The organism is Pseudoalteromonas sp. B131b (assembly GCF_037162545.1).
Taxonomy (GTDB): Bacteria; Pseudomonadota; Gammaproteobacteria; order Enterobacterales; family Alteromonadaceae; genus Pseudoalteromonas; species Pseudoalteromonas fuliginea.
This window is the reverse complement of sequence record NZ_JARLUZ010000001.1, coordinates 288358-403700: the sequence shown is the minus strand read 5'-3', so window position 1 is coordinate 403700 and position 115343 is coordinate 288358. Positions and strand designations below refer to the sequence as shown.

The window sequence follows — 115343 nt, the reverse complement described above, 5'->3', positions numbered from 1 at the left end:
TTGTTATTGCGCAATTATCTTATCGTTAAATAAACCCATATAAGCAGATTGGCGTAATCCGAGTTGCTATAAATTGTTTTTAAATAAAAAAAGGCCAAGCTTTTCAGCTTGACCTTTGCTCTCAGGGAGTTGTTTCAATAAATTATGGCTGATATTGTCCGGTAAGAGTTAAGCCAGAGAATGTGCTGTAAGCGTTAACGCTTAAATGCCATGTTCCTGCTTGTGGGCTTGAGAATGTACATGTTTCAGCGTTACCATTTTTATATGGACGGCAGTCGTAACTTGATGCTGTTGGTTGGCTACCAAATTTAACAAATAAGTCAGCATCGCCAGTCCCACCTGATGTTGTTACGGTAAATGTAGACATACCGGCAGGTACATCTAGGGTGTAATGTTTCCATTGACCAGCATTAGCACTTACATCACTTACTGAGCCACCACCGGCTGCAGGTGGTGTTGTTGTCGTACCGCCACTTGCTGCAGCAACAGCGGCTGCTGCATCTACAATACCAGTACCACAGTTATTACATGAAGCTGGGAATGAACGCGTTGTCGATTTTAGAATATTTTCTATCTCATCAGGCGTAGCATTTGGTTTAGCTTGCTTAATAAGTGCTGCAACACCAGCAACATGAGGAGCTGCCATAGATGTACCTTGTGAAAAACCGTAGCTATCACTTGAAGGTGTTGACGAGCCTGTATTATAAGTTGATAGAACGCCTTCAGAGTCGTTTGCAAAACTTTGTGCGCCGCCAGGTGCTGCAACATCAATATTGCTACCGTAGTTTGAGTAATAAGCGCGACCGCCGTTGCGCCCAACCGATGCTACGTTTACTACACCGCTACAGTTACCTGGATTGTAGTTTGCTGAGTTGTCGTTATCGTTACCAGCTGCAATAACCACAACAGTGCCATTGCTACGTGCTGTGTTAATCGCATTTTGCGTTGTAGAACTACATGAACCGCTGCCACCTAAACTCATGTTAATTACATCTGCAGGGTTTGAGTTTGCAGGAACGCCTGAAACACTTCCACCTGATGCCCAAATAATGCCGTCAGCAATGTCAGATGTTAAACCACCACACTTACCAAGCACACGAACAGGAACTACTTTTGCATTATAAGCAACGCCAGCAACACCTTCACCATTATTAGTGACAGCAGCAACTGTGCCGGCAACATGCGTACCATGCCAGCTAGAGTTTTGTGCACCGTTAGAACCACATTCATTTGCTGCAACCGCATCGCCAGGATCGCGAGCATCGCTATCACGACCACCGCCATCATTTGCTACCGACAAGTTAGAAATCATATCGTAACCAGGGAGAATATTTGCATTCAAATCAGCATGAGGGCGGTAGCCTGTATCAAGCACCGCGACCACTACGCCGCTACCTGTTGCTGTATCCCATGCTGCTGGCAAGTTTAGACCACCCGCTTGCTCGTAGTAATGCCATTGATCATCAAAGCGAGGATCATTAGGTGTCGAAAAAGGTTGCAACATTTGATCGACTTCAATGTATTCAACATTGCCAGAAGCAATAACATCTTGCATAAACTCTTGCGCTTCGGCTGCATTTAGCTTCTTGTCTGCACGCATAACATGGTGATTATTAAGTGCCATTGCACGTACATATTTACCTTTTACCTTCCCTTTTTTAGACGAAAAGTTTTTAACAAAACGTTGAGCGCGTTGTTTCATATTTGATGAGTTAGCGCTCGCTGTTGAAAAAGTGGCTAGTTCATTACTGTTATTTTTATATTTAATAATGAATTGGGTTTCAAAACCGCTTTGGATTTGTAGTTTTGCTGTGGTTTCAGCCATTGAAGGAGCAATTGCTTGAGCTGGATTTGCCATACTTGATGTTGCTGAAAAAAGCGTACTTACAGTTAAAGCTATAGCGCACTTTTGAAAAGTTTTTCTTGTTGTCATAATTTTTCCTAGATTTTATTAGTAATTTCGTGATTAATGCTCACGATGTAGGAACAAAGGTAAAGTATTTGTTAATACAGTTAAAGTATTAATTTCGTTTTATGTATTTTGTTTGGTTATAACTAAGAACTTTAATGGTTTTTTAATACTTTTGTCGTTGTTTTTAAGGTGTTTCGTGCTTTTTATGATTTGTTAATATTATTGGTTGTTTTTCTGGTTTATTTTGTTGCGTTATTATTGATAATGATTGCGCGCTGTTTGTTGTTAAACTTTGCTATAATCGAAAAAATTTTAACGAGATAAATAAATGACCCAAGTAGATGTAATAGTAATAGGTGCGGGAGCTGCAGGATTAATGTGTGCAGCGCAAGCAGGATACCGTGGCCGAAGCGTTACAGTACTTGATATGGGGAAAAAACCAGGTCGTAAAATTTTAATAAGTGGTGGTGGGCGTTGTAATTTTACAAATGAAAATGCAACCCCCGATAACTACTTATGCGCAAATGCTCATTTTGTTAAATCATGTTTAAGTCGCTATACACAGCATGACTTTATTGAGCTGGTGGACAGGCACGGATTAGCGTATCACCATAAAACACTAGGCCAGCTATTTTGCGATAACAATGCACAAGACATTGTTGATATTTTACTGACCGAATGTGAGTGGGCAGGGGTAAATATAAAGCTACGCAATGAAGTGATCAGCGTATCAAAAACCGAAATCGGCTATAGCGTTACCACAGAGCAAGAAACCTTAAGCTGTGAGTCGCTAGTTATAGCGTCAGGTGGCTTAACTATGCCAAAACTAGGGGCTACACCAATAGGTTATAAAATTGCAGAGCAGTTTGGCTTAAGCGTGTTACCAACTATGGCTGCACTTGTGCCGTTTACTTTGCATCAGCATGATAAAGAGCGTTTTGAAGGGCTCTCGGGAATTAGCATTCCATGTGAAGTTTCAAGCGAAGACGGCACCGTATTTAAAGAAAATATCCTCTTTACTCACCGAGGGTTATCGGGCCCAGCAATATTGCAAATAAGCTCATTTTGGCGAGCAGGGCAGGCTGTAACTATAAACCTATTACCTGAAATTGATTTAAGGCAGCAACTTGCTGATTGGCGAGAAATGCAAGCCCAAAAGTCGTTAAAAAACAGCCTTGCAACTATTTTACCTAAACGCTTTATAGAAATACTACACGAAAGCAAAGCGATACCAGATTGTAATATTAATCAGCTTACACATGCCCAAATAGATGAGTTAGTAAATTATATTCATGCGTGGCAAATTAAACCCAATGGCACAGAAGGTTATAGAACAGCAGAAGTAACATTGGGCGGTGTAGATACCGACGAGTTGAGCTCAAAAACCTTTGAAGCTAAAAAAGCTAAAGGCCTATACTTTATAGGCGAAGTAACTGACGTAACGGGTTGGTTAGGGGGCTACAATTTCCAGTATGCTTGGAGCTGTGGATTTGCTTGTGGGCAATATGCTTAGATTGATTAGGAAGTATAGATAGTGGATATCCAAAACTATATCGTTATGGTGCAGTTTACTTAGAACTACTGAGGCAATGAATAATTATCGCAGATAAATTGTTTACTTTGCAAACAAGTAAACTGTATTACTTTTAATTTTCACATGCGGCATTTAATGTTTAATAAATATAAAAATGTTGGAGTCTAGTTCCTACGCACTCCGTAGTTTTCAAAAACACCTACAAATGGTGAAGTTGAGTTTTAAAATTAAATTCAGACATATTATATTTTTTGATCAGAATCGAATAATAGTCAATGTTGTTACGTATACTCACAAGTGTATTTTTATTATTTAACCAATCCATGCCATTACTACTTAATTTTTAGTTAGTTCAAATTTTACAGTGCCATTTACATATGTCACTTTTTTAGAGTCAATGAGCGCCCACGAAACTCCAACAGCAAGAATTATGGCGCATATAGCAAGCGTCAAAACTAAAGGTTTGCTTTTACAAATTAATACCATTAGCTCTTTCATTTTTCTTGCTCCATTAGCCCAATTAAACTTTCGATCTTTAAACGAACATTCTCTAACTCTTTTTCTTTGGCATTTATATTATCTCTAAGCTCATTCGGGGTGCTATATACTTTATCAATTCTCTTTTTATATATCTAGAAGCCCTGAAATCAAAACCATTTTCTTTTATTTCATTTAAACTTACTATTGAGTGAGGCAATAATGAATCAGGTGACTCCCTTTGACTTAACTTAAGAATATCCTGAGTATCTTGAGGCTCAATTTCATTTAGTCTTTTGTTTAAATCAATGAAAGTTACAGAAGATTTTTTAGTACTTTTTTCGATGACTAAGATGGCTGTATTAACTTTTGAGTAAGGTTCGAATGCTGAACTTGGAAGACGAATAACCGTTTTTAAATCGCCTTCATTAATCAGCTCTTCTCTTAGTCTATAATCGTATTTCCCTCCACTATTTAAGAAGCTTTCAGGAACAATAAAGATAATTTTTCCGCCAGCTTTACATGCCTTTAGTGCCAGACATAAAAAATGAGTGTGTATTTTATGTCTTGGATTCCAGCTTGATTCAAGAGGCATATTTCCAAATGACGGGTTAGCAAAAATAACATCATAGCCATTTCGCTCAATATCACTTAAATCGTAATTAACATGAAGTTTTACCTCTCTATTCTTTGCTCCTGTTAACTTTGCTTTTAGTGTATTAATAACAAAATGACTAGGCTCAAAGCAATAATCAGTTAAAGATAGACGTTCACTATACATACCTTCCATTAATAGATCTGACCACTCTCCTTTTCGAGCATTTAAATCAAGTACTCTTGAACTATCAGGAAAACTAAAAAGATCATTTGATAATTCAAGGATAGCCCTAGGGGCTGACGAATCCCCAAAACGTGACAGGCACAGCAATTTATGATCTTATGTAAATCACCACAACCCACATAAGTCACAACTGCTATGCCTGACACATCAGTTTGCCATAAGTACTTTAAACATGCATTAGCGCCATTCAATAATGCCAGAGTAAAAACATTACTAAGCTGCAGTAATGCATTAATTTCGGGCAATAAACTTACCTTAACTGAAATCGGCAGAAATTTGTCTGGCGCTGTGGATGTAAAACATAAAATAAAACGCGTTGATCGCTTCTTAAAAAATACTCACCTCTACAATGAAAGGGTCGCTATCTATAAAGCATTAGCTCATCCTATTATCGACTCTTTACCAATGCTTGCAATTGCCGTTGACTGGAGCGGTGCCTGTGGTCACGACTATCACTTACTGCGAGCAAGCTTACTTGTGGATGGGCGCTCTATCGTGATTTATAACATGATTGTTGAGCAGAAGAATTTTGATAGCCCAGCAACCAACAGCCTGTTTTTAGATGAACTTTATGAAGTGCTTGGACGACATCCTAGTGTCTATATTGTAACAGACGGCGGCTTTCTTACGCCTTGGTATAGTAAAGTACGCGAACTTGGTTGGCATATGATAGGTCGATTAAGAGGCTCAATGAAGTGTAAACTAGCCATGCAATCACAATGGCATACATTAAAACAACTTAGGGCTGGTGCCAGCGATATACCAAAGGCGTTAGGTCAAGCACGACTAACTCAGTCCAGCCCGACAGCATGCGATGCATTTTTACACGTATATCATGGAAAAAATAAAGGAAGAAAAGGAAAAAGCAGATTTACGAAAGATACAAAAATGTATCAAAACTTAGCGAAAGAGCCATGGTTACTCGCGACATCAGACAATACAATGACGAGTAAGCGAGTAGTTGGTTTATATAGTAAAAGAATGCAAATAGAGCAAAATTTCCGCGATGACAAAAGTTTGAGATATGGTTTTTCGTGGCGTTTTAGTAAAAGCACCGGCATAAATAGAATAGGAATATTATGCTTGATAGCCACAATAGCGAGCACTGCGTTATGGTTTATAGGGTGTGAAGCAGAAAAAAGAAAGTGGCATATAAAATTTCAAGCAAATAGTGTTAAGAATCGCCGAGTTCTTTCATTTTTAACCTTAGCCAAGCAAGTCATAAAGCTATGTAAGAGACGTATTACACAAAGCTATATAGAAAAAAGTTTAAAAAACTTTATTTCTAATTATCAAAAAGAGGCCGCTGGATAAAGTGGGGATCCCTCAGCCCTAGGGGTTACCAAGTTATCAGTATGTTGTCCCTTATACTCTTCAAATAATGAAAGGCAGCAGTTAATACCTTCTTGAGGCATGTTATCTCTTTGCGACAAAGTAAAATTGTTTATAATGTCATCAACACGCTCTAAGCTAGATGCTAAATAGCGCTTTAAAGGTAAAATAAGCTCTTTTACAGATTCACTGCTTCTTGATAAGTCTTCTATTGTGCTTTTAATGAACTCTTTATTTGAGTCATATTGCTCATCGATAAGAACCTCTCGCTTGGATATATCAGCGTAAATAATAAATACAGCCAAAAGTTCAACAGTTTCGAAACTAATATTCAGTGTTCTCATGCCTAGAAGCTCTGTAACCAATTTCTGTATTTTTTGTTTATTGTTCTTATCCATTGCTTGGCTCCAAATAAGTTGAAACTGATACCTGGTAATACTCTTTTCTCAATCCATCTAATTCACTTAATAAATTATTTTCTTGCTTCATTAAGCTATCGAGTTCGAGTAATTGGTGCTGTTTATTTAATGGTGGTATATCTAATTCGAATTTTAAGAATTTCGTTTTCGTTAAATGTTTAACCGTCACACCGCTAGCGAGCGACTTTAACTTTTCTTGATATTTAGGCTGGTTAATCAACCAAGCTAAAAATTTAGCAGACGCTATTTTTGTATTTTTAAGTGTTAAAACTAAAAAGTATGATGTCGGAAATATTGGTAACTTATCACTTACTTCTTCAAACAAAATAGCTTGATGCGAGCCACCTTTACCACGCATAAGGATCTCTTGATTAGACAGTGCTCTAGTTGGCATTTTGAATTGTTGTAATGACGCGTTAACTAGCGATTTAGTATCTATTGAACCATCGGAGTTAGCACACTTACTTTCCATCACCCAATAGTCAGCATTTTCACAATGCTTAACTTTCTGTGAAAACGATGTACCTGATCTTATATCGCAAAGTTCTGAGATGTTCATAATAGTCTTTATAGTTTATAATCAAGAAGATCAAGTGGACTATCGCTTACACTTTCAATGTTAGCAAGTATTAAGTTAACTTTTGATAAATTAATTTAATACTTTTTGGATTTTATTGAATAATAATGGAGGGTTGTGAGCTATATAGTCATTTCTTCTTTTTTAGGGGAGTCATGGCTTCACGATAATTCATTTCGTGTTGAGCGTATTTTAGAATATCAACAATGGTATCGAACTGTTCTGGTTGAAACCAAATAGGTGCGACACCCATTTTTAGTAGCTCATTATTTCTGACGCTGATCTCAGCCTCTGTTTCAGGTGCTTGTTCAATAGAATAATGAATAGGTAATGTTTTAGCATCGGCTCGGGCTTGTTTTTTTATTTTCTTAAAAGTTTCAACCGTTCTATCATTATTTAAACTACAGCCTAAAAATAATAAACTGTTTGTTGTAAAGTGAAATTCAAGTAACTTAGGAAGTGGTAAAGATAAATCGATATCGCCGACACCGTAAGCTGCATCATATTGGTTTTTACCCATAATACAGCTTTGTGGCGAATGAATATCGCCATGTAGTTTGATTACTGATATTTTCTTTTGATCAGGCTTTTTATTTGGTTCTCGGTTATCGATCACCTCAACATCACATTTAAACTCAGTCTGATAGGTATGCTCTAATAAACAATCATAATTGGTAGTGATGAGTGTATCTGAAAACAATACCCCCAATAACATGATACTTTCAGGGACATTGTTGACATGAATAAAAGAGTCAAACAGCTCTTGTTCGAATGTTTCTAAGTAATCTTGCTGCTCTATTTGATGGATGACTTCTTCGTAGTTACCTTGATCAATTAGTTCGTCAACCTCAGCACCATTTAAGCCCGCAGTTCTCCCTTGAGCTTTCAAATGCGTTTTCCAAGTAGGAAAACCACCATTTACCGACAAGCCAGCACCTATAAAAGGCACTACTTCTTTTTTGGCAATTAAGTCTAATAACTGTATTAACCTACTTTGATTTTTTTGATACCAATGAAGGTCCCCACAAGTGTCAGTTAACCACGTATGACTTAACGCTTTTTGCATTTGCTGAATGCGATATTCTGCCAATACACCATGATAAGCATTTTTATCACCCGCAAATAATGCTTTGCTTGGGTAAGAAAACTGATCAAGACTTAGCTCTACTCTTTTAGCTTCTGCTAAGTCTTCTTCACCATCTAACCAGTCATTAAAATCAATAAGGCAATCAAACTGATTATGTTTATCTTGTTTACACCATTTAGCATCCATACTCATCAATCCTTAATGACTTAAACCTTGCTGAACTAGGACTTCAGCTAAGTTAACTTTTGACTGTCGCGCTTCGGATATTTGTAATTTTAATTGATTACAAATAGTCATAAGTTGAAAAACTTTGGTGCAAATTCTTTCTTGCTCTTCAATTGGTGGGATAGGAAATACAAGCTCTTTGAGTAAACCTAGATTTAATATATTCATAGTTCCACCATGACTTTTTTCGCTTAACTCAAATTGAATAAGAGGACTAGCCAATATGTTTTGAATAAACTTTCTATTAATCGATTCGAAGAGACTAATTTTAACAAGACGTGGATTTATTATTCCAGGTTGACAGTTTTCACTCAAAACTAAGACTTTACCAATAGTACCAACTAAACTAATGAGTATATCTCCTGAAGCAACTTTACATGAAGATAAGCTTTCATATTTTTCATTATCAATGTAATAATCACCAAGATTTTCATCTCCTGAAATTACTTGTTCTTGACCATAAATTTTAAAACCAGTTTCCACATACATCGATTTTTTTAGTGCCGAGCCAAAAGGGCCAGCTTTCAAAGCATTGTTCACATTCGCTGCAATATCTTGAAAACGACCCCATTCCCAACCATTAGGTAAATCGAACAGCTTATCTTCGTTAGTTAATTTTGGAAGCTCTTTAACTTTTTTGATACTTTTGTCTGATATTAATTTTTTCTTTTCATCAGAAATTATCTTCAATAGTTTCGATGTAGGTTCATCATTGACATCTTGCGCTACCAACTTACCCATAACAGCTAATTGTAAGATGGCTTGCTTTAATTGCTCTATACTATCTTCAGTGGTAAATAAAGTATCGAAGTGTTCAGCAATTCTTGCCCAGTTTTGGTTAAACTCATGGGCATCAAAACTTGCGGTTAATGTATTAAGTAAAACCTGAACTAAGGTTTTATGAGCACTAATACTTTGTTCAGTTTGTTGCTCTAACTGATCACATAAAGCCATTAACTCGTCTACTTTAGCAACTATGCGGTGTTGTTCCGCTAAAGGAGGTATTGCTAGGGGCATCAAAGATAACTTTCCTAAATATATGCCCTTTTGAGCAGTTCCTTTCGCATGTCTGTTGTAATAATTAATACACAAAGGGAAGTTAACATGTATGAAAAATAAGATGGTGACATTTGTGATTGTAAAACAGCCACACTTCGTTGCAGAACAAATTTAGGAGCATCATCTGGCACTACGGCCGAACGTCCGATTGAAGCTACAATACTTAACAAAACATCATTGGGCTGAATTCTTGTACGTTTGTTTTCTTGATGAAAATCTTCTTCAGTCACATATCTTGAAGGGGACGAAAAATCGACTTTTCCATAGTTTACATTTTGACAACTCAGCATAGGAAACCCCATACCAGAATTCGAAGGAGGGTTATGAGACCCATCCGTCAATTTTTTACATATATTACCTAATCTGCACCACAACCAAGATTCTGGTATATCAAAAATGCACTCATCCTCTAAAAGTTCAGGTAATACCTTAGATCTTTTTAATTCTTTATTTTTAATTAATTGAGCTTTTTCTTTATCAATACTTTTTAATAGTTTAGAAGCTGGTTCATCATTTTGGTCTTGAGATAATAGTTTACCCCTAACAGCTAAATCTAAAATCAATTCACGTAATTTTTTAACGCCTGTTAATTCAATTTTTTTGCTGCTACCACGACCTGTTGCCGAGCGTTTTTTTATTGCGCTGGTCCAAATGTCGATATTATCGGTAATTAAGTTATGTAACTTTGTCATATTGTTATTACCTAAAAAGCCTATTGACCGTTATCAGCTAACGCTGCACTTAAAATATCTTTTAGCTGTGTACGCAGGGCTTGAATATCACCTTGCTGTTGATTGTATTCTGCTAATAGCTGTTCAGGATCATGATTGATAACTTCACCAATATGTGGATTTTTAATATCTAGGTTGTAATTGCGCTTTTGAATTTCTTCAATGCTCACTTGCCATGCTTGCTCTGTAGTTTCACGGCTGGAAAAACCGTCAGCTTCATCTCCCCACCAGTCAATTTCTGGTTGAAATTCTTCAAAGGTCATTGGTTTAGATTTGTTATAACTTTTTACACCTTCAGGATATGGGTGTTCGTAAAACCATATATTTTTGGTAGCTGTGTCTGGCGTACCATCGCCCTTAGTAAAAAACAAAATGTTGGTATTGATGCCGGTATAAGGGTTAAATACCCCTTTAGGCAAGCGAACAATGGTATGTAAATTACATTCAGTGGTTAACGCTTCTTTTAAACGGGTTTTCATGCCCTCTCCAAACAAAAATCCATCGGGTAAAACCACGGCAGCACGACCATCTTTTTTCAATAACCTGATGATTAACGCCATAAATAAATCAGCGGTTTCTCTGGTACGGAATTTAGCTGGGAAGTTGTTTTCGATACCGTCTTCTTCCATGCCACCAAAAGGCGGGTTGGTTAAAATTACGTTTACACGATCTTTTTCAGTGTAATCTTTGTAAGGTCTTTCTAGTGTATTGTCATGACGGATCTGCTGGGGCGTATCAATACCGTGTAATATCATATTAGTGATACACAACATATGTGGCATCGATTTTTTTCAACACCATTAATCGACTCTGCTAGGGTTTGCTCATCGCTGGGTGAACTAACATAATGCTCACGTTTGTGGTCAATAGCACAGCTTAAAAAGCCGCCAGTGCCACAGGCAGGGTCAAGTACCTTATCTTCTAATTTAGGGTCAACACGATTAACAATAAAACGGGTTACCGCGCGTGGGGTATAAAACTCACCAGAGTTACCCGCACTTTGTAAATCTTTTAAAATTTGCTCATAAATGCCACCAAAGGTATGGCGATCATTAGTATTATTAAAATTTATCTCGTTTATTTTATTAATCACTTGGCGCAACAGGGTGCCAGATTTCATAAAATTAATGGCATCTTCAAATACCATGGTAATAACGCGTGCTTGTGCGCCTTCGTTACTTCTCAAGTGAACGTTTAAGTTGGTCTGTAAAGTAGGAAATAACTGAGTTCTTATAAAGTCTAATAATATATCACCGGTTATTCCTTCACGATTTACCGCCCAATTGCGCCAACGTAACTCTTCAGGCAAGGGTGATTGAAAATCATCATCTAACAGTTCTTGCTCAGCTTCACGGTCATCATATATTTTTAAGAAAAATAGCCACACAAGTTGGCTAATTCTTTGTGCATCGCCATCAACACCCACGTCTTTACGCATGATGTCTTGAATTGATTTTATGATGCCGGAAATATTACTCATTAAGCTTGTTCCTGTTGATATAGTTGTTGTTCTAATTCATTGATTGCGTTGTCGTAGTGCTGTTTACCACCAAAGACGTCGTTAACGATTTCCATTGGTGTGCCTATTTGATCAAACGGTTTTAAACGTAATACTTTACCCGTTTCAATGGCGGCCACACCTTCGTCTTGATATTTGTCTAATAGTGCATTTAATACTTCTTTTGCCTGTTCACTATACTTAGCAAAGTAGTTCCGCTTTTTAACATTCTGCGCTCTTTCTTTACGTGTTAAAGGCGGCTGATCATACGCTACGTGGCAGATTAAATCGAAATATTCGAACTCTTTACCGACTTCATGCGCAAGTTGTTCGATTAATATTCCTTTTTTCTCTAACTCATCAATAATCGCTTTTTTCTTCTTGGTACTATTCCAACTTTTTAAAAAGTCATCAAGCGAGCTGTAATCTTCAGTGATAGTACGCTTACTATAATCTCGATAGCTTTCAGTAATAAACACACCACCTTCTTCGCGTACTAATAAACGCTCAGATATTATTCTTGCAGAAACAGAACTGGCATAGGTTTTTATTCTTGGCTCTTTGTCTTCGTCATCCCCATCATCGATGTATTCATCGTCCTCTGGCTCTGGATCAGGATCTGGTGGTAATGGGTCGTCATCATCTGTTGGTTCATAAATAATGACAGGCTCACCATCAAAGTCGGCATCGTAGAACAGCTCAGTTGCTTTTTTAAAGTCCATTATGGTGAAGTAAAATTTATTATATTCTTCATCGATACGTGTACCACGACCAATAATCTGTTTAAAAGAACTCATAGCTTTAATGGATTTATCTAACACAATAAGTTTACAGGTTTTAGCATCAACTCCAGTGCTAAGTAACTCTGAGGTTGTTGCAATAACAGGATAACGACTTTCAGAGTCAATAAAGTTGTCTAATTCAGCTTTACCTTCAACGCTGTCACCGGTAATACGCATAACATAACGTATATCTTCTCTAACAAACTCTCTTGCTTCATTGGTGATAGCTTTACGCATACGCTCAGCGTGTTCGATGTCTTCACAAAAAATAATTGTTTTTGCATAAGGATCGTAGGCACGAAGATACTTCATCACTCTTTTGCAATAAGTTTAGTACGTTGGTTGAGCACTAAGGTTCTGTCGAAATCTTGCTGATTATAAACTCGCCCCTCAATTTCTGAGCCTAAATCATCCGTCATGCCTGCTGGCGGAGACCAGCCAGAAATATCACGATCAATATCAATTTTAATTACTTTATAAGGCGCAAGGAAACCATCATCAATGCCTTGTTTTAAGCTATATTTGTAAACGGGTTCACCAAAATATTTAATGTTATATTCAGGATTAATTATTTCACCATCAACTGGCTTAATTTCTTTTGGTGTAGCAGTTAGGCCTATTTGAGTAGCACTGTCAAAGTATTGTAAAATTTCACGCCAATTAGAGTCGTCTTTAGCGCTGCCACGATGACACTCATCAATAACAATAAGATCAAAGAAATCAGGTGAAACTGTTTTAAATATTTTATCACTTTCTTCAGGGCCTGTTAACGCTTGGTATAGTCCTAAATACACGTCGTATGACGGATCGATTTTTCTATTTTTTATCTTGCACATAGTAGAACCAAATGGCTTAAAATCATTCATTAGAGTTTGATCTACAAGGATATTTCTATCCGCAAGGAACAGTACTTTATTTGCCTTCCCAGCTTTACGTAAACGGTAAATGATTTGGAATGCGGTGTAGGTTTTTCCGGTACCAGTAGCCATGACGAGTAGTATTTTAGGCTGGCCTTTCGCTACAGCTTCAACCGTACGGTTAATTGCATCTATTTGATAATATCTTGGTTCTTTACCTGACGAGTCGGTATGAAAGGGTTGCAAGACCACGTCTTCCATTTCATCGGCAATATTGTGAAATTGCTTATAACGCAGCCAAAGTAACTCTGGAGGAGGAAATTGGTCTAATGGAATTTCAATTTGTACATCTTCCGTTGGCTCAGCGAGTAAGTTGCTAGACTCAAAAGCATCACCATTTGAACTAAATGCACTTGGGACTTCTAGGGTAGCAGCATAGCTTAAAGCTTGCTGCATACCTTCACTTACTTTTTTCTTATTATTTTTTGCTTCAACAATGCCAATTGGTACACCCGGTTTCCAAAAAAGCGCATAATCAGCAATTTTACTTTTATGTTTACGACGAAAAGATAGATCTCCTCGGACGCCAATAGGTCCGGGAGTTAAACGGAACTCACGTCGAACTTGCTTTAATTGATCCCAACCTGCTTTTTTAATTGCGGGAGTGATAAATAAATCACAAATATCGGTCTCGCTAAGCTCTTTTTTATCTTTACTATCCATATTCGTCCTTTAAGTGGGCTTACATTATATATAATTATTTAAGCTCCTTTTTCAAGGTTACCATTAGGATTCGCAAGATAATTATAATTTGTTTTGCGATAACTCAAGACCGCATGGTACTTCCTCAAACGAATTAATAATATTATGAATGACCGAAAATAGTAACTAATTACTTGTTACAATCAGCGAATTTAATTTATTTAAAGCTGTATTTAATTATTAAATACAAGACGCAATGAATATGATGTTTATTTTGATTTATTCGGCTATGACCATGATAATTCAACCTCAGTCGACTTAAGGAGAAAACTAATAAAAACTATTATTTAAAATTAGAAATTATTTACTCAATTGTATTATAGACTTTAGGCTGCAGTTAAATGTCTTTTTATTTCAAATGAATTTCAATCCTGAGGGATGAAAATACTAATTATAACTGATGGTTAGTATTTAAATATCATCGGTTATTATGTTTATTTCATGGCTACAGGATTCAATTAGGGAATCAGCGAGAGAGGATTTCACCTTCCGTTATTTATGGCTTTCCATGTAATTCAATAGACTAATTAAAGTGATTTCGTAAGCCATTGGTTGGTGATGTTTATCTGCATAAAATAAAAAAACCGCCAAACTGGCGGTTAAAAGGTCTACACAACACTGTAAAAGTTATGACTACATAGTTACTTTAATAGTTCGAGCACATCAAAGCAGGCACCCATTGTATGGTAATCAGTTTTACCTATTGGGCTTTTCATCGTGTCTATTTTTTTATTATCAGCGGTTAAAATTCTAAACCAAGCACCGTATTTATGATCGACTAAATGCTGCCACGAATACTGCCAAATTTTGTCATACCATTGCTGATATTTTTCATCCCCTGTTGCTTGATAAAGATACGCTGCACAACACAGAGTTTCGGCTTGCACCCAAAAGTATTTATCGTCATCGCAAATAGTTTTATCAGGAGCAAAGCCGTAGCAAATACCGCCGTACTTTTTATCCCACGCTACATTTATCGAGTTATCAAATAAGGCTTGAGCGCGTTCAATAAGCCATTTTTGTGGCTTATGCTTATTTAAAAACATAAGCAGTTTTGACCACTCTGTTTGATGGCCAGGTTGAAAGCCCCACGGACGAAATAAATTTTTAGGATCGTCTTTGTTGTACTCTAAATCGACCTGCCAATTTATATCGTAATGCTCCCAAATTAGCCCACCCATTAAATTAGCTTGGCGATTAACCATGTTGTCGGCAAGTGTGAGCGCACGGTTTAAAAATATTTCGTCTTTTGTGGCTTCATAGGCGGCAATAAGTGCTTCGCAGGTGTGCATGTTGGCGTTTTGGCCGCGGTATGAATCACACTTTGTGAAGTCGCTGTTATGTTGATCTTTATATAAACCGGCTTTTGCATCCCAAAAATGTGTTTCCATTGTTTGAAATGTATCGTTTAGGTATTCTCGCGCCTCTGTAACGCCCACACGGTATGCCCAGCTGTACGCTAAAATAACAAATGCAAAGCCATAGCAATGATTGGTGTTATCAAGCACGGTAGCTTGACCGTTTTGAACTTTTAATAACCAGTTGTAGCCACCTGTTTGCTCAACAAGGTGATGCTTACGAATAAACTCAATCCCCGATTTAACACGATTAAGATACTTTTCGTCATTAAAGATTTGATACGCGCGTGCATAGTTAAATACAAAACGAGTAGAGCTTACTAAGTGGCGCGTGTGTTTATCAAACACCTCACCGTTATCAGAAAAGTTTTGGTAAAAACCACCGTGTTTGTCGTCAATATTTGGCTCATAAAACGCTAACGTGTCGCTAATGTGCTGCGTTAAGAATTCACGGCTTTTAAAGTTATCAGGTGTGCTTTTCATCGTTTGCGCCTAAAATCGTGTAGAGACTTTTGGTTAGGTAGGGAGTTAAATGCCCCTTTGTAAGATGCGGCATGGGCACCACATAACGAAGCAAATTCAAAAATAGTTGTTAGCTTTGCAGTATTTTTACAAAGGGTACTAAAGCTCGTTGGTGTTAATGCATGTAAACCGAGTTGGTATAGTAAACCTCCAACAAAGGCATCACCGGCGGCGGTAGCATCAACCATAGTTACTTTTTTAGGGATAAGCATTTGTTTGCCGTGTTTAGTAAACCAATACATTGGGTTACTTGCATCAGTAACTACAAATAGCTCACAACCGGTATTAAGTGTTAGGGCAATAAACTCATCGCTCGATTGTTCACCCGCTAAGTATTCAAGCTCTTCTTTTGAGGCTTTAATAATTGAGCAGTCTTTTAATAACGGTAAAATATGCTCGCGAGGGTTGGCATCGCTTGGCCATAAATTGAGGCGCAAGTTAATATCAAAGCTTACAATTGAGTTATTTTGTTTTGCAAATTTAACACCGTAAGCGGTGGTGTTTCTGATGTTTTTGTTGGTTAATGTGTTTGAGCAAATATGAAAAATATCGCATTGCTCAAACCATTCGCGACTAAAGTCATCGTTACTAAAGTGCAAATCGGCAGTGTTATCACGGTAAAACTCAAACGTGCGATCGCCATCGTTATCGAGTGATACAAACGCAAGGGCTGTTTTTGCTTGGTTGGTAAAACGCATAAAGTCGGTTTTTACACCTTGCTCTTTTAATGCATTATGTAAAAAGTCGCCAAAGCTATCAGTGCTTAGCATTCCTGCAAAGTAAGCATTACCGCCTAGCTTTGCAATGGCAACGCTTACGTTTGCAGGCGCACCGCCTGCAAACTTTGTAAACGCTTCGTGTTCGTTGCTGTTTTGGCTCAATTTATTTGAAAGTAAATCAACCAGTACTTCACCAAAGCATATTGTGTGTTTCATGATCTTGCCTTAGTTATTAGTCAAGTAGCCAATGTAATGCTATTGCAGCTGTCCACGAGAAATCTTTACCACCACAGCCAGCACCTGTTTCTGGGTTAAAATATTCGTAGTAGCCTGACTTAACAACTAGGTTGCGAGTGTCATCTTGAATTTTTTCAGCCGTTGTTACAAAGCCTGCTTCTTTAAGGCCTATGGCTATCATCCAGTTGATGTGTAACCAAATCGGGCCACGCCAGTAGCGTTGTGGCTCGTATTTTTCTTCTTTAGGGTGAGTAGATGCCACACTAAATTGGCTCGACTCAATAAAATCTTCGGTGGCTGTATTAATTATTTTAGTTTGCTCATCGCTTGTTAAACCTGCATATACAGTTAATAGCGCGGCTGATGTTTTAACTTTAGCCAAGCTGTTAGTTAATACATCTCTGCAATAAAAGTACTGGCTTTGTTCACACCATAAAGTGTTTATGGCTTGCTCTGTTATTTGTAAGCGCTGTGCTAAGTAATCAGTGCGAGCATCGTTTAAGTCAAGTTGTTCACCCATTTTGAGTAAATCTTTGGTTGCACGGTGTAAAATAGCAATAATACCTAGGTCATTCACTTTGTACGGGCAGGTTTCGTAAATTACTTTGCTGTCAAAGTTGTTACGTTTGAAAAAGTCTACAAGGTATAAAAAGCGGTCGTATTCACTTTTATGTGGACGCTGAGAAGAATCCACATGACTTGTATCACGGCGCGTATATTCCCAATCTACACATGGCACAGCATGAAGAGCGTCATCCCATGATGGGCTGTTATCCATGCCCGATTCCCACGGGTGGTAGGTCACTACTAAACCTGTTTTTTCAGGATCTCGGTCGTTGTACCACCATAAATGATAATCAACTACTTGTGAAAATAACGCTTTAACTTTTTGTTCTGCAAGTGCTTTATCTTTAGCGCTGGCAAGCATTTCTTTCATTATGGTGGCGACTACTGGCGGCTGTGAAATAGACGTACTTTTAATTTTTTTATCCGAACCCCATACGTCAGGGCCAGGAAAATAAGTATCTGAATCTTTATGAAACAAGATGTGCGGCACCATGCCATTATCCCATTGGCCTGAAAATAACACATCAATTTCTTGCCATGCGCGGCTTTCGTCTGATTTCATCCAACCTAGCGCTGTAATGGCTGAATCCCAGTTCCACTGAAACGGGTATAGGCCATGTGTTGGTACTGTATAGCCACCTAAGTCGTTCGCTATAAGTGTTTTAGTAGCAAGGTCTGCAAGCGATGAAGCCGTTGCTGAGTCAATTTTACCGCTGTTTACAGTAGTCATATTGGGTGCTCTTTGTGTGTTATTTCCGATTTGGATAATATTAAAGCACTCATTATGGGTTGTAAATGTTTTTTTCTGTGCTTAAATCCTGTTCGAAGTAACAAAAAACTAACATGTTTACTTGATTATTTCGGCTTTGCTTAGCCTCACTCTAAGTAAATACACACAGACAACCAGCACAATTGGAGAATACCCGTGAATAAAACAACGATCGCCTCTATTGTATCTTTATGCCTTGCACAGGGCGCTTATGCGGCAGAAGAAGCTGCACCAGATACAGCAAAAAAAGCTAACAACGTTGAGCGTATTATCGTCTCTGGTACCAGTAAAGGGCGTGTTATTTCAGACACTCCACAATCAGTAACATCTATTAGCGAAGACGAGCTGGTAAAGCTGTCTTCAAGTAGCCAAGCGGATGTGCTTCGCTATATTCCGGGTATTAAAGTAGAAGGCGGTGGCGGTGAAGTCGCTACTAACCTACAAGTAAGAGGCTTACCTTCATCGGGTCAGTTTCAGTTTACGCCACTGTCGTATGACGGTTCACCTAGTTTGAGTGTTTTTGGTTTAAACTCATCGGCGTTTGATGTGTATTACCGTAATGATTTGGGTATTGAGCGCGTAGAGTTTGTGCGTGGTGGTGTATCTAATTTATTTGGCCAAGGTTCTGTGGCCGGTATTATTAACTATATTTCTAAAACGGGCAGTGATGATCCGCAAAGTACCGTACAAATGGAGCTTTCTGACCAAGGGCGTACTCGCTTAGGTTTTGCAACGAGCGGTCCACTTAACGAAGACGGCTTATATTATGCGCTTTCTGGCTTTTACCGTTACGACGAGGGCCCATTAGATACAGGCCTTGAGACTAAAGGTACACAGTTGCGTGGTAATATTCGTAAAGAATTTGATGATGGCTCTGGCTCATTTACTGTTTATGGACAGTACATTGACGACCAAGCTCAGTTTTACTTACCTATTCCACTTGATGGCGACAGCCGCGAGCGCTTAAGTGGTAATGATGGTCGTGAAGTCGAATCACTGCAAACGGCGCAAGTATCTAACTTAACCTACGATACAGCAAATGGTCGTTATGAATCGCCAATCAGCGATGGTGTAGTTACTAAAGGTGGCTCTATTTCAGTGGTGTTTGAAAAAGAACTCGCTAACGATTTTGCCATTAATATGCGCAGTAAATACGCTAAATATCAACACGAATTTAATCTATTTTTAGACGGCGACGGTATTATTAATGTACCTGAAAGCCAAGACGACTTTTTAGCTAACCGAGGGCTAGGTGATGCAAGCGGTGCTGAGTTTTCTTATGTTAATTCAGGTGTCGTACTTGCAAGTGATGACTTACTATTTGCTAACCGCATTTTAGACCGTGACCGCCCAGCTGAAGATTTTTCTGCAGAATTTAATATCATCAAAAGTATTTTTGTAGGTGATTTTAGCCACGATATTACAGTCGGTACATTTTTCTCGCACAGTGAAGCCGACGACGATAACGTTATTACAACTTACTTAGGTGAGTTTAATAACAATCCTCGCTTAATCGACTTAACGTATACCGATGTTAATGGCGACGAGGTTCAGTACACTCAAAATGGTATTAGTGGCCCAGGCATTTCTTATACTAACCAAACCATTAGCGCTACCCGCAGAGCATTGTACGTAGCGGATCAAATGGAAAGCGACGATTGGATTTTTGACTTTGGTGTTCGCTACGAAGAAATTGAAGGAAAAATTAGTCGCGAAGGCAGCCAAGTAGTTCAGGTTTCTGATGATCCAACGCTTGCACCTAACTTACAAGTTAACACTACGGGCAGTGGTGTAATGACTTACGGCGAAGTCGACACGTCTGAATTTGCTGTATCAGGGGCGGCGTTATATCGCTTAACTGATAATTTAAATATATATGCCAATGCATCGCGTGGGTTTTTCTTCCCCGAAATTAGAGGTATTCAGTTTAACGATTTAGGCGAGCCTGCCAGCTACGAAGCCGAAATTGTTGAGCAAGGCGAGCTAGGTGTTAAGTTTTTTGATAACGACTTTAGCGGTAGCATTGCGTTATTTAGAACTGACTTAAAAGACAGACGCAGCGTAGACTTTGTAAATGATGGTAATGGGGGCGTATTAGAGCTGCCAGTGATGCAATCAACTAAAGCAACGGGTGTTGAGCTTACCGGTCGTTACGATATTACCGATGAGTGGGCTGTTGATGCCAACATGACCTATACCGATCACGAGTTTACTGAATTTGACTCAGACCCTTCTATTATTGGTAACGAATTACGTCGTAAACCAAAAATATTATTTAACTCATCTATTAGCTACACCGCAGATAACTGGGATGCATCGATTTACCATAACTTTACCGGTAAAAATTTTGCTAATGACTCAAACTCTGTGGAACTTGATTCATTCCACTTATTTAGATTTGATGCAGGCTATAACTGGCAAGTTGCACCAGAGCAAACAGTACGCTTAAGCGTTGGGGTATTTAATCTGTTTGATTCTGACGGTGTTACTGAAGGTTCACCTCGTCTAGGTAATAGCCAAACGGCAGATAACCCATATTTTGTAGGTCGCCCAATTCTCCCTCGACGCGTTACTTTAAGAGTTAAATACGACTTTTAAATAAATGCTTTATGCCTATTAACCTACTTTGGGGTTAATAGGTTTTTTGCATTGTGATGTATTTTTCAGCTAAGTTAGCTACAGGTTTATCTTTTTGATTAGGTTCGTTTATTTAAAAAGGTAAGGGCAGGTAGCCATTTGGTATTTAATTTTTGAAAAGGCGCAGTGTTTTCATATTGTGAATACGCGAATTAATTATGAATATATTAGATTTTTCAATAGTTGCTCTTTATCTTGGTGCCTTATTGGTAATGGGATTTATGCTACGCGAACAAACCAATAAAAATGATTACTTTTTAGGGGGTAAAAGCTTAGGTTGGAAGCCTTTAGCTTTGTCGGTAATGGCCACTCAGCTTTCGGCTATTAGCTTTATTTCGGCTCCTGCATTTGTTGGTTTGCGTGAAGGCGGTGGTATGCAATGGCTCTCGTATGAGTTGGGTGTTCCGCTGGCGATGATTTTAATTTTAGCGACTATTTTACCCAAGCTTTATAAAAGCGGCATTGTCAGTATTTACGATTATTTAGAAGTGCGCTTTGGCCGCTCAACCCGTGTGCTTATTAGTGTGGTGTTTCAATTTAGCCGTGCGTTTGCGACCGGCATTATGATCTACGCGGTATCGCTTATTTTACAAGGCACCATGGGAATAGAAGCATGGCAAGCAATTGTACTAACGGGAGTTATAACCGTTTTGTATTCACTGCAAGGTGGGATGAAAGCTGTAGTGTACGGTGATGCGATTCAAATGATCATCATTGTACTGGGTACTATTGCTTGTATAGGGTTTGGACTGTATCACTTAGGTGGGGTTGATACCTTCATTGCCAATGTTGATTCGAGCCGATTAGAAGCGATTAAGTTTGATTCATTTGGTTTTAGTGGTGATGGCTTTGGCTTTTTACCGATGATTTTTGGTGGTGTGGTACTTTACGCCTCTTACTACGGATGTGACCAAACGCAAGCGCAACGTGCGCTCAGTGCAAAAGATCCTAAAAACCTACGCTACATGATTTTAGCAAATGGTGTAGTGCGCTTTCCTATTACTATTTTATATTGTGTGTCGGGTTTAATTGTTGGCACATTGGCAATGAGTAATCCTGAATTTTTAGCAAAAATTCCAGCAGATAACCCTGATTGGATGATGCCTATATTTATTTTAGATTACCTCCCGCACGGCTTAATTGGTTTGTTAGTTGTCGCTATTTTGTCGGCAGCGATGTCGTCACTTAGCTCTGCAATTAATTCACTTTCGGCGGTAAGTATTGAAGATTACAGCCGTATTTCTAATAAAGAGCTAGACCAACCATCTTACTTAAAGTTAGCTAAATACTTAGGTTTAGCATGGGGTGCAATTACCTTAGTACTATCACTTTTTGCCGGTGACATAGCGCCGACCATTATTGAAGCTATTAACAAAGTCGGCTCGCTATTTTATGGCCCAATACTGGCGGTATTTTTAGTTGCTGTATTAAGTAAACGCAGTGCTGCATTGCATGCCAATATTGGCTTAATTAGTAGTGTATTAATTAACTTATTGGTGTCGGTATTTGCGCCTGATATTTTCTGGTTTTGGTGGAATTTTATCGGTTTTGTAAGCGCCGCTGTGATTATTTATGTTACGAGTCGTTTAATTTCAAGAGAGGTAAACGAAGTCACAAAAGTACAAAATGCCGAGACCGTATCAAACTCAATTTTAACTGGCAAAGATATCGTTATGCTACTTAGTATGTTTATTGTGATGATATTAATTTGTTTAGCTATTCCTTCAATTTTTTCGTGAGCTGTGACTAATGGATTCTAAAAAGTCGTTTTTAATTGATTTATTTACCACTGCGGTAAATGCCTGCAAACCGAGTGCTTGCATGAGTAAGTATTTAGAAAATATAGATGCAAGCAAAGGTTTGTGTGTAGTAGGGGCGGGTAAAGCCGCCGCTGAAATGGCCGCCGAAGTTAATCGCTTTTATGGTGATAAATGTTTTGGCGCAGTGGTAACGCGTTATGGCTACGAAAGTAGCGGTGATACTGGGCGAATTAAAGTGCTTAGTGCAAACCACCCAACACCAGACGATAACAGCTTAGCTGCTGGCAAAGAGTTATTGGAACTTGTAAAAAATAATCCGGCTGATATTCCTATTTTGTTTATTATTTCGGGGGCGGTTCGTCGTTGATGTGCCTACCTGTTGATGATGTGCCTTTTTCACAAAAGCAAAAGCTTAATCAGTTTTTACTTAGAAGTGGTGCAAGCGTTGATGAAATAAATGTAGTGCGTAAGCAGTTGTCACTTGTTAAAGGCGGTAAGTTAGCGCAGGCCGCTAAGTCTAATTACGTTACGCTCATTATTTCAGATGTAGTAGGGGACAAACCAAGTGATATAGCATCGGGCCCTACTATTAGCGATGGCAGTACTAAAGCCGATGCACTGGCTATTTTACAAAAGTACAATTGGCCGGTAATTGCAGAGGTTGAAGCGCATTTATTAAAACCAGAGCAAGAACGAGTTGCTGATACCGTGGGTGAGTACTTTATTGTTGCAAATGCGCAGCATGCTATTGATAGCGCTATAAGTGTTGCACAGCATCAAGGCTGGGAAACCCAGGTACTAGGGTATGATATTCAAGGCGAGGCTAAAGAGGTTGCAAAGCAACATGCGGCTATCGCTCTTGATCAAAAAGCCCAAGGCAAGCGCGCTATGTTGTTCTCTGGTGGCGAGCTTACCGTAACCGTTGCTGATGTTTATGGCGATGGCGGGCCGAATCAAGAATACTTAATGGCGTTGGCTGAGGCACTTAATGGCGAAGCGGGTATTTACGCACTTGCTTGTGATACCGATGGTGTAGATGGTAGTAAAGATGTAGCGGGTGCGTATATAAATAGCAGTACGATTGCTCGCGCACAAGATGCTGGCGAAAACTTACACGCACAGTTAGAAGGTCATAATAGCCATCAGTTTTTTAAAGCCATTGATGATTTAATTATTACTGGGCCAACTAACACAAATGTGAATGATTTTAGAGTGATAGTGATTGAGTAGACGCGTTTGCCCACTTGTTCTTTATAATGGTTTCACGTAATCTTGTGCTCCAATTTTGTTAGGGTTAATACCTATGTTTTCGTTAAACAACAGTAACTTATTACGCTCTGGTTTTGAGCTTGGAAAAGGCGAAAAGCTATTTCAAGATATTGAGCGCGATATTATAAAAGTGGTGTTTTGGGAAAAGTGCGTAACTCAAAGTCATATTGTGAGCGCAACTCGTATTCCACAGCAAACTGTGTCGCGTTTACTTAAGTCGTTAACCCAACACGGTGTAATTGTACAAACTGATACGCTAATTCCTAATAAAAAAGGTAAGCCTGGGTTTGGCATTGCCCTTAATCCCGATTACGGATTTACCTTTGGCTTAGCTATTTTGCTTGATGCTATTTCGCTTGCTGTAATGGATTTTACGGGAAAGGTGGTTTACACCCATATGCAGTTAATGTCGGATATGAGCATTAATAATGTACTTAAATGTGCACAAAAGCTGGTGGAAGATATAAGCGCTGAGCGTGACATTCCAAGTGAAAAAGTACTGGGAATGGGCGTGGGTATCTCTGGCTTTTTTAGCTCAATGGATGGAAAAATGAATACCCACCATATGCTAGAGGAGTGGTCGCAGGTTGATATTATCGATATTGTGTCGCAGCATTTTCAACTCCCTACTTGGGTTGTTAACGATGCTACAGGTGCAGCCGCAGGTGAGGGTGTTGCTGGTATTGGGCGCGAGTATAAAAACTTTGTTTATATGTTTGTGTCGGCCGCATTTGGTGGCGGTATTGTAAATAATGGTGACGTACTGCGCGGTACATACGGAAACGCAGGTGAGCTTGGCGACATGCTACCGCCTAAATTATATGCCCACCCCAATCTTGAATTACTAAAACGTATTTTGAAAAAAAATGGCGTAGCGGTTACTTCTATTTACGACCTGCATGACAACTTTGACCCCGATTGGCCTGGCGTTGAAGAGTGGTTGTTTAAAGTTCAAGACTCATTTGATTTAGTGGCAACCTGTTGCTCTGCATTATTAGATGCTGAAGCGATTATTATTGGTGGCCATATTCCAAAAGAGTTGGCTGAAAAAGTTATTGCACGAACTGAGGTTTATGCACAATTTAGACGTGGCGCTAAACGCCCTATGCCAAAGCTGGTGGTATCTAATATTGATAATTTTCCGGTATCAATTGGCGCAGCCACATTACCATTTAGAGAGTTGTGTTTGTAGCTTAATACCAATCCGCAATAATACTTAATCATTTTGCGGGGCTAAACGTGTCGTTACCTGCGTTAAAAAATTCTCATTTACGACTGCATGGATGCAGAAGGTAGAGCAATGCAGGAGCAATTGCCGAGAACAACTAAATATCGAATTTTTTGCCTAGCTATCAACACGTTTTTCCAGCCTCAAAATAGCTTATTTAATTAAGCGAATTGGTATAAGAAATACAAATTTTAAAAACAAAAAAGCCGATATTGTTTTATGCAATATCGGCTTTTTTAGTGCTATTTGTTAAAGCTATTAGGCTTTTGAAAACGCATCTTGCAGTGGTGGGACTACTTGCTTTTTACGGCTCAGGACACCATCTAACCATACTTTATCATTCTCTGGTTTTACACCGTAAGCCTGCTCAACTAAGTTTGCATCGTCAGATACAATTAGCATTTCTGAGCCTTCTTTCATTATGTCGGTAAGCAGTAAAAACACAGAATGGCGGTTGCCCTCTACTTTGAGCTTAGCAATATCGGCTGCAAGGTCTGCTTTAATATCGTCAAAAACAGCAAGGTCGATTACTTCTAGTTGGCCAATGCCTACTAAGTTACCGTTCATGTTGAAATCTTTAAAGTCACGCATTACTAAATCGCGCGCTGGTGTGTTTTCTACCGCAGATTTAACGCGGAACATATCCATACCAAGTTCTTTAAAGTCTTCTACGCCTGCAATTTCAGCTAGCGCTTCAACACATTTAATATCGGCAGTAGTACATGTTGGTGATTTAAATATGACTGTGTCGCTTAAAATTGCGCACAGCATAATACCAGCGATGTCTTTAGGGATTTCTACACTGTAAAAATCGTACATCATTTTAATAATGGTGTTCGAACAGCCAACAGGGCGAATCCAACATTCAAGCGGAGTCGATGATGTTAAGTCACCTAGTTTATGGTGATCTACCACACCAACAACGCGAGCTTGGTCGATATCATCGGGTGCTTGTGTTTTTTCTGTGTGATCCACAATGTAAACGTCTTCGCCAGCGTAGCTTAATTTTAGCTCTGGTGCTTCGAAGCCAAATTTATCAAGGATAAATTGAGTTTCTGGTGAAATTTCACCAAGACGTGTTGGAATTGCTGGCTCATCGATTTGGTTTTTTAAATAAGCCAGTGCAATTGCACCACAAATAGAATCTGAATCTGGGATTTTATGGCCCACTACATACATAGACATTGACGGAACTCCTTTAAATTTGCCGATATTCTAACAAAGTCTGCACGGTTTAACATATAGACAGTGCAATTAAGTTTTAGTTACACTTTAAAATCTTGAATTAAATAGGAAGTGTGCACATGCAACTTGGTCGCAAAGGTTGGAACAACGTTATTATTTTTTCAATGTTGATTATGATCTTCTTTTTAAATGGCTGGCATAAGCAACTTTTTAATTCAGCTGATGAGTCTTCGGTACAGCCTGTATTACCAATTCAAAGCTTTGTATTGACGCTGACATTTGTTGATCAAAAAATTGAGCGTATTGGAACTAGTTGGCGTACAACAATGTTACAAAAAGATGCGCCATTTATCTGGCAAGCTTCTGAGCAACAACTTAGTGATTTAATTAACCAATGGCAAAGCGCGCAGTTAATGGGTGTTAACGAATCTGTTGTTTTTAATCCTAATGCGCCTTTATATGTTGCTACATTTGAGTTGGCTGGTGAGAGTTTACCTTGGATTTATTTGCTTTATAAAGGCGATGGGCAATATTACTTACTCGAAAAGAGTAGCCAACGAATACTCGCACTCGATTTAAAAACTGCACAGCAGTTATTTCCTAGTTTTGATTTTTCACAAAGTGAGTCTAATTAATGCCTGAATTACCAGAGGTAGAAGTGAGCCGAATGGGCATCACTCCCCACGTACAAAACCAAGTTGTCACAAAGGTAAATATTTACAATGGCAGTATGCGCTGGCCAGTGCCAGATGACGTGTATCAACTTGAAGGGCTAATTGTTACTAGTATTGAACGACGAGCTAAATATTTACTATTACATTGTGAGCTTGGCAGCACTATTTTACATTTGGGTATGTCAGGTAATTTACGTGTTGTAGATAAAAGTGAGCCGCTTAAAAAGCATGACCATGTAGAGTTTATTTTTGGCAACGGTAAAGCACTGCGCTTAAACGATCCTCGTCGCTTTGGTTGTTGCTTATGGCAAGAGCCAGGGCAAGTACATAAGCTACTCTCTAAGCTTGGTCCTGAGCCGCTTACCGATGATTTTTTTGCTAAACGTGTGTATGAACAATCGCGCAATAAAAAAGTACCCGTAAAGCAGTTTATTATGGATAACGCAGTGGTAGTCGGTGTTGGTAACATCTATGCGAATGAATCGTTATTTAAAGCGGGTATACATCCAAAGCGAGAAGCGGGAAAAGTTTCACAAAAGCGCTATCAAGCACTTATTCCTATTATAAAAGACACGCTTGCTGCGGCTATTATGCAAGGTGGTACTACGCTTAAGGACTTTGCACAAAGCGATGGTAAACCAGGGTATTTTGCACAAGAATTATTAGTATATGGGCGTAAAGGCAAGCCATGTATGACATGTGAAAGCGAACTGCAAGAAATACGGCTAGGGCAGCGCAGCACCGTTTTTTGCAGTCATTGCCAAAAGTAATAACACCAGCCTTCTTAATGAAGCGCATTGGCATAAGTAACCTGAACTCTGGATAATAAATCTATCTGGCTAGAGAAAATAAATTTAAATATCACCATGATTCAATACGTTAGTAAACTTCGTAACCAGAGCTCAGGTTAAGTACTTTATTTAAGTAAACAAAAAACCCCGTTGATACTTGGTATCAACGGGGTTTTTGTTTGCGCTAATTGCGTTATTTAAACTTTAAACTCATCGACTGATAAACGAAGTTCTTCAGCAAGTTTTGCTACTTCTGAACTTGAGATGTTTGTTTGGCTTGCGCCTTCAGCGGTTTGTTCTGCAATGGCTACGATTGATTCTAAGCGTTCACTAATCTCTTGTGCTACTTGTTGTTGCTCTAATGCAGCAGTTGATATTTCTTCACTGACATCGTGAGCTTGAGATACCGCAAATGTAATAGAATCAAGCGCGCTACTAGCTAAGTCTGTTTGCTCAACACACGATACAGCACGTTGTTTACCTTTGCTCATTGCTGTTACCGCAGCTTCTGCGCCTGTTTGTAGCGATTCAATCATTGATTGAATTTCTTGAGTCGACTCTTGTGTTTTACTTGCTAAAGAGCGAACTTCATCGGCTACAACCGCAAAGCCTCGGCCATACTCACCAGCACGTGCAGCTTCAATTGCAGCATTAAGTGCTAATAAGTTTGTTTGGTCTGCAATACCGCGTATTACATCTAATATGCTACCAATTGATGCGCTATCTTGATGTAGTTTATTGATAACTTGAGAGGCGTCGTCTACTTCACGAGCAAGCTGCTCAATCGTCGCTTTATTGTTGTTAGAAATACCTTTAACGCGTTCGGCTTCTTTGTCAGCATTTTTAATTTCACTAAGCGCTTGTTGAGCACTGTTGCTAACTGTTTGCGATGTACTGCTCATTTCAGTGGTTGCAGTTGCTGCTTGTTCAACTTGTGCTTGTTGATTGCGAATTGCTTGGCTTGATTCTGCAGTAATTGCAGACGTTTCTTCTGAAGCGGCGGCCAGTTGAGTCGAGCGAGAAATAATGCCTTTAATTAAGCTGCGCAAGCTATCAATTAAAGTATTACAACTTTTAGATAGTTCGCCAAACTCATCTTTAGCAGTGTCATCTAAGCGTTGTGTCATGTCGCCACTGGCAACAATATCTAAAATACGATTAACTTCAGCAAGCGGTTTGGTTATACGACTAACTGTAATAATGGCAATTGCTATCGCTAGAAGTGTTGCGATAACCATCCCTACCCATGTCCATAAATTAGCTGAATCTACATCGCTGCGCACACCTTTTTGTAACTCAAAGGCAACATTGCTTGCTTGTGCAACTAATTCATCAATTTGATTAAGTGCCATTTTCGTTGCTTGCTCTGATTCGGCAAGCTCTCTTTCGGTCAGTGTGATTGAGTCAATTAGGCGTTTTTTATTTGCAGCTAAACCACTATTACCTTTAATATTATTTTCGAGGGTATCTACATACTCTTTTAAGTTATTGAATAAATCACTGTGAGTTTGCTCTATAGCAGGCTTTATTAACGCTAGAGTGCGTGTTACTTCATCAAAATAGTAGCTTTGTTCGTTTTTAACAATATCAAGTGTATTGAGTGTTTTAACTGTCAGCATGTCGGTACTATTACTTACAACCGACATAAAGTTATTCTCTAAATTATTAGCCGCTTGGAATGCGCGTGCATGATTTTGCTCAAAACCGTCTATGTCCAAAATGTCGAGTACGACAGAATTTGCATCTTCAGCGTTAAGTTCGATAATTTCTAATTGAGACTTTAATGTTTTGTTAAGTGCTAATTGTTTACTCTTATCTACAAGCAAGCTCTCTACAGTACTTAAAAAACTTAGGTAGGTTTGTTCTACATTTCTACTGCTTTGGTTTAAAGCTGGATCATCTTTTACGACTGCTTGTAGTTCGCTATGAAGGCTATTAAATAGCTGTTTTTGTTCGAGTACTTGTTTTTTTATTGGCGCCAGTTCATTTGCAGATGAAGTGTAAAAACTCGCTTGAGCGGCTTTACTCATTAAAATGAATTCAGCTTGTAACTCAGAGCTTTTATTCAGAGCTGGAAGTGATAGTTGGTTCACTTTTTGAGTTGAGCGGTCAATATTTGCTATTTTTATTAAAGAATTGCCACCAATTATTAAAAGTAATAGCGTGATAAATATAAAACCACCCCAAATACGTTGGCTTACTGTTAGATTCATATAGGTTTCCACTCAAAAGTACTTCAGTTAGAACTTATCGGCGTTTGTACTGATAAGTTAAGTAATTAAAATCAATTACTTTAATTAATTTTAATTATTAGTCTATAAATCTAACAGATGTATTAGATTATTTCAGGTTATTTAGACAAAAGGTGGGATTTTTCTACAATTTTTTGTTTGCTAGGTAGTTTCATTAGCGTCATGCTGTTACCCCACACACACCCTGTATCTAAAGCGTGTACACATTTATGGTTTGTATTACCTTCAAGGGCAGCCCAGTGCCCAAAAATAATATCCTGTTTAATGTTTAATATATTTGGATGCATAAACCAAGGTGTTAACTCATTATTATTGATTGTTGCGCCTTTTGCACTAAGTTCTAGTTGATTATTACTTGTTAAAAAGCGCATTCGAGTAAAATAATTAACTATGTATCTAAATTTTTCAAAGTCGTCTAGATCATTATGCCATTTCACAGGGTGTGGCTTATACATTTGCTCAAAGAAGGTTTTTGCATTATTTGATTGGTAACAGCTTTGCGCAAACTGTGCATATTTTAACGCATTTTCAATTGACCAATCAGGGTTAAGACCAGCATGAGATATAAAGCTATTATATTTTTTTAAGTATAAGGCAAGAGGCTGAGTTTGAAGATATTCAATGTAATGGGTGAGTTTATGGCTATTGAATATTGGGCTAAGTTTGTCTTTTGGGTTAGTTGGTTTATTTAAGTAATAGCAGGCAATCATATGCAAATCATGATTGCCAAGTGTAATCGTTATGCTGTCTTGGTTTTGGTAAATGTAATCTAAGCAGGCTAAAGAGTCTGGTCCGCGAGCGACTATATCTCCTACTAAGTAGAGGTGATCTTTACTTGGGTTAAAATCTACCCGCTGTAGCAAGGTGCTAAATTCGCTAAAGCATCCTTGTAAATCACCTATTACATAATCAGCCATACAATTTAGTTATCATTTAGTGCAAAATATTAGGGCAAGCTAAGCGAAACACGTTAATAGGTGCTTGAAACTCAGAACCAAATTCATTGCGTAAAGTATAATGCCCTTGCATAGTGCCTACTGGTGTATCAAGTATAGCTCCACTGGTATATTTGTAGCTTTCACCAGGGCCTATGGTTGGCATTTCGCCAACAACACCTTCACCTTCTACTTCAGTTTCTTTGCCATTTGCATCTGTAATTAACCAATAGCGGCTAAGTAACTTAGCGCTACACAGACTATGGTTTCGAATAGTTACCGAATAGGCAAATACGTATTTTTCGATCTCTGGTTGAGACTGGCCTTCTACGTAAAATGTTTCTACAGATACCTTAACAGGCGATCCAATATTACTGCTTGTTGTCATAAATCCAATTAGCTATATCAATAAATTGTTGTAAAGATAAGCGCTCAGCGCGCAACGTTATGTCTATCCCAATGCTTGTAAGCTCTTCTGCTGTTAGTAAGTTGCCCAAGCTGTTGCGCAGTGTTTTACGGCGCTGATTGAAGGCTTCCAAGCACACAGTGTTTAGAATTTTAACGCTTTTAGCCGTGCGTTGTTCTGGCTTTTTAGGGATTAAACGAATAACTGCAGAATCAACCTTAGGTGCTGGCTTAAAGCACTCAGGTGGCACTTCTATCACTGGCATTGCATTACAGTAGTATTGAGTCATTACACTTAAACGGCCAAAGGTTTTACTACCAGGGCCTGCAACCATACGCTTTACGACTTCTTTTTGTAGCATAAAATGCATGTGTTCAATATTGTCTGCAAATTCAAAAAGATGAAACAGTAAAGGCGTAGAAATATTATAAGGTAAGTTGCCAAACACTTTTAATTTTTTGTCGTCTCTTACTAGGCTTGCAAAGTCAAACGTCATTGCATCGCCTTGGTTAACGGTTAATTTAGGGCCTAAAAATGGGTGCTCAATTAAACGTTGTGCTAAATCTTTATCTAGTTCAACAACCGTTAGGTGGCCACTAAGATCAGCGACAGGCTCTGTAATAGCGCCAAGTCCAGGGCCAATTTCTACTAAGTTGTCTTCTGGTTTAGGATCGATTGCAGAGACTATTTTATCGATGATCATTTCATCAAATAAAAAGTTTTGCCCAAAACGTTTACGGGCGCGGTGTCCTAAATGTACTTTATCGGTCATTGATTTTGTGCTTTTTCTTGGGCGAGCTTAATTGCTTCGCGGATCGCTAATTCAAAACTGCCAACGTCAGCTGTACCTGTACCGGCTAAATCTAGCGCCGTACCATGATCAACTGAAGTGCGGATAAATGGTAAACCTAATGTAATATTCACAGAATTACCAAATCCCTTGTATTTTAGCACAGGTAATCCCTGATCGTGATACATAGCAAGCACAGCATCAGCTTCAGATAGATATTTATCTTGGAATAACGTGTCCGCAGGTAATGGACCTATTAAATTCATACCTTGGCTTCTAAGTACATCAAGAGTAGGTGTGATTGTTTCAATCTCTTCACGTCCTAAGTGGCCATCTTCTCCTGCATGCGGGTTTAAACCGCATACCAAAATACGTGGCTTTTCGATACCAAATTTAGTTTGTAAGTCGTGATTTAAAATACCCGCTACTTTAGTAAGACGTTCTTCGGTAATAGCACGCGATACATAAGCAAGTGGGATATGGGTTGTCACAAGTGCGACACGTAAGCCCTCAGTTGCCAGCATCATCACAACGTCAGCAGTATCTGATTGCTGTGCAAAGTATTCAGTATGGCCGCTAAAAGAGATACCAGCTTTGTTAATAATACCTTTATGGACAGGACCAGTTACAACAGCATCGAATGTACCATCCATGTTTTTTTCACTTGCGATACGCAAAGTGTCTAAAACGTATTGGCCATTACCGTCGTTTAATACCCCAAGTTCTACATCAACACCTAAATCAACTTGATGTATATAAACACTACCCGCAGGTGCTACTTTTGCGGGGGCATTTTCATCAAACTTAATTAAATTAATAGGCAAACCAAGATGTTTAGCACGTTCTTTAAGCAGTTTACCATCAGCTAGTACGACAAGCTGAGCATCCCACGCTTGCTGAGCAAGCGTAAGAAGTAAATCTGGGCCGATGCCTGCTGGCTCGCCCGGGGTAATCGCAATTCTTAAGGTCATATTTATTGGTCTGTAGGGAAAATTTCAACGTGAGCTTGCTCGCGCATTTCTTGTTGCCAGTTAAAACTTTCTTCTTTAAATTTACGATTGAACAACATGCCATGAGCACGATTGCGTTTAGCAAGCTCTGTTTTATCAGCTACACGTTTACCAAGTAACTGAACAATATGCCAACCAAATCGAGTTCTGAATGGTTCACTAATTTCATCTTGTTTAAGAGAAAGTAAAGTATCTCTAAAAGCTGGAACGTAAGTTGTTGGATCAGTCCAATCGTATTCGCCACCTTTGAGAGCTGAACCTGGATCTTCAGAATATTCTTTAGCTAGTTCACCAAAATCAGCGGTACCAGCACGTAAGTCTTTTGCAAAACCAGCAAGCATATTTCGTGCTTTTTCTTCGCTTAAGATAATAGAGGGTTTGATTAGTATATGACGTGAGCGCACTTCAGTTGTTTCTACAACTTGTAGTCCACGAATTTCTTGTACTTTAATTATATGAAATCCAGCGCCAGAGCGAAGAGGGCCAATAATAGCACCACTTTTTTTGCCTTTAACTGCTTCTGCAAATAATGATGGCATTTCATTAATACCCATCCAGCCTAGTTGTCCGCCTTCAAGTGCTTTTGAACCGCTTGATGACGAAATGGCAATACGTTTAAATTCTTGATCATCATTTAATAGTTCTATTACTTTATCTGCTCGTGTTTTTGCTGCAGATATTTCATCAGCAGTCGCATCATTAGGAATATCGATAAGAATGTGCCCGATATTATACTCTTCAGAGTTTTGTCCCTGACTTTCCATAATTTTTAGCAAATTATCAACTTCTTGATCGCTAATATAAATTCGGCGATCTACATTGGCGCGTGTAACTTGTTGAGTGGTTATTTCTTTACGGATTTCTTCACGGTATGCTTGAAAACTCTCGCCAGAACCTTCAATGGTTTTACGTAGATCAGCAATTGTACCGCCTTGTTCTTTTGCCATATTTGCTAGCGTTTGGTCTAGCTGGCTATCAGATATTTGTAATCCCATACGTTCAGCCATTTGCATCATCAATGTTTGGCTAACTAAGCGTTCTATTGCTTGTACACGTAAGGTTTCATCTTTAGGAAGTTGCTGCCCTTGCTCTTCGGCTTGTTTTTTAACACGATTTACAATGGTGTCTACTTCACTATTTAAAATAACGCCTTGGTTTACAACGCCAATCACCTTGTCGATTTCTACAGGGGCTGCTAATGCACTTTGGCAAAGGCTGATACTTAAAACTGTTGATACTAATAATTTTTTTAAAGTCATGTTCTCTTTACTACTCTTGCTAATAGTACTGTTGTGATACTAGTTACTAAGAAAATACGGTCTACGATAGCCAAAAATACCTTGTTGTAATAGTTTTTGTGCATCATAGCGGCTTTTACTACCCAGTCCTTTTAATACAAAATTAAAACCAATACTTGAGTCAAAAGTTGCTTGTTCTTGTCCTATTGACTGATTTAAGTCAGTTTCGATTTGGCGATGACCAGTAATTTGGAATGCCCAACAGCATGATTCATACTGTAATCCGCTCAATATTTCGATACTTCTGTTATTTTCAAGATCTCGATGATAGCTTGCAATAAATTGCCATTCGTCACTAATGGGAATACTTGTAAATACACCCGCTTGCTCGATTGTATTTCCTGAGACATCATTTGCATAGCGATGGTTCAATTGTACTAGCTGATTATTATCACCTTTGTAATCAAGTGTTACATTTGACTGAACCATTTGTTTACCATCTGTATCGTATTGAATACCTCCAGCAAGGTACCAACGTCGATGCCAATGTAACATGGTTTGGGCTGCAAATAGTGCATTATAATTAGTGTCTGAGTTTAAGCCTTGCTCTGTTGGTTTAGCTGAGTCACTTAAATAAAATATTTGTCCAGCGCTAAAGTTAAACACTTCTTCTTGTTTTTTATCAAACAAACGCGTTGTTGCACCCAATGTAAATTGGTTTGCAGCGGCAATGCGGTCAACACCCGAAAATCGAGTGTCTCTAAATAAGCCATAGTAATCGTCTTGTAGCTTAGTTGTATCGAATAACCCAATATCAGATTGGTCTTTATTGGGGGTATATAAATACTGAACTTGAGGCTCCAAGGTTTGAATACCATCTTCAATAAAAGATGATGTATTACGTTCAAAATTTAGTTGAGAATATAAACGAACTTTAGGGATTGTACGCGATACGCTTTCGCTGTATTGCGTGCCATCTAAATCACCATGTTGTTTATAATTTGTTTGCAATAAACTTACTTCAGATAAAAACGACCATGCATGTTGTTTGTAATCAAAGCGAGCTTTAGGCTCTAAATGCACTCGCGTTGCTTGATCTATAATGGCTGAGTCGTTAGTAAAATGACTGATTTCGCCAGAAACTGTAAAATCAAAATTATCAATACGCCATGGGGCTGTTTGAGTAAAGTTGATTTGAGGTATAGCGGTATATGATTCTAAGTGATCACCGAGTACTTCAAAGTTTTGCACTTTAATATCTGTACGCCATGTCTCACCTAAGTGTGTTAGTGCGCCAGTTCGGTAAAGTTGGGTATCGGTTTTATTTGCATAGTTAGAATCAAGATCAGTAATGTAATTGTCATCACTTACGTTGGTAATATCTACATTAGCTCGCCAGCTCTCACCTAAATAACTTCTTTGTTGCCAATGAAACATATAACGTGAATCAAGAGTTGGCTCTGAATCGTCTTTATTTAAGTACTCTACACCGACCAAACCTTCATGTTGCTCAGTTAAGTACCGAAACTCTGTTTGCAGTTGCAAGCCTTTACGAGACATATAGCGCGGGGTAATAGTGGCATCAAAATTTGGCGCTATGTTCCAGTAATAAGGTGTAATTGTTTCAATACCATAGCGATCTGAGCTGGAAATATTAGGCTTTAGTAATCCTGATTTACGACGTTCATCGAGTGCAAATGTAAAATAAGGCAAATATAAAACAGGTGTATCAAGAATTCTTAGCACCGCATTGTGAGTTTCGCCCCAGCCTTCCTCGCGGGATAAATTAATTTCGTCTGCTTCTATTTCCCATACAGGGCTTTGACCGGGACAAGCAGTAAAGCTTGCATTCATGAGCACTAAGCCAGAATCATTCACGGTCAGCTTTTCTGCACCACCTTTACCTTGTTGATCGGTTAAACTGTAATCTGCACCAAGTAGGCTAATTTCTGAGTTGCTTAAATCGGCGTTTAGCCCTTTGCTGCTTATTTGGCTAATTGTGTCACGATAAGTAATTGGTCCGGTTGCATTTAATAAACCACGCTGTTTATCTATCAACGCAGTTTGTGCGGACAAACTCATATTAACGGTGTTAATATCAACATTGCCGGTAAATTCAGCACTTTGAGTGCCGAGGAGCTCTACATCATCAGCTTTAATATCAACAGTACCAAGCTCAAGGCCTGGAAGTGGTTGCCAAGCTCTGGTTTGCATTGAAATGCCACAAAGGTTGTGCGTCAGTTCAGTTTCGGCAAGCGATGGTGCGCTAACTACGCTTAGCATCAATATGCCCCAGGTTTTGCTCATTTATTGACCTTAATGCTTTGTGATTAAATATAATTTGCACATAATAAAGGAAAATAATGGCAAATACAGTAATTGACCTAATTAACTTAGTTAAAAATAGATATCTTATAAAATGACACGCTTTGATAATTTACAACAATTTATAAACACACACTTTAATACGCAGCCTACTTTGTTAAATGCGATAACAGGGGATGCTAGTTTCCGTCGCTATTACCGTTTAACGTGCAGTAATGAGCATTTTATTGTGATGGATTCAGAACCCCAAAAAGTAAATAACGCGCCTTATATATTACTTAATAAGATATTTACCGAGCAAGGCTTTTTACTTCCAAAAATAATTGCTAGCGACGAGCAGCAAGGCTTTTTTATACTAAGTGATTTAGGCAGTAAGCATTTGGCTGATATGCTAGATGATGAAAATCGTATTGAGTATTACAAAGCTTTAATTATTTTAAGTGCTCAATGGGCAAAAACACCACCCTCAGCTGTTATGCAAGCTTACAATAAAGACTTTATAAAACTTGAGCTCGATATATTTAGTCAGTGGTTAGTAAACGACTTTATAGATGAATCCCCAACTGCAGCGTATCAAGCTATGTGGCAAACAAGCTGTGAGTTACTCACTCAGGCTATGCTTGTGCAGCCTACAGTAACCGTGCACCGTGATTATCACAGTCGAAATATTATGAATAGTAATGGCCTGTGGGCGATTATAGATTATCAAGATGCGGTACGTGGTCCGCTTTGTTACGATTTAGTATCGCTGCTTCGTGATTGCTATTTTAAACTTCCGGCAAAAGAGCTAAAAAGCTTGCTTGATTTTGCTTATAGCGAGTTCACTGCTCAAAATTTAATGGTTAATACCTCATTTGATGAGTTTAAATATTGGTTTGATTTAACCGGTATTCAGCGCCACTTAAAAGCAGCTGGTATATTTTGTCGATTATATTTACGCGACGGAAAAACGGGTTATTTAGATAATATTTTACCCACACTTGATTATATTATTGAAGTGGCTGCTAATTATCCCGAGCTTAAAGCATTGAGTGATTGGACTAAACATACCATAGTGCCAAAAGTGACTGAAAAGTTAGCAAAGGAGCGCACATGAAAGCGTTGATTTTAGCCGCAGGACGCGGACAGAGGATGATGCCGCTAACACAGAATATGCCAAAGCCAATGTTAAAAGTAGCAGAAAAACCACTTATTGAGCATCATATAAATAACCTCAAAGCTGCCGGAATTACCGATATTGTAATAAACCTCGCTTGGCAAGGTGATAAAATAAAAGATTACTTTAACGATGGCAGTCAATTTGGGGTAAACATACTTTACAGTCAAGAAGTTGAAGGTGGTCTTGAAACTGCTGGCGGTATTATTCAGGCGCTACCTCTACTTGGAGAGTCTTTCATTGTAGTTAATGGCGATGTATATACCGATTATGATGTAAGTGCGCTAATGCAGCTGCATTTGCAAGCGGGTGAGGCGCATATTGTGCTAATACAAAACCCACCACATAATCCAGATGGTGATTTTGCATTAAGTCATTTATCGCCAGAGAGTCAAAAGTATACATTCTCAGGGATCAGTCGGTATCAGGCTGATTTTTTCAAAGGGTTAACGCAAGGGAGGCGTCCTTTAGGGCCTATTTTACGTGAAAAGCTAAGTAAGCATGTAATCTCTACTGAGCTTTATATTGGTCAGTGGGATGATATAGGTACACCCGATCGTTTAAATGACTTAAACAAACGCCTTGCGGCGCATTAACTAAATTTTTTAAAAAGGCAGCATTATAAATGTGGGGAAAAATACTCGGTTTTTGTTTTGGCTTTATGTTTGGCAAAATTTTTGGTGCTATTTTAGGTTTATACCTTGGCCATTTATTTGATAAAAGCTTAAAAAGTAACTTTGATAAAGCGGGTGGCTTTTCAAGCTTGTTTAACGATGCAGATGTAAACGAGCGCCAAGCTTTGTTCTTTTCGAGCTGTTTTGCCGTAATGGGACATATTGCTAAATCGAATGGCAGAGTTAGCGAAGTGCATATAAAAGCCGCCAACTTGTTTATGGATGAAATGGGTTTGAAAGGCGAAGAGCGCCGCGAAGCACAGCAGGCTTTTCAGTCGGGTAAAGAGGGCGACTTCTCACTTAAAGAAACCGTGCACGACTTTAAAGAACGCTTTGCTAAGCGAAACGACTTGATGCAATTGTTTTTAGAAATACAAATTCAAATGGCATTCTCTGATGGGGTGTTAGCCGAACAAGAAAAGCAATTGTTAGCAGAGGTAAGTAAGCAGTTAGGGATTTCGAAAACGCATTTTGCATTTGTATTAAAACGCTATCAAGCAGAATTTAACTTTAGAAAGCAACAACAGCGCTTTAATCAACAGCAACAAAGCCAAGGGCAAAGTAGCAGCTACCGTGAAGGCTCGGGTCATCATGTCCCACCCAATAATAATATGAATCGTACACAGGCATTGGCGTTATTAGGGCTTAATGATGGTGTGACTGAGCGTGAGATAAAAGTAGCGTACCGTAAACTTATGTCCCAACATCACCCAGATAAATTGGTATCGCAAGGTTTACCAAAACACATGATGGAGCTTGCAGTTAAAAAGAGCCAAGATATTCAAGCGGCTTATGAATATTTAAAAAAGGCGGCGTAAAAAGCCGTCTATTTCTTTTGTAAGGCGTGCGTGTTGATCCGGTTGATCGCGCAGGCCAAATAGCTGGCGTTGGCGATAATCAAATTTAGCATTTCGGTTAACCCAGCGTTGGCGATTTTTAAGGCTCATTAAAATATCATTGCTGTCATTAGCATAGTAAATATCGAGTAAAGCTGGCGTAACAAGTGATGTTGTTTGGCTCAAATCTTTATTACGTTTAGTATTAGGTAAGTAACTGCTTAAACTTATAAATGCATCTACTCTCTGTTCTGGAAAGTCGGCATAGTGCTCAAGTAATACGCCAGCACTGGTACCTTGTGCAATAACCACTACGTTACCTGGCTCTTGCATTGCAGTTTGGTATAGCGCATTAAAGCGAGAAATCAGATTTATTTTATAATTGTCGAGTACCTCATTAGTCACTTTTTCTAAAGCATTAACATAATGAGGTTCTGCATTTTTCTTCATATCTGCAGTCGCAGGCTCTGTGCTTGTAGCTGCATCAGGTGTCGTTGTTTCTGCAGGCATTTCTGTTGATGAGTCTGGTATTTTGCTGGCTTGCCAGTCTATGTCGGGTACCGTCATTGCGTAAGTGGTATAGCCTAAGTTATTAAGTTCTTTTCGTAAAAAACTCATGCCAGCATTGTTTGTTGGCACTGATTGCCAGTCGGGTATAAGTAATACAACACCTCTAAAGTCGGCGCTCATATATTCGCTGTATAAACTCAAAAACTCGGTTTCACCTGCAAGTATTGATTTTATTTCGTCATTTGGAAGCAAGCGTTCAATATCGTTGTTTTCAATACTTGATAATGTAGGAGGGGCAATATGCTCTGCAGCTGTTACCTGTACGCTTAAAAATAGCGTACACATTAGTAATACGTTAAGTATACTTTTTAAAAACTGCGCAGATACCATAAGAAGCTCAAATAATGAATACTAATTAGGTATCGGCGTAGTACGGTAAAAGTTTAGCACTATGGCTTAATAATCATTAATGCAATGATTAAAACTCAGGTTCGGCTTCAAATGTAAGTACTTGCTCAGTTGTAGGGTGCTTCAACTTCAGCATTTGCGCGTGTAATTGTAAGCGAGGAGCTGCGGCAAGTGCGTCTTTATGGGCATAGAGCCTATCACCTAAAATAGGATGTCCTAAACTTAGCATATGCACACGTAACTGATGTGAGCGCCCAGTTATTGGCGTTAGCTCTACACGGGTAGCATCGGCTTCGCGCTCAAGTATTTTAAAGTGCGTAAGTGATGGCTTACCATTTTCGTGATCAACCATTTGTTTTGGGCGATTAGGCCAATCACAAATAAGCGGCAGATCCACGGTTCCCGTATCGACCTCAAGCTGCCCAAATACACGTGCAATATAACGCTTAGCGGTTTCGCGTTCTTGAAACTGCATACTTAAATGCCTGTGCGCTACTTTATTCATAGCAAGGCAAAGTATGCCCGATGTTGCCATATCTAAACGATGAACTATTTTAGCTGTTGGAAAAACACGATTAACACGGCTTATTAAACAATCGGCATGTTTAGGATCTTTACCCGGGACGGTTAATAACTCGCTTGGCTTATTAACGATGAGCAAATCGTCGTCTTGGAAAAGTATTGTTAAATACGGGCTCATTGGGGGATTATAGTTAACTAACACAGCCTGCCTTAATGATTTTTAAGGGCGCTATTTTAGTGGAGCGAGGCTGAAGGCTCAAGGGAAAAATTTATTGCGTGTTTTTTGTTCTGGTGTAAAATTACACCAACTATTGCAAGCAAGGTTTAATGTTATGGCTAGACAAAGTATTTCGCTTACTGAGCAAAATGATTTATGGCTGCGTAATCACGTTGAAAACGTGGGTGATTACGCAAATAAAAGTGAACTGGTAAACGACCTGATCAGGCGTGCTCGAAGAGCTGAGGTAATAAATAGTAAGCTTGCAAAGTCTGAGCAAAGTGGCTTTAGCACTCAATCTGCAGATGAAATGCTAGCAGAATTCAAATCAAGCACGAAGTAATGCGTACATACAAGCTTTCAAACGATGCTAAAGAAGATTTACGTCGCATTTACCAGTACGGCTGTGATGAATATTCACAACAGCAAGCAGATAATTATTTTTATGCTTTTTTTACTATGTTTGAAAAACTAGCAGCAAACCCTTATTTCTACCAATCAGTTGAGCATATACGTAAGGGTTATCGGCGAGCAGTCTGTGGTTCAGACAGTATTTATTACAGGGTTACCGAAGAAAATGTAGAAATTATGGCTATTTTGGGTGGACAAAATACACAAGAGTGGTTGTGAAAATTTAATCTGGATACCAAGCAAAGGAGGTTTCATGTATGGAAATATAGAATTTTATTGCAGTCGATGTGGTCAATTAAATAGTCATGAGCCCGATTCTAATAATGACTTACCTCTTGCTATTGACGGGGAGATTGAGCACCAATTAGAAATCCTTAATTGCACTAACTGTGACAATCCTTCTCAGGTGCATGTAAGTAAAGATCCTCACTCTTTAAATTTTGATTATCACCTAAATGATGGCTATAAGCTAGGAGAAGGAGAAAGTGAGTATCAAGCTGTATTTAAAAGTGCCGTATTTAACTTAGAGCAATTAACCTATCATCTTTTATCAGAAAACTATGTCAATAATACTTATTTTAATAGACTGTTTTATACTCAATGTATCATTACGTTGGAGACTTACTTTGGTGATGCATTAAGGTGCCATGTACTCAGTTCAGATGAGTATATAAAAAAGTTCATTCTTACTTCGGAAAAGCTTAAAAATGAGACGTACTCTCTTAAGCTTATTATTCAAAAACCTAATTTATTAGAAGATATAGTCACCGGTAGATTATCAGAAATTCTTTATCATAATCTCGGGGTAGTTAGTAAAATATATATGAATGTATTAGATATTGATCTTCAAAAGCTGATAGTAAATGAAAGGCGATATTTTGAGACTGCAATACTTATTAGGCATGATTGTGTTCATCGAAGTGGAAAGACAAAAGATGGAAAAGCTCATTATATTTCAAGGGATGATATCAAAAAGCTTGCAATCTCAGTCAGCCAATTGATTTTAAATTTACATGATGCAATGCAATATCTCGACGTGAACATAAGCGAAAATATTGGAGGTATTAGCTTCTAGTTAATATAGATTGTGAGTCTAGTGACGGAATAGTTACTGTGTTTTAGATGTATTTTTATGAAAAAAAGTGCGATATAAATACCGCACTTTTATTTAACTTACGCTTATTAGCAGTCTTTTCTGAAACCTTAGTGCGAAACAACAATTAAGCGAATGGCATCAAGTTGTAACTGCGTTTTTTCAATATACGTAGTTAGGTCGTTGCGTTGCTTATCGTAAAACGTTATTTCTTCTTGGCGAATATTTGGGTTAATTTGCTTAAGTGCAACAAGTCGCTCTTGCTCTTCACTGAGTGATGTTTGCATTTTAACAAGCGACGCTGCGCGAATAATTTCAAGTTTTTCTTGTGCCATATCTTTAGCGGTTGTGATCATAGGGTGAACAGCGCTTTGTAGTGCACCGGCAAGCTTACTTGCTGTTTGGCGGCCAACGGCTGATAGCTGCTGATTAAAGCCTTCAAATGCCACATTCTCACCTAAGTTATTACCTGCTTTATCGAGCAATATACGAATTGGTGTAGGTGGTAAAAAGCGACCAACTTGTAATACTTTTGGTGCCATTGCTTCTGCAACAAAAATAAGCTCAACAAAAAAGGTGCCAGGCGGTAATTTTTTGTTTTTAAGCAGTGCAACTGATGCGCTACCAAAGTCATCGTCACAAATCATATCCATAGTGCCTTGCACCATAGGGTGATCCCAGCTGATAAAGTGTACGTCTTCTTGCGAAAGTGCCGTGTCGCGATCAAACGTAACCGTCATGCCATCGTCTTTAAGCGATGGGAATGAGGCACTTAACATATGTTCCGTTGGCTTTAAGATAATGGTGTTTTCGCCTTTATCTTCTTGGCTTACACCAAATGTATCAAACACGTTGATCATGTAGCTTGGCAACTCAAACTGGTTATCGAGTTTTTCAATATCAGCTACAAGCGAATCTGCAGCACCTTGACCCGATGAATGTAGCTCTAGTAAACGATCTCGTCCACTTTCCATTTTTTTACGCAGTACTGCATTTTGCTGTGCTACTTGCTCAAGTAATGGATCGAGTTCGTCTTCATCGCAGTTATGCGCAGAAATATATTCAAGTAGGTCGTCACGGAACTCTTTATAAAGCATTTGCCCCGTTGTTGATGTAGATTCGAATGCATCTAGGCCTTCGTTATACCAACGTAGCAGTACTTCTTGAGCGGTGTTTTCAAAATATGGCACATGAATGTTCACATCTTGCGTTTGGCCTATACGGTCTAATCGACCAATACGTTGCTCGAGTAAATCTGGATTCAGTGGTAAATCAAACAACACTAAGTGATGCGAGAACTGGAAGTTACGACCTTCTGAGCCAATTTCTGAACACAGTAATATTTGTGCATTATCGTACTCGTCTGCAAAAAATGCAGCAGCGCGGTCACGCTCAATAATCGACATACCTTCGTGGAATACCGACGCTTTAATTGCTTCGCGTTCACGCAGTATTTGCTCAAGGCTGATAGCTGTTTCAGCTTTAGCACATATAAGCAGTACTTTTTCGCGCTTAAGTGTTTTAAGGGTGTCGATTAACCAATCTACACGTGGGTCGAATAAACCCCAGCTAGCGCTTTCGCCTTCAAACTCTTGAAATATTTTTTCAGGAAACAGGGCACGGTGTGCACTTAGTTCAGGGTTTTGAATGCCGCCCATGTTACCAAGAACCGACATAGCCGTTTTATACTGCTTTGGCAGTGCCATAGGGTAGGCGTGTAATTTACGGCTTGGGTAGCCGTCAATGCCGCTGCGGCTATTTCTGAATAATATACGACCTGTGCCATGGCGATCGAGCAGCATATTAAGTATTTCTTTACGCGCTGGTAAATCACCTTGCTGTGCTTTTGCAAGAATATCAGTAATGTCGGTTTCTTTTAATAGCTCAATTAGCGTGGCTTTGGCTGCGTCGTCCAGAGCTTGCTCTTGCAGTAATTGATTTGCAGCTTGCGCTACGTCTTTATAATTTGCTTCTTCTTCTTTAAACACGTCGTAGTCGTAAAAACGATCCGGATCGAGTAACTGCAAACGTGCAAAGTGACTGCTGTGACCAAGTTGATCAGGCGTTGCTGTAAGTAAAATAAGGCCCGGAATATCTTGGCTAAGCTCTGCCATACGTTGGTACTCTGAGCTTGGCTTGCCGTTATTGATGCTTAGATGATGGGCTTCATCTATTACTAAAAGATCCCAATCAGCAAGTGTTGCTTGTTCAAACCAACGTTTTTTCTTGGTTAAAAACTCAAGGCTGGTAAGTACTAGTTGCTCTGTATCAAACACGTTTGGAGAATCTGCAAACGCTTCGTCGCAGCGCTCTTCATCAAAAATAGAAAAACGTAAGTTAAAGCGGCGTAGCATTTCTACTAACCATTGGTGCTGTAAGTTTTCAGGCACCACAATCAGTACGCGACTCGCACGGCCACTAATAATTTGTTGATGTAGTATCATGCCCGCTTCAATTGTTTTACCAAGGCCTACTTCATCTGATAAAAGTACGCGTGGTGCAAAACGTTTACCCACTTCCTGGGCAATATAAAGCTGGTGCGGAATAAGATTAGCACGCTGACCAATTAAGCCTTTAATAGGCGATTGCTCACGTTCAAATTTATGTAACCACGTTTGGTAGCGAAGTGTGTAGCGATCAAAACGATCTACTTGGCCTGCAAATAAACGATCTTGTGGTTTATTGAATTTAATAAAATGATCTAAAAAGGTTTCTTTAAGCTTGGCAGTTTCGCCATTATCAACACGGGTGCCGTGATAACACAGTAATTCGCCTTGTACTTCAATAGACTCTACTTCTAATTCCCATTCTTCAACGCTTTTGATCACATCGCCAGGATTAAATGCCACACGGGTAACAGGTGCTTCTGCACTAGAATAAACACGGCTCTCACCACTGGCAGGAAATAATATGCTGACCTGACGGCCTTCAATGGCAACAACGGTGCCTAATCCTAAATCTGACTCTGTATCACTGATCCAACGCTGACCTAAGGAAAAATTCATGTATGTCTCGTCTATGATGAAAAAGGCGGCTATGTTACCTGTAAGCTAACACCACTGCAAGGCGCTATTTGGCTCACTTTTAATTAATTTTGTAAGTGTTAATTATTACTATTAAAACAGCTTGTTTATGACTCTTTTTTAGGTAAATCAAAACTAATTACAGTTTGTAATAAAACGGACTTTTATGACAAATAGACTAAACTTACATTATGCCTTAGCAATTAAGTATTGCAGGTTTAAGTTTTGCCCGTTTTACTTAGTTATTTTGGTATAGCATAAAAATCATAAAACGTAAGGAAAGTGCTATGGAAAAAGCTTCGAACCTTGAAAGTAAAATGTATGTGCTAGATACCAACGTACTACTTCACGAACCACTCGCTTATTTGTCTTTTCAAGAGCATGACGTTGTTATCCCAATGACGGTGCTTGAAGAGCTTGACCACATAAAAGACAGAAAACACGACGTAAGTCGTGATGCGCGCGTCGCTATTCGTGGATTAGATGAAGTTCTTAAAAATGCAACGCCCGAACAAATGCTACAAGGCGTGGCGCTGCCAAGTAACAAAAAGGCAAAAGCGAGCTCTGCAGGTACCCTCATTATTGTAAACGACCATTTATTTGCCGACTCCATTTCTGGTTTACCAGGTAACGAAAACGACCATCGTATTATTAATTGCGCCGTGTACTTACAAAAGCAGCACAGTGATTCAAAGGTTATATTGGTTACAAAAGACATAAACATGCGCCTAAAAGCCAAAGGCGCCGGGCTTAAATATGTTGAGGATTACCGCACCGACCAACTTATTGACGATATAAGCCTGCTTACTAGTGGTTATAAAAAAATTGAAGGGGATTTTTGGGAGCATGTAGGGGAGTGTAATACTGAGCAACACGGACGTGATACGTTTCATCATGTGCCTAAAAACTTAATACCTGATGTATTTTGTAATGAATATTTACTTGATGGAGGGGATCAGTTTGCGGCGCGTGTTAAATGCTACGATGACGAGCACATAACGCTAAAAGATATTGGCGTTGAGCGTTTAATGCATCAACAAGCATGGGGCGTTAAACCTAAAAACATTTATCAAGGTATGGCGCTTGATGCACTACTCGATACAAGTATTGAACTTGTTATTTTAACCGGCCCTGCGGGGTGTGGTAAAACCTTGTTAGCGCTTGCCAGCGCCCTTGAAATGGTCATCGAAAAAGGTATTTACGATAAAGTAATAGTCACCCGTAATACCCCTGAAATAGCAGAGTCCATTGGTTTTTTACCCGGCACAGAAGAGGAGAAAATGGCGCCATGGCTTGCAGCCATTACCGATACGCTGGAGGTATTGCACAAAGGCGACGAAAATCCGATATCAAGCCGAAACTACATTATGGAAAAAGCCAATGTGCAGTTTAAATCGGTTAACTTTATGCGTGGGCGTAGCATTCAAAATGCGGTGGTAATTTTAGATGAGAGCCAAAATTTAACGGCATCTCAACTTAAAACGATTATTACTCGCTGCGGCGAAGGTACTAAATTAATTTGTACGGGTAACTTGGCGCAAATAGACAGTAACTACCTAACACCGGTGACTTCGGGCTTAACGTACATAGTAGAGCGTTTTAAAAACTTTGAGGGCAGTGCAACGATAAACCTTAACGGGGTTGTACGTAGTCGCTTAGCGTCATTTGCAGAAGAAAATTTATAACTTGCGCTTAACAAATTGGCTCGATAGTCTATCGATTGATTTTCGAGCCATAACGCAGGCAGTACGTTGAATTTTTTACCTCTTAAACATTATTATCGTTCTTTATTTGTTGCGCTTTTGGTTCCATTAGTTGTAGCTCTTTTATTATGCTTACATTTATATAATATTAAGCTTGAACGCATTGTTGAAAAGCGCGAAGCCGATTTTATCAATGTATCTGCACAAGTCAGTCATGGCATGCAAGCGGCAAGTGACTTACTTACTACGATGTTTATATTGTACGAACTGCCTCCTTATAATCAATTAAATAGCACTCTTCTTGAAGGTATTAGCCAGTATGATGGTTACTACTATCGTCATTTTATAAACCAAGGCACTGAAATTGTTGGTAAAGGAGATTTTTCACTTTCTACTCGTGAGCTTTTACAGTGGCAGCAATTAGTCGCGTTAGGCCCTTCTTTTAATACGACGCTTTCGCTGATGCAGTCACTTTCAGCAGTCGCTTATGTGGATGAGCGTGGTATTGCATATGTGGCAAGGCGTAATAAAAGTAAAAGCTTTTTATTAACCGAAATTTTAGACGGGCAATTTAAACCCGAGTTTTCTCCAAATAACCTTTCATCAAGCCCAATAATTAATATAGATGGTAAAGCTTATTTTGCTATAGGCCGTCAGCGAGAACTTGGTTCAAGCGATTACATTATTTTAATTTACGATGTGCAGGCAATGTCTACTTGGCTAAAAAAGTATCACCTAACCACGGTGAATATGTATTTATGAATCAGTTCCATCACATTATTGCCAGCTCAAAAAATCTAATTGACGAAGCCATCGATCTAAAAACCTATTGGCCAAGCATCGCAGGTCCGGAGAATAAACTGACGATATTAACCAGTAACACTAATTATTTTATGCAACCAATGGGCAATTTGCCTATTCATGCTGCATTTCACGAACCTAAATCAAATTTAGTAAACTCTATTCGTTACGAAGTATTATTAGAATTTATATTTTTAACACTATTTTTAAGCATTATGTTTGGTGTGTTTTTTTGGTTAAGCCAGCGTATTTTTATAAAACCGATGACGCATTTAATGCACTATTTAGAGCAAAATGATACACAACAAAATAAACAATTAGATTATCAAATACCTCTTAATTGGCAGCCTTGGTTTTCGAAAGTAAAACGCGTATTTGCTAAAAATAAGCAACTGGTGGAATCACTGCAAAATGCTAATAAAGATCTTGATGAGCAAGTGCAGCTGCAATCCGAAAAGCTAAAGCGTAGCTATGAAGCAAAAGAACGCCACCTAGCATTACTCAACACGATGCTTAACAGTGTGCCCGATTTAATTTATTTTAAAAATATTGATGGTTTGTTTTTAGGGTGTAATAAGGCATTTGAAGCGTATATAGGTAAAGAGCAAACAGCGTTAGTGGGTAAACGCATGGAGGAAATTAGCAATGATGATGAACAAATTAGCGTTTTAGAAAAGCAAGTTTTACAAAACCGTCACGATGTACAACAACGAATAGACACAGAGAATAAGTCCTATCAATTAACCATAGCTCCTTTTTATAATGAGCATCAACATTTGTTAGGTACAATGGGGATAGGACGAGATATAACTGAGCAACAACAAACGTTGTACGCTTTAAAAGCTTCAGAATCTAAATTTAGAAGTGCGATTGAATTTGCTGCTAATAGCGTTGTGCTGCTGTCGCTTGAGCATACGATTGTACAAGTTAATAAAGCGACCAGAAAATTATTTATAGAACAACCTGTTTTAGTAGGAGAGCAGCTTAAAATGCTCTTTGACGACAGCCAATGGCAAGAAATAAAAATCACTTTAGCAAAGTTACTAGACGACAAAAAAAGGTATACCATTTAACCTTAGCGCAAGGGAAATTAGCCAATTGGTTACAATTGAGTGTATCACTTGTGTGGGATGAAAAACGTGATCCTTCTTATTATGTTATTCATTTACAGGATGTAAGCGCACTAACTAAAGCTAAGCATGATGCTGAACGAGCAACCCTTGCTAAAAGCCGTTTTATTGCTAATTTAAGCCATGAAATACGCACTCCACTTAACGCGGTATTGGGCCTACTTGATATGTTAATAGATCAGGGGCTTACCCAAAAGCAACTACAACAAACAGGCCAGGCTAAACACGCTGCGCAAAGTTTATTATTGATGCTTAACCGAATGCTGGATTTTGCACGCGTAGAAAGTGCGCAAGCTGAACTTAAGTTAGCGCCATTTAATATTGTAGAGCTAATTGATATTTGCGATAGCTTAACGGCGCCGCTGTGTGAAAATAAAAATGTTGAGTTTATTATTGATGTAGACCCTTTAATTGCTCCTGTTTTTATATGCGATAGTATCCGCTTACAGCAAATTTTAGGTAATCTACTAACGAATGCGGTTAAGTTTACAAGCTCAGGCTCTATTGTACTAAAAATGGATTTAGTACAAAGCGTAAGTATTGAACAACAGCTTATCTGTTTTCGTGTGATAGATACTGGCTGCGGGATTGATAAAGCTGATCAAAGGCGTTTATTTGACGCTTTCACGCAAGGCGATGAATCATCAACAAGAATCCACCAAGGCGTTGGATTAGGACTCGCTATTGTTAAGCATGCGGTGTCACTAATGGGTGGTGAAATTGCATTAAATAGTGAGAAAGGTCATGGTTGTGAGTTTTATTTTAGTATTTTGTTACAGGTGGATACAACAAAAAGTAGCGTATTACCAGCAAATGCATTAGCCGTTATATCTGAGCAAAGCTATGAGCTACAACGTGTTGTGGGCGCTTTACCGGAGTTAATAAGTATTGATCTAAAGGAAGCGTTAGAATATCCCATAAAGTTAACCGAAACTGAAAACTTAATTATAGATGCTGATGACTTACCTAAATTACTAAGTGTGCAAGCAATCAACGATTCATTATCTTCAAAAGCAATTTCAGTGGTTATCATCAACCATCAACACACATTAAATTTGTCAACAAGTCAGCTGCTATCAGTTCAACATGTTAAAGCATCAGCACTTGCTCAACGCTTGCTTAATTTGGATGTTGCCTCGCAGCCTAATATAAACAGTGAAATAGTAGTAACGAATGAACAGGTGTATAAAAAGGGTATAGCGGGATTATTAGTGTTAGCAATTGATGACAACCAATTAAACTTAGACATTATTAGCAGTGTGTTGCATCAAGCTAAAGCTAATGTTGTTACAGCTATGAGTGCCGTTGAGGGAATAGAACTATTACGCGTTTTAAAGCCTGATTTAATTTTAATGGATGTACAAATGCCGCATATTGACGGCTGTCAAGCAACGGCTTTAATTCGCCAACAGTTTGACACTAAGCAATTACCTATTTTTGCATTAACCGCTCATTGCGAACCAGCTGATGTTGAGCGCTCATTAAAATGCGGTATGAATAAACACTTAACAAAGCCTGTAGTGGCTGACGTACTCATTGATGCAATTGCAGACTTAGGACTCTCCAAACCTAGCTTTTTTGAAGAATCATTTGCATTAACGCAGTTCAGTTTTGATGAAGCATTACTCAAAACCATGATTGATAAGTTTGCTAATTTGTGCCAAACCCAGCTCACCCAAATAGAAGGAAGTACCAATAGAAATGATTTGGTACGCTTAGTGCATAGTATAAAAGGTGTGGCAGGCAATTTAGGCTTCAAGCGGTTATCACTTTGTGCCCAACAATGTGAACATCAGTTTAAGACAACCAATGAGTCTGTTGAAATTTCGATAAAAGAGCTTATTATGCAGCTAGAGCAGGTAATTGTTTTTATAAAAGGTTTGGGAGCAATGGATGTCGAAAAAGCTAAGGTATTAATTGTTGACGACGATCCTCTTAACCGTTTAGTGCTCGAAAAAACACTCAAAGGTGAGCATGATGTGTTTTTAGTTGAAAGCGGTGAAAAAGCACTGACTTTTGTGAAAACAACACAGGTTGATTTGATCATTCTCGACGTTGTAATGCCGGGTATTGATGGCTACGAAGTACTTGTGCAATTAAAAGAAAACCCAATCACACAGTCTATCCCCATTATTTTCATATCAGCTAATCAAAGCCATGAAGATGAATCTAAAGGTTTAGAGCTGGGGGCTATGGATTATATAATTAAGCCATTTAGTGCTTCAATTGTTAGGGTGAGAGTACGTAATCAGTTACTCATTAAACAAAAAAATGACTTGCTTGAGATGTTAGCTTCAATTGATGGCCTAACAGAAATACCTAATAGACGTTATCTTGATGAAAATTTATCTCGTGAATGGCGCAGAAGTAAACGAGGTAGCACACCCCTGTCGGTATTACTGATGGATATAGATCACTTTAAACGTTATAACGATTGTTATGGGCATCGTGCCGGTGATGAGTGCTTAAAAAAAGTGGCGCAAGTACTTGTTGCTCAGTGTAAACGCGGTGGTGATTTTGTAGCTCGTTATGGCGGAGAAGAATTTGCTGCCGTGTTACCTGGTGTTAATAAACACGAGGCTATTCAATTTGCTAACACATTACGAAATGCTGTAAACGCACTGAAGATAGAACATAAAGCGTCACTTAATGCTGAACATATAACTATTAGTATCGGAGTAGCAACGACTGAAAGTGGTAAAGTGTATGCTGAGCAAACACTTTTAGAAGAGGCTGACTTAGGTTTGTATGCAGCGAAAGATGCTGGGCGTAATCAAATTATTGCACGCTAATTGAGCTTTGTTCTCCTAAGTGACCTGTATTGCGTATAATAAACTACTTTTACTTCTTATCTTATAACAACTAACACCAGCGTGCTGAGTGGACTTACAATAGGAAAAAGTTGGTTTGTATATGCCATACCAACTTGCATAAATCTTTGATCAATTTAACGAATTAAATTGCACTATAACGTCGTTAAAATTTTTTATTTAGAACAACACGCCCTAAATACAAAAACTTTTGCCTAGTTCTAGCGTAATTTTCTTAACGTTAAATAGACCCCATATATAAGCAGATTGGTATCACACTCCTACAAATAACCTAACCTAAGTTCCATCAATAAAAGCGGCAATAACAATGTAGTTACGGTTTTTTTAATTATTTATCATTCCCAAAGCACTTTCGCCCATACCGACTAATTTGTCATTTTTAAATATCAGTGGAGTACATTCATCTTTCGTTGTTTTTCCGTCAGAATGAACGCTATGCGTTACGTAAAACAGTATTTGATAAACATCATCACCTTTTTTTAATAATTCAGTGAAGTCAGGTGTTTTTAATTTAGTTAACACGGATTGATAGCTACTATCCATTGCAAGCTCTAAAATGGCTTCACGATTATTTTTATTCTTAGTTTCCCAACTAGATGAATTTTTACCAGCCCAATGTGTTTCTGCTTCGCCATCTGACACTGCAATAACACAGCCTGTTAAAAATGGAGCGATTAAAGCTGCAGCTAAAAGTGATTTTTTCATTTTTATTTACCTTAATAAAGTTTTTAATTTGTTATTAGCTGTATTAAAGCAAAGGGTATACCATAGTTATAAGTTGTTATTAATCATTGCCTTAAGCTGTCTTGGCTGTTTTTATCTAGCAAAATATTAAATGTGTTAGTAAAAACAGCCATTTTTTAGCTTTTTTGATTACTACAATAAAATCACTACACCAAGCGGTTACGTGATTCACCATTATTAAATGCAGTAATATTTAAACTTACTTCATTAATTAAGCGTACGATAGATTCAGTACTTGCCCATGCAATGTGTGGAGTGAGTAATAAATTATTGCCTTTGTAATTAGCAAGTGGATTTGAAAGCTCGGCAGGCTCTTTAGTTAGTACATCAACACCTGCGCCTGCAATTAGGTTTTGCTCAAGTGCTTTAGCTAAGTCGGCTTCGTTAATAATGCCACCACGTGCGGTATTAATAATAATGCTACTTGGCTTCATCATTTTAAGCTCATTAAGCGAAATTAAATCACGTGTTTCATCTGTTAGCGGGCAGTGTACGCTGATTATATCTGCTGTTTTAATGGCGTCTTCAAAAGGCGTACGACCATCTCGACATTTAACCCCTTTACGCTCTGCTACAATAACATTAGCGCCAAATGCCTCAGCCACTTTCGCAACACCCTTGCCTAACGTACCACCGCCTATAATGGCAAATGTTTTACCTTGTAGGTCGTTAAAGCTGTAATCGAGTATGCAAAACATGTCACTTTTTTGCCACGCGCCTTGCTGGCAATCCGCCTGATAGCGGTGTGTGTTACCCAGTAAATTAGTAATTAAAGAAAACGTATGTTGAACAACTGAAGGGGTTGAATAGCCAGCTACATTAGTTACGGCAATACCAAATTCTTTAGCGGCTTCTAAATCAACATTATTAGTACCGGTTGCACTTACGCAAATTAATTTCAGCTGAGTCAGTTGACTAATCGTGTCGCGATTTAAAACTGCTTTATTAGTGATTAATACATCAGCATCTTGGCAATGTTCAATAACTTGCTCTGGGCTAGTAAGTTCATAAGTCGTTAATTTACCAAGTTGTTCAATACAAGTAAGAGATGTTTTAGCTAATGTAGCGTTATCAAGAATAGTAATGTTCATTATGAGCCCTAAAATAAGTGGATCTGAAAGAGTTAAAATCGTAAAAAAGAGGCTTACGATCCATCAAAAATCTAAAATATGGGCTTAAGGTACTACGAAAGAAAGGCTTTGTTAATGGTATTACTACCAAATGATTAGAGGGCTATGTAGTAGTGGTCAGCCCACTAACAGTCTAAGAATATGGTATTTTACTGGATTGGTTAGCTAAATTTGTTGCACTAATACTAGGTTTCATGGTCGAACTTTATGTAAAGTAAAGAGCATGATCCACTTAAGTAATAAAAGCCGTTTATTGGTTATTTCGCATTTTAGATTGGCTGAGTTATAATCGAACATAGACATAAACGGTGCGCTTTGGCGTGCCGTTTTTTAACATTATAGATGTAGTAATGAGTGAATTAGAAGACAAATACACAGATATACGCCCATATAATGACGATGAAGTTGCGGCTTCGCTTACGCGTTTAATCAACGATAATGCGTTTATTGATGTAATAGCAAAATACAACTTACCGCGTTTTTTATCGTTTGTACCATTCATTACACGTCCACTGGTAAGAAGCCAGCTGCGTAAAAAATGGGGGCAGGTAAAAACTGTTGAAGACGTACAGAACGAGGTTGCACAATACCTTGATAAGCTAGTAAAACGCACCACGTCAAAAGTTACTTTTGCAGGTCTCGATGAATTAGACCCTAAACAAGCTTATTTATTTATCTCTAACCATCGCGACATAGTACTGGATCCAGCATTAGTCAATTGGGGTTTGTTTCAACACAAAATGAAAACAGTGCGTATTGCCATTGGCGATAATTTATTACAAATACCTTATATCACTGAACTTATGCGCTTAAATAAAAGCTTTATAGTTAAGCGCTCAGCTAAAGCACCTAAAGAAATGCTAAAAGCACTTACTCAACTTTCATCCTATATTTATGATTCGTTGATGAGTGGTAATTCAATTTGGATTGCACAAAAAGAGGGGCGTGCGAAAGATGGATTTGATCAAACGGATCCTGCACTTCTAAAAATGCTGCAACTTAATGGGCGCAAGCAAAAGAAAGAATTTGGTGATTATATAAAAGAGTTAAAAATAGTCCCTGTTTCTATATCTTATCAATACGAGCCGTGTGCTATTTCTAAAGCTAAAGAGTTATACCATAAGCAACTCCACGGTGAATATATTAAGTCTGCTGGTGAAGATATTGCCAGTATCGTCGAAGGCTTTAGTACCGCCAAGGGACATGTTCATTTAGCGTTTGGACGACCTATTGAATCCAATTGTGATAGCGCAGAAGCGTTGGCAAAAACGATTGATAAGCAAATAGTGGATTCATTTTATTTGCACCCCGGAAATTATATTGCTGGTGGCTGTAAAAAAGCAGTAATTGACTCACCAGATACAGCCACCTTCGAACAGCGAATGGCTAATGTACCTGAAGAGCTTAAACCGCTTGTACTTGCAATGTACGCTAAGCCTTTTCATCGTAAGAGTGAGATTAATATTAAAAGTTGTGAGCACTAAGCGGGGTCTGCTTACCTTTTTAGATTAAACATACGCAGCCCTTTGAGTTAGCTCTTGGGCGACTTACTCTTTGTTGCTCTGTATTTACTTTGCCCACGAGGTTGCAGACCTCGCGCCGTGATTCAATTGCGTCTAAATAGAACTTTTATGCTGAAAGGTCACAGGTGAGTTTAATAACCTTTGAAAAGTGACTGTTTATTTGTCACTTTTTTTGCTTAAAAAAAACGCTATACTAAAAGTCTGACCTTCTTAAGTGGTATTAATACAATGCAACAAATTGAAATATTTGATATTCCAAGCCCTTGCAAAAGTATTTGTCTAGTGAATAATAGAGGGTATTGCAAGGGATGCTACCGCAGTCGCGATGAGCGTTTTACTTGGAACTCACTAAGTAATGCCAAAAAAAGAAAGTGCTTAGTTTATGCCAACAACGCTACAAACGTTACCTGCAAAAAGATCAAAAAAATTCAGTGCTAAATAGTAAAACCAAACAGCAAGGATTTGATTTTTAATTCTTATCTGCCTTTTGGCACATATAATACCAATGCTGCATAGAATTTGAACAATTTAGCGAATTAAATTACCCTATAGCGTCGTTAAGTAGAGCGCCTAATTAGCGAGTTGGGATAATTTACAGTAAGTTTAATTTTATGGCGACTTGAATTTTTATGAAACTTTTATAGTTTTATTTACAGGCCTAATACAAGCAAATTCAAGGCAGTTAGCGCTGAAAATAGCTGCTTGGGATAGATTTATTATCCAAAGCTTCGATTAATTAGCCAGTCACTAAAGTACTATTTACGGCCACAAAGCTACTGTTACGACTATTAATCTATAGTCGATACCTCATAACTAATTTCATCTAAAGCTTGCTTTTCTATGTGCCTATTGTGTTCTTGGAACACACAAAACGGTTGTTATACCAACCTGCATAAATCTTTGATCAATTTAACGAATTAAATTGCACTATAACGTCGTTAAAAATTTTTTATTTAGAACAACTAGATACAAAAACTTTTGCCTAGTTATAGCGTAATTTTCTTAACGTTAAATAGACCCCATACATAAGCAGATTGGTATTAAAATACGGCGGGATAAAAATAAATTAATCAACAATAATAAGATGCTAAAATGTTGTGGCTGCTATTTTAAATTACTACAGAAGTAAATAAAATACGCGGCGTATAATGCAATATGGCCACCTTATTGGTTGGTTTATAGCATTATTGCTATTTAAGCTGGTAATTTATTGGAATGAATTAGGAAATACTATGAGCTTTAACTTATGTCTGTTACCACGTGAAGAAAAATACCAAATTCAGCTCGATTATGAAGCGTCATTTTGGGCGTATCAAATTAAACGCAATAAAAAAACGCGTGAACAAGTGTATAACACTATTCATAGCCGTCCGATTGCTGAGCAAATGTTTTTAAAACAGCAATTTGAACAGTATTTGTCAATGATGCTAAGTTAGGTATGTATAAGGTTGAAATATTAGAACAAGTTAAAAGTCCACTTGTTAATAAATTTTATAAGCAATACAGCGTAAGGGGGCGTGCTAATAAGCAAGATCAACTTTGGGTTGTTTATAATAAAACAGATATTGTTGCTGCGTGCCGCTTACAACATAAAGCCGAATTTTTATTTTTGTCGACCGTTTTTGTCGCTCCTCAGCATAGATCTAAAGGTTTAGCAAAGCTATTAATAACAACACTCTTAGAGAAGCAAAATAAAGTTGTTTATACCTTTGCCTACAAAACACTAGTTGATTTATACCGCACTGTTGGTTTTAACCAAGTGTTAACATATACTCTTGCTTTACAAGTACTTTTCGATACTTATAAACACCGCAATGTAGTCGCCTTAAAATACCCATAGCATCAAATAATATGGAATAAGCATGAGCAGATGTGTTAACTGGATCATATGTAGTTTAATAGCTTTTACTGCTATTTTAAGCTCTCAAGTAGGCGCACAAGTGAAGCGTTTATCTCCAAACGAAGGTTTGTCACAGAGCTACGTTAACACTATGCTTATTGATAATAGCGGTTACTTATGGCTTTCGACAGAAGCGGGATTGAATCGTTATGATGGTTATCAGATTATTCCTATTAATGGCCCTAATGGTGAATTAGAAGATGCTATTATTGACCGCATTTACCAAGACCCTCAGGACCATATTTGGATTGCATCATTGCTTGCTGGCTTGTTTAGGTACGACCCTGCAACTAACTCATACAAACAGTTTCTAGAAAAACCCACCAGCGAAGAACAAATTATTAACAAATCTGCTTTTAGCATGCTGGCGATTGATGAAAAAACACTGTGGATTGGGCGAGGTAGAGACTTTGCAAAGTTAGACATTGAAAGTGGCATAGTAACTTCTATTTTTGAGCTTTCACATGAATATAAGAACACTTTAGTTAGGGAGCTTTTTCACTACAATGGCTATATTTTTATTGGCACTAGCCACGGTGCTTATATATTTGATATCGCGACGGAACAAATACGTCCACTACAGCATTTAAAGGGTGAGCCTGAACATATTTACCAAAATAATGTGAAAGCGTTCGCCTTAGGCGAAAGTAATCAACTTCTCGTTGGTACTGTAAAGGGGTTGTATCAAGTAGATATCACTAATTTATCGAAGATGTTTGAGCGCCCCGACCTACCATTTAAAAATAAGGCTTTGTTAGCAGATTTAAATATTTGGCAAATTGTTAACGCTCATGGAAAAGTAGATTTAGCTACAGATAAAGGATTGTTTAAGTTTGACTTAACCAGTGGTGAATTGATTAAAAATACGCGTATAACGCAAAGTAAATATACGCTTGCTGATACTAGTATTATTGATATGGTAAAAGATAAATCAGGCGGCACATGGGTGGCGACCAAAACAGATGGCGCATTTTATTTATCAAACGATAATTATAATTTTAGCAATGTTGATGGCAGTTTATTAGGTGGTGATGGATTGTCGCATCATTCGGTGTGGGGCATTACCGAATACAATGATAAGTTATGGTTAGCCACGCACAATGGCATAACCGAGGTCGATTTAAAAGCCAATACAGGAAAGGTCTATTTAAAAGACTATAAAGTAGATTTACTAACAACCGAATTTACTGTTTATGAAATAATGCCCTATAAAAATAAATTGTGGCTTTACAGTAACCGAGGGCTGTTTGTTTTTGATCCAATGACACATGATGTTAGTAAACCAATAACAAAAAATCCTGCTAACCAAAATAAAATAAAAGGCTGGGTGCATGGTGTTACACTTATGCCAAATGGCGATTTATATTATGTGCACTCAGATCATGGCGTGTTTATTTATAACATTGATACGCAAATAGTGACTCGTTTAGGTGGTGAATTTGCACAATTTCAACCTTTCCTAGCCCATGGTTTTTTACCACCACTTTCTAGTAAACCCGATTCACCATTGTTTTTTAATGCGGGAATTTTATATCAAGTAAACCCTGAAAATTTTGCATTGAAAATGATTTATAAAGTACCCAAACAGCATGAAAATGTTGCTATTAGTGTGTTGTCGTATGTTATAGATAACAACAATATTTTATGGATATCATTGTCTAATTTTGGCCTAATAGGACTTGATGCTTTAACTTACCAGCTAGTACATACAATTGATTTGGAAAAAAATAAATTGGGCACTTTACTCTATGACATGGTGCTAGATGATGACGGCATGATTTGGATGAGTAGCCACAAAGGTATCTGGCGGTTAAACCCAAAAACATTACATTTTCAACAGTTTACTGTATCTGAAGGGCTGCTTTCGGCTGAATTTAATAGCAACGCAATGGCACGCCTAAAAGATGGCCGTATTGCATATGGTGGCTTAAAAGGTCTCACCTATTTCCAGCCAACGGAAAATAAAAATACTCAGGTGCTAATTGATCATGTCAATATTACACGAGTCAATTTGATGTCGCGTGATTTATCGTTTGATTTAAAGCAGCCGCTAAATGAAGTTATTTTGAACCATGATGACATAGGACTTGAAGTTGCTTTTTCAGCTATGGCATTTAGTAATCAAGAGCGTATTATTTATGAGTATCAATTAGGCAATGGCCAGAAAACGTATACTCGCAATAATAATCGCGTTTTATTCCCTAAACTTAATCCGGGTAACTATCAATTAAAAGTGTGGGCGAAAGATCCACTTACAGGCAAATACACAGCACCTGCAACTTTAAAAATAAGAGTAAAATACCCGCTTTGGCGAGCGCCTTATTTTATGGTGCTATATGCAATGTTACTCGTTGCATTTGTAACAATGTGGGTGATGCGACGCAATAAAATTCAACGGATTCTATTAGCAGCAAATAAAGAGAGCAAAGAAAGTGAAGCCCGCTTAAAAATAGCGTTAGAAGGCAGTGAATCTGGGGTATGGGATTGGCAGTCAAGTAACCCCTCCATTTATCAGCCTCGGTTAAAAAATGAACTTGGCTACGATAATGAAACAGTGAATTTGGATGATTATTTAGCTAAAATTCACCCGCAAGATAAACAATTATTTCGCTTAGAATGGTTAGAATTTTTATCTACTGATAAAGGTTACTTTAACTGTACCTACCGCTTGCGCCACGCAAAAGGCTATTGGCGGTGGTATAAAGATTTTGGCAAAGTTGTAGAGTGGGACGAAAAAAATCCGCAAAAAGTGGCGGGGACCTACACTAATATGACCCGTGAGATGGTATTTGAAGAGCATGCATTGCTGTTTACCGCAGCATTTGAGCAAACCCGTGATTGGGTGCTTATACTCGATAAAAACTTTAATATCCGTGCCTCAAATAAATCACTTCAAACAGCCTTTAACTTCTCTGCTGAGTCGCTTTCTAGTCGCTCTTTAAATTTAGGAATTTCACGGAGCAATCGTTTTGGCTATTTACGGATTATACAAAAACTATTAGTTGGCGAGCATTTCACTTGCGAAGATACTGTAGTGCTCGCAAATGGTGAGTCTCATTATGTATTAGTGAAAATAAGTGCGGTGGCCGATAACGAGCAACGATTAAATAGTTATGTTGTTATATTAACTGATATAAGTGCTCAAAAATCAGCTGAAAATGAACTTCATTTGCTCGCTAATTACGATGTATTAACGGGATTACCAAACCGTACGTTGTTTAACGATCGTGTTGGGCATGCGTTAGAACAAGCAAAAAAGCACAGCTGTAAAGTTGCACTGTTATACATAAATATTAAGCGCTTTAAGTACTTTAATGATTCCTTAGGGCATGAAGCGGGTGATGAATTAATTAAAAAAGTCGCAGAGAGATTAAAATGTGTATTACGCCCATCAGATAGTGTCGCACGTTTTAGTGGTGATGAATTTGTTGCGCTCGTAGAGGATATTCATAAAATAGAAGAGGTTTTACTTATATGCGTAAAACTAATGGATTGCGTAAACCAAAATATTAGTATTAGCGGACAGGTCATTAATATTAACTTAAGTATTGGTGTTGCTATATGTCCTGATGATGCAAAAGAAAGCTCTACATTATTAAAAGCGGCTAACATTGCGCTTTATCATGCTAAAGATTCACTTGAAAGTAGCTATCAATTCTATAAACAAGAAATGAATCAGCATGTACAAAAAACACTTCACCTGGAGTCACAACTTACTAAAGCTTATCAAGAACATGAATTTTGTAATTATTACCAACCCATTGTTAACGCAAAAACTTATATAACTGAAGGGTTTGAAGTGTTATTACGTTGGCCTGAAAATAATCTTATCCAAACTCAAGAATTTTCTTTAGCGGCTGAAGGTATTGGTTTAATAACAAAGATAATGCTGCAAACATTGGCGCGTGCTTTAGAGGATTTGAAAGAATGGCGTAAGGTATCGCCGAAGCTTTATTTATCAATAAATTTATCGGCACTTGATTTTGAGTTTATAGAGTTGGTGCCAGAGATCAGAAAAGCGCTAAGTAATGCCAATATACCGTCAGACGCGATTGTATTTGAAATTACCGAGTCGATACTTATGCGTGATTCAAAACAAGCATTGCACAGTATGGAGAAGCTTAAAAGTTTGGGCTGCAAGCTTTATATGGATGATTTTGGTACTGGTTATGCTTCATTGACTTATCTAAAACGTTTTCCTATCGACGTACTAAAAATTGATAAGAGCTTTGTACAAGACATAGGAATTGACTCTGATGACGAAGCCATTATTCAATCAATACTTGCCCTTGCACACAGTTTAGGTAAAGAATGTGTAGCAGAGGGGTTGAAAGCTCACATCAGCTCGCCTTTTTAAATGAAAGGGGATGTAGCCATTTCCAAGGTTACTTATTTAGTAAGCCTGTACCAAATAACGAAGTACTACCGCTTATTAATCGCGATTGGAGTGATATGTTCAATTGATAATATTGCACTCATTTAAGGCCTTTTACCGCAGTGCCTGCAAAACAAATGGCTATTATGCTCATTTAACTGCGTTTTAATGGCCTTATTAGCTTCTAGTTTACTCAAGCCTAATTTATAGCGTAGTTCTTCTAGGTGTTCTTGTTGAGTATCATTAAGAGTGCCATCTTGAATTTGTTCATGTACGGCATCTTCAAAAAACTGGCGGCGTTTACGTATTTGTTCTGAAAAACTAGACGCCAGTAAACCTGTTGGTATCGCAACCATACCCATGCTCAGTAGTGTGATAACGCCGCCGAAAAACTTACCCAATGGCGTTATAGGTACTACATCACCATAACCAACGGTCGTTAGTGTGGCCATTGCCCACCACATAGCTGCAGGAATAGAGCCAAATTTATCGGGCTGTATGTCGTGCTCAATTAAATAAATTCCGCATGAGGCTAAAATAAGCACCACTGCCATAATAAAAAAAGCGGCCATTAATGAACTACCTTCATCGTTAAAGGCTTTTAAAAGTAGCTGCATGGCACGTGAGTAGCGTGTGAGTTTAAACACTCTTAATAGTCGAAGCACACGTAAAAAACGTAAATCGAGAGGAAATAAAAACATCATTAAGCTCGGCAAAATCGCGATTAAATCAACAATTGCCAAAGGGGAGAAAAAATAACTAAGCCGACGTTTGGTATTAGATCCTTTTATTGCAGCATATTGTGTTTTATCTACGCAAGCCCAAAGTCTGGCTAAGTACTCAATAGCAAAAATAGCGACTGAGACAATTTCTAAAACTAAGAATTCGTTGTAATACTGCTCTACCACACTTGGGATTGATTCAATAACGATGGCTACAACGTTGATCATTATTAAGCTAATGAGTGCAATATCAAGAATATGCCCTGCTCGGCGGTACTGGCCTGTGCATTCAAACAGGCAAGCCAGTTTTTGTCTTAAAGTCTGCGAATTATTCATTATGTAAATTTAAGTACCATGTTAATACTGCCTTCTTCAAAGTCGCGGCTAATTTTAAAACCTAGCTTACGGGCAAGCTCAATCATCCCTGTATTCTCAGGTAAGGTTATGCCTTCAATCGACTCCACACCTTGGCGTTTGCAGTGATTAATTGCAGCACTCATCAGTATGCGACCAAGCCCTAAGCCTTGGCAGTCTGAGCGTACTACAATAGCAAATTCAGCATGTAGGTTATCGGGATCCATAATGACGCGAGACACACCCAGTGTACGGGTTTTACCTTCAAAGCGTTGGCACACAATAAACGCCATTTCACGGTCGTAATCGATTTGCGTCATTTTAGCGAGTTGATCGTGGTTAAACTGTGGTAGTTCGCCAAAAAAGCGTTTATATCTGTCTTCTTTATTAAGTGACTCGTCAAATGCTTTATGGGCTTGTTCATCTTCTGGTTTTATCGGCCTGAGCGTAGCTTGGGTGTTATTCTTAAGTGTTACCACTTCAACAAGTTCAATAGGGTAGGGACGAATAGATAACCGCTTACGATTGCTCTGAGCTTGATAGCGATTAAGTGTCATAGTGGCATCAAGCACTAAAAACTGCCCATTACTGGCAAGAATAGGATTTAGTTCCATTGAGCTAATGTCAGGTTGATCAATTACTAACTGAGAAATGCGTGTTAGCAGTGCACATAAACGATACTTATCAACCTTTTCTGGGAGTATGCGCTCCTTTAATACGCCTTTGTCGTGCGCTGCAGCAATTAAATACTTTGCCAAGTTCATATTTAGTGGAGGCAGTGCAACGGCGGCTTGTGCATATTCAAGGCCAGTGCCTGCTTCACCTAATAATATAACAGGGCCAAAATTAGGCTCTGTTTTGATCGCAATTCGCAGCTCATTTGCTCCTGCTCGTGGCGCCATTTTTTGTAATGAAAACCCTTCAATAACAGCATCCGGATACGTGTTTTTAATACGGATAAGCATTGCAAAAGCAGTTTGTTCAACCTCGTTGGCGTCGTTTAAGTTAAGTACCACACCACCGACTTCAGACTTCGAGGCAATACTTGGACTAATAAGTTTCAACGCGACCGGAAAGCCAAGCTCTATGGCTTGCTCTTTGGCTTCTGTTGGGGTGTAAGCGACCTCAGTTTGAATGCATTTAATACCATAGTGGTTTAATATTTGACTTGCCTGATGAGTAGGTAAGTAGCTTTGTCCGTCATCTAAAAACTCATTAATAAGCGCTTTAGCTGCCACTTTATTTATTTTAGCGTCATCAGTGTTCGACTCAGGTGTTTGCGTTAAATGCTTTTGGTTACGACGATACGTTACCAAGTGCATAAACGCGCCTACAGCACCCTCTGGTGTTCTATAAGTTGGTATTGCGTTGTTTGAGCACACTCTTCTGGCGGCGTAAGATGCGTCTTCACCCATAAAGTTAGTTATAACGTAAGGGCGCGCCATTTTGGGTAATGTTTGTAAGGTTTCTACAATAATGTTGGCGTAGTCTTCGCTGGGCGCAAGCGCTGAGGGAGTATGGATAATCAGTAAGTTTTTAACTTCTTTTGCGTGCAGTAAAATTTCTAATGCTTGCTTATAACGCGCAGGTGCTGAGTCGCCAAAAATATCCACAGGGTTTGAGGTGGTTTCTGATTGCGGAATGACTTTATTTAGCGCATTTCGGGTTTCAATGCTTAGTTCTGCTAATTTACCGGAGCTTTGAATAAGTTCATCAACGGCCATAACACCTGGGCCGCCACCATTAGTTAAAATTGTCAGTTGTTCTACTTTTAATAATTTTGGATGCATGGCGAGTGTTTGTGTCGCTGCAAATAGCTCTCGTAAATCATTTACACGCAGCATACCCGCTCGTTGGAATAACGCATCATAAACAGCATCAGAGCTTTGCTTTGCGCCGGTGTGAATTTCGGCTGCAAGTGCGCCCGCAGTTGTTTTACCTGTTTTAATCGCAATTACAGGCTTACTAAAGGCCGCTGCTCTTGCTGCTGATATAAAGCCACGAATATCTTCAATGTTATCTATGTAGAGTAAAATAGCTTTAGTTTTAGCATCACGACCTAAAAAATCGAGTAGTTCATTAAAGTTTATATCAAGGCAATCACCTACCGAGACAAAATATGAAAAGCCAATTTCTTTGTTTTTAGCCCAATCTAAAATGGTTGAGCATACTGCTGCTGATTGCGATACAAATGCAATTTTACCTGGGCTTGCCACAGTATGTGAAAAGCTCGCATTTAAACCAATATGAGGGATCAGCAAGCCTAAACAATTGGGTCCAAGCAAAGTCACTTGCTGGGTTTGAGCACATGCTTTAAGCGCGCTTTTTTGCTCTCCAGAAAGTCCATCTGCAATAACAATAGCCGTTTTACAGCCAAGCTCTCCAAGCTGCTCAATAACATCAATTAAGGTATTTTTATTAGTACAAATAACAGCAAGATCGGGGACTTTTGGTAAATCAGCAATAGAGGGGTAAGCAAGTACGCCATGTACTGCGCTATGGCTTGGAGTAACTGGCATTATCGGCCCTTTAAAGCCACCTTGGAGTAAGTTGCGCATAACTACAAAACCAGCACGAGTTGATGTATTAGAGGCGCCAATAACAGCCACTGAGCTTGGGTTAAAAAACTGGGTAATACGCTTAAGGCTCATGGCTTTTCCTAGGTTGATTAAATTTTGCGTTATTTATAGTCTCAATGTACCCTGTTTACTGTGTTATTTCGAGCGTCTCGATGCTTATTATTGATATCAATCAAGGAGATTATTGTGAATAAACAACCCGGTTTTTACATTGTTATAGCGGCTATTTGTTTAAGTATAGGCTTAATTAGCTTAGGGTTTATTTTAAAAAGTACCGCTCTGGGTGTGAAAGGAATGGAACGTACTGTGCAGGTTAAGGGATTGGCCGAGCGAGAAGTAATAGCTGATACGGTAATTTGGCCTCTGCAATTTAGTGATGCCGACAATGATCTTGAAGAATTAGTCAGCCGAGTTGAGAAAAAAATGATGCGGTAACTGCTTTTTTAAAACTCCATGGTTTTGACGACGATGAAATAACTATAGGTAGCCAGTCAGTTATTGATAAACAATCACGTGAATACAGTAATGAAAATCAAAAGTTTAGATACATAATACGCTCAAATATTATTGTTTATTCTGCTGCGCCAGATAAAGTACAAAACGCCCTGAGTAAAGTAAGCCAGCTTGCTAAACAAAATATCGCAATAGTGCAGGATAGTTACGAAACAAAAGTTGAATACATTTTTACAGGCCTCAATGATGTAAAACCTGCGATGGTGCAAGGAGCAACTGAAAAAGCGCGTGAAGTCGCTAATAAATTTGCTAAAGACTCTAATTCAAAATTAGGCAAAATAAAAACAGCTCGCCAAGGGCAATTTAGTATCAGTAATCGCGATTCAAACACTGCACAAATCAAAAAAATACGCGTTGTTACTAGTGTTGAATATTATTTAGATGACTAAATTGCTCTAATTAAATGCGCCACCTGTGCGGTTGAACGCTGCAAGTAAGCAGCACTAAGTAAAATGCTAGTTTCGTTAAGGCCTGCGCCTTTTAGTGTATTTGCCAGTTGCTGTTTAGCCATTGGGTTTTGTTTTTGCTCTATTTCCATGAGTGCTAATAACGCTGAAAACTCATGTTTAACCGGCGTGCTTGGCTTATTCGCATACGCAATGTAACAAGCTACGGGTGTTAGGCCGCGATCGTTTGGCTGGGCAAGCGCTTTTACTAAATCATCGTTAGATTCAAACAGCATTAAAGAGCGCACATAATTAAAAGGTAATTTTTGATCGTCGGCGTGTTTAAATACATTATGCAGCGCGTTATTGCCCCGCACGTCTTGCGCTAAAAAGCCTTTATTAACTTTAAGTGCTGGGGTAAAAAAGGTTAACGTATCTGTTGTTGTCAATTGGTTTATAAACGCGGCTGGAGGTGCATTGGTAGTTAAAATACGCGTTGCCACATTTTGCATAAAGTCGTATTTAATGCTCATACGCTGAGTGCTTTCATATAAATGATTTAGCTGCAATGTCTGTTGGGCTGGGCTTAACTGTTTAAAGTCGTTATCAAGCTCATCTAGCTGATGCTTTGAAATACGTGCGTTAAGTAGTTGTATGCTTAAATCCATTATTATTTCCAAAGTCTTTTTTGCTACTATAAAACAAAAAAGGTCGCAAATGCGACCTTTCATCTTTAAAGCAATTGTTTAAATTGGTTTTAAGCTTTTTTGCTTGCTACCCATTCATTAACAAAGTTTTCTAGTACATTAAGTGGTACAGGACCATTTTTAAGGACAACGTCGTGGAACTGGCGAATATCAAACTTATCACCCAGTTGCTTTTTAGCGTCTTCACGAAGTTCTAAAATCTTAAGCATACCTACTTTATAAGCCGTTGCTTGTGAAGGCATTACAATGTGACGCTCAACCATTTTAACACCGTCAGATGTTGCATTAGGCGTGTTATTTACGTAGTAATCAATACCTTCTTGGCGAGTCCACTTCATTGCGTGAATACCCGTATCAACCACTAGACGACATGCGCGCCACAGCTCCATTGAAAGGCGACCAAAATCTGAGTAAGGGTCTGAGTACATGCCCATTTCTTTAGGAATGAATTCTGAGTATAAACCCCAACCTTCAATATACGCAGTGTAGCCACCAAATTTACGAAACTTAGGCACGCCTTCTAGTTCTTGCGAAATAGCTATTTGCATGTGGTGACCCGGAATACCTTCGTGGTATGCCAGCGCTTCCATTTGATACGTTGGCATAGCTTCCATATCGTAAAGATTCGCGTAGTAAATACCTGGGCGTGAGCCATCAGGAGCTGGCTGTTGGTAAAATGCTTTGCCCGCTGCTTTTTCACGGAATGCTTCAACTGCTTTTACTTTTAAATCAGCTTTTGGTTTAACAATGAATAGCTCATCTAAACGTGTTTTCATTGTATCGATAAGCCCTGTTGCTTCATCAAGGTAGCGTTGTTTACCTTGTGCATCATTAGGGTAGTAAAATTGTTTGTCAGTTTTCATAAACTGCATAAAGGCTTTTAAGTCGCCTTTAAAGCCAACCTTATCTTTAATTTCACGCATTTCATCATGAATACGTGTTACTTCAGACAGGCCAATTGCATGAATTTCTTTAGCCGTTAAATCTGTAGTTGTAGTGCGCTTAAGTGCGTTGTTATAAAACGCTTCGCCATCAGGTAATTTCCATGCGCCATCACGGTTATCTGCACGTTTTTCTAACTGTGCTAGGTAGTTAATTAGCTTAGAGTAAGATGGTTTAACAGCCGATTTTAATGCATCTGATGCATCGCTGATTAACGAGTCTTTTTCGTTTTGGCTAATTTCAAGCACTGCTACTTTACGTTTAAAATCAGCAAGCAATGTAGAATCATCGCCTTTTTCGAATGGGGCACCGTGAATAATGTTTTTACTTGAATCAATAACATGCGGGAACACAAATTTAGGAGCGATAATGCCTTTTTCTGCACGTACATTTAAATCAGTAATAAGCTGATCAATAACCTCAGTAACACCATTTAAACGTGAAATGTAGTCTTTAGCTTCTTTTGCATTACTAATTGAGTGCTGATTAATTAAAAACGCAGGGATCATAGAATGCGTACCAAACATTTGGTTCACAGGGTAATTATGGTAACGCCATTTAAAGTCGGCAATTGAACTTTCAAGATCTTGTTTTTTTAAGTCGTAACTTACTTTTGTTGCATCATCTAATAAATCACGATTAATTGCTTTTAATGCAACTAGGTCAGCTTTTGTTTGTGCTAAATCTTTAAGCTTTCTTTCTTCGCTGCCATCGTCCCACTTATCGTAATCTTGCTTAATACCCATATATGTTTGATATACAGGACTGCTCATTACATCGCGATTAAATGTATCTTCAAAAAATGCATTCGCTTTGTCGATTTCACTTTGTTGTGATTGAACTGCTTGTGCAACAGAGGCTGGAGTTGATTGTTGTGTTGTTTGCTGGCAACCAGCAAGCAGTGCAACGCTTACAGCCGCTGCAATAAAAGTAAGTTTACGCATTGTTTTCCCTTTTGTTGTTAGAAACCCATTAGGGTGTTTTATATTTATTCGCTTTATATTGTCGTGTAGTGCCTTAGCGCTACACGAACAATTCTAGTAGGTCATTTAAAAAGCGATGACCTTTTAAGGTTACCTGCCAATGGCTGTCTGTTTGAGTCAATAAACCTTTATTAAGTGCTTGGTTTAGTGCGCTTTGTTGACTTTGCAGTGGCAGTATTGTTAGTTTATTAAAATCATTAATTGGGCAAGGCTCAACAAGGCGAAAGCGATTCATAAAAAATTCAAATGCTAAATCGTCTTGCTCTACATGCCAGCTTTTGTACATATATGGTTTAATTAAATCCATATAACCGCGCGGGTGCTTAACTTTTTCGGTGCGCGTTATAAGCCCTGTATTTTCATCAGTAACCTTACCATGTGCGCCGCAGCCAATACCAAGATAATCGCCAAAACGCCAATAATTCAAGTTATGTTGGCATTGATAGCCCGGTTTTGCATAACCCGATATTTCGTATTGCACGTAACCGGCTTGCTTGAGTAATTCTACTCCTTGTTCTTGAATGTCCCACAGTGTTTCGTCTTGTGGCAAGGTAGGGGTTTTGAAGCAAACTGCGTATTGGGTTCAATAGTTAGTTGATACCAAGATATATGTGGTGGATCGAGCGCTATAATTTGCTTTAAATCACTCAGTGCATCGTCAAGTGTTTGCCCTGGTAAGCCATGCATTAAATCAAGGTTAAAGCTGTTTAAACCGGCTTCTTTAGCCTGCTGCGCAGCATAATTAGCCTCGTCGCTGCCATGAATCCGACCAAGTGCTTTTAACTTGTCGTTTTGCATGCTTTGTACACCAATAGAAATACGGTTAATGCCTGCTTTTACGTAATCTTTAAAGCGACCTGTTTCTACTGTACCAGGGTTGGCTTCAAGGGTAATTTCGCAGTGTTCTTCAAGCCCAATTAGGTTGTCGACTTCATTTAATAATCGGGTATAAGCTGCACCAGTTAATAAGCTCGGCGTGCCGCCACCAATAAAAATACTGTGAATTTTACGCCCTTGTACTAAGTGCAAATCAGCTTTTAAGTCATCAATTAAGTGTTGAACATATTCAGCTTCAGGTATTTCACCTTTTTGTCCGTGGCTATTAAAATCGCAGTACGGGCATTTTTGCACGCACCAAGGCACATGCACATATAAGCTCAGTGGTGGAAGGTTCACAGGCCGCCTTTTTGCTGTAGTTCTAGTAATAATTTTTGCAGCGCTTGTCCGCGATGACTCACTGCATTTTTTTGCTCTTTTGTAAGCTCAGCACTGGTGCAATTTTGTTCTGCTACAAAAAACACTGGATCGTAACCAAATCCACCGTTGCCATTTTGAGTGAGCGTAATTTCGCCCTCCCAACTAGCACTACAAATAAGCGGAATCGGGTCGTCTGCGTGGCGCATTAACACCAGTACACACCAAAAGCGTGCACTGCGAATAGGATTATCACCTAAATCTACAAGTAACTTATTAATGTTATCTTGATCACTGGCACCTGTGCCTGCAAAGCGAGCAGAATACACACCGGGCGCACCATTTAAGCCATCAACTTCTAAACCGGAGTCATCGGCAATAGCTGGCATGCCGGTAATTTTAGCGGCATGGCGCGCTTTAATAATAGCATTTTCAACAAAGGTAGTACCGGTTTCGGCAACTTCACCTACGTTAAAGTCGCTCTGTGGAACTACATTAATATTCAGAGAGCTTAGCATGTTAGCTAGCTCTTTTACTTTGCCAGGGTTACCTGTAGCAAGTACTAAAGTTTTGGTCATGTTATTAATCTACGTAAAATTTTTGCTGAAACTGTAATTTTTGAAATTGATTACTTTGCTGTATTTCAATCTCAAAGCGTAAAATCTCTTCGTTGGTGTAATCAACTTGGGCAAGGTAATAAATTGCATCACCTTCTTTTACTTCTTTAAAAGTAAGCGTTTGTTTGTTGCCAAGTAGGTTTCTAGCTGTGCCAGTAAGATTTGCTGTTTGGGCTGTATTTTCGGCATCATTTTTTAAAACAGAAATATTCACAATGCCTTTGTATCCGCTTCGCTCAAGGCCATACGCTTTTGCTATTTTTGGCTGAATAAAAGTAGAAGGAAAAGCAATGTAATGCACTTGCCATGGGCCAAGCTCTTTGTATTGTGCGCCTTGCATTTCTTCGCTTTGCGCGTTAAATGCAAATGCTAAACAAGCAATAAAACAAAACTTAATTAAACGGTTCATTATGTATTCCTCAAAACATATAAAAAAGAGGCCTTTGGGCCTCTAATTAAAAAATCCATATTAGACTAAAAAATCCATAAGCAGCATTTGCAAAAACTGAATACCAATAATAAGCACTAAAACTGATAAATCTAAGCCACCCATTGATGGCAATATTTTACGAATTGGTTTTAGCATTGGTTCAGTAAGCTGATGGAAAACCGCTTCTATAGGGTTATAACCTTGGCTAACCCAACTTAAAATAGCGCGAATAATAAGTACCCAAAATACTAAATTAAGGCCTTCTTTTAGTACCGTTATAAGTGCTTGAATAAGTACAGGCTGTATTGCCCACGCATTATATATAACAAGCATTAAAGTACTTATTTTGGCTACAGCGACTATAAATGCCAGCAACAGAGAAGCTAAATCAAGCCCACCAAATCCAGGAATGATTTTACGCAGTGGTTTTACTGCAAACGAAGTGGCTTTAACCACAAACTGGCTCATTGGGTTGTAAAAGTCGGCTTTTGCCCACTGCAGCCAAAAGCGCAGTAATACCACCATTAAAAACAAATCAAACAAGGTACTGATTAAAAATTGCATGGCATTCATAGTGTAACCTTCAATAAAAAGTAGTTTTAAAGTTCTTTTTCCATTTGCTCTGCACGCGCAATACACGCATCCATTGCATCGCCAACGGTTTTAGTTAAGCCTTCACCTTTTAAGTGCTCAACAGCTGCGTGAGTAGTACCGCCTTTAGATGTTACGTTCGAACGTAGTTGCGAAATACTAATATCAGGCTGGCTAAGTGCCATTTCGGCGGCGCCAAGAGCTGTTTGTTGCACTAAACGACGAGCGTCTTCGTCGTTAAAGCCCAGTGCTTTGGCTTTTTCTTCAATGGCTTCCATAAACAAGAAAAAGTAAGCAGGTGATGAGCCGGTCACAGCAATAATATCGTTTATTTGTGACTCTTCTTCAACCCATACCACAATGCCAGTGCATTCAAAAACTTGTTGTACAAATTCGTGTTCGCTTTGTGTTTCGCCCGCACCATATAAACCTGATACTCCGCGACCTAATAAAGACGGTGTATTTGGCATGCAACGTATCATTTTAACGTCTTGACCTAGCATTTCGCGCAAACGTTTTACGGTTAAGCCCGCAGCAACAGAAATAAACAGTTTATTGCTAAAGTCTATGCCTGACTCTTGAAACGATTTACATAAATCGCCCATCATTTGTGGTTTAACAGACAAAACAATTACATCAGCATCGCGCAGGGCTTCGTTATTGTCACTGGTGGTTTGCACCTTGAAATCAAATGCTACCTTTGCAAGCTTTTCTTGGTTGCGGTTAGTTGCAATAATATTACTTGCGTTAAAACCGTTTTTTACCATGCCACCAATAATGGCGTAACTCATATTACCTGTGCCTATAAATGCGATTTTTTTATCTGACATAAATCTGTTATCACCTTTTAAGTTCGTGTTCCAAAAATGTCTGTGCCGATCCTCACCATGGTTGAACCTGCACTAATGGCAGCTCCAACATCGTTACTCATACCCATCGACAAAGTATCTACTTGAGGATATTGGGTCTTTAGTTTATCAAAGCAAGTTTGCAATTGCTCAAAAGATTGAATTTGTGTATCCAGTTTGTCGCTTTTAGCAGGAATTGCCATTAAACCTCGAAGTGTTAGGTGCTCACATTGGTTTATATAATCGGCAAGTTCATCTATTTCATCGCGGTGGCAACCTGACTTTGCTTCCTCATTACTTATATTTACTTGAATAAGTACATTTAGAGGCGCTTTATCGCCTGGGCGCTGGGAGTTTAATCGTTTCGCTATTTTCATGCGATCAACGCTTTGCACCCAGTCAAAATTGGCAGCCACTAAGGCACTTTTATTGGATTGAATAGGGCCAATGAAATGCCAAATGATGTCGCTATATGACTGTAGTTGAGCTATTTTATCTATAGCCTCTTGAACATAAGATTCACCAAATTCGCGCTGGCCGTGTTTGTAAGCTGCAATTATATCTTCGCTTGGTTTCGTTTTAGACACTGCCAGCAAGGTTATTTCGTTGTTATTTCGCTGTGCATTTTTTGCAGCCATTGCAATTCTAGCGTAGGCGGATGTGAGTCGTTCTGCTATTGTAACCATATATTTATCAGTTAGTTGTGGAGTCATAAATGGATATTACCGAATTATTAGCGTTTAGTGTGCAACATAAAGCATCCGATTTACACCTATCGTCGGGTGTTTCACCTATGATACGCGTAGACGGTGATGTTCGTCGCATTAATATACCTGCATTAGAAGATAAAGACGTAAACAGTCTGGTTTACGATATTATGAACGATAATCAACGCAAGGACTACGAACAAAACCTCGAAGTGGATTTTTCGTTTGAAGTACCTAATTTAGCACGCTTTCGTGTGAATGCGTTTAATTCTAATCGCGGACCAGCAGCAGTGTTTCGTACCATACCAAGTGAAGTGTTAACGCTTGATGATTTAGGTGCGCCAGAAATTTTTAAAAAGATATCTGATACTCCACGAGGACTAGTTCTGGTTACAGGGCCTACGGGTTCGGGTAAATCAACAACACTTGCCGCGATGGTCGATTATATAAATCAAAATAAACATCATCATATTTTAACAATTGAAGATCCAATCGAGTTTGTTCACGATAATAAATTAAGCCTTATTAATCAACGTGAGGTACATCGCGATACTCATAGCTTTTCAAACGCGCTACGTAGTGCTCTGCGTGAAGACCCTGATGTGATATTAGTCGGTGAGCTACGTGATTTAGAAACAATTCGTCTTGCAATGACCGCAGCCGAAACTGGGCACTTGGTATTTGGTACGCTACATACCACTTCAGCACCAAAAACGATTGACCGTATTATCGATGTATTTCCTGGTGAAGAAAAAGCAATGATCCGTTCAATGTTGTCTGAATCATTACGCGCAGTAATTTCACAAACATTACTTAAAAAAGTGGGTGGTGGGCGAGTCGCTGCACATGAAATTATGATTGCAGTGCCTGCTATTCGTAACTTAATTCGTGAAGATAAAGTAGCGCAAATGTATTCATCTATCCAAACTGGCGCATCCGTTGGTATGCAAACAATGGATCAGTGTTTAACAAACTTAGTTAATCACGGTATTGTTAGTAACGTTGCAGCTAAAGAAAAAGCACAAGACAAAACACAATTTGGCGGTTAAGGAACTATTATGACGTTATCTTTAAATCATTTTTTACTGTTAATGATTGAGAAAAAAGGCTCTGATTTATTTGTATCAAGTAGGTTACCTGTAAGCGCTAAAATAAATGGCGAACTTATCCACTTAGGTGATGAAAAGTTAACTGATGAAGAAGCGCTCGAGCTTGTTGAGTCTGCTATGAGCGAAAAGCAAAAAGCGGAGTATCACGCAACTAAAGAATGCAACTTTGCGATTGCAACTGACGAAGGGCGTTTTCGTATTTCTGCCTTTTGGCAGCGTGATAGAGCCGGTATGGTTATTCGTCGAATAGTTACGCAAATACCTGATGTAGAAGAGTTAGGTCTGCCTTCTACGCTCACGGATGTAATTATGTCTAAGCGTGGGCTTGTGTTATTTGTGGGTGGTACAGGGACGGGTAAATCAACGTCTTTAGCGGCGCTTATTGGTTATAGAAATCGTCATCAACGTGGTCACATTTTAACAATTGAAGATCCTATTGAGTTTGTTCACGAACATCGTAAAAGTATTATTACTCAGCGCGAAGTAGGGCTTGATACAGAAAGTTTTGAATCAGCACTCAAGAGCTCATTGCGCCAAGCACCCGATGTAATTTTGATTGGTGAAATACGCTCACAAGAAACCATGGAATATGCACTTAGCTTTGCTGAAACAGGTCATTTATGTGTTGCTACACTACACGCTAATAATGCTAACCAAGCTATTGATCGAATAATGCATTTAGTACCTAAAGAAAAGCACGATAAGCTTAAATACGATTTAGCGCTAAATTTGCGCGCTATTATTGCTCAACAGTTATTACCTACTTCTGATGGTGAAGGTCGTGTTGCAGCAATCGAAATACTACTTAACTCGCCGATGATTGCAGAGCTCATTAAAAATGGTGATATTGGTGGTATTAAAGAGGCGATGGCAAAATCGAAAGAAATGGGCATGCAAACTTTTGATCAAGCATTATTTGAACTTTATAAACAACAATCAATTAACTATGCTGATGCGCTGCACCATGCTGACTCGCCGAATGATTTACGTTTGATGATTAAACTACGTAATAATGAACAACAAGGAGCTGGTTTTTTACAAGGTGTAACGATAGATGGTTTAGATGGAAAAGACAGTAATTACTAAATGCTAAATGAAAAATATAAAAGCGCCAAGTTGGCGCTTTTATATTTTATACGGCCTTATTATTCACCGTAACTAGATTCAAAAAAACTTTCTAAAATAATAACCGCAGACATATTATCTACATTACCTTTACCCAAGTTTTTATAGCCGCCTTGCTCGAATAAACGAGCTTTAGCATCGGCTGTTGTTAAGCGCTCGTCTTGCGTTTGCACAGGAATGCCGTAATGGTTATGCAGCCTGTTAGCAAACTTTTTAGCTTTAAAGGTTACTTCTTGTGAAGTCCCATCCATATTTAGCGGCAAACCAACAACCATTAAGTCGGGCTGCCACTGCGACACTTGTACTGCAATATGATCCCAATTTGGAATACCATCTTGCGCTTTTACAGCCTTTAGGCTCGATGCACTACCAGTGAGCTCTTGACCAATAGCAATGCCAATACTTTTGGTGCCAAAGTCAAAGCCCATTACGGTTCGCTCGCCTTGCGGTTTAAGCGTTTTTTTGTCATGTTTGTCTTGTTTAAGTTTTAAATAATTAAAATTACTATGCGTGACCGGCTTCAGGGCTTAGTTGGCTTATATCAAAGCCCAGCATTGAAACCGCTTTTTCCCATCGTTTTTCAACGGGCGTATTAAAAATGATCTTCGGATCAGCTTCTATAATTAACCAACTATTATCAAGTAGTTCTTGCTCTAGTTGACCTTGCTCCCAACCTGAATAACCTAAGGTAATGATAAACTGCTCGGGTGCTTGTGCGGTTGTTAAACTTGCGAGTACATCTTTAGATGTAGTGATCATAATGTCACTACTGAGCTTTTGACTTGAGGTGTAACCCAGTTTTGGAGAATGCAGTACAAAGCCTCGATCGGTTTTAACCGGGCCACCTGCATATACAGCAACTTGTGCAGCTTGCTGGGTTTTATCATTATCTATTTCTATTTTGTCCAGTAGTTCGCCAACGGTAACATTAATAGGTTGGTTGATCACCAAGCCCATAGCCCCATCTTCATTGTGCTCACAAATATAGGTAACGGCACGTTTAAAAAAGGGTCTTGCATCGACGGCATCGCGATTAAAAAATGATTTTCTAATGACTGCATAGATTTCACCCTTTTAAGTTAGTGGACTTTGAGTATGGCATATACCTATGTTTTTAAAACTAAATAAGCTTATGTATATCATTAAAAATTAATGCAGCAGTTACTGCATTAATTTTTAATGCGAAAAAAGCTATAAGTAACGATTAGGTATGTGCTTATTTACCTAGTTTTTTCTCAATTGCGTCAAATAAAATACCCGTAATTGAAATATCATAAGCAGCTTCAATTTCGCGCACGCACGTTGGTGCAGTGACGTTAATTTCAGTTAATTTATCGCCAATAATATCTAAGCCTACAAATATTAAGCCTTTTTCTTTAAGCGTTGGTGCAACAGCTTGCGCTATTTTTAAATCTGATTCGCTAAGAGGACGCGCTTCGCCTCGACCGCCTACAGCTAAGTTACCGCGCGTTTCACCATTTTGTGGAATGCGCGCTAAACAATACGGAATGACTTCGCCATCAATAACCAATACGCGCTTGTCGCCTTGTTTGATCTCAGGAATATAATTTTGCACCATAGCAAAGCGACTGCCGTGTTCGGTTAACGTTTCACAAATTACACCTATATTAGCGTCGTCTTCTCTAATGCGGAAAATAGATGCGCCACCCATGCCATCAAGTGGTTTTAAAATAATGTCTTTATGCTCGGCTAAAAACTCACGAATTTGTTTTTGACTACGTGTAACCAGGGTATCTGGCGTATGTTCGCTAAACCATGCTGTAAATAGCTTTTCATTAGCATCGCGAAGGCTTTGTGGCTTGTTAATTATTAACGTACCTTCTTGTTCTGCACGCTCTAAAATATACGTCGCGTAAATGTATTCAGTATCAAAAGGAGGGTCTTTACGCATTAAAATTACATCAAGGTCGGCAAGGGCTATAGTGGCTTTTTCTTCAAGCTCGTACCATTTTTCTGCATTGTTGAATACTTGCGCTTTAGACGCCGTAGCGTAAGATTTACCTTTACGAAGAGATAAATCATCCATCTCCATATAATAAATTTCGTAGCCGCGTTCTTGCGCTTGCATCATCATTGCAAAACCGGTGTCTTTTTTGATGTTAAATCCACTAATAGGATCTGAAATAATACCTAACTTAATTGCCATGCGCTGTGCCTTACTATAAATGTTACTGTTTATATGAGGGTGCTTTTAGTTATTTCAATTAGCTAAATCGCCAAATTGAAGCTGTAATGCACTTAAGACCGTTAAAGCGGCCGTTTCCGTTCGTAAAACACGCGGGCCTAAACGAATATCTACAAAATCTAGTTGCTTAGTTAGTGCCATTTCATCATCGGTAAAACCACCTTCAGGACCGACTAAAAAGCGCACGCCATCTTTAGGTACTGTAATGGTTTTAATGCTGTGCTCAGCACGAGGGTGGAGTGTGAGCTTAATTGCATTGGTTTGTTGTGCAAGCCATTGTTTTAAATCAATCGGTGGATTAATGATTGGTATAAAGTTACGTCCTGACTGCTCAGCTGCTGCAATTGCGATTTTTTGCCATTGTTGGTGTTTTTTCTCAAGGCGATCACCCATTAGTTTTACGCCACAGCGCTGACTAAAAATAGGCGTAATTTCGGTAATCCCTAGTTCAACTGATTTTTGAATCGTAAAATCCATTTTATCGCCACGTGAAACACACTGACCTAAATGAATTTTTAAGGGTGATTCAACATCATGAGCATTAAATTCATATGGCATTACTACAACTGTTTTTTTAGTTACTTCAATTATTTCACTAAGGTATTCGCCGCCTTCGCCATTAAAAATAGACACATTTTCGCCTACTTTCATACGAAGTACACGGCCAACGTGGCCTGCAGCGTCTTCATCTAACGAAACGGGGGTATTTAAGATAATGTTAGATTTTTGATAAATATGAGGAACTCGCATGTAATGTCACTTATAGGTTAGCGCATAAAAGTTATATACCGCTATGGTAAGTAAGCTGTGAGCTTGGTGCAATTATTTATTTTCTATTAAGTTGTTCTGTTAACTCAACTAGGTTCAAAGGAGTTTCTGCTATATCAGTGTGACAAGATAGATGATTAGAGTAGCTTTGGTCTGTTAGTGGGCAAAAGTTAAAACCATTTTCATCTTGACTAACTAAAATGCGATTTTTATGCAAAGAGTTATAGATAAATCGCTGTGCATCATCGGCCAGTAAGTAGTCGACTTTATTTAGTAAAATACCTTCGATACTGTGATGATCATGCAAGTAGCTGGCAAGTTCAGAAACGCTTATTTCGTTTTCAAAATCGCAATAGCAATAGTCTTTTATAAGCTCATCAAACATCATTTTTACTAATTGGCGCATATTAGAACCCGCTATGACTAAGGGGCTCGATGTATTTCGTCGTTCACTATTAAAATAATGCTCAGCAAATGATCGGCTAAACTCTTTATCTATGTCTATTAATAAATAGTTAGTCACTTGGAATGGCATAAGTCCCCATCGTATTTAGGTCAGTGTATACAAACTTAATTAAAAGTAGATCGTTTATAGCTGTTTAATTTAAAGAACTCACTGAAAAATAACTTGAGCCAAAAATAGTCAATTTATCTTACACAGCTGAATTCAACATTAACGATGTTGAATTCACGTGCAGTAAGCCCACTATTGATGTGTAAATTCACCTTATTTTTCCAAGCGCTAAATAAATTTTAATATCATAGCAATCTAGTACGCTGGCCAACCTTTTCAGTCAAAGGGAGGCTAAATAGAAAACATGCTAATTAGCAAGTAGCCAATAGCACAAAAAACAGCACATTCAATACAAGCAATCCCTATGTTATCTTGATGATCAACTTCAAGCGCTGTATCAATATTAGGTAAGGATATAACTTTTATTACAAAAGTAAGCGCATACAGTAATATCCACATTACACCGCAGTGCATGACGAGAGTGAATAAATTTTCTACCATTTTACCATTTTGAAATTCAGCACTGGATAAACCGGCATACACAGCGAGTGCTAAACCAATCGACTTACCAGCATAGCGTATCCCTATCGAGGTGTTCTCTAAATTAAAGTTGCTCTGTAATGAAGCTCCTTGATTCGCTTTTGCAAAGCGGTACTCGCGGATTTTACTATCAAAAGCGAACATACCTTGCAGGACAAAAAAACTAACAAAAGCAATTAGCAAGTTACTTAGACCTTGTGTATGGGTCCACGTATAAAGTCCTAAAGTCATAATGCAGTTAGCGATTAACATACCTGAATCGACTAATGCAGCACATACGTTTTGTTTTAATATAGCGGCTTCTTCATTAAAACGATGGAGAATCCATTTTCGATGAATTAAGTGTCCCGCTTTGATAAAAATAAACAGTAGAATAATTAATACAATCACTTTTAAAGGGTTGGATTGCGCAGTACTTACGCTAATTTCATCAAACAAAAAAGCCATAGTTGCAATAACAACTGATATTTCAGAGGCAAAACTAATCCCCATTGCAAAGTTATCGTGCTGCGCAAGTTCATCTTTAAGCGCTTGTTTTGCTTTAATTTGAGTTACGACTCGTAGGCAAAATATAGTTATGCAAATAACCGCAAAACTAATAGCAATCGCAACAAAACTAGTGTTAGATAATGACAAATAAGACATGGTATTCCTAAGTAGAGTTAACCTTTCTAGGTTTTAATCATTCTAGTACGGTTACTGATGATATAAAAGAGAGTATTGATGAGTAATGTAAAGCAACTTCCTATTCAATTACAAAAACTTGGCTTAATGCGCTTTGAGCAGTTGTACCCAGAGCAAAATAAAGAGCCCATTATTGTAAAGTTACTCGGATTAAGTGACTTTGCGTGGCGTAGTTTAAGATCCCAGCCAGACTTAAAAGAGTGGCTAACATGCAAAGACGAAATACAAAGCCGAATTATTAATTCTCCTTTTGAAAATAGAAATTTAGCTGAGATAGATGAAAATGAATGTCATAAGATACTTCGTCAGTTTCGAGAGAAGTACTGGCTTAAGGTCGCATTTTTAGATCTATGCTGTAATCACCCAATTGCTGATAGCATAAAATACATTAGCCAGCTTGCTGATATGTTGATAGAAAGTGCGAATCAATGGGCGCATACGCACGTTGCTAAAATTAATGGCGAACCTTTAGATGAGGGTAACCGAGCAATGCCATTAATGGTACTTGGTATGGGTAAGCTAGGGGGCAAGAACTTAATTACTCATCAGACATAGATCTTATTTTTGCTTATCCCCGCAGTGTTAAAACACAAGGTGGACGTCGAAACTTAGAGGCGCAAATATTTTATACAAAGGTGGCACAAAAGCTAATTGCAGCGCTAAATCAAACGACCGGTGACGGGCAAGTATTTAGGGTTGATATGCGACTTCGCCCGTTTGGTGAAAGTGGCCCACTTGTTATGAGCTTTAACGCAATTGAAGACTATTACCAAGAGCAAGGACGAGATTGGGAACGTTATGCCATGTTAAAAGGGCGTTTAATTGGCACACCTAATCAGTATTGGGATGAATTTAATCAGCTTTTAAAGCCATTTGTATATCGTCGCTATATTGATTTCTCAGTGATTGAATCACTACGAAAAATGAAGTTAATGATTGCCCAAGAAGTGCGGCGAAAAGGTTTAACTAATAATATCAAACTAGGTGGTGGTGGTATTCGAGAGGTTGAGTTTATTGTTCAAGCGTTGCAAATGGTAAGAGGTGGACGAGAAGCTAACTTACAAACACAATCATTACTTAAAGCGTTAAAGGAATTAACGGTTAACCAAGTTATTAATGAGCTTGAAGCGCAAGGTCTTGAGAAAAATTATCTTTATTTACGTAAAGTTGAACAGTACTTGCAAATATTCGACGACCAGCAAACACAAACATTGCCGGATGATGAGTTAAATCAACAACGCCTAAATACTTTATTAGAGCAGGATAACTTTGGCGCAACATTGGTTGAAATAGATCACGTCATGCAGCAAATACATAACGAATTCACACAGGTGATTGGTGAAGAAACTGAGCCTTTAGATACAAGTGAAGGGGCATTTGTGAGTGCATGGGATCATGGTGATATTAGTTTTTTAAATGAATCCAAAGATGGTTGGCAATTACCATTAAAAGATTTTAAACAACGTATATCAAAGGCAAAAATAGGTAATCGGGGGCGCGATATTCTCGATAAATTAATGCCAGCTTTACTAAAACAGTTAAATAATTTTAACGCCAGTGGTGCAGCATTTTCTATGGTTTGCCAAATACTAAATAAAATTATTTCGCGTACTGCGTACTTGGAATTATTATACGAAAATCCAGGAACATTAAAGCAGCTGGTACTATTGTGTTGCCATAGCAAATGGATAGGAGAACATATATCTCGCTATCCTATCTTACTTGACGAGCTTATTGATCCTGCAGTTTTGTATAAGCCGACCCCTTTAACTGCTTATAAATATGAAATAAGGCAATATTTCTTACGCATTGAACATGATGATTTAGAACTACAAATGGAATCTCTAAGGCAGTTCAAACAAACACATCAATTACGTATCGCAGCAGCTGATGCTACTGGAGTAATTGATGTTATGAAAGTAAGCGATCACTTAACAGCACTGGCCGAAGCGATTGTTGATCAAGCTGTTAATATTGCATGGCATAATACGGTTAAGCGTTTTGGCATGCCGCCGGGCACTGACGATGAAAATAAAGGGTTTGCCGTAATTGCTTACGGTAAAACAGGGGGATTTGAAGTGGGTTACGATTCAGATCTTGATTTAGTTTTTGTACATAACCACGACGGTTCTAGTCAAACTGATGGCGATAAGCCAATTGATTCAAGGCAGTTTTATCTAAAACTCGCACAACGCCTAATGCATTTATTTAATACACGTACCGCATCGGGGATTTTATATGAGCTTGATACACGCTTACGACCTGAAGGTGCATCAGGGTTGTTAGCGATCAACCTTGAAAGCTTTAATCATTATCAGCAAACTCAAGCATGGACGTGGGAACATCAAGCACTTGTTCGTGCTCGCTTAATTTTAGGTCAAGATGAGCTAGTTGAACGCTTTCTAGAAATTAGAAAAAATATACTGAGTCAACAACGCGATGCTACAACACTAAAAGATGATGTTATAAAAATGCGTGAAAAAATGCGTGATCATCTAGCAAAAGGAAATACTGATCAATTTGACTTAAAGCAAGATATTGGTGGTATGGCTGATATTGAATTTATTACGCAATATATAGTGCTCAAACATGCTCATAAATTTGAAAAGCTAATAGTTTATTCTGACAACGTAAGAATTTTAACTGAGGCTGCTAAAATTGGTTGTATTACTGAAGAGCAAAAGCAGCAGTTGGTCAAAGCATATATTGATTATCGTTCTTGCTACCATGTACTGAGCTTAGATCAGCAAGGTAAATTAGTATCACGAGAAGCATTCCAGAATGATATTACTCATGTAACACATATTTGGAATAGCATTTTTGCGTTAAGTTAAATTTAAAAATCCAAGCTAAAGCTTGGGTTTTTATTTTAAGTGGTTGTTTAAATGTTTAAATGTTTAAATGTTTAAATGTTTAATTGTTTAATTTTAAGCAGTTAGCACGTACAAATTCAGACGGTTTTTCAGTAATTATTGCGGCACGTTGTTTGTGGCAAAAATAAGTGTAGACCTCATATTCAAAGTCATCATTAATAGCTCTGCCTACTTGATATAATGCAGAGGTGAAATTACTGTCGACTCTAAAATGATCTTTTACTACGTAGTCTTTACTTAAATACCAATAAAGCGCAAGACCTTCATTATCAGCATATTGAGAAAGTGCTTTTTTTAACGTTGTCCCACTTTCAAAACGTCTTGGCTCAATTCCGCCCGTCCAGCTAGTTGGCATAGGATCAACCGTTCGGCCTCGTTCCGCTAACACGCGATCAAGAGTCTGATCTGGCTTTTTTAGTTGGAGTACAAATTGATCTCGCTCTTTATTGCTTTTAACTTGATTACGGATGGATGAATAAAAGCGAGATAGCCCTTCAGCTGCCGCATTTTTAGAATCTCTAATATCAAATGTTGGCCCATCACTGAATAAAAAATAGATAGCCAGTATAATTAATACTGCAGCAAATGATAAATGTTTAACCCAAAACCACATAATCTCTACTCACTTTTTGTATTTAGTGTTATTCCACTGCTACTTCTTATAAAAAGAAGGGGTATTTTTGTCTGGTCTCGTTTTAAAACGGCGATGGAGCCACATATATTGCTCAGGCGCCGCGTTAATTGAACGCTCCATACGTTGATTTACACGTATTACATCCGCTTTATCGTCACCACTTGGGAAATCTTCAAGCTCAGGTAGTATTTCTAAGTGATACTTACCATTGTCGTCACGACGCGTGATTAAGCTCATTGTTTCGCAGTTTTTACTACCAGCAAACATCAGTGTGCCTGTTGTGGTTGCTGTATCGGGTACTGCGTAAAAAGGAACAAACTCACAACGGTTACGACCGTAATCTTGATCAGGCAAGTAATAACAAACTTTTTTATTTTTTAATGCTTTTAATAGACCTTTTACGTCCTTACGACCAATTAAATATTCGTTAGAGCGGAGGCGTCCATTGGTTGTAAAGTATTCCATCAATGGGTTGTTATGAGGACGATAAAACCCAACTCCTTGGCACGCTAATCCCATTATGCGACTAGCCATTTCAAGATGTAAAACATGAGGAATAAGTAATAATACGCCTTTGCCAGAAGCTTGCACCCGCTCAAAGTGTTCAAGCCCTTTAAAAGACCCTAATGCTTTTTGAGCACGCCATTGCGGCCACCACCAAGCCATACCGGTCTCGACCATCGCAATTCCTGTATTTTCCATATTTTTGAGTACTAGGTCTTTTTGATCTGCTTCGCTCATATCAGGAAAGCATAGTTTAATGTTTACTTGTGCAATATGGCGACGGCGTTTCATGAATTTATAAACTAAACGTCCCAGCTGTTTACCCATGGCTAATTGTAGTTTTTGTGGCAACCAAGAGAGTAAATATAAGAATAAAACGCCAATCCACGTTAGCCAGTATCGAGGACCTAAAAAAGATGCTTTAAAAGGAGATGAGGTGACCACAAAAAACTCTCTATAAATAAAAATGCTAGTTTAACGCTAAGCGCTATAAAATACAAAAAGCCAGCAATGTCGCTGGCTTTTCTAGTTTTACATTACAAAAAGTGTAATTTAAGCGGCTTTTAACCCTTGGTTTATTGCCACTAAATCTTCACTTGTTAATGTTCCTGCTGCTTGTTTTAAGCGAAGGGTAGATAGTACATACCTATAACGCACATCAGCAAGGTTACGCTTTGCATTGTATAAGTTTTGTGTACTAACCAGTACGTCAACAATAGTTCGTGTGCCTACTTCAAAACCTGCTTCAGTTGCTTTAAGCGCACTTTGGGCCGAAACAACCGCTTGCTCTAGTGCTTTGTAAGTTGCAATATCTGAAACAACTTGGTTGTAAGATGTAATAACAGTGCGTGTTATAGCACGGTAATTTGTTTCATAATCTTGACTTGCAGCTACGTAAAATGCACGGGCTTGATTAGTTGCAGCAACCGTTGCACCACCCGAGTAGAGTGGGACGCTGAAGTTAATACCGACCGAGGATAAATCTTCACGCGGGCGGTTATTGAAACTCAAATTGTTTGTTGTTGTATCAGTCAGAGTGTCACCATAGCTAGCGTTTAGAGTTAGTTTTGGGTAATGCCCCGCTTTAGCTAGCTCAATTTGATCTCTTGCAATATCAACGGTTACTTTGGATACTTGTAAACTAATATTTTTATTTTCAGCGACTTTAACAAAATCTGAAGAAAGTTTAGCTGGCTTAGTTGTAGAGAAAGTATCGGTATTTAAAAAATCTAATTTTGCATGGTACTTACCCGTGATTTCACGAAGTTGCTCACGGGCTGTTTCTACTGCATTGCTTGCAATAATTTCTTGAGCTACTGAATTATCAAACTGTGCTTGTGCTTCGTGTACGTCTGTAATAGCTGTTAAGCCTACCGCATAGCGTTGTTTTGTTTGTTCAAGTTGGCGTTCAATAGCACGTTTTTCGGCTTCTATAAACTCAAGATTGTCAACCGCACTTAATACGTTAAAATAACCTTCAGCAACGCGTACAATTAAGTTTTGCTTAGCTGCATCGTATTGCGCGCTTGCTTGCAGAGCTTGTTTATCTGCAATATCTAATGAGTTCCAAGCGCCTAAATCAAATAAAGTTTGACTTAAACTTAAGCCTCGAGAAAACTCATCGTTATCAGTATTAAACTGATTAATAGCCGACAAATCTTCAGATTGTCTATAAGTGGTTGAATCAGTTTTTTTGTAACCCATGCTTAAACCAATTTGAGGTAATAATGCACTCATAGCACGATCACTTTCGTAAGATTGTGCATCTGCTTGGGCTTTTGCCTTTAAAACGGTAGGATCATTAGCTGTCGCTATTTCAAAAACGTTTAGTAAATCTTCAGCATTAGCTGCTGTTGAGCCTAGTGCACATGATAAACTAATCAGTGCCGCAAGAATGTTCTTTTTCATATGGGTTCAGTCCTTAGACAATTTTTATACTAAAAGCATGTTAACCTGTTTTACTTAATAAAAAAAATTTTTTTGTAAAACTGCATGTTCAAATGTAACAGAATATATTAACGCATTTTAATCGTTTAGATATACAGGAAGTCGATGCATGGTAAGTAAAAGTTTGGTTAAATTTACACATAAAGATGTGAAAATAAAACCTGTAATAAATCTCTATAAAGGTTTTTTTCAGGTGAACTTATATCAGTTCGAACACGCATTATTTGCAGGTGGAAAATCAAAAACTATTCGTCGCGAAATATTAGAGCGCGGTGATGCTATTGCTGTATTGCCGTACGACCCAGTATCAGACACCATCCTTTTAATTGAGCAAATACGTATTGGCGCTATTAAAAGCAAGGACTCGCCATGGCTGCTAGAATGTATTGCTGGCATGACCGATGGTAGTGATGATTATGAAGCTGTCGTTAAAAAAGAAGCATTTGAAGAGGCTGGGCTTGAGTTAGATGAGTTGGAGTTTATGCTTTCATACTTATCAAGCCCCGGTGGCACAACTGAACGCCTACATTTGTATTTAGCACGCGCTGATTTAAGCCAAATAGAGTCGGGTGTTTATGGGCTGGAAACGGAAGGTGAAGACATAAAAACCCATATATTAACGGTTGATGATGCCTTAATTCGCCTCAATAACGGTGAAATGGATAATGCAGCAACGGTTATCTGTATGCAATGGCTTGCACTTAATCGCGAAAAGATGGCAAGTAAATGGGCATAAATTCTTACTAATATTATGGTGGTACTTTGACAGCACGATTAGCAACAAAACGATATATTCAAAGCCTCCCAAAGTATTTAACGCTTTGCGAGCATAATTATGTGCGACTATTAAAATTACTGCCTAGCGAGCGCAATATAGGAAGCATTCGTGAAGTAAAACTTGGCAACAGTGAGTTTGCTACAAAAATTGATGGTAGTGCAAAATACACTATGGATATTTCAATTAAGCAGTTAACAGGAATGGTTAAAGGCATAGCACCGCTTTACTTAACGGTTAGATTGTATCATGACGCTAAAGTAGCTGAGATTATTCATCACGATTATCATCAAAGGATAAAGCCATCTTATGGGTATCCTAACCCTAAAATGCATCAAAAAGATGAAAAATACCAACTTAACGCTTTTTTATATGATTGGCTTGTTGCCTGTGTTGAACACGGACAAGCGACCCTTAATTGGGATGTAAATAATGGCTTGGTTTGATGATAAACATACATTTAATAAATCGGTGCTGCGCATAGCGCATGTAACCGATTGCCATTTATTTGCCGATAAAGACGGTGAGTACTTTGGAGTAAACACTGCATCGCATTTTGAACAAGCACTAGCTCACATGGCTCAAAAACCACTTGATTGTGTGATATTTGGTGGTGATTTAACACAAGATCACAGCTTTGAGTCTTATCTATTGTTTAGTGAGCTGATACATAAAAGTGCATTAACATGTCCCGTATTCTGGTTGCCAGGTAATCACGATGAGATAACAATGCTTAACCGTATAAGTGGTGGGCAAATAAATAGTGCCAAACACATAGCGGCAAGCGGCATTGAGTTACTACTTATTAATTCGAAAGGTCCTACACCTGCTGGGTGGGTGACTGGCGCGCATTTAGATGAAACAACGGAGTGTTTGGTTCAATCAAGCAGTAAAAAGATCATATTTTGTCATCATAATCCGTTACCAATAAATGGCTACCTTGATAAGCACATGCTCGAAAATGGGCCTCAATTATTAAATGTACTGGTAAATAGTGGTAATATTATTGGGGTTTTCCATGGTCACGTTCATAATGAATATGAGCAAAGTTATAGAGAGTTAAGCGTGTTTGCAACACCGGCGAGTTCTACGCAGTTTAAAAAATACAGTGCCCAGTGGCAACAGCAAAACTGCGGCCCAGCTTATAGAATGCTTTATATAGATACAGAAAAAGATAAAATAGGCATGAAAACGGAAGTAGTATGGCTAAACGTGTAATTTATGTTCATGGTTTTAATAGCTCACATAAGTCATATAAAGCTGTGCGCTTTGGCGAGCTTATGGCACACTATGACGTTGATTATTGTGTACCGTGCCTAAACCATGAGCCTATACAAGCTATCATTAAGCTTGAGCAATTACTAACACCTAATACAGTATTATTAGGGAGCTCGTTAGGTGGTTTTTTTGCCACATATTTATCGCAGCGTTATCAAATTCCTGCAGTGGTTATTAATCCAGCGGTAGCACCATACAATTTATTACAAGCGTTACTTGGGCCAAACTATAATCCTTACCAAGATTATCATTATGATTTAAATAGCAGTCATATAAATGCCTTAAAAATACTGTCTGTAGATAAGCTAAAATACCCTGAGTTGCTGTATTTATTACAGCAAACCGGCGATGAAGTGCTTAATTTTCAACACGCAGTAAACTATTATTCACAATGCAAACAACGGGTAGAGTTTGGTGGCGATCATAGCTATACAGGTTTTGATAACACCTTTACCAGTATTGTAGATTTTCTTAAAATCACGTAAAACTAGCTAAGCATAGCCTTAGCGCATATAAAGATAAAAACTATGAGTGATCAAAATTATAACGCCGAAGCCATTGAAGTACTTAATGGATTAGATCCGGTAAAAAGACGCCCAGGGATGTACACCGATACCGTACGCCCGAATCATTTAGGCCAAGAGGTTATCGATAACAGTGTCGATGAAGCTATGGCTGGTCATGCCACACGTATCGACGTAATACTCCACGAAGATAACTCACTTGAAGTGAGCGATGACGGTCGTGGTATGCCTATTGATATCCACCCTGAGGAAGGTATTCCTGGGGTTGAGTTAATTTTCACTAAATTACACGCAGGTGGTAAGTTTTCTAATAAAAACTACCAATTTTCGGGTGGTTTACATGGTGTGGGTATTTCTGTAGTGAATGCGCTATCTACGCGCGTAGAAGTAACTGTACGACGAGACGCCCAGCAATACAGAATGGCATTTGAAAATGGCGATAAAGTAGAAGACTTGAGTGTCATAGGCACCGTCGGTAAACGCAATACGGGTACTACAGTGCGTTTTTGGGCTGATGTTAGCTACTTTGATTCACCAAACTATTCAATTACCAAGCTTAATCATTTATTAAAAGCCAAAGCGGTTTTATGCCCAGGTCTGCGTATTAAGTTTGTTAATAAGCAAACGAAAGAAACTCAAGAATGGTTTTACGAAACGGGTTTAAAAGATTACCTAATTGAAGCCGTTAAAGGTTTTGAAACATTACCACAAGACCCGTTTGTAGGTGAGTTTAAAAGCTCTATTGAAGGCGCTGATTGGGCTGTTGTATGGCTACCTGAGGGTGGAGAATCAATAGCTGAAAGTTACGTAAATCTTATTCCTACCGCGCAAGGTGGTACACATGTAAATGGTCTGCGCCAAGGTTTACTTGAAGCAATGCGTGAATTTTGTGAGTTTAGAAACTTACTCCCGCGTGGTGTAAAGCTAACGCCTGACGACATTTGGGAACGTTGTAGTTATGTATTGTCAGTTAAAATGCAAGATCCACAATTTGCAGGGCAAACCAAAGAAAAACTTTCATCACGTTCATGTGCCGCATTTGTATCGGGTGTTGTAAAAGATTCGTTTAGTTTATGGCTAAATGAACATACCGATACTGCAGAATTATTAGCTGAACTATGTATTTCAAACGCGCAAAGCCGTTTGCGTGCAGCTAAAAAAGTGGTACGTAAACGAGTTACTGCAGGCCCTGCATTACCAGGTAAACTAACCGATTGTAGTGCTGCCGATAACGATCGTACCGAATTGTTTTTAGTGGAAGGTGATTCTGCTGGTGGTTCTGCTAAACAAGCGCGAGACCGTGAGTTTCAGGCAATTATGCCGCTACGTGGTAAAATTTTGAATACGTGGGAAGTCGAATCAGGCCAAATATTAGCATCACAAGAAGTACACGATATTTCAGTGGCACTGGGAATTGATCCAGAATCAACCGATATGTCGGGACTGCGCTACAATAAAATTTGTATATTGGCCGATGCAGACTCGGATGGACTACACATTGCAACACTATTGTGTGCATTGTTTGTTCGCCATTTTCCAGAGTTAGTAAAAACAGGGCATGTGTATGTTGCAATGCCGCCATTATTTAGAATAGATATTGGTAAAGAAGTTTATTACGCACTAGATGAAGGCGAAAAAACCGCTATTTTAGCGCGTATAGAAGCAGAGAAGAAACGCGGAAAAGTAAACGTGCAACGATTCAAAGGTCTGGGTGAAATGAACCCACTGCAATTGCGCGAAACAACCATGGATCCTAATACGCGACGCTTAGTACAGCTTACGCTTGATGAAGAAATAGAAACTATGGAAATGATGGATATGCTGCTTGCTAAAAAACGATCGCCGGATCGTCGTCAATGGTTAGAAGATCATGGTAACAAGGCGCAAGTTTGATCGCCTGTGTTTAATACTGGGAGATATGAATGAATAAACTACTAGGAAGTTTGCTATTACTTGGGCTAACTACAGCTCCTGCAATGGCTAAAAATATACTCGATAAGCTCACCGTAGCACCGGGATTTGAAATAAGTTTATTTGCAAATGATGTAGAAAATGCGCGTCAAATAGCTGTTTCAAAAAAAGGTATTGTGTATGTTGGCTCTCGTAAAGCGGGCAATGTATACGCGCTTATTGATCATAATAGCGATGGCGTAGCAGATAAAAAAATTGTTGTTGCTAAAGGCTTAAACATGCCCTCTGGCATAGCGATTAAAGATGGCGATTTATATGTAGGCGAAGTGCATCGTATAATTCGCTTTAAAAATATTGATACCCAATTAAAAGAGCCAAAGTTTGATGTGGTTTATGGCGCATTACCGAGTGAGCGTCATCATGGTTGGAAATTTTTACGTTTTGCACCAACGGGAGAATTAATCATTCCAGTGGGTGTGCCGTGTAATATTTGTGCTGAAGATGAGCGTTTTGGCCGTATTTTTGCGCTTAATGTAGAAACAAAACAAATAAAAACAATAGCTAAGGGCGTTAGAAACACAGTGGGTTTTGATTTTCATCCAGCGACTCAAGCCTTATGGTTTAGTGATAACGGTCGCGACATGATGGGCGATGATATTCCACCTGATGAATTAAACCGCGCAACGCAAGAAGGTGAGCATTTTGGTTTTCCGTATGTTCATGCCGGTGCGATTATTGACCCTGAGTTTGGTGAAGGTAAAAACATTGCCGATTACACGTCGCCAGCACTTGCGCTTCCTGCGCATGTAGCGCCACTAGGTATTCATTTTTATAACGCTAAGCAATTTCCAGCAAGTTATAAGCACCAATTATTTGTTGCTGAACATGGCTCATGGAACCGTTCTAAAAAGGCAGGTTATAAAGTAGGGCTAGCAACAATTGAAGTAGGTCGCGTAACTAAATATACGCCATTTATTACTGGCTTTATGAAAGACGAAACAACATTTGGACGCCCTGTTGCATTTGCAGAATTAGGTGACGGCAGTCTGTTAGTAAGCGATGATTACGCCAATGTAATCTACCGTGTAAGCTATAAGAAAAACTAGGTAAGCTTTAATGAGTGATACAGATACCTTGCTAATGCAAGGAATTGAGCAACAAACAATGGGGCGTTTTACCGAAGACGCCTATTTAAATTATTCCATGTACGTGATCATGGACCGCGCCTTACCGCATGTAGGTGATGGTTTAAAACCAGTACAGCGTCGTATTATTTATGCGATGAGCGAACTGGGTTTGTCGGCTAATGCCAAGTACAAAAAATCAGCTCGTACCGTGGGTGACGTACTCGGTAAGTACCATCCACACGGCGACAGTGCATGTTACGAAGCGATGGTATTAATGGCGCAGCCGTTTTCTTACCGCTACCCTTTGGTAGATGGACAAGGAAACTGGGGCGCGGCAGATGACCCTAAATCGTTTGCAGCAATGCGTTATACCGAAGCGCGTTTATCTAAGTTTTCAGAAGTACTGCTTAAAGAGCTTGGTCAAGGCACCGTAGATTGGACACCAAACTTTGATGGCACAATGGATGAACCTGTTGTACTGCCTTCTCGTTTACCGCATATTTTACTCAACGGTATAACGGGTATTGCCGTAGGTATGGCAACTGATATTCCGCCACATAACGTACGTGAAGTGGCTAGCGCATGTTGTTTATTACTTGATAAACCAAAAACAGAGCTTGAAGAATTACTTGAGCTTGTACATGCGCCAGATTACCCAACAGATGCTGAAATAATTACCCCAAAAGCCGATATTCATAAAATATATAAAACCGGTCGTGGGTCTATCAAAATGCGTGCTGTTTATACCGAAGAGCATGGCGATATTGTTATTACAGCGCTGCCGCATCAATGTTCTGGTGGTAAAGTACTTGAGCAAATTGCAGCGCAAATGAACGCTAAAAAATTACCAATGATTGCCGATTTACGTGACGAGTCAGATCACGAAAATCCGACACGCATTGTAATTATCCCGCGCTCAAACCGCATTAAAGCTGAGCCTTTAATGGCTCATTTATTTGCAACCACCGATCTTGAAAAAAATTACCGCGTAAACTTAAACATGCTAGGCCTAGATGGTCGCCCGCAAGTTAAAGACTTGCGCTGTATTTTAAGTGAGTGGCTAACATTTAGACGCGAAACAGTGCGCCGTCGTTTGCAGTATCGCTTAGATAAAGTATTAGCGCGTTTGCATATTTTAGAAGGTTTATTAGCCGCCTTTTTAAATATTGATGAAGTGATTGAAATCATCCGCAGTGAAGATAAACCAAAGCCTGTACTAATGGAGCGCTTTGATTTAACTGATACGCAAGCAGAAGCTATTTTAGAATTAAAACTTCGTCATTTAGCAAAACTTGAAGAGTTTAAAATTCGCGGTGAGCAAGATGAACTAGCCAAAGAGCGTGATAAATTAGCGCAAATACTTGGCTCAGAACGTCGTATGTCGACACTGCTGAAAAAAGAAATTCAAGAAGCCGCTGAAATGTACGGTGATGATCGTCGCTCGCCAGTGATTGAGCGTTCAGAAGCGAAAGCACTTAACGAAAAAGATTTAATTCCATCAGAGTCAGTTACTGTCGTGCTATCAGATAAAGGCTGGGCACGCGTTGGTAAAGGCCATGATTTAGATGTACAAGGCTTAAATTATCGTTCAGGTGATGGCTTTAGAGCCTCGGCTCGGGGTAAGAGCAATCAACCGGCTGTATTTTTAGATTCAGCAGGGCGGGCATTTGCAACCGATGCGCACAGTCTGCCTTCGGCGCGTAGCCAAGGCGAACCAATGACAGGTCGTTTTAACTTAACACCAGGTGCTAATTTTGAGCACGTGGTAATGAGTGAAGACGAGCAAGTCTTACTTATGGCGTCAGATGCAGGTTACGGCTTTATTACCGACTTTAAAGATTTAGTGAGTAAAAATAAAAATGGTAAAGCGCTGGTAAGTGTTCCTAAAGGTGGCATATTACTTTCTCCTATTAGGGTGAACGATGTTGCTAGCGATTACTGTATGGCTATTTCTAACGAAGGTCGAATGCTTTTATTCCCACTGCGAGACTTACCAAAATTAGGTAAGGGTAAAGGTAATAAAATCATTTCTATACCAGGTGCTAAAGTACAAGCCCGTGAAGAGTTTGTAAAAGTGCTAGCTGTTGTGCCATTAGGAAGCAGTGTTACGCTTCATGCTGGTAAGCGTAAACTAACACTTAAACCAAGTGATTTAGAGCATTATCATGGTGAGCGAGGTCGTCGTGGTAATAAGTTACCACGTGGCTTACAGCGTGTTGACGAAGCCGTTGTTGAGCTAACTCCTCAAGATGATGAGCCAATAGAAGCCATTAACGAAGAGTAATCAATTACTTTTTGTATAATTAGAAACGGTCTGCATTTGCAGGCCGTTTTTGTTTTAAAATAAAGCACTTAAAGTTTTTCAGCGTACACTTGTGCGCTATTGTCTCGTTTGTGTCACAAAATAACGCTATAATAGTTGTAACTGATTTTTGGAGAAGCCGATTTGCTCGCTGTTATACGTATTTTTATTATGCTGCTATTTATACTATTGAGTTGTTTTTTTGGCTTACTATTGTCGTTAGTAAGGCCATTTCATCCCAATAACGTACACATTATAGCGGGCTGGTTTGGCTCAATGGCTAAAATGATTGGTGTTAAATTAGTTTTAACACGTCATAAAGATGCTGTTGATATTGGTCCTGCCGTTTATGTTGCTAATCATCAAAATAGCTACGATTTATTTACAGTGCCAGCAATGGTGCCCAAAAACTGCGTAAGTTTAGGCAAAAAGAGCTTAAAGTGGATTCCATTTTTTGGTCAGCTTTATTGGCTTTCGGGTAATATTTTAATTGATCGGGCAAATCGTTCAAAAGCAGCAGGTACAATCTCGAAAGCTGCTGAAAAAATAAAGAAAGATGGGTTGTCTGTTTGGGTATTTGCCGAAGGCACACGCAGTTATGGAAGAGGGTTGCTACCGTTCAAAACAGGGGCTTTTCATACTGCTATGAGTGCTGAAGTACCAATAGTCCCAGTGTGTATGAATACAACACATAAAACCATTAAGCTAAATCGTTGGGATAATGGTACAATCTACATTGAAATGTTAGCGCCTATATCACTTGATGAAAGTATTAGCGCGCGCGAGCACGCCCAAAATGTACACAATATTATGGCTGCTAAAATAACTGAATTAGATGCTCAAGTGAGAGATAAATAATGGAAAACTGGCGTGAAATAAGTGAAGACATTGTATCTTCATTACTCGAAGACGGATCTGATCCTGAAATACTTTATGAAGTAGAGCACCACTTTGTGTGTGAAGATTTCCCTAAATTGGAACAAGCAGCCCTTGCTGCGTTCAAATTGGGTTACGATGTTGAAGAGCCTGCAGAGCTTGAGCTTGAAGATGGCAGTAAAATTTGGAGTTTTGACATCGTTGTTGAAGCCGAACTTGATGTAGACGTGATAATGGAAGACGTTGATAAATTAGCGCAATTAGCCGTCGAATGTGAAGTAGAATATGATGGTTGGGGCACTTACTTTCAAGAGTAGTTAGCTGCACAACCATAAATAAAAGGCGAGCATTATAGATGCTTGCCTTTTTTAATGTCTTTTGAAAGTGAGTATTATCGAGGTGTGTGATACCAATCCGCAATAGTGCTTAATCAATTTGAGGGATTAAATCTGACGCTAATTGTGTTAAAAATATCTGATATACGACTACATGGTTGCAGAAGGTAGAGTCATGTAAGAACAATTAGTTATAACAACTAAATAACTAACTTTTTGTTTTGTTATCGACACGGTTTTTACCTCAAAACAGGTCACTTAATTAAGTGAATTGGTATTAGTTCAATGCAGTTAGCGCTGAAAATAACTGCTTGAGATAGATTTATTATCCAGAGTTCAAGGTGACTTAGTAAAAGATCCAGCATTACCCTACTGTCTTACATCTACACAAAATGAGTAGAAGCCGAGCAAAGCTTCTGTGTCCAGAACATTCACCTTAACTATAGTCATATAGACAAAAAACAAAGAATCAATCGGCCTAGGGCGAACTCAAAGGGCTGATAATGTGTGGTATTTATGTTGTGTTATCGCCTATTTAGGGGAAATAACCACACACTATAGGCTCTGCCTAAAAAAATACATTGCTGTAAATTTAACCTCGAAAGATAAATAAGTTTTAATACCTCACTAAAATAGGTGAAATGTATGAAAGTGATAACTGAATTTTTTATTTTCTTAATAAACTTCATGTACAGGTTAAGGCTTGCTTAAGTGTATTAGTATCTATTTTTTAAAGCATTGACCGTTCGAGCCACATGAATAATTCACTTGCTGCGTTAACTCCCCATTTGAACCTGTATTTTTTACCTTGTTATTAAACCATTTACCCATTGCTTAATTTATTAATGCAACGGGTACGAAGTTTCATGTTTAGAGCATTCTCTATGTTGCCATTGTTAAGTGACTTTTTATCTTATATTTACTTTAAGTAAGTTTAATTGGTCAACCAGTGTTGGCGTGGTATTTATAAAAAAGACTAGACCAGTGTTTTTGTTTATGCAAATTTTTAAATTGTATTTTATTGGTATACCAATTTTTTGTGTTTTTGATACTTATTCATTATTTTAAAAAATTTAAATTCTATCATTTTTATATTTTAATTAATGTTAGTTATTGTTTTAAATCATTTTTAGTATGTATTTAATCAAAAATAGAAATGGTATTAATACTTATTACCTATTGAATTAATTATTGCAAATTTATTTCAAGAGATATAACTTGTGTCTCGCCACACTGGCAATATCAATTGGTAATTTATTTTTGTAAGTCCAATTGTTGGTTTTTATCTAAAATTAAATTACCAGTTACACAAACACAAGTTGAAACCTGTTTACAGGCGGTGATCTAGGTTCGGTGGAAATGCCACTAAACTGGGCAGTTAGATTATTTTCATGTGCAGGTTCGGAGAAATGAAGATAATGATTAATCAAAAATCCCTATTTATTTTTGCAATAATGACTACAAGCTCAAGTTTTTTGCAAGCAGCAACGATTAATAATGCTGGTTTTGAAGACGGCTGGAGTAATTGGAATGAAGTCGAACCAGCAGCTATTTCGGGAAGTGCTTACAAAGGATCCAAATCCTTAAAAATTCAAGGTAGCCCTGGTCGTGTACATCAAGTTGTTGATATAGAAAGAAACACTCAATACACATTAAGTGCGTACGTACTAGGCAAAGGTGAAATTGGAGTCAATGATCTGAATGGTTTGTTTAAAAGCGAGAAGTTTGATGTTTCTTCGTGGACTAAAGTATCTAAAACCTTTACTTCTGCGAATACGGATTCATTACAAGTTTTTGCTAAACATAATAATAGTTCGAATGATGTACGTTTTGATGATTTTACGCTAAGCAGTGGCGGCTCTGGTGGGGGTGACACTGGCGGCGGTGATACTGGTGGCGGAAGTAATATTCCAAGCAGTATTACAAGTGGTAGTATTTTTGATTTAGAGGGGGATAATCCTAATCCATTGGTTAACGATAGCACATTAGTATTTGTGCCATTAGAAGCGCAACATATTACGCCTAATGGAAATGGTTGGCGTCATGAGTATAAAGTTAAATCTAATTTACGTGTTGCGATGACTGACACTTACGAAGTATTTGAAGCTAATGTTAAAGTTGAAATGTCCGATGGTGGAAAAACTATTGTTGCCCAACACCATGCAAGTGATACAGGCACTATTATGAAAGTGTATGTGTCTGATTCGTCAGAGTCAGGTTTTGATGATAGTACTGCAAATAATGGTGTTTTTGACGTGTATGTACGTTTGCGTAACACCAGTGGTAATGAAGAAAAGTTTGCACTAGGTACTATAACCAGTGGTGGTTCATTTAATTTAAAAGTTGTGAATAATTACGGTGATGTTGATGTAACCGCACTTGGCAGTACTTTTGGTATTCCGGTCGAAGATGATTCCGAATCTTACTTCAAATTTGGTAACTACCTACAATCGCAAGACCCATATACATTAGATAATTGTGGTGAATCGGGTAATTCAAACTCCTTTAAAGAGTGCTTTAAGGATTTAGGTATTACTAAATCTAAAATCACAATGACAAATGTTAGCTATACTCGAGTAACTAAATAATTAAGTATTATTTATAAAGCCACTTTAATTCAAAGTAGAGTGGCTTTTATACTCGTTGATAGTATATGAATTTAATTTATAACCATTTTTTGTTTTTAAAGTAAATGCCAATACTGCCCGTTAATACGATTAAAAAAACCACAAATAACGTAAATGCATATGGACTCTCTGTGCCAGGTATGCCCCCTACGTTCACACCTAATAAGCCAGTTAAAAACCCCAGAGGTAAGAATAAAGCAGCGACAACCGACATGACGTACATGCGCTGATTTAATTGCTCAGACACTTGGTTTGTGATTGTTTGTTGAATAATTTGTGCCCGCTCTATGGAACTATCTAGCTCTTCTAGATAGCGAATAAGCAAATTTGTCGTTTCATTTAACTTTGCTTTATCGTCATCAAATAACCATGGATAGTGGTTGTTCACCATACTGCTTAATGCTTCTTTTTGCGGCCTTAAGTAGCGCTTTAAGGCGATTGTTTGGCGACGCAGTTGCGATAACCCTTGGTTATCAAAAGGTTTACTTGGTTCGTCTATTTCTTCTTCAAAATCATCTAATGTTTCATCAAGCGAATCAATGACGCTTTGCATTCGTGATGTCAATTTTTGTGCTATTGCGCATACTAATTCTGATATGTTGCATGGGCCGGTATTACTACTAAACGATGTTAAAATATCTTGAATTGATAATAATCGACGTTTACGTGTCGTAATTACAATATCTTCATTAATGAAAAAGCGAATTGATACCATATCTTCAGGGCTTTGCGCCGGGTTTAAATTCACCCCGCGTAAAAATAGCATGTGACCATTTGTGGCAGATGTAATACGTGGGCGAGTCTCATCTGCGGTTAACGACTCTAGCTCGTAATCGGTTAAAAACTCACAATTTTTAAGCCATGTAACGACTTCTGTTTGACTGTAATCCATGTGTACCCAGAGCTTACCCTGTCCAGGTTTCCAATTATGTAGCTCATCAGTGTTTGAAATGGGGCGTGCACCACCTCGTTCGTCAAGAACTAGGGCGTGGAGTAAACCATTAATCATATTAGTTTCTCATAATAGTGTATTTTTAATACTGTTAACTATAGTGTATCTACTTAATCAAAATAGACTTATCTTTATTTTTAATAAGTTAGTTTTTAAATTAATAAAGCATAAATTTGGTGTGAATTAAATTGCTAGCAAACCAAGATAGTTAACTGTGCAGTAGAAAAATATAGTGAAGTTTGCGGTCGATATTTATCAATCAAATTCACTTGTCGACGGGATAAATTTATTTTGTTGGTGTTTTTTTACCTGTAGCGTATAAGTCACTTTTTTATTAAGGGCACATTTATGACGACAAAGATCACTATTGGTTGGCGTGAGTGGTTGAGCTTACCTGAACTGGGTATTGAGCGAATAAAAGCTAAAATTGATACAGGCGCTCGTACATCATGTATTCATGCTATTAACATTGAAGAGTACGAAGTTGATGGAGAAAAATGGGTTAAGTTTACAGCCCAGCCATTGCAAGATGATGAACAAACGAAAATCACTTGTAATGCAAAGGTTAAAAAATAAAAAACGTAACAAGCTCAAGTGGACAAAAAGAATTACGTTATTTTATAGAAACAACATTGCATGCGGGTAAGCATAGCTGGCCTATAGAGATGACTTTAACCAGTCGAGCAACAATGAAGTTTAGAATGTTATTAGGGCGTACAGCCATGGAAAATCGTGTCATTGTTGACACGGCTTTATCTCATTTATTATAAAAGTATTGAATTTTATGTCTGAGAATCAGCCATAAATAATTAATGCATACAATTTAGTTAAGGTTTTAACTATGAAAATCGGTATTTTATCTCGTAACAAAAAATTATATTCAACACGTCGTTTAATCGAAGCGGCAGAAGCGCGTGGCCATGAAGTTAAAGTAATCGACGCACTACGCTGCTATATGAATATAAATTCAGAGCAACCAGAAATTCACTATCGCGGTGAAAATTTAAAAGAATTTGACGCAATCGTCCCGCGTATTGGTGCATCGGTTACATTTTATGGTTGCTCGGTACTTCGTCAGTTTGAAATGATGGGTGTCTACCCTGTAAACGAATCCGTGGCTATTTCTCGTTCGCGCGACAAATTGCGCTCGCTTCAGTTACTTTCGCGCAAAGGCGTTGGTATGCCAGTAACAGGTTTTGCTAGTAAACCAGATGATGTAAAAGACTTACTGGAAATGGTAGGCGGTGCACCGGTAGTTATTAAATTACTTGAAGGTACACAAGGCATTGGTGTGGTACTTGCTGAGACGCGTAAAGCGGCTGAAAGTGTTATTGAAGCATTTATGGGCTTAAAAGCTAATATTATGGTTCAGGAATATATTAAAGAGGCAGGTGGTGCAGATATTCGTTGTTTCGTATTGGGCGATAAAGTAATTGCAGCAATGAAGCGCCAAGCACAAGAAGGTGAGTTCCGTTCTAATCTTCACCGTGGTGGTAGCGCGACATTAGTACGTATTACTCCTGAGGAGCGTAAAACAGCAGTTGCAGCCGCTAAATCAATGGGCTTAAATGTGGCTGGTGTCGATTTACTTCGCTCATCTCGTGGGCCACTTGTGATGGAAGTAAACTCATCACCTGGTCTTGAGGGTATTGAGATCGCAACAGGTAAAGATATTGCAGGTATGGTGATTGACTTCATCGAAAAGAATGCTTCAAGTAAAGGAACAGCAACACGTGGCAAAGGTTAAAATTAACCGTCCTTTTACCTTATTAGGTGAACAGATTGGCGTAGGCGAGCGTAAAACGCTTGCCTTAGAAGCCGCAAAGCTTTACACCCATTCACCACTTAATATTCCTATAGAAGTGGTGAATGGTGTAATGGAAGGGCCGGTGCTAATGGTCTGTGCTGCTATTCATGGTGATGAATTAAATGGCGTTGAAGTTGTACGCCAGTTACTTGCTAAAATAGATCCTAGTCAGTTACGTGGCACGTTAATAGCTGTGCCTATTGTAAATGTGTTTGGCTTTATTCATAAATCGCGTTACTTACCAGATCGACGTGATATGAACCGCAGTTTTCCAGGTTCTGAACGTGGCTCGTTAGCAGGACGTATGGCTTATATGTTTTTTAATCAAGTAGCAGTACATTGTACGCATATCATTGATTTACATACGGGGGCTATTCACCGAACTAATTTGCCACAAATTCGTGCTAATTTAGCAGATGAAGCAACAGCTGAAATGGCTAAAGCATTTGGCACGCCAGCGGTTATAGATGCATCACTGCGTAATGGCTCTCTTCGCAGCGAAGCGGCTAACTTAGGCATACCTGTTATAACCTATGAAGCAGGTGAAGCACTACGATTTGATCCTATTGCAATTGCAGCCGGTGTGCAGGGCGTTGATTATGTTATGCGTCACTTAAAAATGATTCGTGGCAAACGCCCGAAAAAATTACCAGATCCGATTATTGCAGGTTCTACAAGTTGGATACGCGCAGAAGTTGATGGCATTGTTCGTGCTCAAGTATCATTGGGCGAACGTGTAATTAAGGGCCAAATACTTGCTTATATTAGTAGTCCGTTGGGTGACTCTGAACTTGAGCTTTTAGCACCTAAAGGTGGGATTGTTATTGGCCAACAAACGATGCCATTAGTAAATGAGGGCGATGCAGTCTTTCATCTAGCTTACTTTGCGAGTGACAATGGTTTAGTTGAGCAGCAGCTAGAGAGCTTTATAGACGAAATAAATGATTTAGATGACGAACTTAAAACTGCGGAACTAAATAATTAATCGTTAACCTAAGTTCTGTTTAGTTAAGCATTAAAAAGCCGCAGAAGGTAATTACCTTCTGCGGCTTTTTTGTGACTATTATTTTTTAAGTATGTTTTTTAGGGCCAATAATACGCTTTATAACAGGCGTTTTTGTTGGTTTTGGTTCTTTATTTAAAACCATGACAGGGCGCGTCACAAATAAATTGTTAGGATAAATAACACGATGGCCATCAATGTGTTCAAGTACTACATTCATCAAACCCATTTCGACAATGCGACCTTCAACATGATTCGCGCCATCAATAATTCGTACCCAATAACCAACGCGGCAGTCGTTTTGAATAAACATTAATAAGAATGCAGTTAAGTTACTTAATAACGACCATGCGGCAAAAAGTGCAACACCTAGCATGGCAAATAATGAGGAGCCAAGTACAAGTAAGCCACGTAATTCAATGCCCCAAAATACCAGTACTAAGCATATCATTACACAGGCAAGTATTATTTTAAGCAGTAGTTCTGCGCGCGATTTGTGATGTAAATCTACTTTACCCTTAATGGTTTTTTCGAGAAGCTTTTTAGTCAGCTTTAATAGCAACGGATAAAGTAGTAAGGCGATTAGGGTCACAATCAGTTTATATTGTGTACCAAAAAAATCTAAAATCTCTAACGGTTCCAAAATACATTCTCATATGGGGAGTAAGTAATTAATTAGTTTAACGTTTTAAGATGATGCGAAATAGTTATTTAAAAAGATTTTTTCACATTAACTAACCATTGTACTGAGTCTACATCGTCATAACTATCAAGCGGTGCGGCGATGTCAATGTGGATCATAGTACCTGCGTTAGCTCTGCTTGGGGCTAAGCGTAAACCTATGCCAACATTTTTAAGTACGTGATCGTTCTCGCCATTATCTTTGTCGTTAAACCACGCTCGGCCAACGTCAATAAACCCAGCGCCACCTACTTTAAATAGCTGAAGCAAATCGTACTCCCAATAATAGCGTTTTTCTAAACTAACTAAAAAACTGCGATCGCCGTGTTGATAATCCATAGGGTAGCCTCGTAAACCAGTTTCACCACCCAAAGTAAGTTGTTGGTCGGCAGTTAAGTTTTTAGCATATTGCAAACGCCCTTTTACATACCACGATTGATCAACACTGGTGTTTAAGTAGTATTGAATTTGACTAGTGGCCCTAAAGTTTTCTAATTGTTTGTGTTCTTTATTCCAATATCCTTCAATGTCAGTGTTAAAACGCCATAGAGTATTATCGCCAGAAAAATGTGCTTTTTTAAAATTTAATGAATAAATAGCACGACTATCATCATCACTCAAAGATTCATCAGAGTAACCAACAAGGGCTTTAACATTCCAGCCTAGGTTTAAATCTTCAGTGCGGTACATACTGTCGAAATTGCGTACTTTTATAAAGTTATCTTCAAACCAGTGGCCGCTTATAAATGGGTAACTTAAACTTCTGTCATCGGCAAGTGGTGCAAAGGTGGTGTCTATAGCTTCAAAGGTATGCTGCTCGTCGGTATAACCTAAGGTTAAGCGCTGGGTCCAGTTATTATTAAGCGCTTTAGAGTGCCCTATAAATGCACTGGTTAAATCGCTAGTTTGATCAAATTCGCTAAACTCTTCGCCGCGTTTATATAATGACTCTTCGCGCTGTTCTGAATAGCTTAAAATACCGTAACTAAGAGGGGTGTCAATTGCGTAAAATGGATAGGTTAACTCAAGTAAATGGCGCTTGCCATCGCTGTTATCGGCGTACTCTAGACGGCCGCGGTAGCGAGTAGATAAAATATTAGGATCGTCGTAAACAAATAAGTAACCACTGCGGTCGCTATCGGTAGTGCGTGAAAACGATAGGCGTTTACCCCAACCAAAGAGGTTTGATTCTCTAAAGCCAATGCTTGATTTATTTTCACCACCGCTGCGGCTAAAGTTTATTTCAGGTAGAAGCGTCCATAAATCACGAGTCACTACCTTTACATCAATGTCACCATCGCAGTTCTCAGTTGCACTAATTTGGGCGTCATATAAGTAACTTTCTTTGCGTAGGAGGCGTTCTGATTCAGCTAATTTTTTAGCATCATATTTATCGCCGGTGGCAAACAGTAGGAGGTTATTAATTACATCCGGTTCGGTTTGAATATGTGCGCGGTTGGCAAAGCGAAATAATGCATTATTTTCTTCTTCGAGTTCGGTATTAAATACATTGAGTTGCTTAAGTGAAATAGTGGCAATTTTAGCATTGGGTTTAGCGCTTACAATGGAGATATCGTCGTTGAGTTGGCGGCGTAAGTTTTTATTATTAGAGTGGTCTAACTTTTCAACTTGGCAACGAGTATTATCATGAGTTTGTGCTAATGCACTTTGCATGGATAAGGCTAAAATACTTAAGCTAATACAGTACTGTGTGATCCATTTCTTAGTTACCATTCAAACCCTTTACTGCTACGTAGCAAATTACTACCGTAATATCAGCTTACATCATAGTTACTAAAATGTAAGTTAAAAGTATTGAGTTTGAAAATTAAATATAACGACTTTGAACTAAAGCCGCTAACTTAAATAAAAGGTGAGTGCAGCAAGCAGATGATCGGCTTCAGTGCCTTCTCCATTTATCCAAATACTTTGGCTGTAGTGCTCATAGTTTAAATTAAAGGTTTGCTGCTGGTAGCTAAAGCGAACTTGATGACGGTCAGCACCAGCAGAATACTCGTTGAGCGTTGTATCGTCTGAATGCAAAAATAATGTACTCCACAGCTCAAAGTCTTCATCATGCGGAGGCTCGATGGGCGTAATTACAATACATTTATGAGTATGGTCGTATTCTATTTTTGTCATAATGCTCTTAATTTGTAGCTAAGTAATTACGAATTGCAGTTAAAAAGGCGCCGCCATATTTATTTAATTTAGTGAAACCAACTCCTGACACTTTTAAAAACTCACTGTCATTTGTTGGCATAAGCTGCGCCATTTCAGCCAAGGTTTTATCATTAAATACTACATACGGTGGTACATCGTCGGCATCAGCAAGTTCTTTACGCAGTGCTCTTAAGCGGGCAAAGAGCTTTTTATCATAATTAAATTGCGCTAATTTATCTTGGTACACGTGCTTAGCTTGCAGGCGAGGTTCAGCCAATTGCAAAGCATATTCACTTTTTAAAATTGCACGCGCGGCTTCTGTTAATCTAAGTGACGCACCTTGTGTTATATCTTGGCTTAGTAAACCCTGATGAATAAGTTGACGTAAAATACTAAGCCAAAATTCACTGCTTTTATCTTTACCGATACCGTAAGTACTTAACTCATGATGGTTGTTATCGCGTATGCGGCTCGTGTTTGCACCGCGAAGTAATTCTACAATATAACCTAGGCCAAAACGTTGCTCAGCTCTATACACGCACGAAAGCGCTTGCTGTGCGACTAACGTACCATCAAAGCTTTTAGGTGGGTTTAAGCAGATATCACAGTTGCCACAAGGTTCGCGCTGGTATTCACTAAAGTAGTTTAGCAATATTTGGCGGCGACACGTTTGTGCTTCAGCAAAGCTAGCCATGGCGTTAAAGCGTTGTTCTTCTACACGGCGACGTTGTTCGTCATCAATGTCTTCAAAAAAGCGCCTTACACGGCCAATATCAGCCGGATCAAAATACATGATGGCTTCTGCGGCAAGGCCATCTCGCCCAGCTCGTCCTGTTTCTTGATAGTACGACTCTATACTTTTTGGAATATCGTAATGTAATACAAAGCGTACGTTAGGTTTATTAATCCCCATCCCAAAAGCAACAGTTGCTACTACAATTTGAATGTCGTCGCGGGCAAACCCTGTTTGCACAAATTGTCGTTGTTCGTTGCTCATACCTGCATGGTAAGCGGCAGCGTTTAGCCCTGCGTCTGCAAGTTTTTCAGCAATGTCGTCTACGCGCTTACGACTGGTGCAATAAATAATACCGCTTTGGCTTTTTTGCTCTTTTAAGTAGCGAAGCAGTTGCACCATAGGTTTAAATTTTTCTTCTATGGTGTAGCGAATATTGGGACGATCGAAGCTACCAGTATGAATATAAGGCTGCTGTAGTTTGAGTTGCTCAACGATATCAAACCGGGTCGCTTTATCAGCCGTGGCGGTAAGCGCCATCATAGGGACATGTGCAAAACGTTGCTTTAATTCGTTTAAGCGAAAGTAGTGCGGCCTAAAGTCGTGGCCCCAATGCGATACACAGTGCGCTTCGTCGATGGCAAATAAACTCACATTTAAATGCGATAAACGCTCTAAAAACTCGCGTTGTAATACTTTTTCAGGCGCTACATATAAAAGCTTAATTTGCCCCTGATGAAGCTGTTGATACACCAATTGCTGTTCTTCTCGCGCTAAGCTGTTATTAACGTAAGCGGCTTTCACGCCAAGTGCTTGGAGTTGCGTTACCTGATCTTGCATTAGCGATATAAGCGGAGATATAACAATGGTTACGCCTTCAAGCACTAAAGCGGGTATTTGATAACACACAGATTTTCCACCACCTGTGGGTAGCAATACAAGCGAGTCATGCCCATTTATAGCTGCATCAATAACTGCTTTTTGACCGTCGCGAAATTCGCTGTAGCCAAACACTTGTTTGAGGACAGTTTCTGGTTTACGCACAAGCGTACTAGAAGGTGGTGTTAATGTATTCATTGGCGGGTATTTTAGTGGTTTTTTAACGAGATGTCTTTAGCTGAGTTACTTGATGAATTATTTAAGTGGAGTCTCGTAGTTTTACACTATGTATGTTTTACTCATCTTACCAGTTTTGGCATAGAGAATAATAATGAATAAAGAAATGTTAATTGAACAAGTCGGGGCGTTGTTTGTAAATGGCATGCCGTTTAATCAGTTTTTACAAATATCGGTAGAATCACTGAGTCCTGAACAAGCAAAAATTACCTTTCCTTGGCAGGATGTATTTATTGGTAATCCAGCGCAAAAAATATTACACGGAGGTGTTATTTCAGCCGTGCTTGATAATGTGGGAGGAATGCTTGCTGCAGCAAGTGTGATTGATAAATTAACAGACTTAGATATTGGTAGTGTGCAAACGAGGCTAGCTACGCTTGGAACCATCGATTTACGCACCGATTATTTACGCCCAGGCAAAGGCGAAGTGTTCACCGCGAGTGCAACGCTTATTCGTTCAGGCAACAAAGTGTGTGTATGTCGAATGGAGTTACATAATGAAAAAGCAATTCAAATTGCGTTTGGTACTGGTACGTATTTAGTTGGATAAACAATCCATGGAGAGTAAACTAGCGACCTTTTAGTATCACTAAGTGTTTTTATTATGTCGATTGATACAGAGCAGCGTAAAGGCGCTGTTTTTGCTTGCCTAGCATTTGTGATGTGGGGGTTAGCACCTATATACTTTAAATTTATCCAGCATGTGTCAGCTTTTGAAATATTAATGCATCGCGTTGTTTGGTCTGTTGTTTTTTTAGTACTTGTGGTAAGTATTCTTAAATATTGGCACAAAATAAAGCGTATTATTGTTCAGCCCAAACTAGTGTTAATGCTTGTTATTACTTCAGCGTTACTGGGATTTAATTGGGGGCTTTTCATATGGGCGATAAATAATAACCATATGCTGGATGCAAGCTTGGGGTATTACATAAACCCGTTGTTAAATGTACTACTGGGTATGCTTTTTTAGGCGAACGTTTACGTAAGTTTCAGGGCGTTGCCGTTGCACTCGCGTTTTCGGGAGTATTATTGCAACTCGTTAGCTTTGGCTCGTTTCCGGTAGTTGCTTTTTCATTGGCAATATCATTTGCACTTTATGGCTTATTACGTAAAAAACTCCCCGTTGAAGCTCTGCCAGGGATATTGCTAGAGGCACTTATATTATTACCTGTAGCGCTTGTTTATTGGTGGTTAATGGCGCCTTCTGACACATCAAGCCTTCCCGCCAACGATTGGCATACTAATGCGTTACTAATTAGCGCGGGCATTATAACTACATTACCGTTATTGTGTTTTACTGGCGCAGCTAAGCGTTTGCAATACACTACATTGGGCTTTTTTCAGTACATTGGGCCAAGCTTAATGTTTATGCTCGCAGTGGTGTTTTACGGTGAGGTATTTGATGCAGAAAGATTAGTTACATTTGCATGTATTTGGAGTGCGCTTGCTATATTTAGTTGGGATTCTTACTATCAATCACGCAAACGAAAAAAGCGGCAGTGGCGACAGCACAAGTGGTTAGTTAACTGTTTTAGCTAATAATTTTGTTGCGGCCAGTTTCTTTTGCATCATAAAGTTTTAAGTCGGCCTGTTTTAATAGCTCATCAATTTGATAAACAGGCCCTGACGAAAAACCAATAGAGATTGTGAATCTAATGTTGGCTTTACTAAATTGTTGGCTATTAGCTTCTATAAAGTACCTAAATCCTTCAAGTTTTTTGAGTGCTTCTTGTTTATCGGTATCGGCAAAAAAACAGCAAACTCTTCGCCCCCCAAGCGTGCTACTAAATACTTTTTAAAGTATTTGCTAAAACAAATAGATAAACCTTTTAATACTTCGTCGCCTGCATCGTGGCCATAGGTATCATTAATTGCTTTAAAATGATCAATATCAAGCATAGCTAATGCGCCATTACCGTTATCAAGTTCAATTTTTTTAAGGGATTTTCTAGCCTCTTCAAAAAAGTAACGACGATTGGGGATTTTTGTGAGGTAGTCTGTATTAGCTTGGTTTTTTATGGTTGCTAAAAGCGTTAACATATCGACATTTTGGCTTAATCGACAATAAAACTCCTCACTATTGAAAGGTTTATGTAGGTAATCATTTGCCCCGTTCTTTAAGAATAAGGTAGATAAATCTGAAGAATCAGCGCCTGAAATGCCAATTATTGCTTTTTCATCGTTATCATATAAACGCCTGATTTCTGTGCATAGTTCATCGCCGTTCATATTAGGCATTTCATTATCAGTGATAATAACGGAGATATCAGGTGATGTTTCAAGCATAACAAGTGCTTGTTTACCATCTTCAGCTTGTAAAGTTTGATATTTATGGCGGGTTAACAAGCTACATATGTACTGTCGTGTGGATAAAGAGTCGTCAACAACGAGTACTTTTATATTTTCGTTTCGAGGTAGTCGTAATAGCTGTTTTTCGAGATACTGATACGCTTGTTTATTTTCTTTGATTATGTAGTCAATTATAGGGTATTTCTCTACTGTATCGCGTGTTTTTTTATCAATATTACCCGTCATTACAATCGTTGGAATTTCAGCAGCGATAGTACAAGGAATTGCTTCGCCATTAGGCGCATCAGGTAAAATAAAGTCGACTACAGCACAAAAGTAGCTATTTTTACTGATAAGTTCTTTTGTTTGAGTTAGAGATTCAGCTATATCTACTTCATAACCCGCTTTAAGCGCGATGTGTTTTTGCACCCGCGCTATTGTAGGCGTATCTTCAACTATTAGTATTCTTCGCGTCACGTCACAACCTTGTTTATATTTTTGCAAAAGTATTTGCTTATACAAGTTGTAACTGCTAAAACGCAAAAAAGCAAATAAGTGAAGAGCTTATAGGTTATCTGCTTCAGAATAATACTCTTGGCTTATAGGTGCTGGCCCTGATATTTTTGAGCGCCCAAATAGGGTATGAAACTTACTCTTACATGTTGTAAGTTTAAGGTATTTAACCCAAGCACGCTCAATCGGATTTGTTGGCTCTAAAGTCCCCATTGCTACGGCTAAAAATTGTTCTTGGTGTTCGTTTTGTGGCTCAATAGTTTTGTTGTGTAAGCCTTTTAAAACAACGCCATGCTGGTCTAATATGCTGGCTTCTAATAAGGTGAAGTTTCCACTACGGCTAAAACCGCGTGGGAAGTTGTGATCATCATAAAACTGACGTTGGCTAACAAATGCTTGACGAAGTAGTGAAATATCATTGCTCATAGCTTTATCCTCATGCCTTAGTAATTAGCTGGAGTATGATGCAAGTTTGGCAATTTATTAAACAAGTTATTTTTATCGTGAGGATAAAAAATTGGATATAGATTTATTAAAAACATTTGTTGAAGTTGTGCGTACACGTCACTTTGGTAAAGCGGCCGAAAACCTTTATATCACCCAATCTGCGGTGAGCTTTAGGATTCGTCAGCTAGAGCAGGGACTTGGGGTTAATTTATTTATACGCCAGCGTAATAATATTCAACTTACAGCGCCGGGTGAGCGTTTGTTGCCACATGCTCAAATGATTATTACGGGTATGCAACGCGCCAAAGTAGATGTTGCGCTTGCCGATAATATGCATAAGCAAATTAGCTTAGCAGGAACGCCTAATATTTGGGATGCTTTTTTACAGTTTGGTATAACAAATATTGTATCGGCGATGCCGGGCGTGTCATTAGTCGCAGAAGTTAAAGCACAACAAGAAAGCACTCGGTTGCTATTAGAGCGAACTCTCGATTTAGCCATTTTATTTGATCCACCGAAAGTAGATGAATTAGTAGTAGAGCGAATTTGTGAACTGCCTATTATTCCAGTGAGTGGCTATGATACTGCAACTAACGAAAACTTTTTTGATAACCAATATGTATATGTTGATTGGGGAACAACTTTTTCACTTTGGCATGCGCGTCAGTTTACAGGTAAAACGCCGCCTTACTTCAGAACAAGTACTGGTCGTATAGCACTTGATTTAATATTACAGTGCGGCGGGAGTGCGTTTATTCCTCAAGTACTTGTAGAGCATCATTTAAATAAAGGTGATTTATTTCATGTTAAAGATGTAAAAAATACGTCACGAGATGTATTTATTGCCTATCATAGAGATAATGAACAGAAAGAATTAATAGAAACGTTGGTAAATTTGTTATCACAAATGACACCTAGCTTGACGTTGGAGCCTAGTTTATAGGTACAAATGAGTTGCTGAGTATCGATGTTATTTTGATTTCATATTTAATGCACTTTTATTAATTTAAAATTACAGAAATATTTCGATTGTAATATTTCTGTAATTTTACAGTGACAAACTGCTGCTGTTTTAAAATTAGTCTTTTGTGATTATCCAAGGAAATAACATGAAATTTGTAAAATCGAGCTTATGTTTAGCGCTATTAAGTGGCTTATCTTTTAATGCTCTTGCTGATGTAGACGTGTACGGCAAAGCGAATGTAACTATTCAATCATCTGATGACGGTGAAGGGTCGTTCACTGAAATTAAAAGTAATAATTCTCGCTTTGGTCTTAAAGGTTCTGAAAAAATAACAGAGGGCTTAGAGGCTGTTTATAAATTTGAGTTTCAAGTTGACGTATCTGATGCGGACTCAAAGGGTGATAATGATGACAATATTTCTGCGCGTAACCAATATATAGGATTAAAAGGTGCATTTGGCCAAGTTGTTGTTGGTCGACACGATACTGCACTTAAGTTATCTCAAGGTAAAGTTGATTTATTTAGCGACCTTGAAGGCGATATTAAAAGTATATTTAAAGGCGAAAACCGTTTAGGTGATTCTGTTACTTATTCATCAAATACTTACGAAGATTTTAGAGTACTTGCTACTTTTATTGCAGAAGATGATGAAGATGCAAAAAATGGCTATTCACTAGGACTTACTTATGGCGATTCTTCACTTAAAAAGAGTAAAGTATATGCATCAATTGGTGTTGATAGTGAAGTAAATGGCTACGATGTAGTTCGTGCAACTGTTCAAGGTAAAATTGATGATTTTAAAGTAGGCGCAATGTACCAAACACAAGAAAAAGTAGACGGCAGCGCAGAGGCTGACGGGTACTTATTAAGTGCAGCTTACATAATGGGAAACAATACATTTAAAGTGCAATACCAAACTATGGATTTTGACGACAGCGATGATAAGTCAGCAATCTCAGTAGGTGTTGATCACAAGTTAAATAAAAATATTAAAGTATTTGGTTTTTACTCGGGCTTCGACATGGACAACAACGTTGACCAAGATTACTTAGGCTTAGGTATGGAATACAAGTTTTAACTATTCGCTAAATTAGTTAAAACACTCCCTTTTTAACCGCGCTCTTTTGAGTGCGGTTTTTTTTGCTTTAAATTATTTACTTAGCCGCCCATAATAGAGCTTAATTTGGAATGAGGTGCGAGTCCTCGACTGTTCCCGCAACTGTAATTAGCGCAAAGCTTTAAGTCAGATACAAATGGTATAATACCAATTTTATTAAAAACATGATCTTTCTAGTGAATTAAATAACTTACTAACTTCGTTAAAAATTATTCATATAGAACAACTATATGTCATAATTTCCGCCTTGTTATTAAACTATTTCTTTGTCGCTATAATAAATCACTAATTTAATGCAACTGGTATAAATTTTTTTAACGAGCGGGTTTACTCATTTTTTCTTGTAGTGCATTAGTATTTTTATCGCATTTTTAGTGAGTTTAACCTAGGGTCTGTTGAACTTTGCGGATTAAAATTTGTTCAAACTAGGGGCTATTTAATCGCGGCGCGAGGTTTGTAACCTAGTGGGCTAAGTAAAAACCGAGCAACAAAGAGTAAATAGCCCCTAGGAAGAACCCTTTGGGCAGCGCCTGTTTGGCATTAATGCTACGTTATCGCCCATTTATGGGGAATAACCACACTACATAGGCTCTGCCTTGCCTAAATACCAAACAGACTGTTGCAAATTTAACCTTGAAAGATCAACAGACCCTATCTAGGACTGACTATTGCACACTCAAACGCCATTAAATACACCATTACTAAACGTTAAAAACGTATCGTGGGGTATTGGCAATAAAACGATTCTCAAAAAAATAGACCTTAAAATAACTACAGGTAAATTTGTTGGTTTGATTGGCCCCAATGGCGCTGGTAAATCGAGCTTATTGCGTTGTTTATATCGTTTTAATAAACCAACTGAAGGTGTTATAGAATTTAACAACACCGATATTTGGCAATTAAAAAGCGATGAGTACGCAAAAAAAGTAGCAGTCGTTTTACAAGAAACTCCGTCGCAATTTAACTTAAGTGTATTTGACGTTATTGCGCTTGGGCTAACGCCTCATAAATCGCTATTTAGCTCAGTAACTAACATTGATAAACAAAAAATCACCCAAGCTATCAACACTGTAGGGTTGGCAGATCATAGCGATCAAAGCTTTGAGTCACTTTCGGGTGGTGAAAAGCAACGTGCCTTGATAGCCCGTGCGATAGTCCAGCAACCTCAGCTGTTAATAATGGACGAACCAACTAGCCATTTAGATGTTAAATATCAAATACAGGTAATGGAGCTTGCTAAATCGTTGGGTGTAACGGTGTTTGCATCGTTTCATGATTTAAACTTAGCCTCTGCAATGTGCGATGAACTAGTGGTTATTAAAAACGGTGAAATTACACATACAGGCGCGCCAAGTGAGGTATTAACCGAAAACATGCTAGGCGACGTTTTTGGTGTCTGCGCTCAAGTAAATAACCACCCGCAAATATCGAAGTCGGGAAATAGCATCCCTCATATCACTTACTTTTATGGTTACAAATAATATGAGCGCAGTTAATACTCGCCACTCACTTGCGCTATTTGTAAGTGTTGCAGCTGCTTTATTTAGCTTATTTGCAGCACTTAGTTTTGGTGCAGCAGAGACCTCACTTCAAGACGTACTTAATAGTTTTTTGCTCTCAAATGAGGCGTCTTTTAATACGCGTATTATTTTTGAACTAAGAATGCCACGCACATTACTCGCCTTTTTATCAGGCTCCGGTTTAGCAATTGCAGGGCTTATTTTACAAACGGTTACACGTAATCCTTTAGCCGATCCTTACTTGTTTGGCATATCGTCGGGTGCCTCATTTGGCGTGGTGTTACTCATGGCATTAGCAGGCATTAGCGCAGGCTTTATGCTATCAGCAGCAGCACTGATGGGTAGCTTACTCGCTATGAGTTTATTAATACTTATTGCAGGTAGGCAGCAAAGTGCACAGGTAGAATCAATGTTATTAGCAGGCGTCGCTCTGTCGTTTTTATTTAGTGCATTTACCAGCTTGTTGCTTTATTGGAGCGACCCTCAGGCAGTAGCCGCTATTTTATTTTGGACACTGGGCAGCTTTGCGCGTGCGCAGTGGGCTACGCTTTGGTTGCCTTTGTTGGTAATTACATTGTGTACGTTTGTAATGCTGAGTTTTAGAAGGCAGCTTAATGCTATGTTACTGGGCGATGAAAGCGCAATTACATTAGGTGTTAGAGTTCAGCGCTTTAGAATACTCATGCTAGTTTTGAGCTCGTTAATTACTGCTGTGCTGGTGGCTATGTGTGGCGGTATTGGGTTTGTAGGATTAATGGTACCGCATATTGTGCGCTTTTTTATATCTCAAGGCACCATCGCTGGCTTACTGGTAACCAGCTTGGTGGGCGGTACATTTATGGTGTGGGTTGATGTACTTTCGCGCTCATTGCTTAAAAACCAAGAGCTGCCCGTAGGCGTTATTACTGCAGCTATTGGTAGCGTGTTCTTTCTAAGTTTATTGTTTTTTAGAAAGCGAAAGGTGTAATTCCATGAAAACCTTAATGGTGCAAGGCACTACATCAGATGCTGGTAAAAGCACTTTAGTTGCTGCCCTTTGCAGGGTGTTTGCTAAGCGTGGGGTAAAGGTTGCGCCTTTTAAACCACAAAATATGGCACTTAATAGCGCAGTAACAAAAGATGGCGGCGAAATTGGTCGTGCGCAAGCTTTGCAAGCAATAGCAGCTAAAGTAGAGCCCGAAATAGACTTTAACCCTATATTACTTAAACCTAATAGCGACACGGGCGCACAAGTGATTATTCACGGGAAAGCCATTAGTAATATGGAAGCTGGCAAATATCACGACTATAAAAAAGTGGCGATGGATGCAGTAATTACCTCACATAACCGCTTAGCTAAACGCTTTGAATTACTCCTTGTTGAAGGGGCGGGTAGTCCTGCTGAAATAAACCTGCGTGAAAACGATATTGCCAATATGGGCTACGCCGAAGAGGTAGATTGCCCAGTAATTATAATTGCTGATATTGATAAAGGCGGCGTATTTGCACACTTGGTGGGCACACTTGCGTTGTTAAGTGAATCAGAACAGGCGCGCGTAAAGGGCTTTGTTATAAACCGCTTTAGAGGCGATATAGGTTTGCTGCAAGGCGGGCTTGATTGGCTTGAAGAATATACAAACAAACCCGTGCTTGGCGTATTACCTTATTTGCACGACCTTGCGCTTGACGCTGAAGACGCCGTCGCAATTGATAATAACGTAACCAACTCCACAATTAATATTGCAGTGCTGCTTGTGCCACACATTAGTAACCATACCGATTTTGATGCACTGCGTTTGCACCCAAACATTAATATGAATTATGTGCGCCATACGCAAACGATCCCAGAAGTTGATCTGATAATTCTCCCAGGCAGTAAAAATGTGCTGGGCGATTTGAATTTTTTGAAAAATGAAGGCTGGGACACTCAAATTAAGCGCCATTTACGCTATGGTGGCAAAGTACTTGGTATTTGTGGCGGCATGCAAATGCTGGGCAATACAATCAACGATCCCGAGGGTATTGAATCGTCATTAAAGCAAGTAAATGGACTTGCCCTGTGCGATTTTGAAACC

At 38.7% G+C, this 115343-nt stretch carries 85 protein-coding genes, 14 pseudogenes and 1 riboswitch (1 of these 100 running past the window's edge); of the genes and pseudogenes, 46 read left to right on the top strand and 53 right to left on the bottom strand.

Going from position 1 to position 115343, the window contains the following annotated elements:
- Positions 1 to 142: 142 nt before the first annotated feature.
- On the bottom strand, positions 143 to 1933 hold the full coding sequence (locus P4S65_RS01980) for a S8 family peptidase (RefSeq protein ID WP_337119482.1): 1791 nt from the start codon (positions 1931 to 1933) through the stop codon (positions 143 to 145).
- A 307-nt stretch (positions 1934 to 2240) separates the two neighbouring features.
- On the opposite strand from P4S65_RS01980, the gene P4S65_RS01975 reads away from it, so the two are divergent.
- A complete protein-coding gene (locus P4S65_RS01975; protein WP_337119481.1) occupies positions 2241 to 3425 on the top strand; it encodes an NAD(P)/FAD-dependent oxidoreductase in 1185 nt (394 codons plus the stop codon).
- Between the two features lie 357 nt (positions 3426 to 3782).
- On the opposite strand, the gene P4S65_RS01970 is transcribed toward P4S65_RS01975, so the two are convergent.
- Together P4S65_RS01970 and P4S65_RS01965 are read right to left on the bottom strand one after the other, a co-directional pair.
- Positions 3783 to 3944 (bottom strand): hypothetical protein, encoded by a 162-nt coding sequence (locus tag P4S65_RS01970; protein ID WP_008138094.1) that lies wholly within the window; start codon positions 3942 to 3944, stop codon positions 3783 to 3785.
- A 73-nt stretch (positions 3945 to 4017) separates the two neighbouring features.
- Entirely contained in the window at positions 4018 to 4851 is an 834-nt protein-coding gene (locus P4S65_RS01965; protein WP_337119480.1) for an N-6 DNA methylase, read from the bottom strand.
- 48 nt (positions 4852 to 4899) lie between these two features.
- Here P4S65_RS01965 and P4S65_RS01960 point away from each other — a divergent pair, with 48 nt between their 5' ends.
- Entirely contained in the window at positions 4900 to 6078 is a 1179-nt protein-coding gene (locus P4S65_RS01960) for an IS4 family transposase (protein ID WP_050484169.1), read from the top strand.
- On the opposite strand, the gene P4S65_RS01955 is transcribed toward P4S65_RS01960, so the two are convergent.
- The 10 genes and pseudogenes from P4S65_RS01955 to P4S65_RS01905 all read right to left on the bottom strand — a co-directional run bounded on the left by P4S65_RS01955 (position 6057) and on the right by P4S65_RS01905 (position 18226).
- The gene (locus P4S65_RS01955) at positions 6057 to 6494 is read right to left on the bottom strand and encodes a hypothetical protein (RefSeq protein ID WP_337119479.1); all 438 of its coding nucleotides are present in this window, start codon (positions 6492 to 6494) and stop codon (positions 6057 to 6059) included. The genes P4S65_RS01960 and P4S65_RS01955 overlap by 22 nt on opposite strands.
- Positions 6487 to 7074, bottom strand: a complete 588-nt coding sequence (locus tag P4S65_RS01950) for a restriction endonuclease subunit S (protein WP_337119478.1) — start codon at positions 7072 to 7074, stop codon at positions 6487 to 6489. The genes P4S65_RS01955 and P4S65_RS01950 overlap by 8 nt, the downstream gene beginning before the upstream one ends.
- Before the next feature lie 148 nt (positions 7075 to 7222).
- Positions 7223 to 8365, bottom strand: coding sequence for an SIR2 family NAD-dependent protein deacylase (locus tag P4S65_RS01945; RefSeq protein WP_337119477.1), 1143 nt, complete (start codon positions 8363 to 8365; stop codon positions 7223 to 7225).
- A 12-nt stretch (positions 8366 to 8377) separates the two neighbouring features.
- Entirely contained in the window at positions 8378 to 9514 is a 1137-nt protein-coding gene (locus tag P4S65_RS01940; RefSeq protein WP_337120723.1) for a restriction endonuclease subunit S, read from the bottom strand.
- The gene (locus P4S65_RS01935) at positions 9436 to 10155 is read right to left on the bottom strand and encodes a hypothetical protein (RefSeq protein ID WP_337119476.1); all 720 of its coding nucleotides are present in this window, start codon (positions 10153 to 10155) and stop codon (positions 9436 to 9438) included. Before P4S65_RS01935 ends, P4S65_RS01940 begins: the two co-directional genes overlap by 79 nt.
- Positions 10156 to 10175: 20 nt before the next feature.
- A pseudogene (locus tag P4S65_RS01930) lies at positions 10176 to 11674 on the bottom strand (N-6 DNA methylase).
- Positions 11674 to 14054, bottom strand: a pseudogene (gene hsdR / locus P4S65_RS21850) (EcoAI/FtnUII family type I restriction enzme subunit R). The pseudogenes P4S65_RS01930 and hsdR overlap by 1 nt, the downstream one beginning before the upstream one ends.
- Before the next feature lie 680 nt (positions 14055 to 14734).
- Positions 14735 to 15934 (bottom strand): AGE family epimerase/isomerase, encoded by a 1200-nt coding sequence (locus P4S65_RS01915; RefSeq protein WP_337119473.1) that lies wholly within the window; start codon positions 15932 to 15934, stop codon positions 14735 to 14737.
- On the bottom strand, positions 15931 to 16908 hold the full coding sequence (locus P4S65_RS01910; RefSeq protein WP_337119472.1) for a carbohydrate kinase family protein: 978 nt from the start codon (positions 16906 to 16908) through the stop codon (positions 15931 to 15933). Before P4S65_RS01910 ends, P4S65_RS01915 begins: the two co-directional genes overlap by 4 nt.
- A 16-nt stretch (positions 16909 to 16924) precedes the next feature.
- Positions 16925 to 18226 (bottom strand): MGH1-like glycoside hydrolase domain-containing protein, encoded by a 1302-nt coding sequence (locus tag P4S65_RS01905; protein WP_337119471.1) that lies wholly within the window; start codon positions 18224 to 18226, stop codon positions 16925 to 16927.
- Between the two features lie 195 nt (positions 18227 to 18421).
- Here P4S65_RS01905 and P4S65_RS01900 point away from each other — a divergent pair, with 195 nt between their 5' ends.
- From P4S65_RS01900 to P4S65_RS01885, 4 genes and pseudogenes are all read left to right on the top strand, one after another.
- Positions 18422 to 20863 carry a TonB-dependent receptor gene (locus P4S65_RS01900; protein WP_337119470.1) on the top strand — a complete coding sequence of 814 codons (2442 nt, stop codon included), beginning with the start codon at positions 18422 to 18424 and terminating at the stop codon, positions 20861 to 20863.
- Positions 20864 to 21060: 197 nt separating this feature from the next.
- Positions 21061 to 22641 (top strand): sodium:solute symporter, encoded by a 1581-nt coding sequence (locus P4S65_RS01895; protein WP_337119469.1) that lies wholly within the window; start codon positions 21061 to 21063, stop codon positions 22639 to 22641.
- Between the two features lie 10 nt (positions 22642 to 22651).
- Positions 22652 to 23892: pseudogene (locus P4S65_RS01890) on the top strand (glycerate kinase type-2 family protein).
- A gap of 73 nt (positions 23893 to 23965) precedes the next feature.
- Entirely contained in the window at positions 23966 to 25123 is a 1158-nt protein-coding gene (locus P4S65_RS01885) for an ROK family transcriptional regulator (protein ID WP_002957728.1), read from the top strand.
- A gap of 294 nt (positions 25124 to 25417) precedes the next feature.
- On the opposite strand, the gene P4S65_RS01880 is transcribed toward P4S65_RS01885, so the two are convergent.
- Positions 25418 to 26344, bottom strand: coding sequence for a manganese-dependent inorganic pyrophosphatase (locus tag P4S65_RS01880; RefSeq protein WP_007376559.1), 927 nt, complete (start codon positions 26342 to 26344; stop codon positions 25418 to 25420).
- Between the two features lie 119 nt (positions 26345 to 26463).
- Here P4S65_RS01880 and P4S65_RS01875 point away from each other — a divergent pair, with 119 nt between their 5' ends.
- Together P4S65_RS01875 and mutM are read left to right on the top strand one after the other, a co-directional pair.
- Entirely contained in the window at positions 26464 to 26979 is a 516-nt protein-coding gene (locus tag P4S65_RS01875; protein WP_096793796.1) for a hypothetical protein, read from the top strand.
- The gene (mutM, locus tag P4S65_RS01870) at positions 26979 to 27788 is read left to right on the top strand and encodes a bifunctional DNA-formamidopyrimidine glycosylase/DNA-(apurinic or apyrimidinic site) lyase (RefSeq protein WP_337119468.1); all 810 of its coding nucleotides are present in this window, start codon (positions 26979 to 26981) and stop codon (positions 27786 to 27788) included. The genes P4S65_RS01875 and mutM overlap by 1 nt, the downstream gene beginning before the upstream one ends.
- Positions 27789 to 28006: 218 nt before the next feature.
- On the opposite strand, the gene P4S65_RS01865 is transcribed toward mutM, so the two are convergent.
- From P4S65_RS01865 to lptD, 7 genes are all read right to left on the bottom strand, one after another.
- The gene (locus P4S65_RS01865; RefSeq protein ID WP_007376556.1) at positions 28007 to 30022 is read right to left on the bottom strand and encodes a methyl-accepting chemotaxis protein; all 2016 of its coding nucleotides are present in this window, start codon (positions 30020 to 30022) and stop codon (positions 28007 to 28009) included.
- Positions 30023 to 30159: 137 nt separating this feature from the next.
- Complete coding sequence (locus tag P4S65_RS01860; RefSeq protein ID WP_033038971.1) at positions 30160 to 30978, bottom strand: symmetrical bis(5'-nucleosyl)-tetraphosphatase; 819 nt, start codon at positions 30976 to 30978, stop codon at positions 30160 to 30162.
- Between the two features lie 16 nt (positions 30979 to 30994).
- On the bottom strand, positions 30995 to 31384 hold the full coding sequence (gene apaG / locus P4S65_RS01855; protein WP_007376554.1) for a Co2+/Mg2+ efflux protein ApaG: 390 nt from the start codon (positions 31382 to 31384) through the stop codon (positions 30995 to 30997).
- Positions 31368 to 32174 (bottom strand): 16S rRNA (adenine(1518)-N(6)/adenine(1519)-N(6))-dimethyltransferase RsmA, encoded by an 807-nt coding sequence (gene rsmA, locus P4S65_RS01850; protein ID WP_007376553.1) that lies wholly within the window; start codon positions 32172 to 32174, stop codon positions 31368 to 31370. The genes apaG and rsmA overlap by 17 nt, the downstream gene beginning before the upstream one ends.
- Positions 32171 to 33163, bottom strand: coding sequence for a 4-hydroxythreonine-4-phosphate dehydrogenase PdxA (pdxA, locus tag P4S65_RS01845; RefSeq protein WP_008136591.1), 993 nt, complete (start codon positions 33161 to 33163; stop codon positions 32171 to 32173). The genes rsmA and pdxA overlap by 4 nt, the downstream gene beginning before the upstream one ends.
- A 2-nt stretch (positions 33164 to 33165) precedes the next feature.
- Positions 33166 to 34461, bottom strand: a complete 1296-nt coding sequence (gene surA / locus P4S65_RS01840) for a peptidylprolyl isomerase SurA (protein WP_007376551.1) — start codon at positions 34459 to 34461, stop codon at positions 33166 to 33168.
- Between the two features lie 39 nt (positions 34462 to 34500).
- On the bottom strand, positions 34501 to 36747 hold the full coding sequence (gene lptD, locus P4S65_RS01835; protein ID WP_096793794.1) for an LPS assembly protein LptD: 2247 nt from the start codon (positions 36745 to 36747) through the stop codon (positions 34501 to 34503).
- Positions 36748 to 36859: 112 nt separating this feature from the next.
- Here lptD and P4S65_RS01830 point away from each other — a divergent pair, with 112 nt between their 5' ends.
- The 3 genes from P4S65_RS01830 to djlA are packed head-to-tail and all read left to right on the top strand — an operon-like array spanning position 36860 to position 39413.
- A complete protein-coding gene (locus P4S65_RS01830; RefSeq protein ID WP_096793793.1) occupies positions 36860 to 37861 on the top strand; it encodes an aminoglycoside phosphotransferase family protein in 1002 nt (333 codons plus the stop codon).
- Positions 37858 to 38517 (top strand): N-acetylmuramate alpha-1-phosphate uridylyltransferase MurU, encoded by a 660-nt coding sequence (gene murU, locus P4S65_RS01825; RefSeq protein ID WP_096793792.1) that lies wholly within the window; start codon positions 37858 to 37860, stop codon positions 38515 to 38517. Before P4S65_RS01830 ends, murU begins: the two co-directional genes overlap by 4 nt.
- Positions 38518 to 38546: 29 nt before the next feature.
- On the top strand, positions 38547 to 39413 hold the full coding sequence (gene djlA, locus P4S65_RS01820) for a co-chaperone DjlA (protein WP_033028344.1): 867 nt from the start codon (positions 38547 to 38549) through the stop codon (positions 39411 to 39413).
- Here the strand turns inward: djlA and P4S65_RS01815 are convergent.
- Together P4S65_RS01815 and rluA are read right to left on the bottom strand one after the other, a co-directional pair.
- The gene (locus tag P4S65_RS01815) at positions 39396 to 40286 is read right to left on the bottom strand and encodes a DUF3530 family protein (protein ID WP_442961856.1); all 891 of its coding nucleotides are present in this window, start codon (positions 40284 to 40286) and stop codon (positions 39396 to 39398) included. The two genes, djlA and P4S65_RS01815, sit on opposite strands and share 18 nt — an antisense overlap.
- Positions 40287 to 40419: 133 nt before the next feature.
- On the bottom strand, positions 40420 to 41073 hold the full coding sequence (gene rluA / locus P4S65_RS01810; RefSeq protein ID WP_096793790.1) for a bifunctional tRNA pseudouridine(32) synthase/23S rRNA pseudouridine(746) synthase RluA: 654 nt from the start codon (positions 41071 to 41073) through the stop codon (positions 40420 to 40422).
- 130 nt (positions 41074 to 41203) lie between these two features.
- Here rluA and P4S65_RS01805 point away from each other — a divergent pair, with 130 nt between their 5' ends.
- The 3 genes from P4S65_RS01805 to P4S65_RS01795 are packed head-to-tail and all read left to right on the top strand — an operon-like array spanning position 41204 to position 42574.
- On the top strand, positions 41204 to 41431 hold the full coding sequence (locus P4S65_RS01805) for a ribbon-helix-helix domain-containing protein (protein ID WP_033038999.1): 228 nt from the start codon (positions 41204 to 41206) through the stop codon (positions 41429 to 41431).
- Entirely contained in the window at positions 41431 to 41718 is a 288-nt protein-coding gene (locus P4S65_RS01800; RefSeq protein ID WP_008136603.1) for a type II toxin-antitoxin system RelE/ParE family toxin, read from the top strand. The genes P4S65_RS01805 and P4S65_RS01800 overlap by 1 nt, the downstream gene beginning before the upstream one ends.
- Before the next feature lie 34 nt (positions 41719 to 41752).
- The gene (locus P4S65_RS01795; protein WP_337119461.1) at positions 41753 to 42574 is read left to right on the top strand and encodes a hypothetical protein; all 822 of its coding nucleotides are present in this window, start codon (positions 41753 to 41755) and stop codon (positions 42572 to 42574) included.
- Between the two features lie 128 nt (positions 42575 to 42702).
- Here P4S65_RS01795 and rapA read toward each other — a convergent pair whose 3' ends face one another.
- On the bottom strand, positions 42703 to 45597 hold the full coding sequence (rapA, locus tag P4S65_RS01790) for an RNA polymerase-associated protein RapA (protein WP_337119459.1): 2895 nt from the start codon (positions 45595 to 45597) through the stop codon (positions 42703 to 42705).
- 305 nt (positions 45598 to 45902) lie between these two features.
- Here rapA and P4S65_RS01785 point away from each other — a divergent pair, with 305 nt between their 5' ends.
- The 3 genes and pseudogenes from P4S65_RS01785 (at position 45903) to P4S65_RS01775 (ending at position 52041) form a co-directional block, all read left to right on the top strand.
- On the top strand, positions 45903 to 47300 hold the full coding sequence (locus P4S65_RS01785) for a PhoH family protein (protein WP_337119457.1): 1398 nt from the start codon (positions 45903 to 45905) through the stop codon (positions 47298 to 47300).
- 66 nt (positions 47301 to 47366) lie between these two features.
- Positions 47367 to 51156 (top strand): annotated as a pseudogene (locus P4S65_RS01780) (ATP-binding protein); the annotation flags it as partial.
- On the top strand, positions 51139 to 52041 hold the full coding sequence (locus tag P4S65_RS01775) for a diguanylate cyclase (RefSeq protein WP_337120722.1): 903 nt from the start codon (positions 51139 to 51141) through the stop codon (positions 52039 to 52041). The pseudogene P4S65_RS01780 and the gene P4S65_RS01775, both read left to right, overlap by 18 nt.
- Before the next feature lie 363 nt (positions 52042 to 52404).
- Here P4S65_RS01775 and P4S65_RS01770 read toward each other — a convergent pair whose 3' ends face one another.
- Together P4S65_RS01770 and P4S65_RS01765 are read right to left on the bottom strand one after the other, a co-directional pair.
- Positions 52405 to 52785, bottom strand: a complete 381-nt coding sequence (locus P4S65_RS01770; protein WP_337119455.1) for a DUF3192 domain-containing protein — start codon at positions 52783 to 52785, stop codon at positions 52405 to 52407.
- 185 nt (positions 52786 to 52970) lie between these two features.
- Positions 52971 to 53915, bottom strand: a complete 945-nt coding sequence (locus P4S65_RS01765; protein ID WP_007376539.1) for a D-2-hydroxyacid dehydrogenase — start codon at positions 53913 to 53915, stop codon at positions 52971 to 52973.
- Positions 53916 to 54304: 389 nt separating this feature from the next.
- Between P4S65_RS01765 and P4S65_RS01760 the strand changes: the two genes are divergently transcribed.
- The 5 genes and pseudogenes from P4S65_RS01760 (at position 54305) to P4S65_RS01740 (ending at position 61841) form a co-directional block, all read left to right on the top strand.
- Positions 54305 to 55438 carry a 1-acyl-sn-glycerol-3-phosphate acyltransferase gene (locus P4S65_RS01760; protein ID WP_337119450.1) on the top strand — a complete coding sequence of 378 codons (1134 nt, stop codon included), beginning with the start codon at positions 54305 to 54307 and terminating at the stop codon, positions 55436 to 55438.
- A gap of 267 nt (positions 55439 to 55705) precedes the next feature.
- Positions 55706 to 55950 (top strand): annotated as a pseudogene (locus P4S65_RS01755) (DUF1289 domain-containing protein).
- Positions 55951 to 56709: 759 nt separating this feature from the next.
- A complete protein-coding gene (locus P4S65_RS01750) occupies positions 56710 to 56913 on the top strand; it encodes a DUF3283 family protein (RefSeq protein WP_008136617.1) in 204 nt (67 codons plus the stop codon).
- Between the two features lie 2 nt (positions 56914 to 56915).
- Positions 56916 to 57317: a GNAT family N-acetyltransferase gene (locus tag P4S65_RS01745; RefSeq protein ID WP_149614631.1), complete on the top strand. Its 402-nt coding sequence runs from the start codon at positions 56916 to 56918 to the stop codon at positions 57315 to 57317.
- Between the two features lie 22 nt (positions 57318 to 57339).
- A pseudogene (locus tag P4S65_RS01740) lies at positions 57340 to 61841 on the top strand (EAL domain-containing protein).
- Between the two features lie 15 nt (positions 61842 to 61856).
- Here the strand turns inward: P4S65_RS01740 and P4S65_RS01735 are convergent.
- Both P4S65_RS01735 and P4S65_RS01730 read right to left on the bottom strand, forming a co-directional pair.
- On the bottom strand, positions 61857 to 62810 hold the full coding sequence (locus tag P4S65_RS01735) for an ion transporter (RefSeq protein ID WP_096793781.1): 954 nt from the start codon (positions 62808 to 62810) through the stop codon (positions 61857 to 61859).
- Positions 62810 to 65479, bottom strand: coding sequence for a bifunctional acetate--CoA ligase family protein/GNAT family N-acetyltransferase (locus P4S65_RS01730; RefSeq protein WP_337119444.1), 2670 nt, complete (start codon positions 65477 to 65479; stop codon positions 62810 to 62812). Before P4S65_RS01730 ends, P4S65_RS01735 begins: the two co-directional genes overlap by 1 nt.
- A 114-nt stretch (positions 65480 to 65593) precedes the next feature.
- Between P4S65_RS01730 and P4S65_RS01725 the strand changes: the two are divergent.
- Positions 65594 to 66309 (top strand): annotated as a pseudogene (locus P4S65_RS01725) (SIMPL domain-containing protein).
- Here the strand turns inward: P4S65_RS01725 and P4S65_RS01720 are convergent.
- The 8 genes and pseudogenes from P4S65_RS01720 to P4S65_RS01685 all read right to left on the bottom strand — a co-directional run bounded on the left by P4S65_RS01720 (position 66306) and on the right by P4S65_RS01685 (position 73331).
- The gene (locus P4S65_RS01720; protein WP_007376530.1) at positions 66306 to 66974 is read right to left on the bottom strand and encodes a hypothetical protein; all 669 of its coding nucleotides are present in this window, start codon (positions 66972 to 66974) and stop codon (positions 66306 to 66308) included. The pseudogene P4S65_RS01725 and the gene P4S65_RS01720 sit on opposite strands and share 4 nt — an antisense overlap.
- Before the next feature lie 89 nt (positions 66975 to 67063).
- On the bottom strand, positions 67064 to 68899 hold the full coding sequence (locus P4S65_RS01715; protein WP_007376529.1) for a DUF885 domain-containing protein: 1836 nt from the start codon (positions 68897 to 68899) through the stop codon (positions 67064 to 67066).
- A 79-nt stretch (positions 68900 to 68978) separates the two neighbouring features.
- A pseudogene (hemW, locus tag P4S65_RS01710) lies at positions 68979 to 70114 on the bottom strand (radical SAM family heme chaperone HemW).
- A complete protein-coding gene (rdgB, locus tag P4S65_RS01705) occupies positions 70111 to 70710 on the bottom strand; it encodes an RdgB/HAM1 family non-canonical purine NTP pyrophosphatase (protein ID WP_337119441.1) in 600 nt (199 codons plus the stop codon). The pseudogene hemW and the gene rdgB overlap by 4 nt, the downstream one beginning before the upstream one ends.
- Before the next feature lie 4 nt (positions 70711 to 70714).
- Positions 70715 to 71158 (bottom strand): DUF4426 domain-containing protein, encoded by a 444-nt coding sequence (locus tag P4S65_RS01700; RefSeq protein WP_096793775.1) that lies wholly within the window; start codon positions 71156 to 71158, stop codon positions 70715 to 70717.
- Positions 71159 to 71218: 60 nt separating this feature from the next.
- Positions 71219 to 71752, bottom strand: coding sequence for a YggT family protein (locus tag P4S65_RS01695; protein WP_002962568.1), 534 nt, complete (start codon positions 71750 to 71752; stop codon positions 71219 to 71221).
- 26 nt (positions 71753 to 71778) lie between these two features.
- Positions 71779 to 72600 (bottom strand): pyrroline-5-carboxylate reductase, encoded by an 822-nt coding sequence (proC, locus tag P4S65_RS01690; RefSeq protein ID WP_096793774.1) that lies wholly within the window; start codon positions 72598 to 72600, stop codon positions 71779 to 71781.
- Between the two features lie 17 nt (positions 72601 to 72617).
- A complete protein-coding gene (locus P4S65_RS01685; RefSeq protein WP_337119438.1) occupies positions 72618 to 73331 on the bottom strand; it encodes a YggS family pyridoxal phosphate-dependent enzyme in 714 nt (237 codons plus the stop codon).
- Positions 73332 to 73333: 2 nt separating this feature from the next.
- Here P4S65_RS01685 and P4S65_RS01680 point away from each other — a divergent pair, with 2 nt between their 5' ends.
- Together P4S65_RS01680 and P4S65_RS01675 are read left to right on the top strand one after the other, a co-directional pair.
- A complete protein-coding gene (locus P4S65_RS01680; protein ID WP_008136622.1) occupies positions 73334 to 74374 on the top strand; it encodes a type IV pilus twitching motility protein PilT in 1041 nt (346 codons plus the stop codon).
- Positions 74375 to 74383: 9 nt separating this feature from the next.
- Complete coding sequence (locus tag P4S65_RS01675; RefSeq protein WP_033040501.1) at positions 74384 to 75520, top strand: PilT/PilU family type 4a pilus ATPase; 1137 nt, start codon at positions 74384 to 74386, stop codon at positions 75518 to 75520.
- 59 nt (positions 75521 to 75579) lie between these two features.
- Here P4S65_RS01675 and ruvX read toward each other — a convergent pair whose 3' ends face one another.
- The 6 genes and pseudogenes from ruvX to P4S65_RS01645 all read right to left on the bottom strand — a co-directional run bounded on the left by ruvX (position 75580) and on the right by P4S65_RS01645 (position 80232).
- A complete protein-coding gene (gene ruvX, locus P4S65_RS01670) occupies positions 75580 to 75987 on the bottom strand; it encodes a Holliday junction resolvase RuvX (RefSeq protein WP_337119437.1) in 408 nt (135 codons plus the stop codon).
- 76 nt (positions 75988 to 76063) lie between these two features.
- Positions 76064 to 76620 (bottom strand): annotated as a pseudogene (locus P4S65_RS01665) (YqgE/AlgH family protein).
- Positions 76621 to 76775: 155 nt separating this feature from the next.
- Positions 76776 to 77726 (bottom strand): glutathione synthase, encoded by a 951-nt coding sequence (gshB, locus tag P4S65_RS01660; protein WP_007376519.1) that lies wholly within the window; start codon positions 77724 to 77726, stop codon positions 76776 to 76778.
- 54 nt (positions 77727 to 77780) lie between these two features.
- Positions 77781 to 78515, bottom strand: a complete 735-nt coding sequence (rsmE, locus tag P4S65_RS01655) for a 16S rRNA (uracil(1498)-N(3))-methyltransferase (protein ID WP_096793771.1) — start codon at positions 78513 to 78515, stop codon at positions 77781 to 77783.
- Between the two features lie 76 nt (positions 78516 to 78591).
- A complete protein-coding gene (locus P4S65_RS01650; RefSeq protein WP_096793770.1) occupies positions 78592 to 79068 on the bottom strand; it encodes a hypothetical protein in 477 nt (158 codons plus the stop codon).
- A 270-nt stretch (positions 79069 to 79338) separates the two neighbouring features.
- The gene (locus tag P4S65_RS01645) at positions 79339 to 80232 is read right to left on the bottom strand and encodes a DUF350 domain-containing protein (protein ID WP_149614641.1); all 894 of its coding nucleotides are present in this window, start codon (positions 80230 to 80232) and stop codon (positions 79339 to 79341) included.
- A gap of 78 nt (positions 80233 to 80310) precedes the next feature.
- Here P4S65_RS01645 and glnE point away from each other — a divergent pair.
- Positions 80311 to 83105, top strand: a pseudogene (gene glnE / locus P4S65_RS01640) (bifunctional [glutamate--ammonia ligase]-adenylyl-L-tyrosine phosphorylase/[glutamate--ammonia-ligase] adenylyltransferase).
- Between the two features lie 79 nt (positions 83106 to 83184).
- Here the strand turns inward: glnE and P4S65_RS01635 are convergent.
- The 3 genes from P4S65_RS01635 to tolC form a co-directional block, all read right to left on the bottom strand.
- Complete coding sequence (locus P4S65_RS01635; RefSeq protein WP_337119436.1) at positions 83185 to 83757, bottom strand: toxin co-regulated pilus biosynthesis Q family protein; 573 nt, start codon at positions 83755 to 83757, stop codon at positions 83185 to 83187.
- Positions 83758 to 83796: 39 nt separating this feature from the next.
- A complete protein-coding gene (gene lpxL, locus P4S65_RS01630; RefSeq protein ID WP_007376513.1) occupies positions 83797 to 84726 on the bottom strand; it encodes an LpxL/LpxP family Kdo(2)-lipid IV(A) lauroyl/palmitoleoyl acyltransferase in 930 nt (309 codons plus the stop codon).
- Positions 84727 to 84834: 108 nt separating this feature from the next.
- Complete coding sequence (tolC, locus tag P4S65_RS01625) at positions 84835 to 86190, bottom strand: outer membrane channel protein TolC (protein WP_033031395.1); 1356 nt, start codon at positions 86188 to 86190, stop codon at positions 84835 to 84837.
- A gap of 148 nt (positions 86191 to 86338) precedes the next feature.
- Between tolC and P4S65_RS01620 the strand changes: the two genes are divergently transcribed.
- From P4S65_RS01620 to P4S65_RS01575, 10 genes are all read left to right on the top strand, one after another.
- Positions 86339 to 86965: an NUDIX domain-containing protein gene (locus tag P4S65_RS01620; protein WP_096793767.1), complete on the top strand. Its 627-nt coding sequence runs from the start codon at positions 86339 to 86341 to the stop codon at positions 86963 to 86965.
- Positions 86966 to 86991: 26 nt separating this feature from the next.
- On the top strand, positions 86992 to 87450 hold the full coding sequence (locus tag P4S65_RS01615; protein ID WP_007376510.1) for a DUF1249 domain-containing protein: 459 nt from the start codon (positions 86992 to 86994) through the stop codon (positions 87448 to 87450).
- A complete protein-coding gene (locus P4S65_RS01610) occupies positions 87437 to 88222 on the top strand; it encodes a metallophosphoesterase (protein WP_096793765.1) in 786 nt (261 codons plus the stop codon). Before P4S65_RS01615 ends, P4S65_RS01610 begins: the two co-directional genes overlap by 14 nt.
- Positions 88207 to 88767, top strand: a complete 561-nt coding sequence (locus P4S65_RS01605) for a YqiA/YcfP family alpha/beta fold hydrolase (RefSeq protein ID WP_096793764.1) — start codon at positions 88207 to 88209, stop codon at positions 88765 to 88767. Before P4S65_RS01610 ends, P4S65_RS01605 begins: the two co-directional genes overlap by 16 nt.
- Before the next feature lie 42 nt (positions 88768 to 88809).
- Positions 88810 to 90699 carry a DNA topoisomerase IV subunit B gene (gene parE / locus P4S65_RS01600; protein WP_008136372.1) on the top strand — a complete coding sequence of 630 codons (1890 nt, stop codon included), beginning with the start codon at positions 88810 to 88812 and terminating at the stop codon, positions 90697 to 90699.
- Between the two features lie 29 nt (positions 90700 to 90728).
- Positions 90729 to 91823 (top strand): PQQ-dependent sugar dehydrogenase, encoded by a 1095-nt coding sequence (locus P4S65_RS01595; RefSeq protein ID WP_008136373.1) that lies wholly within the window; start codon positions 90729 to 90731, stop codon positions 91821 to 91823.
- A gap of 10 nt (positions 91824 to 91833) precedes the next feature.
- A complete protein-coding gene (gene parC, locus P4S65_RS01590; protein WP_007376505.1) occupies positions 91834 to 94128 on the top strand; it encodes a DNA topoisomerase IV subunit A in 2295 nt (764 codons plus the stop codon).
- Between the two features lie 162 nt (positions 94129 to 94290).
- Positions 94291 to 95004: a 1-acylglycerol-3-phosphate O-acyltransferase gene (locus P4S65_RS01585; RefSeq protein WP_007376504.1), complete on the top strand. Its 714-nt coding sequence runs from the start codon at positions 94291 to 94293 to the stop codon at positions 95002 to 95004.
- Positions 95004 to 95339: a ribonuclease E inhibitor RraB gene (gene rraB / locus P4S65_RS01580; protein ID WP_007376503.1), complete on the top strand. Its 336-nt coding sequence runs from the start codon at positions 95004 to 95006 to the stop codon at positions 95337 to 95339. Before P4S65_RS01585 ends, rraB begins: the two co-directional genes overlap by 1 nt.
- Positions 95340 to 96775: 1436 nt before the next feature.
- Positions 96776 to 97945, top strand: a complete 1170-nt coding sequence (locus P4S65_RS01575) for a polysaccharide lyase family 7 protein (RefSeq protein WP_007376502.1) — start codon at positions 96776 to 96778, stop codon at positions 97943 to 97945.
- Positions 97946 to 98021: 76 nt separating this feature from the next.
- Here the strand turns inward: P4S65_RS01575 and P4S65_RS01570 are convergent, their stop codons facing one another.
- Positions 98022 to 98993 carry a zinc transporter ZntB gene (locus tag P4S65_RS01570; protein WP_007376501.1) on the bottom strand — a complete coding sequence of 324 codons (972 nt, stop codon included), beginning with the start codon at positions 98991 to 98993 and terminating at the stop codon, positions 98022 to 98024.
- A 291-nt stretch (positions 98994 to 99284) separates the two neighbouring features.
- Between P4S65_RS01570 and P4S65_RS01565 the strand changes: the two are divergent.
- The 3 genes and pseudogenes from P4S65_RS01565 to P4S65_RS01555 all read left to right on the top strand — a co-directional run bounded on the left by P4S65_RS01565 (position 99285) and on the right by P4S65_RS01555 (position 101728).
- Positions 99285 to 99706 (top strand): annotated as a pseudogene (locus tag P4S65_RS01565) (ATP-dependent zinc protease family protein).
- A gap of 71 nt (positions 99707 to 99777) precedes the next feature.
- Entirely contained in the window at positions 99778 to 100683 is a 906-nt protein-coding gene (gene rimK, locus P4S65_RS01560; RefSeq protein WP_007376499.1) for a 30S ribosomal protein S6--L-glutamate ligase, read from the top strand.
- Positions 100670 to 101728, top strand: a complete 1059-nt coding sequence (locus P4S65_RS01555; RefSeq protein ID WP_007376498.1) for a succinylglutamate desuccinylase/aspartoacylase family protein — start codon at positions 100670 to 100672, stop codon at positions 101726 to 101728. The genes rimK and P4S65_RS01555 overlap by 14 nt, the downstream gene beginning before the upstream one ends.
- A gap of 85 nt (positions 101729 to 101813) precedes the next feature.
- On the opposite strand, the gene P4S65_RS01550 is transcribed toward P4S65_RS01555, so the two are convergent.
- From P4S65_RS01550 to recQ, 4 genes are all read right to left on the bottom strand, one after another.
- Positions 101814 to 102389 carry a mechanosensitive ion channel domain-containing protein gene (locus P4S65_RS01550; RefSeq protein ID WP_096793762.1) on the bottom strand — a complete coding sequence of 192 codons (576 nt, stop codon included), beginning with the start codon at positions 102387 to 102389 and terminating at the stop codon, positions 101814 to 101816.
- A gap of 68 nt (positions 102390 to 102457) precedes the next feature.
- Positions 102458 to 104161, bottom strand: a complete 1704-nt coding sequence (locus P4S65_RS01545) for a BamA/TamA family outer membrane protein (RefSeq protein ID WP_096793761.1) — start codon at positions 104159 to 104161, stop codon at positions 102458 to 102460.
- A 123-nt stretch (positions 104162 to 104284) separates the two neighbouring features.
- Complete coding sequence (locus tag P4S65_RS01540) at positions 104285 to 104569, bottom strand: DUF3630 family protein (protein WP_337119433.1); 285 nt, start codon at positions 104567 to 104569, stop codon at positions 104285 to 104287.
- Between the two features lie 7 nt (positions 104570 to 104576).
- Entirely contained in the window at positions 104577 to 106400 is a 1824-nt protein-coding gene (gene recQ / locus P4S65_RS01535) for a DNA helicase RecQ (protein WP_337119432.1), read from the bottom strand.
- A 133-nt stretch (positions 106401 to 106533) separates the two neighbouring features.
- On the opposite strand from recQ, the gene P4S65_RS01530 reads away from it, so the two are divergent.
- A complete protein-coding gene (locus P4S65_RS01530; protein WP_008136377.1) occupies positions 106534 to 106989 on the top strand; it encodes a thioesterase family protein in 456 nt (151 codons plus the stop codon).
- A gap of 54 nt (positions 106990 to 107043) precedes the next feature.
- Positions 107044 to 107965: pseudogene (gene rarD, locus P4S65_RS01525) on the top strand (EamA family transporter RarD).
- A gap of 5 nt (positions 107966 to 107970) precedes the next feature.
- On the opposite strand, the pseudogene P4S65_RS01520 reads toward rarD, so the two are convergent.
- The 3 genes and pseudogenes from P4S65_RS01520 to P4S65_RS01515 form a co-directional block, all read right to left on the bottom strand.
- Positions 107971 to 108974, bottom strand: a pseudogene (locus P4S65_RS01520) (diguanylate cyclase).
- A pseudogene (locus P4S65_RS21845) lies at positions 108951 to 109157 on the bottom strand (diguanylate cyclase response regulator); the annotation flags it as partial. The pseudogenes P4S65_RS01520 and P4S65_RS21845, both read right to left, overlap by 24 nt.
- 135 nt (positions 109158 to 109292) lie before the next feature.
- Positions 109293 to 109667 (bottom strand): DUF413 domain-containing protein, encoded by a 375-nt coding sequence (locus P4S65_RS01515; protein ID WP_007376490.1) that lies wholly within the window; start codon positions 109665 to 109667, stop codon positions 109293 to 109295.
- A gap of 91 nt (positions 109668 to 109758) precedes the next feature.
- Here P4S65_RS01515 and P4S65_RS01510 point away from each other — a divergent pair, with 91 nt between their 5' ends.
- The 5 genes from P4S65_RS01510 to P4S65_RS01490 all read left to right on the top strand — a co-directional run.
- Positions 109759 to 110631 carry a LysR family transcriptional regulator gene (locus tag P4S65_RS01510; RefSeq protein WP_007376489.1) on the top strand — a complete coding sequence of 291 codons (873 nt, stop codon included), beginning with the start codon at positions 109759 to 109761 and terminating at the stop codon, positions 110629 to 110631.
- A gap of 166 nt (positions 110632 to 110797) precedes the next feature.
- Positions 110798 to 111730 (top strand): porin, encoded by a 933-nt coding sequence (locus P4S65_RS01505; protein ID WP_096793759.1) that lies wholly within the window; start codon positions 110798 to 110800, stop codon positions 111728 to 111730.
- A 43-nt stretch (positions 111731 to 111773) separates the two neighbouring features.
- A riboswitch (cobalamin riboswitch) is annotated at positions 111774 to 111925 on the top strand.
- Between the two features lie 512 nt (positions 111926 to 112437).
- Positions 112438 to 113250, top strand: a complete 813-nt coding sequence (locus tag P4S65_RS01500; protein WP_033040394.1) for an ABC transporter ATP-binding protein — start codon at positions 112438 to 112440, stop codon at positions 113248 to 113250.
- Between the two features lies 1 nt (position 113251).
- Positions 113252 to 114256: a FecCD family ABC transporter permease gene (locus P4S65_RS01495; RefSeq protein ID WP_096794142.1), complete on the top strand. Its 1005-nt coding sequence runs from the start codon at positions 113252 to 113254 to the stop codon at positions 114254 to 114256.
- Between the two features lie 4 nt (positions 114257 to 114260).
- Positions 114261 to 115343 carry the 5' portion of a cobyric acid synthase gene (locus P4S65_RS01490; RefSeq protein ID WP_096793758.1) on the top strand. 402 nt of this gene lie beyond the right edge of the window, so 1083 of the gene's 1485 nt are visible here — the first part of the coding sequence; it begins with the start codon at positions 114261 to 114263; the stop codon falls past the right edge of the window.

Excerpts from the sequence above, each read along its gene's own strand:
- P4S65_RS01980 (WP_337119482.1), bottom strand. The coding sequence starts at position 1,933 with ATGACAACAAGAAAAACTTTTCAAAAGTGCGCTATAGCTTTAACTGTA.
- P4S65_RS01975 (WP_337119481.1), top strand. The coding sequence starts at position 2,241 with ATGACCCAAGTAGATGTAATAGTAATAGGTGCGGGAGCTGCAGGATTA.
- P4S65_RS01970 (WP_008138094.1), bottom strand. The coding sequence starts at position 3,944 with ATGAAAGAGCTAATGGTATTAATTTGTAAAAGCAAACCTTTAGTTTTG.
- P4S65_RS01960 (WP_050484169.1), top strand. The coding sequence starts at position 4,900 with ATGCCTGACACATCAGTTTGCCATAAGTACTTTAAACATGCATTAGCG.
- P4S65_RS01955 (WP_337119479.1), bottom strand. The coding sequence starts at position 6,494 with ATGGATAAGAACAATAAACAAAAAATACAGAAATTGGTTACAGAGCTT.
- P4S65_RS01950 (WP_337119478.1), bottom strand. The coding sequence starts at position 7,074 with ATGAACATCTCAGAACTTTGCGATATAAGATCAGGTACATCGTTTTCA.
- P4S65_RS01945 (WP_337119477.1), bottom strand. The coding sequence starts at position 8,365 with ATGGATGCTAAATGGTGTAAACAAGATAAACATAATCAGTTTGATTGC.
- P4S65_RS01935 (WP_337119476.1), bottom strand. The coding sequence starts at position 10,155 with ATGACAAAGTTACATAACTTAATTACCGATAATATCGACATTTGGACC.
- P4S65_RS01915 (WP_337119473.1), bottom strand. The coding sequence starts at position 15,934 with ATGAAAAGCACACCTGATAACTTTAAAAGCCGTGAATTCTTAACGCAG.
- P4S65_RS01910 (WP_337119472.1), bottom strand. The coding sequence starts at position 16,908 with ATGAAACACACAATATGCTTTGGTGAAGTACTGGTTGATTTACTTTCA.
- P4S65_RS01905 (WP_337119471.1), bottom strand. The coding sequence starts at position 18,226 with ATGACTACTGTAAACAGCGGTAAAATTGACTCAGCAACGGCTTCATCG.
- P4S65_RS01895 (WP_337119469.1), top strand. The coding sequence starts at position 21,061 with ATGAATATATTAGATTTTTCAATAGTTGCTCTTTATCTTGGTGCCTTA.
- P4S65_RS01885 (WP_002957728.1), top strand. The coding sequence starts at position 23,966 with ATGTTTTCGTTAAACAACAGTAACTTATTACGCTCTGGTTTTGAGCTT.
- P4S65_RS01880 (WP_007376559.1), bottom strand. The coding sequence starts at position 26,344 with ATGTCTATGTATGTAGTGGGCCATAAAATCCCAGATTCAGATTCTATT.
- P4S65_RS01875 (WP_096793796.1), top strand. The coding sequence starts at position 26,464 with ATGCAACTTGGTCGCAAAGGTTGGAACAACGTTATTATTTTTTCAATG.
- mutM (WP_337119468.1), top strand. The coding sequence starts at position 26,979 with ATGCCTGAATTACCAGAGGTAGAAGTGAGCCGAATGGGCATCACTCCC.
- P4S65_RS01865 (WP_007376556.1), bottom strand. The coding sequence starts at position 30,022 with ATGAATCTAACAGTAAGCCAACGTATTTGGGGTGGTTTTATATTTATC.
- P4S65_RS01860 (WP_033038971.1), bottom strand. The coding sequence starts at position 30,978 with ATGGCTGATTATGTAATAGGTGATTTACAAGGATGCTTTAGCGAATTT.
- apaG (WP_007376554.1), bottom strand. The coding sequence starts at position 31,384 with ATGACAACAAGCAGTAATATTGGATCGCCTGTTAAGGTATCTGTAGAA.
- rsmA (WP_007376553.1), bottom strand. The coding sequence starts at position 32,174 with ATGACCGATAAAGTACATTTAGGACACCGCGCCCGTAAACGTTTTGGG.
- pdxA (WP_008136591.1), bottom strand. The coding sequence starts at position 33,163 with ATGACCTTAAGAATTGCGATTACCCCGGGCGAGCCAGCAGGCATCGGC.
- surA (WP_007376551.1), bottom strand. The coding sequence starts at position 34,461 with ATGACTTTAAAAAAATTATTAGTATCAACAGTTTTAAGTATCAGCCTT.
- lptD (WP_096793794.1), bottom strand. The coding sequence starts at position 36,747 with ATGAGCAAAACCTGGGGCATATTGATGCTAAGCGTAGTTAGCGCACCA.
- P4S65_RS01830 (WP_096793793.1), top strand. The coding sequence starts at position 36,860 with ATGACACGCTTTGATAATTTACAACAATTTATAAACACACACTTTAAT.
- murU (WP_096793792.1), top strand. The coding sequence starts at position 37,858 with ATGAAAGCGTTGATTTTAGCCGCAGGACGCGGACAGAGGATGATGCCG.
- djlA (WP_033028344.1), top strand. The coding sequence starts at position 38,547 with ATGTGGGGAAAAATACTCGGTTTTTGTTTTGGCTTTATGTTTGGCAAA.
- P4S65_RS01815 (WP_442961856.1), bottom strand. The coding sequence starts at position 40,286 with ATGTGTACGCTATTTTTAAGCGTACAGGTAACAGCTGCAGAGCATATT.
- P4S65_RS01805 (WP_033038999.1), top strand. The coding sequence starts at position 41,204 with ATGGCTAGACAAAGTATTTCGCTTACTGAGCAAAATGATTTATGGCTG.
- P4S65_RS01800 (WP_008136603.1), top strand. The coding sequence starts at position 41,431 with ATGCGTACATACAAGCTTTCAAACGATGCTAAAGAAGATTTACGTCGC.
- P4S65_RS01795 (WP_337119461.1), top strand. The coding sequence starts at position 41,753 with ATGTATGGAAATATAGAATTTTATTGCAGTCGATGTGGTCAATTAAAT.
- rapA (WP_337119459.1), bottom strand. The coding sequence starts at position 45,597 with ATGAATTTTTCCTTAGGTCAGCGTTGGATCAGTGATACAGAGTCAGAT.
- P4S65_RS01785 (WP_337119457.1), top strand. The coding sequence starts at position 45,903 with ATGGAAAAAGCTTCGAACCTTGAAAGTAAAATGTATGTGCTAGATACC.
- P4S65_RS01775 (WP_337120722.1), top strand. The coding sequence starts at position 51,139 with ATGGATGTCGAAAAAGCTAAGGTATTAATTGTTGACGACGATCCTCTT.
- P4S65_RS01770 (WP_337119455.1), bottom strand. The coding sequence starts at position 52,785 with ATGAAAAAATCACTTTTAGCTGCAGCTTTAATCGCTCCATTTTTAACA.
- P4S65_RS01765 (WP_007376539.1), bottom strand. The coding sequence starts at position 53,915 with ATGAACATTACTATTCTTGATAACGCTACATTAGCTAAAACATCTCTT.
- P4S65_RS01760 (WP_337119450.1), top strand. The coding sequence starts at position 54,305 with ATGAGTGAATTAGAAGACAAATACACAGATATACGCCCATATAATGAC.
- P4S65_RS01750 (WP_008136617.1), top strand. The coding sequence starts at position 56,710 with ATGAGCTTTAACTTATGTCTGTTACCACGTGAAGAAAAATACCAAATT.
- P4S65_RS01745 (WP_149614631.1), top strand. The coding sequence starts at position 56,916 with ATGTATAAGGTTGAAATATTAGAACAAGTTAAAAGTCCACTTGTTAAT.
- P4S65_RS01735 (WP_096793781.1), bottom strand. The coding sequence starts at position 62,810 with ATGAATAATTCGCAGACTTTAAGACAAAAACTGGCTTGCCTGTTTGAA.
- P4S65_RS01730 (WP_337119444.1), bottom strand. The coding sequence starts at position 65,479 with ATGAGCCTTAAGCGTATTACCCAGTTTTTTAACCCAAGCTCAGTGGCT.
- P4S65_RS01720 (WP_007376530.1), bottom strand. The coding sequence starts at position 66,974 with ATGGATTTAAGCATACAACTACTTAACGCACGTATTTCAAAGCATCAG.
- P4S65_RS01715 (WP_007376529.1), bottom strand. The coding sequence starts at position 68,899 with ATGCGTAAACTTACTTTTATTGCAGCGGCTGTAAGCGTTGCACTGCTT.
- rdgB (WP_337119441.1), bottom strand. The coding sequence starts at position 70,710 with ATGACCAAAACTTTAGTACTTGCTACAGGTAACCCTGGCAAAGTAAAA.
- P4S65_RS01700 (WP_096793775.1), bottom strand. The coding sequence starts at position 71,158 with ATGAACCGTTTAATTAAGTTTTGTTTTATTGCTTGTTTAGCATTTGCA.
- P4S65_RS01695 (WP_002962568.1), bottom strand. The coding sequence starts at position 71,752 with ATGAATGCCATGCAATTTTTAATCAGTACCTTGTTTGATTTGTTTTTA.
- proC (WP_096793774.1), bottom strand. The coding sequence starts at position 72,600 with ATGTCAGATAAAAAAATCGCATTTATAGGCACAGGTAATATGAGTTAC.
- P4S65_RS01685 (WP_337119438.1), bottom strand. The coding sequence starts at position 73,331 with ATGACTCCACAACTAACTGATAAATATATGGTTACAATAGCAGAACGA.
- P4S65_RS01680 (WP_008136622.1), top strand. The coding sequence starts at position 73,334 with ATGGATATTACCGAATTATTAGCGTTTAGTGTGCAACATAAAGCATCC.
- P4S65_RS01675 (WP_033040501.1), top strand. The coding sequence starts at position 74,384 with ATGACGTTATCTTTAAATCATTTTTTACTGTTAATGATTGAGAAAAAA.
- ruvX (WP_337119437.1), bottom strand. The coding sequence starts at position 75,987 with ATGGGCTTTGACTTTGGCACCAAAAGTATTGGCATTGCTATTGGTCAA.
- gshB (WP_007376519.1), bottom strand. The coding sequence starts at position 77,726 with ATGGCAATTAAGTTAGGTATTATTTCAGATCCTATTAGTGGATTTAAC.
- rsmE (WP_096793771.1), bottom strand. The coding sequence starts at position 78,515 with ATGCGAGTTCCTCATATTTATCAAAAATCTAACATTATCTTAAATACC.
- P4S65_RS01650 (WP_096793770.1), bottom strand. The coding sequence starts at position 79,068 with ATGCCATTCCAAGTGACTAACTATTTATTAATAGACATAGATAAAGAG.
- P4S65_RS01645 (WP_149614641.1), bottom strand. The coding sequence starts at position 80,232 with ATGTCTTATTTGTCATTATCTAACACTAGTTTTGTTGCGATTGCTATT.
- P4S65_RS01635 (WP_337119436.1), bottom strand. The coding sequence starts at position 83,757 with ATGTGGTTTTGGGTTAAACATTTATCATTTGCTGCAGTATTAATTATA.
- tolC (WP_033031395.1), bottom strand. The coding sequence starts at position 86,190 with ATGAAAAAGAACATTCTTGCGGCACTGATTAGTTTATCATGTGCACTA.
- P4S65_RS01620 (WP_096793767.1), top strand. The coding sequence starts at position 86,339 with ATGGTAAGTAAAAGTTTGGTTAAATTTACACATAAAGATGTGAAAATA.
- P4S65_RS01610 (WP_096793765.1), top strand. The coding sequence starts at position 87,437 with ATGGCTTGGTTTGATGATAAACATACATTTAATAAATCGGTGCTGCGC.
- P4S65_RS01605 (WP_096793764.1), top strand. The coding sequence starts at position 88,207 with ATGGCTAAACGTGTAATTTATGTTCATGGTTTTAATAGCTCACATAAG.
- parE (WP_008136372.1), top strand. The coding sequence starts at position 88,810 with ATGAGTGATCAAAATTATAACGCCGAAGCCATTGAAGTACTTAATGGA.
- P4S65_RS01595 (WP_008136373.1), top strand. The coding sequence starts at position 90,729 with ATGAATAAACTACTAGGAAGTTTGCTATTACTTGGGCTAACTACAGCT.
- parC (WP_007376505.1), top strand. The coding sequence starts at position 91,834 with ATGAGTGATACAGATACCTTGCTAATGCAAGGAATTGAGCAACAAACA.
- rraB (WP_007376503.1), top strand. The coding sequence starts at position 95,004 with ATGGAAAACTGGCGTGAAATAAGTGAAGACATTGTATCTTCATTACTC.
- P4S65_RS01575 (WP_007376502.1), top strand. The coding sequence starts at position 96,776 with ATGATTAATCAAAAATCCCTATTTATTTTTGCAATAATGACTACAAGC.
- P4S65_RS01570 (WP_007376501.1), bottom strand. The coding sequence starts at position 98,993 with ATGATTAATGGTTTACTCCACGCCCTAGTTCTTGACGAACGAGGTGGT.
- rimK (WP_007376499.1), top strand. The coding sequence starts at position 99,778 with ATGAAAATCGGTATTTTATCTCGTAACAAAAAATTATATTCAACACGT.
- P4S65_RS01545 (WP_096793761.1), bottom strand. The coding sequence starts at position 104,161 with ATGGTAACTAAGAAATGGATCACACAGTACTGTATTAGCTTAAGTATT.
- P4S65_RS01540 (WP_337119433.1), bottom strand. The coding sequence starts at position 104,569 with ATGACAAAAATAGAATACGACCATACTCATAAATGTATTGTAATTACG.
- recQ (WP_337119432.1), bottom strand. The coding sequence starts at position 106,400 with ATGAATACATTAACACCACCTTCTAGTACGCTTGTGCGTAAACCAGAA.
- P4S65_RS01530 (WP_008136377.1), top strand. The coding sequence starts at position 106,534 with ATGAATAAAGAAATGTTAATTGAACAAGTCGGGGCGTTGTTTGTAAAT.
- P4S65_RS01515 (WP_007376490.1), bottom strand. The coding sequence starts at position 109,667 with ATGAGCAATGATATTTCACTACTTCGTCAAGCATTTGTTAGCCAACGT.
- P4S65_RS01505 (WP_096793759.1), top strand. The coding sequence starts at position 110,798 with ATGAAATTTGTAAAATCGAGCTTATGTTTAGCGCTATTAAGTGGCTTA.
- P4S65_RS01495 (WP_096794142.1), top strand. The coding sequence starts at position 113,252 with ATGAGCGCAGTTAATACTCGCCACTCACTTGCGCTATTTGTAAGTGTT.